General features: G+C 42.6%; 110 protein-coding genes, 1 pseudogene and 1 riboswitch (2 of these 112 running past the window's edge). Of the genes and pseudogenes, 34 read left to right on the top strand and 77 right to left on the bottom strand.

All coding sequences use genetic code 11. The features are described 5' to 3' along the window. Window positions 1-364, bottom strand: partial view of a 5-methyltetrahydropteroyltriglutamate--homocysteine S-methyltransferase gene (metE, locus tag BEP19_RS04580; RefSeq protein ID WP_120188634.1) — the beginning only. Its footprint begins 1,934 nt before the window's first position; 364 of the gene's 2,298 nt are visible here — the first part of the coding sequence; its start codon is at window positions 362-364; its stop codon lies beyond the left edge, outside the window. 154 nt (window positions 365-518) lie between these two features. Beyond that, window positions 519-712, bottom strand: a riboswitch (cobalamin riboswitch). Between the two features lie 357 nt (window positions 713-1,069). On the opposite strand from metE, the gene BEP19_RS04575 reads away from it, so the two are divergent. Further along, entirely contained in the window at window positions 1,070-2,359 is a 1,290-nt protein-coding gene (locus BEP19_RS04575) for a DUF2399 domain-containing protein (RefSeq protein WP_120188633.1), read from the top strand. Here BEP19_RS04575 and BEP19_RS04570 read toward each other — a convergent pair. From BEP19_RS04570 to BEP19_RS04560, 3 genes are read right to left on the bottom strand one after another with little or no spacing between them, the layout of a single operon-like run. Next, window positions 2,356-5,670, bottom strand: coding sequence for a coiled-coil domain-containing protein (locus BEP19_RS04570; protein WP_120188632.1), 3,315 nt, complete (start codon window positions 5,668-5,670; stop codon window positions 2,356-2,358). The genes BEP19_RS04575 and BEP19_RS04570 overlap by 4 nt on opposite strands. Then, window positions 5,670-6,359: a hypothetical protein gene (locus BEP19_RS04565; protein WP_120188631.1), complete on the bottom strand. Its 690-nt coding sequence runs from the start codon at window positions 6,357-6,359 to the stop codon at window positions 5,670-5,672. Before BEP19_RS04565 ends, BEP19_RS04570 begins: the two co-directional genes overlap by 1 nt. Window positions 6,360-6,414: 55 nt before the next feature. Beyond that, complete coding sequence (locus BEP19_RS04560) at window positions 6,415-7,839, bottom strand: hypothetical protein (protein ID WP_120188630.1); 1,425 nt, start codon at window positions 7,837-7,839, stop codon at window positions 6,415-6,417. A gap of 275 nt (window positions 7,840-8,114) precedes the next feature. Here BEP19_RS04560 and BEP19_RS04555 point away from each other — a divergent pair, with 275 nt between their 5' ends. From BEP19_RS04555 to BEP19_RS04540, 4 genes are all read left to right on the top strand, one after another. After that, on the top strand, window positions 8,115-8,870 hold the full coding sequence (locus tag BEP19_RS04555; RefSeq protein ID WP_120188746.1) for a DUF2087 domain-containing protein: 756 nt from the start codon (window positions 8,115-8,117) through the stop codon (window positions 8,868-8,870). Between the two features lie 13 nt (window positions 8,871-8,883). Further along, entirely contained in the window at window positions 8,884-9,237 is a 354-nt protein-coding gene (locus BEP19_RS04550) for a GIY-YIG nuclease family protein (RefSeq protein WP_425452713.1), read from the top strand. A gap of 145 nt (window positions 9,238-9,382) precedes the next feature. Then, window positions 9,383-9,505, top strand: coding sequence for a hypothetical protein (locus BEP19_RS18115; RefSeq protein WP_281269268.1), 123 nt, complete (start codon window positions 9,383-9,385; stop codon window positions 9,503-9,505). 219 nt (window positions 9,506-9,724) lie between these two features. Then, on the top strand, window positions 9,725-10,387 hold the full coding sequence (locus tag BEP19_RS04540) for a TraX family protein (RefSeq protein WP_120188627.1): 663 nt from the start codon (window positions 9,725-9,727) through the stop codon (window positions 10,385-10,387). 43 nt (window positions 10,388-10,430) lie between these two features. Here BEP19_RS04540 and mnhG read toward each other — a convergent pair whose 3' ends face one another. The 7 genes from mnhG to BEP19_RS04505 are packed head-to-tail and all read right to left on the bottom strand — an operon-like array spanning window position 10,431 to window position 16,223. After that, window positions 10,431-10,805, bottom strand: a complete 375-nt coding sequence (gene mnhG / locus BEP19_RS04535; RefSeq protein WP_120188626.1) for a monovalent cation/H(+) antiporter subunit G — start codon at window positions 10,803-10,805, stop codon at window positions 10,431-10,433. Next, window positions 10,783-11,067, bottom strand: a complete 285-nt coding sequence (locus tag BEP19_RS04530) for a Na(+)/H(+) antiporter subunit F1 (RefSeq protein ID WP_120188625.1) — start codon at window positions 11,065-11,067, stop codon at window positions 10,783-10,785. Before BEP19_RS04530 ends, mnhG begins: the two co-directional genes overlap by 23 nt. Continuing rightward, entirely contained in the window at window positions 11,067-11,543 is a 477-nt protein-coding gene (locus tag BEP19_RS04525) for a Na+/H+ antiporter subunit E (RefSeq protein WP_211329308.1), read from the bottom strand. The genes BEP19_RS04530 and BEP19_RS04525 overlap by 1 nt, the downstream gene beginning before the upstream one ends. Before the next feature lie 32 nt (window positions 11,544-11,575). Next, window positions 11,576-13,063 (bottom strand): Na+/H+ antiporter subunit D, encoded by a 1,488-nt coding sequence (locus BEP19_RS04520; protein WP_120188623.1) that lies wholly within the window; start codon window positions 13,061-13,063, stop codon window positions 11,576-11,578. Beyond that, complete coding sequence (locus tag BEP19_RS04515; protein WP_120188622.1) at window positions 13,056-13,394, bottom strand: Na(+)/H(+) antiporter subunit C; 339 nt, start codon at window positions 13,392-13,394, stop codon at window positions 13,056-13,058. Before BEP19_RS04515 ends, BEP19_RS04520 begins: the two co-directional genes overlap by 8 nt. After that, window positions 13,394-13,819 (bottom strand): Na(+)/H(+) antiporter subunit B, encoded by a 426-nt coding sequence (locus BEP19_RS04510; RefSeq protein ID WP_120188621.1) that lies wholly within the window; start codon window positions 13,817-13,819, stop codon window positions 13,394-13,396. The genes BEP19_RS04515 and BEP19_RS04510 overlap by 1 nt, the downstream gene beginning before the upstream one ends. Further along, complete coding sequence (locus tag BEP19_RS04505) at window positions 13,803-16,223, bottom strand: Na+/H+ antiporter subunit A (protein WP_120188620.1); 2,421 nt, start codon at window positions 16,221-16,223, stop codon at window positions 13,803-13,805. Before BEP19_RS04505 ends, BEP19_RS04510 begins: the two co-directional genes overlap by 17 nt. 269 nt (window positions 16,224-16,492) lie before the next feature. Here BEP19_RS04505 and BEP19_RS04500 point away from each other — a divergent pair, with 269 nt between their 5' ends. Next, the gene (locus tag BEP19_RS04500; RefSeq protein WP_120188619.1) at window positions 16,493-17,173 is read left to right on the top strand and encodes a universal stress protein; all 681 of its coding nucleotides are present in this window, start codon (window positions 16,493-16,495) and stop codon (window positions 17,171-17,173) included. Window positions 17,174-17,387: 214 nt separating this feature from the next. On the opposite strand, the gene BEP19_RS04495 is transcribed toward BEP19_RS04500, so the two are convergent. The 5 genes from BEP19_RS04495 to BEP19_RS04475 all read right to left on the bottom strand — a co-directional run bounded on the left by BEP19_RS04495 (window position 17,388) and on the right by BEP19_RS04475 (window position 21,310). After that, a complete protein-coding gene (locus tag BEP19_RS04495; protein WP_120188618.1) occupies window positions 17,388-17,948 on the bottom strand; it encodes a YkoP family protein in 561 nt (186 codons plus the stop codon). A 210-nt stretch (window positions 17,949-18,158) separates the two neighbouring features. Then, entirely contained in the window at window positions 18,159-19,433 is a 1,275-nt protein-coding gene (locus BEP19_RS04490; protein WP_170145256.1) for an erythromycin esterase family protein, read from the bottom strand. A 201-nt stretch (window positions 19,434-19,634) separates the two neighbouring features. After that, window positions 19,635-20,093, bottom strand: a complete 459-nt coding sequence (locus BEP19_RS04485; RefSeq protein ID WP_120188616.1) for a hypothetical protein — start codon at window positions 20,091-20,093, stop codon at window positions 19,635-19,637. Between the two features lie 393 nt (window positions 20,094-20,486). Then, window positions 20,487-20,759, bottom strand: coding sequence for a YciI family protein (locus BEP19_RS04480; protein WP_120188615.1), 273 nt, complete (start codon window positions 20,757-20,759; stop codon window positions 20,487-20,489). A 152-nt stretch (window positions 20,760-20,911) separates the two neighbouring features. Then, window positions 20,912-21,310: a hypothetical protein gene (locus BEP19_RS04475; protein WP_120188614.1), complete on the bottom strand. Its 399-nt coding sequence runs from the start codon at window positions 21,308-21,310 to the stop codon at window positions 20,912-20,914. Between the two features lie 470 nt (window positions 21,311-21,780). Between BEP19_RS04475 and BEP19_RS04470 the strand changes: the two genes are divergently transcribed. Both BEP19_RS04470 and BEP19_RS04465 read left to right on the top strand, forming a co-directional pair. Continuing rightward, window positions 21,781-22,278, top strand: coding sequence for a YkgJ family cysteine cluster protein (locus tag BEP19_RS04470; protein WP_120188613.1), 498 nt, complete (start codon window positions 21,781-21,783; stop codon window positions 22,276-22,278). A 480-nt stretch (window positions 22,279-22,758) separates the two neighbouring features. Then, window positions 22,759-23,940: a pyridoxal-phosphate-dependent aminotransferase family protein gene (locus BEP19_RS04465; protein WP_120188612.1), complete on the top strand. Its 1,182-nt coding sequence runs from the start codon at window positions 22,759-22,761 to the stop codon at window positions 23,938-23,940. A 104-nt stretch (window positions 23,941-24,044) separates the two neighbouring features. Here the strand turns inward: BEP19_RS04465 and speE are convergent, their stop codons facing one another. The 3 genes from speE to BEP19_RS04450 form a co-directional block, all read right to left on the bottom strand. Beyond that, on the bottom strand, window positions 24,045-24,908 hold the full coding sequence (gene speE / locus BEP19_RS04460) for a polyamine aminopropyltransferase (protein WP_120188611.1): 864 nt from the start codon (window positions 24,906-24,908) through the stop codon (window positions 24,045-24,047). A 144-nt stretch (window positions 24,909-25,052) separates the two neighbouring features. Continuing rightward, window positions 25,053-27,365, bottom strand: coding sequence for a copper amine oxidase N-terminal domain-containing protein (locus BEP19_RS04455; RefSeq protein WP_120188610.1), 2,313 nt, complete (start codon window positions 27,363-27,365; stop codon window positions 25,053-25,055). A 586-nt stretch (window positions 27,366-27,951) separates the two neighbouring features. Beyond that, window positions 27,952-28,215: a hypothetical protein gene (locus tag BEP19_RS04450; protein WP_120188609.1), complete on the bottom strand. Its 264-nt coding sequence runs from the start codon at window positions 28,213-28,215 to the stop codon at window positions 27,952-27,954. 355 nt (window positions 28,216-28,570) lie between these two features. Between BEP19_RS04450 and BEP19_RS04445 the strand changes: the two genes are divergently transcribed. After that, a complete protein-coding gene (locus BEP19_RS04445) occupies window positions 28,571-30,106 on the top strand; it encodes an MFS transporter (protein ID WP_120188745.1) in 1,536 nt (511 codons plus the stop codon). A gap of 50 nt (window positions 30,107-30,156) precedes the next feature. On the opposite strand, the gene BEP19_RS04440 is transcribed toward BEP19_RS04445, so the two are convergent. From BEP19_RS04440 to BEP19_RS04430, 4 genes are all read right to left on the bottom strand, one after another. Beyond that, on the bottom strand, window positions 30,157-31,521 hold the full coding sequence (locus BEP19_RS04440; protein ID WP_120188608.1) for an aldehyde dehydrogenase: 1,365 nt from the start codon (window positions 31,519-31,521) through the stop codon (window positions 30,157-30,159). 5 nt (window positions 31,522-31,526) lie between these two features. Further along, a complete protein-coding gene (locus BEP19_RS04435; RefSeq protein WP_120188607.1) occupies window positions 31,527-32,561 on the bottom strand; it encodes an LLM class flavin-dependent oxidoreductase in 1,035 nt (344 codons plus the stop codon). 184 nt (window positions 32,562-32,745) lie between these two features. Then, on the bottom strand, window positions 32,746-32,898 hold the full coding sequence (locus tag BEP19_RS17545) for a hypothetical protein (RefSeq protein WP_170145255.1): 153 nt from the start codon (window positions 32,896-32,898) through the stop codon (window positions 32,746-32,748). Window positions 32,899-32,911: 13 nt separating this feature from the next. Beyond that, a complete protein-coding gene (locus tag BEP19_RS04430; RefSeq protein WP_483963284.1) occupies window positions 32,912-33,340 on the bottom strand; it encodes a YhfM domain-containing protein in 429 nt (142 codons plus the stop codon). 145 nt (window positions 33,341-33,485) lie between these two features. On the opposite strand from BEP19_RS04430, the gene BEP19_RS04425 reads away from it, so the two are divergent. Beyond that, the gene (locus BEP19_RS04425; protein WP_120188605.1) at window positions 33,486-33,704 is read left to right on the top strand and encodes a hypothetical protein; all 219 of its coding nucleotides are present in this window, start codon (window positions 33,486-33,488) and stop codon (window positions 33,702-33,704) included. 62 nt (window positions 33,705-33,766) lie between these two features. On the opposite strand, the gene BEP19_RS04420 is transcribed toward BEP19_RS04425, so the two are convergent. Further along, window positions 33,767-35,095, bottom strand: coding sequence for a purine/pyrimidine permease (locus tag BEP19_RS04420; protein ID WP_245983341.1), 1,329 nt, complete (start codon window positions 35,093-35,095; stop codon window positions 33,767-33,769). Between the two features lie 177 nt (window positions 35,096-35,272). Here BEP19_RS04420 and BEP19_RS04415 point away from each other — a divergent pair, with 177 nt between their 5' ends. Both BEP19_RS04415 and BEP19_RS04410 read left to right on the top strand, forming a co-directional pair. Beyond that, a complete protein-coding gene (locus BEP19_RS04415; RefSeq protein ID WP_120188604.1) occupies window positions 35,273-35,668 on the top strand; it encodes a hypothetical protein in 396 nt (131 codons plus the stop codon). A 268-nt stretch (window positions 35,669-35,936) separates the two neighbouring features. Then, entirely contained in the window at window positions 35,937-36,671 is a 735-nt protein-coding gene (locus BEP19_RS04410; RefSeq protein ID WP_120188603.1) for a YheC/YheD family protein, read from the top strand. 55 nt (window positions 36,672-36,726) lie between these two features. On the opposite strand, the gene BEP19_RS04405 is transcribed toward BEP19_RS04410, so the two are convergent. The 7 genes and pseudogenes from BEP19_RS04405 to BEP19_RS04375 all read right to left on the bottom strand — a co-directional run bounded on the left by BEP19_RS04405 (window position 36,727) and on the right by BEP19_RS04375 (window position 41,901). Then, on the bottom strand, window positions 36,727-37,488 hold the full coding sequence (locus BEP19_RS04405; RefSeq protein WP_170145254.1) for a rhodanese-like domain-containing protein: 762 nt from the start codon (window positions 37,486-37,488) through the stop codon (window positions 36,727-36,729). Between the two features lie 192 nt (window positions 37,489-37,680). Next, complete coding sequence (locus BEP19_RS04400) at window positions 37,681-38,328, bottom strand: alpha/beta hydrolase (protein ID WP_120188601.1); 648 nt, start codon at window positions 38,326-38,328, stop codon at window positions 37,681-37,683. 108 nt (window positions 38,329-38,436) lie between these two features. Continuing rightward, window positions 38,437-39,183, bottom strand: coding sequence for an amino acid ABC transporter ATP-binding protein (locus tag BEP19_RS04395; protein WP_120188600.1), 747 nt, complete (start codon window positions 39,181-39,183; stop codon window positions 38,437-38,439). A gap of 15 nt (window positions 39,184-39,198) precedes the next feature. Next, a complete protein-coding gene (locus BEP19_RS04390) occupies window positions 39,199-39,858 on the bottom strand; it encodes an amino acid ABC transporter permease (protein ID WP_120188599.1) in 660 nt (219 codons plus the stop codon). 98 nt (window positions 39,859-39,956) lie between these two features. Further along, on the bottom strand, window positions 39,957-40,796 hold the full coding sequence (locus tag BEP19_RS04385; protein ID WP_211329307.1) for an amino acid ABC transporter substrate-binding protein: 840 nt from the start codon (window positions 40,794-40,796) through the stop codon (window positions 39,957-39,959). 203 nt (window positions 40,797-40,999) lie between these two features. Beyond that, window positions 41,000-41,572 (bottom strand): annotated as a pseudogene (locus BEP19_RS04380) (peptide-methionine (S)-S-oxide reductase MsrA); the annotation flags it as partial. Between the two features lie 152 nt (window positions 41,573-41,724). Continuing rightward, window positions 41,725-41,901: a YqaE/Pmp3 family membrane protein gene (locus BEP19_RS04375; protein ID WP_120188598.1), complete on the bottom strand. Its 177-nt coding sequence runs from the start codon at window positions 41,899-41,901 to the stop codon at window positions 41,725-41,727. 207 nt (window positions 41,902-42,108) lie between these two features. Between BEP19_RS04375 and BEP19_RS17540 the strand changes: the two genes are divergently transcribed. The 3 genes from BEP19_RS17540 to BEP19_RS04365 all read left to right on the top strand — a co-directional run bounded on the left by BEP19_RS17540 (window position 42,109) and on the right by BEP19_RS04365 (window position 44,241). Next, entirely contained in the window at window positions 42,109-42,264 is a 156-nt protein-coding gene (locus BEP19_RS17540) for a hypothetical protein (RefSeq protein ID WP_170145253.1), read from the top strand. Between the two features lie 126 nt (window positions 42,265-42,390). After that, window positions 42,391-43,539: a WG repeat-containing protein gene (locus BEP19_RS04370; protein ID WP_120188597.1), complete on the top strand. Its 1,149-nt coding sequence runs from the start codon at window positions 42,391-42,393 to the stop codon at window positions 43,537-43,539. Between the two features lie 129 nt (window positions 43,540-43,668). Then, the gene (locus BEP19_RS04365; RefSeq protein WP_120188596.1) at window positions 43,669-44,241 is read left to right on the top strand and encodes a hypothetical protein; all 573 of its coding nucleotides are present in this window, start codon (window positions 43,669-43,671) and stop codon (window positions 44,239-44,241) included. Between the two features lie 65 nt (window positions 44,242-44,306). Here the strand turns inward: BEP19_RS04365 and BEP19_RS04360 are convergent, their stop codons facing one another. The 7 genes from BEP19_RS04360 to BEP19_RS04325 all read right to left on the bottom strand — a co-directional run bounded on the left by BEP19_RS04360 (window position 44,307) and on the right by BEP19_RS04325 (window position 50,094). After that, entirely contained in the window at window positions 44,307-44,933 is a 627-nt protein-coding gene (locus BEP19_RS04360) for a CAP domain-containing protein (RefSeq protein WP_245983333.1), read from the bottom strand. A gap of 396 nt (window positions 44,934-45,329) precedes the next feature. Beyond that, window positions 45,330-45,791, bottom strand: a complete 462-nt coding sequence (locus BEP19_RS04355) for a hypothetical protein (protein WP_120188595.1) — start codon at window positions 45,789-45,791, stop codon at window positions 45,330-45,332. A 30-nt stretch (window positions 45,792-45,821) separates the two neighbouring features. Next, window positions 45,822-46,454: a hypothetical protein gene (locus tag BEP19_RS04350; protein WP_120188594.1), complete on the bottom strand. Its 633-nt coding sequence runs from the start codon at window positions 46,452-46,454 to the stop codon at window positions 45,822-45,824. 46 nt (window positions 46,455-46,500) lie between these two features. Beyond that, window positions 46,501-47,889 carry a VanZ family protein gene (locus tag BEP19_RS04345; RefSeq protein ID WP_120188593.1) on the bottom strand — a complete coding sequence of 463 codons (1,389 nt, stop codon included), beginning with the start codon at window positions 47,887-47,889 and terminating at the stop codon, window positions 46,501-46,503. A 96-nt stretch (window positions 47,890-47,985) separates the two neighbouring features. Further along, complete coding sequence (locus BEP19_RS04340; RefSeq protein WP_120188592.1) at window positions 47,986-48,447, bottom strand: low molecular weight protein-tyrosine-phosphatase; 462 nt, start codon at window positions 48,445-48,447, stop codon at window positions 47,986-47,988. Between the two features lie 336 nt (window positions 48,448-48,783). Then, window positions 48,784-49,209, bottom strand: a complete 426-nt coding sequence (locus tag BEP19_RS04335) for a hypothetical protein (protein WP_120188591.1) — start codon at window positions 49,207-49,209, stop codon at window positions 48,784-48,786. Window positions 49,210-49,698: 489 nt separating this feature from the next. Then, window positions 49,699-50,094 carry a DUF4181 domain-containing protein gene (locus tag BEP19_RS04325; protein WP_120188589.1) on the bottom strand — a complete coding sequence of 132 codons (396 nt, stop codon included), beginning with the start codon at window positions 50,092-50,094 and terminating at the stop codon, window positions 49,699-49,701. A 148-nt stretch (window positions 50,095-50,242) separates the two neighbouring features. Here BEP19_RS04325 and BEP19_RS04320 point away from each other — a divergent pair, with 148 nt between their 5' ends. Further along, complete coding sequence (locus BEP19_RS04320; RefSeq protein WP_245983331.1) at window positions 50,243-50,479, top strand: hypothetical protein; 237 nt, start codon at window positions 50,243-50,245, stop codon at window positions 50,477-50,479. A 101-nt stretch (window positions 50,480-50,580) separates the two neighbouring features. Further along, a complete protein-coding gene (locus BEP19_RS04315) occupies window positions 50,581-50,943 on the top strand; it encodes a hypothetical protein (RefSeq protein ID WP_120188587.1) in 363 nt (120 codons plus the stop codon). A 364-nt stretch (window positions 50,944-51,307) separates the two neighbouring features. Here the strand turns inward: BEP19_RS04315 and BEP19_RS04310 are convergent, their stop codons facing one another. Then, window positions 51,308-52,219 carry an EamA family transporter gene (locus BEP19_RS04310; RefSeq protein ID WP_120188586.1) on the bottom strand — a complete coding sequence of 304 codons (912 nt, stop codon included), beginning with the start codon at window positions 52,217-52,219 and terminating at the stop codon, window positions 51,308-51,310. Window positions 52,220-52,739: 520 nt separating this feature from the next. Between BEP19_RS04310 and BEP19_RS04305 the strand changes: the two genes are divergently transcribed. Then, complete coding sequence (locus tag BEP19_RS04305; RefSeq protein ID WP_120188585.1) at window positions 52,740-52,925, top strand: hypothetical protein; 186 nt, start codon at window positions 52,740-52,742, stop codon at window positions 52,923-52,925. Window positions 52,926-53,226: 301 nt separating this feature from the next. Here the strand turns inward: BEP19_RS04305 and BEP19_RS04300 are convergent, their stop codons facing one another. The 3 genes from BEP19_RS04300 to BEP19_RS04290 form a co-directional block, all read right to left on the bottom strand. Then, window positions 53,227-54,669: an MFS transporter gene (locus BEP19_RS04300; protein WP_245983328.1), complete on the bottom strand. Its 1,443-nt coding sequence runs from the start codon at window positions 54,667-54,669 to the stop codon at window positions 53,227-53,229. A gap of 222 nt (window positions 54,670-54,891) precedes the next feature. After that, complete coding sequence (locus tag BEP19_RS04295) at window positions 54,892-55,464, bottom strand: GGDEF domain-containing phosphodiesterase (RefSeq protein ID WP_120188583.1); 573 nt, start codon at window positions 55,462-55,464, stop codon at window positions 54,892-54,894. 90 nt (window positions 55,465-55,554) lie between these two features. Then, window positions 55,555-55,896 carry a hypothetical protein gene (locus tag BEP19_RS04290; RefSeq protein WP_120188582.1) on the bottom strand — a complete coding sequence of 114 codons (342 nt, stop codon included), beginning with the start codon at window positions 55,894-55,896 and terminating at the stop codon, window positions 55,555-55,557. A 316-nt stretch (window positions 55,897-56,212) separates the two neighbouring features. On the opposite strand from BEP19_RS04290, the gene BEP19_RS04285 reads away from it, so the two are divergent. Continuing rightward, window positions 56,213-56,440 (top strand): hypothetical protein, encoded by a 228-nt coding sequence (locus BEP19_RS04285; RefSeq protein WP_120188581.1) that lies wholly within the window; start codon window positions 56,213-56,215, stop codon window positions 56,438-56,440. An 88-nt stretch (window positions 56,441-56,528) separates the two neighbouring features. After that, window positions 56,529-59,588 (top strand): ATP-binding protein, encoded by a 3,060-nt coding sequence (locus tag BEP19_RS04280; RefSeq protein WP_170145252.1) that lies wholly within the window; start codon window positions 56,529-56,531, stop codon window positions 59,586-59,588. A gap of 38 nt (window positions 59,589-59,626) precedes the next feature. Here the strand turns inward: BEP19_RS04280 and BEP19_RS04275 are convergent, their stop codons facing one another. From BEP19_RS04275 to BEP19_RS04250, 6 genes are all read right to left on the bottom strand, one after another. Then, the gene (locus BEP19_RS04275) at window positions 59,627-60,403 is read right to left on the bottom strand and encodes a GGDEF domain-containing protein (RefSeq protein ID WP_120188579.1); all 777 of its coding nucleotides are present in this window, start codon (window positions 60,401-60,403) and stop codon (window positions 59,627-59,629) included. 151 nt (window positions 60,404-60,554) lie between these two features. Beyond that, entirely contained in the window at window positions 60,555-62,714 is a 2,160-nt protein-coding gene (locus BEP19_RS04270; RefSeq protein WP_120188578.1) for a cellulose biosynthesis cyclic di-GMP-binding regulatory protein BcsB, read from the bottom strand. Between the two features lie 18 nt (window positions 62,715-62,732). Next, window positions 62,733-63,989: a glycosyltransferase family 2 protein gene (locus BEP19_RS04265; RefSeq protein WP_120188577.1), complete on the bottom strand. Its 1,257-nt coding sequence runs from the start codon at window positions 63,987-63,989 to the stop codon at window positions 62,733-62,735. Next, complete coding sequence (locus BEP19_RS04260; protein ID WP_120188576.1) at window positions 63,982-65,721, bottom strand: DUF2334 domain-containing protein; 1,740 nt, start codon at window positions 65,719-65,721, stop codon at window positions 63,982-63,984. The genes BEP19_RS04265 and BEP19_RS04260 overlap by 8 nt, the downstream gene beginning before the upstream one ends. Continuing rightward, on the bottom strand, window positions 65,711-66,562 hold the full coding sequence (locus BEP19_RS04255; protein WP_120188575.1) for a diguanylate cyclase domain-containing protein: 852 nt from the start codon (window positions 66,560-66,562) through the stop codon (window positions 65,711-65,713). Before BEP19_RS04255 ends, BEP19_RS04260 begins: the two co-directional genes overlap by 11 nt. Continuing rightward, a complete protein-coding gene (locus tag BEP19_RS04250) occupies window positions 66,555-67,571 on the bottom strand; it encodes a glycosyl hydrolase lipoprotein (protein WP_147393766.1) in 1,017 nt (338 codons plus the stop codon). Before BEP19_RS04250 ends, BEP19_RS04255 begins: the two co-directional genes overlap by 8 nt. Before the next feature lie 218 nt (window positions 67,572-67,789). Between BEP19_RS04250 and BEP19_RS04245 the strand changes: the two genes are divergently transcribed. Then, window positions 67,790-68,926, top strand: coding sequence for a response regulator (locus tag BEP19_RS04245; protein WP_120188573.1), 1,137 nt, complete (start codon window positions 67,790-67,792; stop codon window positions 68,924-68,926). A gap of 37 nt (window positions 68,927-68,963) precedes the next feature. On the opposite strand, the gene BEP19_RS04240 is transcribed toward BEP19_RS04245, so the two are convergent. From BEP19_RS04240 to BEP19_RS04230, 3 genes are all read right to left on the bottom strand, one after another. Next, window positions 68,964-70,271 carry a globin-coupled sensor protein gene (locus tag BEP19_RS04240; protein WP_120188572.1) on the bottom strand — a complete coding sequence of 436 codons (1,308 nt, stop codon included), beginning with the start codon at window positions 70,269-70,271 and terminating at the stop codon, window positions 68,964-68,966. Window positions 70,272-70,616: 345 nt separating this feature from the next. After that, window positions 70,617-71,180 carry a class D sortase gene (locus tag BEP19_RS04235; protein WP_245983326.1) on the bottom strand — a complete coding sequence of 188 codons (564 nt, stop codon included), beginning with the start codon at window positions 71,178-71,180 and terminating at the stop codon, window positions 70,617-70,619. 93 nt (window positions 71,181-71,273) lie between these two features. Beyond that, window positions 71,274-75,779 (bottom strand): SpaA isopeptide-forming pilin-related protein, encoded by a 4,506-nt coding sequence (locus BEP19_RS04230; protein WP_120188571.1) that lies wholly within the window; start codon window positions 75,777-75,779, stop codon window positions 71,274-71,276. Between the two features lie 201 nt (window positions 75,780-75,980). On the opposite strand from BEP19_RS04230, the gene BEP19_RS04225 reads away from it, so the two are divergent. After that, window positions 75,981-78,977 (top strand): ATP-binding protein, encoded by a 2,997-nt coding sequence (locus BEP19_RS04225; protein WP_120188570.1) that lies wholly within the window; start codon window positions 75,981-75,983, stop codon window positions 78,975-78,977. A gap of 126 nt (window positions 78,978-79,103) precedes the next feature. Here BEP19_RS04225 and BEP19_RS04220 read toward each other — a convergent pair whose 3' ends face one another. Then, entirely contained in the window at window positions 79,104-80,816 is a 1,713-nt protein-coding gene (locus BEP19_RS04220; protein ID WP_120188569.1) for an ABC transporter ATP-binding protein, read from the bottom strand. Window positions 80,817-80,996: 180 nt separating this feature from the next. Here BEP19_RS04220 and BEP19_RS04215 point away from each other — a divergent pair, with 180 nt between their 5' ends. Together BEP19_RS04215 and BEP19_RS04210 are read left to right on the top strand one after the other, a co-directional pair. Beyond that, window positions 80,997-81,593 (top strand): TetR/AcrR family transcriptional regulator, encoded by a 597-nt coding sequence (locus tag BEP19_RS04215; protein ID WP_120188568.1) that lies wholly within the window; start codon window positions 80,997-80,999, stop codon window positions 81,591-81,593. 32 nt (window positions 81,594-81,625) lie between these two features. After that, window positions 81,626-82,798, top strand: a complete 1,173-nt coding sequence (locus tag BEP19_RS04210; RefSeq protein WP_245983321.1) for an MFS transporter — start codon at window positions 81,626-81,628, stop codon at window positions 82,796-82,798. A gap of 304 nt (window positions 82,799-83,102) precedes the next feature. Here BEP19_RS04210 and BEP19_RS04205 read toward each other — a convergent pair whose 3' ends face one another. From BEP19_RS04205 to BEP19_RS04185, 5 genes are all read right to left on the bottom strand, one after another. Further along, the gene (locus BEP19_RS04205) at window positions 83,103-83,639 is read right to left on the bottom strand and encodes an HPP family protein (RefSeq protein ID WP_120188738.1); all 537 of its coding nucleotides are present in this window, start codon (window positions 83,637-83,639) and stop codon (window positions 83,103-83,105) included. A gap of 157 nt (window positions 83,640-83,796) precedes the next feature. Beyond that, entirely contained in the window at window positions 83,797-84,168 is a 372-nt protein-coding gene (locus tag BEP19_RS04200; protein WP_120188567.1) for a DMT family transporter, read from the bottom strand. 96 nt (window positions 84,169-84,264) lie between these two features. Beyond that, window positions 84,265-84,903 (bottom strand): DUF421 domain-containing protein, encoded by a 639-nt coding sequence (locus tag BEP19_RS04195; protein WP_120188566.1) that lies wholly within the window; start codon window positions 84,901-84,903, stop codon window positions 84,265-84,267. Between the two features lie 106 nt (window positions 84,904-85,009). Further along, window positions 85,010-86,146, bottom strand: a complete 1,137-nt coding sequence (locus BEP19_RS04190) for a mechanosensitive ion channel family protein (RefSeq protein ID WP_245983318.1) — start codon at window positions 86,144-86,146, stop codon at window positions 85,010-85,012. Window positions 86,147-86,287: 141 nt separating this feature from the next. Next, window positions 86,288-86,968, bottom strand: coding sequence for an NAD(P)H-dependent oxidoreductase (locus BEP19_RS04185; RefSeq protein ID WP_120188565.1), 681 nt, complete (start codon window positions 86,966-86,968; stop codon window positions 86,288-86,290). A gap of 142 nt (window positions 86,969-87,110) precedes the next feature. On the opposite strand from BEP19_RS04185, the gene BEP19_RS04180 reads away from it, so the two are divergent. The 5 genes from BEP19_RS04180 to BEP19_RS04160 all read left to right on the top strand — a co-directional run bounded on the left by BEP19_RS04180 (window position 87,111) and on the right by BEP19_RS04160 (window position 93,802). Then, window positions 87,111-87,929 carry a cytochrome c oxidase assembly protein gene (locus BEP19_RS04180; RefSeq protein WP_120188564.1) on the top strand — a complete coding sequence of 273 codons (819 nt, stop codon included), beginning with the start codon at window positions 87,111-87,113 and terminating at the stop codon, window positions 87,927-87,929. A gap of 59 nt (window positions 87,930-87,988) precedes the next feature. Beyond that, a complete protein-coding gene (locus BEP19_RS04175; protein WP_245983316.1) occupies window positions 87,989-90,226 on the top strand; it encodes a heavy metal translocating P-type ATPase in 2,238 nt (745 codons plus the stop codon). Between the two features lie 298 nt (window positions 90,227-90,524). Continuing rightward, entirely contained in the window at window positions 90,525-91,004 is a 480-nt protein-coding gene (locus BEP19_RS04170) for a class I SAM-dependent methyltransferase (RefSeq protein ID WP_342767386.1), read from the top strand. Between the two features lie 41 nt (window positions 91,005-91,045). After that, complete coding sequence (locus BEP19_RS04165) at window positions 91,046-91,435, top strand: hypothetical protein (protein WP_120188563.1); 390 nt, start codon at window positions 91,046-91,048, stop codon at window positions 91,433-91,435. 534 nt (window positions 91,436-91,969) lie between these two features. Beyond that, window positions 91,970-93,802, top strand: coding sequence for a UbiD family decarboxylase (locus BEP19_RS04160; protein WP_120188562.1), 1,833 nt, complete (start codon window positions 91,970-91,972; stop codon window positions 93,800-93,802). 54 nt (window positions 93,803-93,856) lie between these two features. On the opposite strand, the gene BEP19_RS04155 is transcribed toward BEP19_RS04160, so the two are convergent. The 3 genes from BEP19_RS04155 to BEP19_RS04145 form a co-directional block, all read right to left on the bottom strand. Continuing rightward, complete coding sequence (locus BEP19_RS04155) at window positions 93,857-94,312, bottom strand: nucleoside deaminase (RefSeq protein ID WP_120188561.1); 456 nt, start codon at window positions 94,310-94,312, stop codon at window positions 93,857-93,859. Between the two features lie 83 nt (window positions 94,313-94,395). Then, entirely contained in the window at window positions 94,396-95,403 is a 1,008-nt protein-coding gene (locus tag BEP19_RS04150) for an anti-sigma factor (protein WP_120188560.1), read from the bottom strand. After that, window positions 95,384-95,923: a sigma-70 family RNA polymerase sigma factor gene (locus BEP19_RS04145; protein ID WP_120188559.1), complete on the bottom strand. Its 540-nt coding sequence runs from the start codon at window positions 95,921-95,923 to the stop codon at window positions 95,384-95,386. The genes BEP19_RS04150 and BEP19_RS04145 overlap by 20 nt, the downstream gene beginning before the upstream one ends. 114 nt (window positions 95,924-96,037) lie before the next feature. Here BEP19_RS04145 and BEP19_RS04140 point away from each other — a divergent pair, with 114 nt between their 5' ends. After that, window positions 96,038-96,973: a sporulation protein gene (locus BEP19_RS04140; RefSeq protein WP_120188558.1), complete on the top strand. Its 936-nt coding sequence runs from the start codon at window positions 96,038-96,040 to the stop codon at window positions 96,971-96,973. Between the two features lie 233 nt (window positions 96,974-97,206). Here the strand turns inward: BEP19_RS04140 and BEP19_RS04135 are convergent, their stop codons facing one another. From BEP19_RS04135 to BEP19_RS04105, 7 genes are all read right to left on the bottom strand, one after another. Beyond that, entirely contained in the window at window positions 97,207-97,725 is a 519-nt protein-coding gene (locus tag BEP19_RS04135) for a C40 family peptidase (protein ID WP_245983313.1), read from the bottom strand. A gap of 275 nt (window positions 97,726-98,000) precedes the next feature. After that, window positions 98,001-98,315 (bottom strand): DMT family transporter, encoded by a 315-nt coding sequence (locus BEP19_RS04130; protein ID WP_120188557.1) that lies wholly within the window; start codon window positions 98,313-98,315, stop codon window positions 98,001-98,003. Between the two features lies 1 nt (window position 98,316). Continuing rightward, window positions 98,317-98,673, bottom strand: a complete 357-nt coding sequence (locus tag BEP19_RS04125; RefSeq protein ID WP_120188556.1) for a DMT family transporter — start codon at window positions 98,671-98,673, stop codon at window positions 98,317-98,319. Between the two features lie 54 nt (window positions 98,674-98,727). Beyond that, window positions 98,728-99,348 carry a TetR/AcrR family transcriptional regulator gene (locus BEP19_RS04120; protein WP_425452712.1) on the bottom strand — a complete coding sequence of 207 codons (621 nt, stop codon included), beginning with the start codon at window positions 99,346-99,348 and terminating at the stop codon, window positions 98,728-98,730. 91 nt (window positions 99,349-99,439) lie between these two features. Then, entirely contained in the window at window positions 99,440-101,020 is a 1,581-nt protein-coding gene (locus BEP19_RS04115) for a copper amine oxidase N-terminal domain-containing protein (protein WP_120188554.1), read from the bottom strand. A gap of 209 nt (window positions 101,021-101,229) precedes the next feature. Then, a complete protein-coding gene (locus tag BEP19_RS04110; RefSeq protein WP_120188553.1) occupies window positions 101,230-101,700 on the bottom strand; it encodes a hypothetical protein in 471 nt (156 codons plus the stop codon). A gap of 2 nt (window positions 101,701-101,702) precedes the next feature. Beyond that, on the bottom strand, window positions 101,703-102,305 hold the full coding sequence (locus tag BEP19_RS04105) for a DnaA N-terminal domain-containing protein (RefSeq protein ID WP_170145251.1): 603 nt from the start codon (window positions 102,303-102,305) through the stop codon (window positions 101,703-101,705). Window positions 102,306-102,618: 313 nt separating this feature from the next. On the opposite strand from BEP19_RS04105, the gene BEP19_RS04100 reads away from it, so the two are divergent. Next, a complete protein-coding gene (locus BEP19_RS04100) occupies window positions 102,619-103,980 on the top strand; it encodes a DNA cytosine methyltransferase (RefSeq protein ID WP_170145250.1) in 1,362 nt (453 codons plus the stop codon). A gap of 128 nt (window positions 103,981-104,108) precedes the next feature. Here the strand turns inward: BEP19_RS04100 and BEP19_RS04095 are convergent, their stop codons facing one another. The 3 genes from BEP19_RS04095 to BEP19_RS04085 all read right to left on the bottom strand — a co-directional run bounded on the left by BEP19_RS04095 (window position 104,109) and on the right by BEP19_RS04085 (window position 106,879). After that, the gene (locus tag BEP19_RS04095) at window positions 104,109-104,987 is read right to left on the bottom strand and encodes a fumarylacetoacetate hydrolase family protein (protein WP_120188550.1); all 879 of its coding nucleotides are present in this window, start codon (window positions 104,985-104,987) and stop codon (window positions 104,109-104,111) included. 39 nt (window positions 104,988-105,026) lie between these two features. Further along, entirely contained in the window at window positions 105,027-106,373 is a 1,347-nt protein-coding gene (gene brnQ / locus BEP19_RS04090) for a branched-chain amino acid transport system II carrier protein (RefSeq protein ID WP_120188549.1), read from the bottom strand. A gap of 263 nt (window positions 106,374-106,636) precedes the next feature. Next, window positions 106,637-106,879, bottom strand: a complete 243-nt coding sequence (locus BEP19_RS04085) for a hypothetical protein (protein ID WP_120188548.1) — start codon at window positions 106,877-106,879, stop codon at window positions 106,637-106,639. Between the two features lie 300 nt (window positions 106,880-107,179). Between BEP19_RS04085 and BEP19_RS04080 the strand changes: the two genes are divergently transcribed. Next, complete coding sequence (locus BEP19_RS04080; RefSeq protein ID WP_120188547.1) at window positions 107,180-107,647, top strand: hypothetical protein; 468 nt, start codon at window positions 107,180-107,182, stop codon at window positions 107,645-107,647. A gap of 185 nt (window positions 107,648-107,832) precedes the next feature. Here the strand turns inward: BEP19_RS04080 and BEP19_RS04075 are convergent, their stop codons facing one another. The 5 genes from BEP19_RS04075 to BEP19_RS04055 all read right to left on the bottom strand — a co-directional run bounded on the left by BEP19_RS04075 (window position 107,833) and on the right by BEP19_RS04055 (window position 112,255). Further along, complete coding sequence (locus BEP19_RS04075) at window positions 107,833-108,870, bottom strand: TolB-like translocation protein (protein WP_120188546.1); 1,038 nt, start codon at window positions 108,868-108,870, stop codon at window positions 107,833-107,835. Window positions 108,871-108,967: 97 nt separating this feature from the next. Beyond that, window positions 108,968-109,390, bottom strand: a complete 423-nt coding sequence (locus tag BEP19_RS04070; protein ID WP_120188545.1) for a universal stress protein — start codon at window positions 109,388-109,390, stop codon at window positions 108,968-108,970. Window positions 109,391-109,469: 79 nt separating this feature from the next. Then, a complete protein-coding gene (locus BEP19_RS04065) occupies window positions 109,470-110,339 on the bottom strand; it encodes a PfkB family carbohydrate kinase (RefSeq protein WP_170145249.1) in 870 nt (289 codons plus the stop codon). A 219-nt stretch (window positions 110,340-110,558) separates the two neighbouring features. Further along, entirely contained in the window at window positions 110,559-111,899 is a 1,341-nt protein-coding gene (locus BEP19_RS04060; RefSeq protein WP_120188543.1) for an MATE family efflux transporter, read from the bottom strand. Between the two features lie 107 nt (window positions 111,900-112,006). Further along, window positions 112,007-112,255 (bottom strand): hypothetical protein, encoded by a 249-nt coding sequence (locus BEP19_RS04055; protein WP_120188542.1) that lies wholly within the window; start codon window positions 112,253-112,255, stop codon window positions 112,007-112,009. A gap of 296 nt (window positions 112,256-112,551) precedes the next feature. Between BEP19_RS04055 and BEP19_RS04050 the strand changes: the two genes are divergently transcribed. Next, a complete protein-coding gene (locus BEP19_RS04050) occupies window positions 112,552-113,298 on the top strand; it encodes a SurA N-terminal domain-containing protein (RefSeq protein WP_245983309.1) in 747 nt (248 codons plus the stop codon). A gap of 156 nt (window positions 113,299-113,454) precedes the next feature. Here the strand turns inward: BEP19_RS04050 and uvsE are convergent, their stop codons facing one another. Further along, on the bottom strand, window positions 113,455-114,423 hold the full coding sequence (uvsE, locus tag BEP19_RS04045) for a UV DNA damage repair endonuclease UvsE (protein WP_120188541.1): 969 nt from the start codon (window positions 114,421-114,423) through the stop codon (window positions 113,455-113,457). Between the two features lie 99 nt (window positions 114,424-114,522). After that, window positions 114,523-114,792: an ABC transporter substrate binding protein gene (locus tag BEP19_RS04040; protein ID WP_120188540.1), complete on the bottom strand. Its 270-nt coding sequence runs from the start codon at window positions 114,790-114,792 to the stop codon at window positions 114,523-114,525. A 365-nt stretch (window positions 114,793-115,157) separates the two neighbouring features. Between BEP19_RS04040 and BEP19_RS04035 the strand changes: the two genes are divergently transcribed. Next, window positions 115,158-115,343, top strand: the 5' portion of a protein-coding gene (locus BEP19_RS04035; RefSeq protein ID WP_120188539.1) for a YwbE family protein. 15 nt of this gene lie beyond the right edge of the window; the window shows 186 of its 201 coding nt (coding positions 1-186); it begins with the start codon at window positions 115,158-115,160; its stop codon lies off the right edge, out of view.

Raw genomic sequence — 115,343 nt, 5'->3', positions numbered from 1 at the left:
TGTAATGATAGTTTGTGTTAAACCATTTCGTCATCTCGCAGGCAACCGCATCTTGATTGCCTCGGGCCATCGCATAGTACGTTTCCAGCGAAACAGGACCACCTTCATAGTTAAATCGTTCTGGCACTAATCCAAACATGACAGCGAGATCCAACACCTGATCATAATACGTAAAATCGCCGACAGGGATCAGATTAACCTGCTTCTCTTTTTGTTTTTGAATATGACGTAACCGCAACTGTTTCATTTCAAATTCGAATTGTTCCTCTGTTAACTCCCCAGCCCAAAATGACTCTAGCGCTCGCTTCCATTCGCGGTCTTCACCAATGCGCGGATAGCCTAAGTTACTGCTTAATACTGACATCTCCTACCTCCTAAGTATGTTTATTGCAAACAATAAAAAAGGCATTTCTAACGTGTAAGAAGAAGTTAGAAATGCCTCAGTTCTTTATGTGAATCACAACAAAACGTCGTGCGCGACTGTTAACATTAACACCTCCCTATCTCCCGTAGGTCATCATGTGTTCATGAAATAGGCAGGTCTCCTGGCTTAAAGATCGTCATCCCCATCCGCCTTCCCAATCCAATCGATCAGTGGCATTTTATGATAAAGACTCCCTTATTACAGTGGCGGGACCGCGTCGGATTTGCGCCGACTTCCCTTTTAAGCTTTAAGGCGATTCCTTAAAGCACCTATTCATTCGTATTCAATTTATTTTGATTAGTGATGTTAGTTACCAATTTACAGTAAGAAACGATCACTGTCAATAACCAAACTTTATTTATCCCATATGCATACTCAGAATTGGTATCTGTACCCTTCAGCGACGCCTTTTGCGCCGAAATGAAGCAGGAGCTTTTTAAACTTGCCTCAACTCGAAAGATCTCAAAAAACCAACACATACAAAATATACACATTCCAGATTACTCTATCGCTATATATAGGCGTTGTCAAGAATTGTTTTACAAGATACGACAAAGTTCATGGTTAAAATAGATATACAAACATACGTAGTAAAGTGGTATTATCAAGAAGCACTTGATCTTTAAATCTGTAAGGAGGCAGCCTATGTCAAAACAATCTTATACATTCCCACCTAATCACCTGTTAAATTCTAATCAAGATTACGACGAACCCTATGAGAAAGATGGCTTTATTTATTACGATGTTTACCAAGAGCTCTCCCGCTCAATCCGTCGTAAGGCATCTTTAAGGATTAAGCCTTTATCAATTGGTTCCACGCTGTCTCCCCAAGAAATGCAAACCATTTCTCAGGTCTTGAAGAGATGGAAATCGGTAAAAAAACCACTTTATCTAGAAAGTAAAGTACCGCTAAACGAACAACTGCTTAAGAGAGGAATTGAAACTCATTTTTTTGCAGAATGGCTTACATATGAATCAGACGGACATCTTCTATTATCTAAATTCATTACGATCGGTCCGGAAGGACTAAAATGGTTGGTTCGTTATCATCAAGCTGAACAGGAAGAGCTTGCCCGTTGGAATGATCAATGGTTGAAAGATTTAGAAGAATTAAAGTTGCAGGTAGGACTATCGCCTGTTTATGACGATCTTATAAATATAGCACTGGATCAACAGGAATTACTAAAACAGGTCCGGGAAGGCAAGCGAGCAAAAGAACGGTTATTCTTTCAATTTCTTATTCATTTGTTGAAATTACATCTCGGTGGCCAAACTATTTTTGATTGGAAAGAGATCGGTTCTAAGGGGTTTGCCAGAATAGGGGGTTCGAAAGTCTATGACTCTCAAAAAGAATGGCTTTTGGAACAACTAGAAAAAAGAAGCCGGTTCTCACTCGAGGAGATTGGATTCATTTCACTAGGTCAAATCATACCTATATATTATTCAGGAATTCTTTATCAGAATCAACGCCTTCACGATGCCCATCCACTAGGATGTATTACACATCTGCAATTAAAGTCTGTGATCGAATGGAACTCCCCCGCCTCCTTTCTGATTATTACAGAAAATCGTTCACCATTGGTCAAAATGGCATTAACGGGATGGATTCAACACAAGAATGGTATCGTCATTTGTACGGATGGGAATCTTAAAATCCCCCATAAAAAACTAATTTCACAATTGAGTATCGATGACAAACCCATATATGGTTGGGTTGATTACGACCCATCTGGCTTGGATATCGCCGACCAGATTATGCAAATCACGAGCAATAAACCACGTTTTGTTCTAACTACAAATGAAAAGGCCCCTACGCATGTAGGAACCTTTCATGAACTAGCGGAAGATATTGAGCAAAGGAAAAAGCAACGCAATTTTATCGAACAAGAACAAATACTCGGAAACCCAAAGGATTGGGATCTATTATTTTGTTAAGTCAGCGCTGCGCTCTTTTTTTCAAAGACAGCGGATAACGCTTGATACTTTTGCCTTTCAAGACGGAGAACACGACTGATTGGCTTCGTGTTCTCTTTTTGATCGGAAACGATCGCGTAAAAGATGCCAAATCTCTCCAAGTAATCAGACGAGTGTGATTTTGGAGAAATAATGATCAACTTCCGTTGCAGCACTTCCTGGTACATATCTATAACTAGACCTTTTCTCCATTCATCAAGCGCGCTGTCAAATTCGTCTAACAGATAGAACGGCGGCCTCTTTTCAATATCAGTCAACAATGCTAAAGCAAACACAAGAGAGATAACGGCCATTTCTCCACCGGATGGAGCACTCGAAATTTTTTGCCTAATGCTCTCGGTAGGACGTAAATATTCCAAATCATGGCCTGCCTTCGTAGCGATATAAAGTCTCCACTCATAATGTTGACGTCGGGGATCTACTTCATCCGGTTCGATCTGCTCAATCCTTCCGCGGAATCCAATCCGATTAATATAATCGCTAAAATGTAGATTAATTCTTTGATAACGATCATGCACGGTCTTTCGGAAATGATTGCGCAACTCCTCCTCTTCTACAAGCAATCGTTGAAATAACGTCTCAGACACTGTTGTTTCATGTTGAGATTTTTGAAAACTATCGCGTATCGAAAAATATTTTTCTTCCGCAAATTCATCCACGCTCATCGACAACGCCTCATCCAACTTTCTACGACTATCGTCCGCCCAATTTCTTAGACGCGCTTCACTGATCGAATCGAAAGCAAGGGGTTCATATGGAGGAAGTGGCTGAATCAACTCCGAATACATTTCGTTAAATTCAGCTTCCTCCTGTTCAAGCTGCTTCTCTTCTTCCCTCATCCCATTAATTTCTCTTTGAAGATCATCATGTTCATCTTCGATTTTTTGCAACGCGCTGTTTAAATGAACAATCTCATTATTTAGGGACAACTTTTTTTCACGGGCTAGAGTCATTTTTGTAGAGCATTGTTCGATGGAACGATCGAATTCATTTATTTGATAACTCATTTGATCTCGTTCATGGCCTTTTTCCTCGATTGCGCTGCGCACTTCCCGCAAACGGTCCAACTTAACAGACATTTCTCCAAATTGACGATGGATCTCCAACTCTTCAAGAACCTTGTCAATCTGAAGCTCCTTTTCTTTACGTTTTTCTAAAACACGTCTCGTTTCAACAGAAAGCTCACTCTTTTGGTCACCCCAATGTTTCAACTTCTGATCTAGATCATCTAGCGTTTGTCTTGCCATCTCTCTTTCTTTTTCAATAATAGGAAGTTGGTTCACCCTTTCTTCATAAAGCTTTAATTCATCCCAAGATGCGTACCATTGAAGCTCCAAACCTTTTTCCTTCTCTGTTAATAAACTCTTTTGAAACCCACCCTCAACTAAACGACTCTTGAGTAAAGAGAAACGCTTCTGCCACGCCCTTCTCCCAATTGCAAAACCTTCGGCAAAAGCTCCCGATTGTCCCAATGGTCCATGCAACTGCCCATCAAGTAAATAACTTTCTCCGCGGTCCACGTAAATGGGCTCCATCTCTCGGGTTATCACATGAATTTGCTCTACCCAACTGGACAAACTTTCTCGTTCTCCCGTCGTTAACAAATCATACGTTACCTTATTCCATTCCAAGAATTGATTAAGAGGCTTACCTGGTAACTTTTTTCGAAATAACCCTTGTGCTTTTTTTCTTGTTAATCCTTCTTGAAGAGAAACATGTAATAGCGGGGTTACCGACTCATTTATAGGGCCGCAAACGAATACGGAATGTTTTATTCCCGATAGCAAAGATTCCACCCGCGCGTAATCTTGATTGGCTAGAATTTCAAAAAGTTCGCCAAAGGCGAACGCCTTGAATCCCTCGTTCTTAAAATGGCCTATACTTTTCACTTGCAATGGAATTTTGACAACTCTGCTCCGTTTCAACTCGAGTTGTTCCATGCTCCAAGTTTGCATATTATCTAAAAGGTCCTTCAATTCTAAGCAGATATTAGCGTACTCTTCTTTAACCTCGTATGCCCGCCTTTTCAATTCATCGTATTGAGAATTTTGAAGAAATGTTGTCCACTCATCAATTTTATCCTGGAGCTCTCTCAATACATTTTCCCATTTTCCGTTATCACGCTGACTGGTAGACATATACCTATCTACTGTGTTAACTCGGTCTTCCATTTCCAATATAACGCGGCTTAAATCTTGTAATTCTTGTTCCAGTTCTACATTGAGCTTGTTTAGTATTTCTGCGGATCGCACATAGCGATACTTCTCTTCGATTTCTTTTGTTACCTTCTCTAGCTCTTCCCGTTCCTGACGTAGCTGCTCCAATAGCTGATTGGCTTGATCCCGATCTGCTATTTCTATGCGTTTTTCTTCTTGCAACTTTTTTTGCCTGTCTACCTCCCAATTATATGCCTCTGTTAATTCCTCAATTGTTTCCTCTCTTTGTTGAACTTCCCTCTCCTCTTTTATCCGTGTATGGTTTAATGAAGCCAGTCTCTGCTCTAGCCGATCCAAATGATAGCTTAATAACCGCTTTTTCTCTTCCAGGTAACTTCTTTTTAATTCGACACCTTCTTTTCTAAGCTTGTTCCGACTCTCCCACATCTTGTAGCTTTTCTGGGCAAGAACAATTCTCTGTCTTTCCCTTTCCAAATTAATCTTTGCTCGGTCAAAGTCTTCCTGAGCAATTTTTCGTTCAAACTTAGCTCTTTCCCATCTTTCCTGTGTATCTTTTAGACCGTACATCTCAGCAACATACTCAAATCGTTCACGGTCCTTCATCGTGGCGAATCGAGTAATACTATTTTGGTACCAAAACATAAAAAACTTGTCCGGTGAAACACCATATTTCAATTCAAATTCTTCTCTCGTCTCTACGCGAGTCTTAAACTGACGAAACAGACTTAATTCATCGATCGCGTCACCATGCTTGGAAAAAAACTTGCTAAATGCTTGCTGATTTGGCTTCTGAGTGATTTCGACCCCAAGCGATACCCATTCAGGCGCATCAATCGCATCAGGTCCCTGGGGATTATGAAAGATAATTTCGACATGCGCTTGCCAGATTTCCCGGAATAAATCCAGACTTTTGGAGCGCAACGTATCTACACTGATCTGATCGCTACCCAATGCATAAGCCGCCGCAAAAGAGATCGTGGATTTTCCCGAGCCGTTTACTCCACCGAACAACGCCAGATCTTCCTTATCCCCTAGATCGATTATTACAGGGGATATATCTCGAATTCCACCGATCTTCATTTTTACAGGATACATCAGTCAACAGTCCCTTCGAAGAACCCTAATTGTTCATTGCCTGACTCTTCGTCAACCTCAAGCTTTTCTTCCATCGGCTCATTTCCCAATTTAAAGAAATCGCGGACTTGATCCAAAGTGACTTCACCGCCTTGAGAAGCAGATACTACCCGTCGCAAATAATGATCTGGGAAAATACAGCGTCCGACAGCAGTTAGTTGATAAGCGACATCTTTATCATCATCTGCATGATCCAAGACACAGATGAGCTCTTCTTTACAGAGCTTAGTCAAGCGTGTTTTTAATCTGCGTTCCGCATGCAAGTCAACATGCTCAAATTGTCGGAGAATTGTCTCAAAGCTAAGATACGGGAAGCCCGCCACTCTCTCACAATAAAAAATATACAACAGGATTGCTAACTCCATGTCATTTAAAACGTACCGCGCGGTATAAGTAACCAACCGAGTCATAGCTACACAACGCTCTTGTTCTTCATCGTACACAATTTTAAGCAAGTCCCCGATTAAATGATTTGCCTTTTTGATAAACAGAAGAAAGGCCTCGTCTGAACGAACTTGAAGAAGCCGCATAATTTCCTTTTTCGTGGCCCCGGCTTTTCTCGAGGTTTGCTGTAAAATTACCGCTACTGACAATCGTTCAAATTGCGTTAAATTTCCATAATAATCTTGTTGCCCATTTTCAGAATTCACTTCACATTTCCTTCCTCTCCTAAAATTCCGTCCGTATCGTTTAATCTCGTTTCCCCTATCCTTTAGCCTTATTTAAAAGTTTCTCAGAAGCCTGTACCACCCAGACGAGATTTCGATCTTCATCGGGATGCCCTAACCGAAAAGGTACCAGCTTAGACAGATCAGTTTGCAGGGGCATTTGTTCCAAGTAAGCCAAGTGATGTGAAATAAGGGCAGATACTGAAAGCAAATGATTTGCCGCTTCTTCCCAAGTATTCGAAATTTCCACTAGCAGGGAATCGATGCGCTCCCTCCTCAAGTCCCTAAGATATTCCTCGACTCTTTTCGTATTAAACGCATATTCTTCAGCAAGACTAGCGGACTGACCTTGTAATTCTTTCAACTGCTCTGTCGAAACCGTCTCTGGTTCAGTAAATTCCATCTCGATCTCTTCATCAATAGAAGTTACAGGTTCCATCCAGAAGATTCTTTCTAATTCTTCCAAACCACGATTAATCAAATCCTCGGTTAGCGGTTTAGGTAATTGTTGCGGCCACCAAATGCCTAAACCATCATCGTTTTCATCTCCCAATGGCTCCATTAAGTCAATCAGACCAACCTGATCATTAATATTTCGAAATTCAAGTTGCGCGCAGTTGGAAAGATAGCGAAGAAATTCATTTACATTGATTTGCGTAATTCTTTTATCTTGTCTACGCACACTGGATATCGCCGTTTGACCTAATGCTGGATAAGCTACGCGATGCGCATCAGCAAAGGCGCGATGGGCGCGTTCACTAAGATTTTGCAATCGGTTATCTGGAATGAGATCCGCCGATTTTTCGAACCGGGCTTCAAGATGTTCCTTCACTTGATCCAATATACTGTCTATCTCTTGAACCTTCTGGTTTCCTTTGCCTTCATAAATATAACGTTGAATATTTAACTCCAACTGTTCACTTACATCCTCAAGATTAGAGATCATGCTAGCTAATACTTCCCCTCCACCAATCCCTTCATCTTCATATGCCTCGCCTAACTTGGCATCACGAATCGCTTGGTAAAGGGCCTGTTGATCTTCTGGCTGAAGATGGTAAGCAAACGCGTCGTTGGCAATCCGAAATAAGTGTCCAATCATTCTTTTTCCAGTTGATTGAAGTCTAAGTGGCGGATTTTTGGCTGAGGTGATCCAGTTGTATTTCCTGCAGACGTTTAAAAATTGTGTAACATCGAGCCGAGGATATTGTTCATAAAGACGATTGTAACGATGAACGATTGCATTATCGTCGCGAAGCTGCCATTCTCCTTTATACAGCGTGGCCTGTAAAACGAGATCCAGTAACCTTAAGGTCTCTAGTACCCGTTCGGTATCCCGCCAAAAATCAGCTGAGGAAAACTCCGTCATAACCCCACTCAAGCTAACAAAATCTGATAGAGCGGCGCGTAAGGATTCATTCATTTGGGAGCGTAAAATGTGGATGAGTTCCTGTTCTTCGATCACGATCTCCTCCTTTAAAGTTTTCTCTTTTTACATTTTAAAGTTTATATGGTATGAAAAGTACCGGAAATTTCTTGAAATATCAATGGGAGGTTTACATGTTAACTCTAGTTAACGAACAAACAAAGTGACATATCGTTTGTAAATTAACAAACAAACGGAACCTCCGTTGTGATACGTCCTTGACTAAACACAAACAAAACAATATAATGTTTATTGTAATAACAAACAAAGATATCTAGAGTTTTGATTTTATGATGAATGGATGTGTGGCAACGATGGAATCATCTAGTTTATTCTGGGAGGCCTCCTTGGAGGAATTAAAACGAGGCTATATTGAGGAAAAAAGCGTATTTATCTGTTTATTATGCGGAGAGAAGGTGGAAAAAGGGATAGTCTACCCTGTTGAGGACCAGCTTTACGAAGCGGAGAGGTTCACCCGGCTCCACATCGAACAACTTCACCGCTCTGTTTTTGACTATTTGCTCAGCATGGATAAGAAGTTAACAGGATTAACTGATCACCAGAAAAATCTTTTACAGCTGTTTTATGAAGGGAAAAGCGATCAAGACATTCAACAAAGACTAGGGATTGGCAGCGCTTCGACGATTCGCCATCATCGCTTTACGTTGAAAGAGAAGGAACGACAAGCAAAAACTTTTCTCGCGATGATGGAGCTGCTTAAAGACAAGGACGAGTACGCCCCTGCTTTTCTCCCCGTGCATCCAACCGCAACGATGGTTGATGACCGATACAACGTAACGCAAGAGGAACAAGAAAACATCATCCAAAAATTTTTCCCGAATGGTCCAAACAATCGATTAAAGCAATTCCCGCCTAGGGAAAAGCAAAGACTGATTGTCTTGCGTGAAATTGCTGGTCAACTGAAAGCAGAACATCTTTACAATGAGCATGAGTTAAACGAAACGTTGCAACACTACTATGAGGATTACGCACTGATCCGCAGGTACTTAATCGAATACGGCTTCTTAGATCGAAAAGCGGATGGCAGCGCCTATTGGCTAAAAAATTAACCTGGTGGTGAACATGATGGAAAGAAAAAAAGAATTGAAGGAACAGTTCAAGGAAACCGAAGTGGAAGCGGGTGTTTTTCAAATTAAAAATAACCGTACGGATCGGATTTTAATCGGCAGCGCAGCTAACCTAAAGATACTCAATGGGATCAAATTCATGCTTGACACCAATTCATACATGCCAAATCGGGAACTGCAAGCTGATTGGAACGAGTTTGGAAGCGACGCCTTCACCTTTGAAATCTTAGAGAAATTGCAGAAGAAAAAGCAAAAGAAGAAATTTAATGAAATGGAAGCGTTGCTCGAGCTTGAGAAAAAATGGGTGGAACGGCTCCAACCATATGGTGAACGCGGCTATAATCGTTAGCTTGTAATGCGGTCATGAACTCTCTAACGGGAGAAAAGACCGTTGGATGGTAGGTGGGATCTTGGAAACGAAGCTGACGCTGTCCGGCGTCAGCTTCGTTCCTTACGTGTTAGGGAGCTTTTGCAAAGGGAGAAAAGGCCGTTAGATGAGTCGGAGAGCAGACGTGGCTGGCGCAAAGGTCGAATCTCCCGTTACAGGTCGAAAAAATGGGTGTGTCCAGAGATTATCGAATGTAACGGTCCCAGCGACCCTTACAGATCGAATCTAACAAGAGGCGACGCTCTAACGGTCAAATTCCCCGCTACAGCAAGGCGCCGCCCGAGAATGCAGCTAATCGCGTGACGAGCAAAACTAGCGTTGACCCTCTGCCTGGAATCCGACCTGGCTTATGGCGACTCGAGACCCCATAGCTAGTTGTCGCCCTCTCCTTCTTGCGCATCGTGTGATAAAATAGTCTGAGTAAACTAAACGAAGGTGGAGGATCGATATGCTGCAACTACTCGCGATGACAACGATGCTCATCGACCATATTGGATTGTTGTTTTTTGATGATCAACCCATATTTCGGATGATCGGTCGACTCTCCTTCCCCGTTTATTGTTTCTTGTTGGTCAAAGGATACGAGCGTACAAGAAGTGTAAAACGTTATCTGACTCGCTTACTTATCATCGCCCTCATTTCTCAACTTCCATACAGTCTTCTTTTTCAAACAGTTGAGCTTAATGTCGTTTTTACTTTATTTATGGGTCTATTGATTTTGTATGTATGGGATGAAGAGCCGGAATCCTCTTCCTCAGCTCAGTCCGACCGAGAAACGAGGCTTACCCCAGCTGTCCGAAAATCAATCGTTGCAACACTTTTGTTGATCAGTTGCTTCATTCCGATGGACTATGGGATGTATGGAATTTTGCTGATACTTATTTATCGCTCGTTGACAGGCACCCGCCTTCTTTCGGCCCATTTCGGCTTAAATCTGTTCTTTCTCATCAGCCAGCAGTGGGTCCTGCAAATGTATAGTATTTTGTTTACGATCTTACTCGTATTTTATAAGAGTCCAAAAGGGATCCGAGTGCCACTCTGGCTTTATCGCTCGTTTTATCCCGCCCACTTAGTCGGTTTATATTTATTTCAACTCCTATTTTACCGATAAAAAAAAGACGCGAGCGGACGAACAGAGATGCTCACGTCTTTTTTTATTCTGCTTCAGCCCCTTCGCGTTCCTTTGACCTAACTTTCTGTAAATCGTCTTGCACACTAATATCCGCTAATTCAACATTAGCGCGATGGGCGCTGCGGGTGATCGCATGGGCTGCGACAGGGGCGGTTAAGAAAATAAAGAAAATCCCTAAAAATAGCCGAATGCTAAAATACCCTTCCTGAAACAAAAAAAAGATAAAGGTGCCGACCATCGTAAACAACACACCCAACGTCGAACTTTTTGACGCCGCATGTGTGCGGGTATACACGTCAGGCAGTCGAATTAATCCAACCGTACTAAGAAAGCTAAAGATCGTCCCGACCAAAATCATTAGAACTGCGACGAGTTCACTTTGGCTGCCCGCGCTCAATGACGACACCCCTCTCAATATATCTTGAAAATGCGATCGTGCCAATAAAAGATAAAATACCGATCAGTAAAATGACTTCAAAAAAACCCGTATTTCGCGACGAAACCGAAAAAATAGCAATTCCCGAAATAATATTGATTCCTAACGCATCTAACGCTTGCACGCGATCTGGGGCGGATGGTCCTTTCACCAAGCGATAAAGTGTTCCTAAAATTGATAAAATCAAAAAGCAATAAGACAGAATTAAAATTGTGTTTACCATTAACGCGTCACCTTCTTTATAGCCGCTTCAAACCGGACTTGTGATCGAAACACGGCGTCACTTGATTCAGGAATGTCCATCGCATGGATGTAAAACAGTTTATTGTCGGGCGTAATTTCCATTACGACCGATCCGGGTGTGAGTGTAATCAACATCGCGAGCAACGTCACTTCCAAGTCTCCTTCTAGCTCGGTCTCCAATGTAAAAATCCCCGGCGTGATATTTATTTTCGGTCGGATCACCTGGCGAATCACCAGGATGCCCGATGAAAACAACTCACTAATAAAAACGAGCAGTAACTTTAACACGGCAAACATCGTAATCGGATAAAATTTAGAAGGAAGAAAATTGCGTAACATAAAAAGAACGAGCAGACCGAATAAATAGCCAGATAAAAAAGTTAATCCATTCCAACTATCTTGAAAAAACATCCATAAAACACCGATACATAAGTTCACTAATACTTGCATCGACAACGGGTTCCACCATCCTTTCCAACTATGCTGTTCTAGATTCTCGGATTCAACCCTAACACCGCATCAATATAGAGATGTGTATTCATTAAGCCTTCAATCGCCACATCGACATATTGACTGATCCCTTGCGCCCCTAAGCCAAGGGCAATCGTCATCAAGGTCAATAGGCCGATCGGAAACAGCAAGCCTTTCGGTGATTCTAGCTCACCCTCTTCATAGTCGGTGTAGCCCCAAAAAGCGCTCATGAAGATTTTCATAATCGAATACAACACCATCAAGCTCGTAAACAGCCCGATGCCTCCTAACCAAAAGTAACCTGCCGTAAAGGTCCCTTCAGTAATGAAAATTTTTCCGAGAAATCCGCTTAACGGTGGAATCCCAGCTAGCGACAGAGCTGCGATGAAAAACATCCAACCTAATGATGGATAAAGACGAATTAGACCGCTGATCTCTTTCAACTTGTTCTTTCCTGTCAGGTGGATGATCGTTCCCCCGAGCAGAAAAATGAGCGCCTTCACAACAATATCGTGGATTAAATAATAAACAGAACCTGTCAAACCAGCGGGTGTAAACGAGGCAACCCCGGCCAAAATAAAGCCAACGCCGACAACGACGTTATACGTTAAAATGCGTTTGATGTCCGCATACGCGACCGCTCCAATCGCCCCGAGAATCATCGTTGCCGCAGCCATGATCCCGATCAATAAATGGGTCGCTTGCGGTTCGTGATAAAAGACGAGCGTAAACATCCGAATAATCGAATAAATCCCGACTTTCGTTAACAATGCAGCAAAGATCGCGGCAATCGCGGTGGGTGGAGCTCCGTACGAACCAGGCAACCAAAAGAATAAAAACAGGCCTGCTTTTAAGCTGAAGACGATTAAAAACAAAAAAGAAACGGTCGTCATCAAGCCATCTTGTCCCATTTCAGCGATACGCAGCGACAGGTGGGCAAAATTCAGTGTACCCGTCATCGCATATAAATAGGCGATCGCAACAAGGAATAAAGAAGATGAAATGACGTTGACTAAAATATATTTAATCGACTCGCGAAGTTGGAGCTTCGTTCCTCCCAGTGAGATCAACACATAAGAAGCAACGAGCATCACCTCAAAACAAACGAATAGATTAAAAATATCCCCTGTTAGAAATGAGCCGTTTACTCCCGCAATGAGAAATAAAAATAAAGGATAAAAGTAAAAGTTCTCCCTCTCTTTGCCAATCGTCTGGAACGCATAGATCAAACAACACGTTGCGACAACGCTTGTGGCCAAGATTAGCAACATCGCAAACATATCCGCGACCATACTCACGCCGAACGGAGCTTCCCAGCCCCCTAATTGCAACGTTTGGATCCCCAGCGCGTTAATTTGATTCATAAGCAGAATCGCAATCCCCAAGATCGATAAAGTCGCGGCCAAACTAAGTAGCCTGTGAAGTTTAATGTCTCTTCTAAAGATGACCATCACCATTCCCGTGATCACAGGAATGACAATCGGCAAGATTACTAGATTATTCATGTTCATTTCCTCTCAATTGCTCGGTATCATCCGTGCCCAATACGATGTAAGCCCGATAGCACAGCACGATAAACAGGGCGGTAATCGCAAAATTAATCACGATCGCGGTTAACAGCAAGGCCTGCGGCAAGGGATCCGTAAACGTCTGGTTTTTTAAACCGAGTAGTGGCGGACCCCCTTTTTTCAAGCCGCCCATCGTCATAATCAATAGATTCACAGCATGCCCCACGATCGATGTTCCCAAAATAATTCGCAATAAACTTTTCGTTAAGATTAAATAAAGACCTATCGCAAACAAGACGCCAACCAAGATAGACATCAACGTTTCCATTATCGATCATCACCTATACTCATGATTATAGTCAGGCCCGTACCGATTACAGCTAGCGCGACCCCCACATCAAACAGGACAGCCGTCGCAATCTCGGTCTGACCAAATACGGGGAGATCAATGTGACCAAACGCTTGTGTGAGAAAAGGCATATCGAGAATCATCGATCCGGCACCCGTCAACACAGCGATCAATACGCCCGAAGCGGCCACGACTTTAAAATCAACAGGAAACTTGCTCCGCACGGTCTCAAGATCAAATGTGAGGAATAACAGAAGGATGGCCGATGTAAAAGCCAAGCCGCCAATAAACCCGCCGCCGGGTTGGTGATGCCCCGACACAAACAGGTTGATCGCGAATGTAAAGATAATCACCACGGCTACTTTCGTCACACTGCGAATAATGACATCATTCGGTTCCTTCATTTTTATCCCCCCCAGCCAAGCGTAGTTTAATTAATGTGTAAACCCCCATCCCCGCGATCGTTAAAACGAGGATTTCCAACATTGTATCCACTCCCCGAAAATCTACGAGAATCGCATTGACCATGTTTTTGGCGCCTGCAAGCGGAAAAGAATCCTTGTAATAGCCTGAAATCGAATCAAACACACGGTGTCCATTCGCTGATAACGCCACAAGGGTGAACACAGCGCCCCCCGCAAGAGCCACAATCGCATTCCCAATTTTAAACGGGACGCGGCTTATTTCCTTGCGTAATTTAGGCAAATGATAAAAACAGAGCAAGAACAACGCCGTCGTAATCGTCTCCACAACAAGCTGTGTCAGAGCCAAATCGGGCGCCTGAAATAGCACGAAGAAGAAAGCTATCAGAAAACCTAAGCCGCCCACCGCGATAATCGAAGTGAGTCTCGAGTTTGAAAACAACACGGTCAACGCGGTCGCGACCATCCCCAGCACGATGCCGACTTCATAAAAGGTAATCGGCGCGTCTTGCGACGAATCGAATGAAAACCCGTTAAATAACCAAAATCCCCCGCCAACAATGATCACAAGAAAAGTAAAAATATAGACAAGATAATCCCGAATAAATCCCGTCATATACCGATTCGTGATCCACCTTGACACATCTTGCGTAATCGCAATTCCAAAATCATACAAGTTATTAAACGTGATCACTTGCGGATACAAAAAGTATAAACGAACCCATCTTCTCAATGTCAGGTAGAGTAAAGTCCCCAACACGATCACGCCAATTGTCATCCACAATTCAGGAGTCAACCAACTGTGCCAGGCTGAGATACGAATATCTAGATTTCCTGTTCCGGCAAAGGAAGGAAGGACGCCAAGTGAAGCCGGTATAAACAAATAATGAGCGAATACATTCGGAATAAAGAAAATAATAATGACGAATGCCGCTAAAATAATCGGAGAAATTAACATCCCCGCTGGAGCCTCTTGTACCTTTTTATCGAGTCTGCCCGGTCTAACCTTTCCTCTAAACGTGCGGAATACAAGGACCATACAATAAATGAATGTAAACACGCTGGCAATCCACGCAAGGAAAGGCAGTATCGCGCCAAACCACCCGATTTTAAACTCTGTCATCTCTGAAGCGTTTAAGACCGCGGTGAAAAACATCTCTTTACTCAAAAAACCATTGAACGGCGGTAATCCCGCCATCGCAAAGCTACCGATGATCGTCAATGTAAACGAAACAGGCATGAGTCCCATCAACCCGCCCAAATGACGAATATCGCGCGTTCCCGTCTCATGGTCAATAATCCCGATCACCATGAACAAACACCCTTTAAATGTCGAGTGATTGACGAGGTGGAAAATTGCGGCAAAGATCGCGACCGCATACACCGCAGACTCGCTAGCCTGTCCGAAAAATAAAGCGACAGATCCTAAACCGAGCAAACACATAATTAATCCTAATTGACTGATCGTCGAATAGGCCAATAGAGCTTTTAGGTCCGTTTGTCTTACCGCGTTCACGGAACCATACAACAACGTAATCAAACCAACCGATGATACAATCCAAAACCATTCTGCCGATCCCCCAAAAACAGGCGTCAACCTAGCGACTAAATAAATGCCCGCTTTAACCATCGTCGCTGAATGAAGGTAGGCGCTGATTGGCGTCGGCGCTTCCATCGCGTCTGGCAACCAAATACTAAATGGAAACTGGGCAGACTTTGTAAACGCCCCTAACAAAATCAAGATCAAGGCGGGAATAAACAACGATTGTTCAAAAATAATACTCGCATGATTGACCATTTCCCGAATACTGTTTGTATCCGCCATTAAGGAAAGCATAATCAAACCCGCTAACATCGCCAGACCGCCAAAGATCGTGATCAGCATCGACTTTTGGGCTCCATAACGCGATCGCTCCCGCTCATACCAATACGCAATTAATAAGAAGGAAGAGATGCTCGTGATTTCCCAAAACACATACAACACATAGATGTTATCCGAAAAGACAAGTCCGAGCATGGCGCCCATAAATAAGAGCAAATAAATGTAAAAATTATGTAACGCTTCACGCTCTTTTGACAAGTAATAAATCGAATAAAGAATGACGAGCGACCCAATTCCAGCGATCAACAACCCAAACACCAAACTTAACCCATCTATATATGTTGTAAAATTGATATCGTAGGCTGGCAACCAGGGGACAGTTTCGAGGTAAGAAAATCCATTGGAAATATCGGATATAAATTGAAACAGGTAGACAAATATCGATAGCGGAACCAAGAGCATGATCCAACCGATATGCAGTTTCGGGGTAAAGCGATTATATATAAAAGGGACAAATAAAGCGGATATAAATGGAACTAAAATCATAAGATGCAACCAAGACAAATTAAAAACTCCTCCTTTGCGAGCCAAATCTCGATGCTTTGCTTTACTTATTTTAGCGCTTTGACCTACTTAATCAAGGCGTTCTGAAATGAATGGACCGCTTTGAACCCTGCCTTTTCATTATTATTCCATTGCAGCGCCATTCTAGTAGCAGACCGCTTTTGAGAGCGTTTTAATGAAAGATTGACTGTTGATGTGGCATAGGTTATATTCATAGCAAGTCAATCGTTTTTTTGGTAAATCTTATAGCAGTGAAGGGGTGAGAACGTATGACGAGAATGAAGGAACGGATGGATGAAAGCATCCTTGTTTGCGTATATTATGGTCCAAATGGAGAACGACTGATTCAACGGGGCTGTAGAATTGCGAATATGCTCGATTGTCCCCTATTCATCCTCACTGTCGATCCGAATCCATTTGATGATTTAGACGCGGAGAAAACGAATTATATTACACGATGGAAACAACTGGCTAAAAAGCATAGCGCCGATGCCTTTATTATTAAGGACAATGAAAAAAGACCAATTTCGAAAGTGATTGCAGAAGTTGCGAGGGAAAAAAATATTACCCAAATCATTCTTGGGCAAACCGCGCAGAGTCGTTGGGAACAAATCGCCAGAGGTTCAATTATCAACGCATTGCTGCGGGAAATCCCTTTTGTTGATCTTCATATTATTTCGGTGGCCCGTTATTTAAAGAATCCTGACAAGCGTTATCAAAAAGGTGTTCGCGCTTATCTTGTCGAAGAGGAGCAACATTATCATCTTGTCTTTAAACATACAAAAAACGTCGTATACGAAGGCATTTTCTTTAAAGAGTTCGGAACTGACTTCAACAACGGTATTTTTAAATTTTTAACCGGCAGAGAAACATTGCAAGTCCAAGTAAACGAAGACATCGTGACAGACCTCACGCACGTTGACATGGATGACAAAGATGACTACTTATAACGTCCCTCCATCAACCGATCTAGATGGAGGTTTTTTTCTATTCCGCTAGATGTCGGCCTGCCAACACCCAATTATTCTCCCTGAGTCGCGCATTTGTATTCCAACCATGCGCTCCTTCGTTCACTTCATATAATTTTTCTATTTTCAGTTAAGTTACCCACTAGAAATATTAGCATAAGCCTCTTAACATAACAATTATTTTTATTTTATAACTTTACTTTACTTTAAAGTACCGATTGACTAACTGTTCCTTCGTCATCATCAAATAATTTGGAGCGAGCGGGCCTTTTTTCAAAAGGGTCAGCCTTTTATGTGGTTGGAGTAACATCATCATTGGCAATTGGAACCATCCTTTTAATGTCCTATAAGCGGGGTTGCTAATCTTGCTGACTTGAAAGCCTAAAGGCTTGACGCCTCGGTTTAAGACCGTGATGCCTAATAACGCTTTGATGTCATCACATTGGGGATGATTGACAAAAAAATGAGCCAAGCCCGGCAGAGACTGTTTGACACGTTGATAAACATAAAGAGCGCGTTTGATGTCATGGTCAATGGATTCCATTTCTTTCATGAGCCGATAATTATGTAAATGAATTTTTAGGAGAAGATCCGAGGATTGAATCGTCGTTCCATCTTCGAAGGATAGACTGGGTCCCCGATACGTGAGCAGACGTACTCGGAAAATGTTATCGCGTTGTTCATCAACAAATTCTAATCGACTGCATCTAAAGTAGAGTTTATCTAGGATAGACCACGCATGAATAATCTTGCTCATCTTCATCTCTCCTTCGTCTGGAACGTCTAAAAAAGAAAACAAGTTTATCTTTCCCCAGTTTCCGCTTTTAAATAGGTAGATTTACCTAACAAATTTAATGGATTGACAAGGCAGAATTACGTCAATATGCGGTAATTAAAAAAATAAAAAAAGGCGTCAGGATAAGTCAACTCCTGTCCTGACTTTCCCGACAACCCTTTTTTGAAAATTTTAGTTCAGGCCCTTCGGTAATAATGGTTTGACCGCATGCGTATGGTCGACGTAGATCAACGCATTATATCGATCAGACAACCGCGAGGCCACGTAGGTCTGATATTCGGCCTGGTGATCGGGATGATAAACGACGCCAATCGCCCGTTGCGGTAGCGGTGTCGAGAAAATCGGTTCATCTTTACCGAAGATTAAAATCTTATCCTCTGCCCCCGCCTCGTGAAGCAAGGCATCCCAGCTACCCGAATGAGCCGCCCGTACTTCCACTTCCTCAAAAGGATGATTCCAATCTTTCGCGGAAATTACTTTTCCTGTATTCGTAGAAAAACCAACTGCATAAACATTGTCGTCACCCCAATGTTCTCGCATTAGCTGAGCGACATTCACAAACCCTTCGGCTGGCATCCCTTCCGTTGCGCGCGCATCGCCCATGTGCGTGTTATGACCCCACACGATAATCTTTCCATTTTCCCCTTGACGTTCGATCAATCGATTGATCACTTGGACCATATGACGGGCCCGAATATTCCAATTGTCAGGTCCACCCATCGCCATTGATCGCCAATAGTGTTCTGAGTTGCGTAGCACAAGAGCGTTGATTTCATCGGCTAACTCGTCATCGGACGGGTTTTGTTTATACCCTCCCCGCGCTTCTGCTAATTTCTGGTGGAGTTCGGTCACCATGGCCTCACACGATTGATTGAAGAAGATCGCATTCAATCCATAAACCTGCGGGTTTTCCTGACTCGTCGCCAATCCCGCTTGAATCTTACGGGCCAGATCTACTAATTCTGGCGATCCAAGTCGCTCCGTAGACTGAATGACTTCATCCAATGACAGCCACAAGCTTTTGAGGTCATCCCCGTAAAATCCGATCTTTTCCGCTTCTGGCAACCCTTGATTGTATTCTCGTAACCATTCAAAAAGCGGAATCATTTCCTCATTGGCTCTTGTCCAAGTTGGAAACTCATTGAACCATTCGGGAAGTAAAGCGGCTAAATCCCCGTTTTGGTGCGCATGCCCTTTAATATAACGCGTCACTTCATAAAAAGGGACCCAGTTCCCTGAAATCGAAAGCGTCGTAAAGCCTTTCTCTGTAATTAGTTTTTTCGTTAGCTCGGTCCGCAAATTATAAAATTCTGCGGTGCCGTGGGTTGCTTCGCCTAGTAACACAATTCGCGTATCGCCAATCGCTTCCACTATTGCATCCAAGTCATCATTCGTATGTAGTGGTTTCGCCCGCTTTTTTATCTCATCGATAAACTGTTGCTTCATTATAGATTCTCCCCCTTTTGAGATCATCACGAATTGTAACCGCATTCATTCTCTTGCGCCCGAACAGCCACAAGAGACCTAAATATTAATTATCGTATAGCGCTCTTATAACATCGTCAAGTCTTGAACCAGGTAAGATTGAGTTTAATTCTTGACTTAACAAAAAAGACTGCCGAAGCAGTCCCTTTTTGATCTAGCAGTTCAATGAATCATTTTTTTGGATCCCTTACTTCGCGGCTCCTTACCTTCGTAAATGGAACGAATCGCGCTATACCATTCGATCATTGAGTATTCTTTTCGATTCTCAACGATGTACATAAACACACATGTAAAAGGATCTAATTGCAAAGGAGCTTCCTCCCCTTCAATCGGAATGATGACACGAGCATCAAATGGATTTTCAATATCCTCATACTCCCAAAAAGCTCCAGCAAAACTGTGAACCAACACTTGGCCGAGATACAAGCCCAAAGCCATAATATTATAATGTTCATCCTTGGGAATCTCTGTCGGAGTTGGGTAGCGCTTTGTCACCCATTTTTCCATCCGAATGAGATCGTTATATGTGTAACGCATGGACAGCTTTAAATCCTGCGAAAAGAAAATAGAAGCTGGATGATTCGGGCTTGTCACGGCGATTGCTTCTGTAAATTTATTCATGTTTATTTACTCGCCTCACTTGTTTTAATTTCTCATTATATTATAACCGAAAGTGATTGGCGGGAGAACCCGTTACGGGGAGGGCGCCCGTCCAACGATCAAAGACCTCCCGCATCTCTCAGTTCAAGCCTACCATTAACATACGAAATATGTAAACGATGGATATGCGCGGCGGCCTCTTCCCCATAAACGACCGTTAGCCCATTGACTTTTATTACAATGTCTCCTTCTTTGATCTCATCCAGAGTCAAGCGAAAGGCGGATAAACCTCAACTACTTTTTTCATTGTAGCCGATTCGAACGCCGTCACGACTTAACTTGTTCATTAATTGCTGGATAAACAGACAAGCATCATCTGTAATCACCATCGTTTGTGAATCACCTCATTCATCTTTATTCACCGAGCGGGAACGGCAAAGAATTCCACTCGCGTAATTCCAGTGTACGGGCTTTTTCAACAATCACAGGGTCTGCTTCAGCTAACGCTTTCGCCTCTTCAAACGAATGAGCGCGGTAAATAACCATGCCGCCTTTTTTATCTGTAAATGGACCTGCTGATAAGACTTTTCCTTGTTTGTAAAGATCATCTAAATATGCAAGATGAGCAGGACGAACCTTTGCATTCAATTGTTCATCAATAATCGGTAACATTGCTACGTATAACATGCGCGCCAACCCCTATCCTATAAATTTAATATGCTCAACATTATAACAAAGATGGCAAACTTGTATAGCGAAAATAAGCAAGCTAGTCTATGTAAAAATCGATGTCAAGGAAAAAAAGGAGCCATTGTCGCGGCTCCTTATCACATTCTCCGTTATCCAATTAAATTAAATAAAAAACGCGCGTATTCATCTGATATTGTAATATCAGTATGCTGGTCATCGACCACGTACTTAGCCGTTAAACTGAACATTGATCCATCTTTTAAATAGATCGTTAACGTTTTAACGAGATGGTCTTCCACCTCACGATTATCTAACATATACTCTCGCAATTGTTTGGACTCAAAAGTAGCTCCTTTGCTGCCCTCATCCTTTGCTAGAAGAATATCAACGACTTCTCCAAACCCTTTAATTTTACGTAACTCCAATTGCATCCTGCCTTCATGGTAATATTCATAATCATTTTCAGTGGACAAAATCGTCATCAAACCGACTTGTCGGCCTACAAACCATCGCAATTCATTATAAATCTCATGTGTCAATGTATTCATCTGTTTCCATCCCCCTTAACTAGAAGGTAATCATCCCTACCTTTTGACAAATCATATCTCTAGACAAATCGTAACATTTTCAATTGGATCGGAGATCTCCTTTGATAAAGGGCATTTCATCATCTACTTTTTTTTATATTATCGAAACTACTCGCCATTTGCAACAGTTTTCTGACTCTTCAGTACCCTTTGATTAATTTACGCTTCAATGATCTTTATAAGCAAATTAATTATATTTTAACATAACCACATCAAAAACCATATCATCCAACTGCTTCCAAATCATTGTTCAGCCATTGCCTTTCCCTCACTTATTTAAAGGTGTTATAATATTCAATATATTCCGTAGCGTTTTTAATATTTGTTCAAAATTTGTTAAGTTATCGTCATTTAGAATACCTTTACTATCGGTTACAATAATAGTAAGGAGCGAATTCAGGGAGATATTTCATCTGAAAAGAGGGATGATTGTGTCGAAAGTAAACTATACGGATGAACAGTTGTGCGCAACTTGCCAAGGGGCCTGCTGTAAATATTATGCGGGTTCTGCCCTGCCTTCGGATTTTGAATCGATCAGTGTCACCGCGCTAACTGAAAAGTTTGCTTCCGGTGAATGGGCGGTTGATATTTGGGACGGAGATCCGCGTGAAGGAATGTCTATTTTTGATGAGGCTTATTTCATTCGTCCCGCCCATACGAACGCGATTGGAAAAGTATTCGACTTTTCCACAGGAGGCGAATGTGTACATTTGACACAGATGGGCTGTCGTTTAACGAGCGAACAACGCCCCGCTGGATGTCGACTGCTTAAACCTGGCATCGACGCCTGTATTCCATTAGGAGCGACAAGCCAAGATGCCGCGGTCGCTTGGCTTCCTTATACACGTGATATTTTAGAGGCGGCTAAACGAGCTGAAAAGATGTTGCGCGAAAAAAACGCAAGCTTATCTGTTCATGACGGGGGATAGAGATCGGCCTCCTCTCCCCCTTCGCTTCACCACCCACAAAGATGACAGAAAACTTAAGCTTTTTCATTAATTCAACTTTTTATGAATTTACCCTGTTATGTAACGAATATATTCCTTATAATAAGATTAGCTGATCCGCGCGAAATTGAAAAATAGAGTAGAAATTCTTTAATTGTCCACTTGCCAAAATGAGCATGGATAGCTATTATTTTTAAAACACTTTAATTGTTTAAAGGAAAAAAGGTTATCATCCAACACAGTTTTTCACCCACTTTGAAATGCGAATCGTGTAAAATATGGACAAGCATGCATAATTTTCCGCTTAAATTTACATGATAGAGAAAAGTTTGTCTTTAATCCGCAGATTAAAAAACTGAACATTCACACCCCGACTTTCTTCAATTGTTCACATTTTAATTAAAGGTAAAAACAAGGATGAGGAGAAGAACTGAATACTGGATAGTTTAAGGAGGACACAAGATGAAACGAAATAAAGAGATGTTATTGGTGCCAGGGCCTACTCCTGTTACGGGCGAAATCTACGATGCGCTTGCGCAAGAAACATGGGGTCATACCGATCCGCGTTTTGTTAAAATTTTCAAAGAGTCGATTGCTTTAACAAAGCAATTATTTAATACAGACGGTGAAGTGTTTGTCCTCGCTGGTTCTGGGACCGTTGCGATGGAAATGGCGCTCGTTAATACCGTTGCTCCAGGAGAAAAGATTTTAGTCGTCAGTCACGGATTTTTTGGCGATCGATTTATAGATATAGCTGAAGCGTTTGGTATTCAAGCTGAAACGATTCAAGCGGAATGGGGACAACATGTCGATCCAGAACAAGTTCGGGCGAAATTGGCTGAAGGCGGCTTTAAGGCTGTCACTGTTTCCCATGCGGATACATCAACAGGTGTTGCCGCAAGTTTAGAGCAACTTGTCCCAGTGGTGAAAGAAGCGGGCGCATTATTTATTCTAGACGGTGTCTGCGCAACAGCAGCGATGGACGAAGATATGGGGAAAGAATACGGCGCTTCAAACCACCGAATCGACGTCATTTTGACAGGTTCGCAAAAAGCGATCGGGGTTCCTCCAGGCATCGCGATCGTCGCCTTTAGCCCTGAAGCGTTAGCGGCGAGAGAAAAGTTAGGACGCATTAACGCCTACTATAGCGATATTAAAAAATGGCAGCCGGTGATGGAAAATCCTGCGAAGTACTTTGCGACTCCACCGGTAAACTTAATTTACGCTTATCACCGCGGACTGCAATTGGTTATGGAGGAAGGATTAGAAACACGGTGGAACCGCCACACGATCTCTGCGAAAGCGATTCGCGCCGCGCTGGCGACTTACGGTATGGAAGCATTGGCAGATGAAGCGATTGCAGCCTCTACGTTAAGTTGCTTCATTTATCCAGAAGGCATTGACGATGGAAAATTTAGAGCCGCTTTAGCAGATAAAGGGGTTGTCGTTGCTGGAGCGCTTGCCTCGTTAGCGGGCAAGGCGTTCAGAGTGGGCCATATGGGGAACGCTACGAACGACATGTTCGCCAGAGCAATTGAGTTAATTGGCGTAACGTTAAATGAGATTGGATACACCGTGGACACACAAGCAGCTGTTCGGAAATTCCAAGAAACATGCGAAAACCGAATTGTATTAGAATACTAAACAACATAGTCGATCTCCAAAGAGATACAAAAAAAACACCGTCCAAAACTCGAGGAGCGGTGTTTTTTTATGTTCATCCACTTGTTTCCTGGGAAATTATGACATTAACTTTCAAGCGTCTTCACAAGAAATTGAGGCAACGCAAAACAACTTTCTACGATTTGTTCATTGACGTACTTCGTTTCTTTCCCGCTTACTTTGGAGGCGTTCGGCTGAATCGATTGCTTTGCCCCAATGGTAAAACTCCAAAAACCGCCTGGATAAGTGGGAACAACTGCTGTGTACATTTTTGTCTCATCGAAAAGTTCAGAAATTCGGTTGCGCGTTTGCTTCATCACGTCCACATGGAAGATTGGCGACTGACTTTGGCAGACCATCACGCCATCCTCTTTTAATGCAGTATGTAGGCTTTCATAGAAACTTTTTTCGAACAACGCTTGGGCTGGACCGATCGGGTCGGATGAATCAACAATGATTAGATCGTACTCACTCTTTTTCGATTGAGCAAATTTAACCCCATCATCAAAAATAAAATGGACACGCTTATCAGACAGTCGTCCCGACACTTCCGGCAAATGCTCCCTGCAAGCTTTAACGACAAGCTCGTCAATTTCAACCATATCGACCTGCTCCACTTGTTCATACTTACATACTTCTTTCGCTACACCGCAATCACCGCCACCAATGATTAATACTTTTTTCGGATTAGGGTGAACCGCCATTGGAACATGCGAAATCATTTCGTTGTAAATGTGGCCATCGATAGCTGTCGTTTGCACAATACCATCGAGCGCGAGCATCCGCCCAAAGTGGTAAGAATCTAAAATCATCACTTCTTGAAAAGATGACTTCTCTTTAAATACAATTTCCTTAATCCGATAACTCACTTTCAGATTATCATGTTCGTCTTCCGTTAACCAAAGAGACCCATCCCGCTCGGTTAAGTAGGCTGGCAAATAGTTGGTCATCATACTCCCCCATTCAATGAATAATATCCATTCTAATATAGCCCCTTGTCTGTCGAAAAGCTAGTGGCGCCGCGACAAAATAGAGTAAACAAAAAAACAGCAGGTTCAAAAAAACGAGCTGTTTTTCTGAACCTGCTGCTGTGTTTAGTTTAGATAGATGGTTTCAGTTTGCGGGTCCCAATTTACTTTTGCTCCGAAAGCTTCGGCAATCACGCGAACCGGTAAAAATACACGTCCATTTTTATTAATTGCTGGACTATCGTTTTGAATAAATACGCCATTCACGTTCATCACATAGCTACCGACGATAACTGAAATCGCTTTGCCCCCTTTAAGGATGGTTACTTTCCCATCTTGCGGGTCCCATCCGACGACAGCGTCAAACGCTTCCGCTACCGCTCGCACAGGCACAAGCGTACGTCCATGCTTATCGATAAATGGGGCGACATCGATTTTTTTGGCAACATCGTTAACCATATAGGAATTAGAACCGATCACAAAGCTCACAGAGTTCATAATCGTCCCATTCGTCGGCACCACGACATTCGCCACCCCGATACTCCCCACTGTATCCGTTTGAGGGAAACTGTTTGTAATCGCTCCGCCTGTTTGAATCATTGAACCACCTAACTCAATACGCATTTCGCCTTCGGCAACTGTTCGGTCCGCCGTTACTTTTAACCCACTAAAGGTAATTGTAGACGGCTTTGAGCTCGCCGCTAACGTAGCCAATTGCAAATACCAACGTCCGTATTCATCTTTATCAATGATTGGATTCGCCGTATCAAGGGCAAGGTCTCCGTCGATCTGAATTTGATCTGAATCCGGCATATTCGGTCTGACCCCTGCAGGGAACGTCAAGCGAATAAATGAATCTCTTCCCGCGCTATCAATCGCGCCCGCGAGCTGTTCTTCGACAATCAAATCACTGATCGTTCGATCTTGCACACCGGCTTGAACCGGTTTCAATGTCGCGTCTGGAACGGATAAGCGAAGCGGAGCAACTACGTTCGCAATCACTCCCGCATTGCCGGACGCGCCCGCATTACCGCTAATAGTCGCGCTCACATCAGCAGATGTAGCGTCTGCGGCCACATCGACCAACCCTTTTTCCAAAACAAGCTTACCGCCTTTGGTTCCTTGCGATGTCGTTTTAACCGAGGTCAAAATTGTTTGATCATCGACAAGCTCCCACTCCGCTAATTCTAACCCTTGCAGATCGGATAAAAATGTATTCAGACGAGGCGCTTGAACGAGTTTTCGATCGGAATCAACCGCCCATTTCACGCGATTGTCTAAACGGACTCGAATCGAACCGCCTGCTCGGAGTGATCCTGGCGCCTGTTCTTCAATGACCAACTGACCAATTTCAGTATGCTCAGGATCTGCGGCCCCCGCTCGACCGGCTAGCACGTTCTTGACCTCTCCAACACGAATCGTCGCTTCGTATTTCACATACTTACCAACCACTAATGATTTTTCGCTCATTTTGCTTGTACCGCTCAGTTCTACAGAAATCGCTCCGTAAGCGGCTAACTTATCATCGCCAACCGTAATCACCGCATCTTTTAACGTGAAATAACTTGCCGCATTCGTCGTTACAGGAACTTGGATTTCAAGTTCGCGTCGATCCGCGCCGCGTGTGGCGCTTAACTTCGCTACCGCATCGTTATCCCCATAAATAAAATGAAGCGGATATTCATTTTCTTTCCACTCGAAACCTGATGGCAACGTCAGTTTTAAACGACTACCCGTTGTTAGCGCCCCTGGGCTATCTTCTTTAAAACGAATCGTATCCAGCGCCGCTTCGCCACTTTCTGGAATCGTCTTCACCGAATCGACAGATACGTCAACAATACCTGTTCCTTTCGTGGCCAATGTTACCTTTTCATTCGTAAAGGCGCTGCCAGGTTGGGTTTCAATGATCGCCTCAATCTTCCCAGCCGAGCTGCCAGGGACATACACGCTCCCAAGATTAATTTTTATAATGGTATTCGCATCCGACCCGCCATTAGGCGCTTTGTCCGCATTTTTCACAACGACTTTCATCTCATTAGAATGCGTTTGATAGACAGCCAGATGCTCGCTAACCTCGTCGTTCCACGGATCGGATGGGCTCACTGTTTGCATTAATCGCGCGGTTGTTCCATCTGGCATGGTAATCGTAGCCGCAGCGATATCGACAGTGTCATCTGTTGCCGCTGGAATGTTTAGCTTAAAATCCGCCGGCAATCTTACAATGAAAAAATCACCCGTCTTAATATCTGTAATCGGAACTTCAATTTTCAATTGTCCTAAACTTTTATAATCATCGCTCGTCGCGCTCATACTGACAGCTTGCGCGCCGACTACACTGACCGTCGCCGCAGCATCTACAACAAGTGGTGTCATCAAACTTGCGAGTAGAGCGACTGTCGACATAACAGATGTTAATTTCATTCGTTTTGTTATTTGCATGTCATTTCTTCCTCAACTTTCTATTTCATAAATTCGTTCGTTTTTCTGAAGTGACATGTTGTAACTTATCACGGATTGGCGGTGGATTTCATTAGGGAATCGATGGGAACGATCTGACGGGCGCAATGTGAGGAATCTCACCTAGTGGTTGTAGAAATCGGTGGAATGTATGTCATGTGGATGGAACATGTCAGAGGTGATCGTTGGGGATCACGAACTCACAGATCACGTGATTGGAGGCATCCATGTAGCGGTCGATTTGACCGTTGCAAGATCCGTAGTCCAAGAACGCGGGCTCTAGCGGCTGAAAATGCCATTGCATAAAGGTAAAATCGATCCCAGGTGATGGGACTTGGATGCAGTGGTCAAATCTCCCGTTGCAGGTTTCACCATATCCAGCTGACGACTCTAATGGTCGAATATGCCATTGCAGCAACTGACCAGTCCTCCTATGTTGCAAGATGTGAGTGTATCGAGATGTAAACAAAAAAAGTAGCCATCGAAGGCTACTTTTCATAAACAAAGTACAGTAAAAGTCCCGCTAACGGAAGGGATAAGACGAACACACGAATAATTTGCTTGAATTTTACTTTGTTTCTTTACTCGCCATTCGCAACGTTCTTACAATAGCGCCGATCAGAACGATGAAAATACCGAGCACTTTTATAACAGGGGAGGCTAAAAAAATCCCGATTATAAACGCGATTAACCCAATCGCCAGGAGCGTTTCCATGATTAATCCAATCAGACTGATCCGACCGTGATCCCACCTTTTAAAATCCTTTATAAATGCGAACATAAACATCACAATAAATATCGTTATAACCGCAAATTTCAAAAAAGCATGCATACCTTTTTCGCGCCTCCTTCCACCTCATCACTTTTTTATATTGGACTCAACGGTTAGATTCGCCAAGTAGCATGAAAGCTTAAACAACGCGTCCATTTTTAACATGTTCAGGACACTTCATTTTATGTACACCACAACCCCCACTTTAAAAGAAGAATACTTTTATCACAACTTATTTTTTATTTTCCCGTCAAAAAACTCATCATGCCTTGATCACCTCGCTTGGACCAAAAAAATTATTAAGCTACCTAATCACAGCAACTGATTGAATACAGTCCCGTTTTCAGCGCTATACTGGAAAGATAAAGAAAAGGCAAAATGGGGTGAAGAGGTGAATCTAGGTTTTATCGTTTTGATGATTGGCGTTTTTATGGCGGCTCTGGACAATGGAATTATTAGCGCGGCCTTAACAACGATCAATACTTCTTTTGAAGTTTCACCGACGCAAGGCTCATGGGGAATTACACTGTATGCGTTGGGGATGGCGGTCACAACACCGATTGTTGGAAAATTGGCGGATCGTTATGGTCGAAAAAAGTTATTTCTGATCGAAGTCGCTATTTTTACAATTGGCTCAATAGCGGTCGCTTTGAGTCCGACGTTTAGTTTCTTTTTAGCGGCTCGGTTGTTGCAAGCGTTAGGTGGCGGTGGAATTTTCATCATCGCCAGTTCGCATGTATTAAGTACAGTAGCCAAAGAACGACAAGGCAGTATGCTAGGAATGCTCGGCGGCATGAACGGAATTGCCTCCTTGCTTGGACCGAACATTGGAAGTTTTTTAATCGATTGGACGGGGAATTGGCACTGGTTATTTCTAATCAATGCCCCGATCGGCATCGGTTTAGTCATTTTAGGGATAACTTCATTGCAAGAGACAAAAGGACATCAGTTATCTAAAATCGATTTCCTTGGGATTACGTTGCTTTCCCTATCGATCCTAAGTGTGATGTTCGCTCTGAACAACTTATCAACAGGCAATCTACTTGAAAGTATGCTTCATCTAAGCGTTTTCGGGTTGCTCGTGTTAGCCGTTCTCCTATTTGCTCTGTTGATTTGGGTGGAGAAGCGAAATGAAATGGGAACTGAGTTTGATCCGATTCTTCCCTACTCCCTTTTGAAAAAGCCGACGTTTACGTTGACGATGATCATGGGTTTATTGACAGGAACATTCATTGGGTCGATCATCTTCATCCCTTCGTTTGCCCAGCAAATATTGGGGGTGTCCGCGGCAAAATCGGGCTATTGGATGACACCGTTAGCATTAGCGGCAGGAATCGGAGCGGGTGGCGGTGGCGTTTTAGTTGACAAACGGGGCGCAATTCCAACATTAGTCCTGTCAGGAATCATTTCAATCATCGGGTTCATTGGATTGGCCTTTACCGACACAAAGACGATGTTCATCCTCTTTTCAACGTTCGCAGGAATCGGGTTTGGCTTTTTCCTTGGCGCTCCCCTAACTGTCTTGACTTCCAACGCGGCCGGTGAACAAAAAGGATCTGCGATTGGAACGCTTTCCGTCGCGCGTCAAATTGGTCTGACCCTTTCACCGACGATTTTTGCGACGTTTATTCAAAACGGATTTGGTCAACTGGGACGAATCATTCCTGAAAAATTACAAGTGATTGGCATCGATCCAACTCAGATTCCAACCGAATTTCGCGGCCAAATGGAGCGTCTAGCTGGAGCTGAAGACCTCCAGACTGCGGTGTCGATTATTCCAGATCCACAAATTCAGCAAGCGCTGTTGGAAGCATTTGCGGAAGCAGCTCATGCGGCATATCAACCGATCTACTTGTTTACAGCGGTCGCCGCTTTGCTAATCATCGTCATTGTCGTTGCTTTTCAAAGGAGATTCAAAAAAGATGAAGAGCAAGAAGGAACCGCCGCTTAAAAAATATAAAAAAGCTGCAGAGGACTTATCAAGACCCATTACAGCTTTTTTTATTTGAGTAATCGTTTGATCCATTTTAACGCATGCTTATGATTCGGATAGCGGAAAGGAATATCAAAAGCAGTCGTCTGCTTCAGCACACTTTTTTCATGGGAAAAAGCATCGAAACTCCCTTTGCCATGATAAGCGCCGATTCCGCTTTCTCCCACCCCGCCAAAAGGAAGATAGGGCGAAGTTAAATGATAAAGCGTATCGTTAACGCAGCCGCCACCAAAAGAGATGCTTTCTATAATTTCGGCCTGAAACGCATCACTTTCCGTAAAAAGATAAAGCGCAAGCGGCTTCGGCCTAGCATTGATCGCCGCGATCAGACCCGATTCATCTGTGTAAGCAAGGATCGGCAAAATCGGTCCAAAGATCTCTTCCACCATAATCTTATGATCCCATGTAATCCCGTCAAGTATGGTGGGTTCAATCGCCAAAGAGTTGGAATCAAAACGACCGCCATGAATCGTAGTTCCGTCACCCAACAAGGCAACGAGCCGCTCAAAATGCTGTGAACTCACAATCCGCGTGAATCCGCTGTCACCTCGCAAAACATCATCCCCGTATAATGCCGTAATCGCCTGCTTTAGCAAGGTTAAAAATTGCTCTTTAACGTCTCTATGAACGTACACGTAATCTGGCGCAACACACGTTTGCCCTGCATTCAAGTACTTGCCCCACGCAATCCGCTTCGCTGCTAACGGTAAATTTGCGTCCTTGTGAACGATACAAGGGCTTTTCCCGCCCAATTCAAGAGTAACGGGCGTGAGATTTTTTGCGGCGGCTTCCATCACCTTTTTTCCGACTGCCACACTCCCCGTAAAAAAGATTTTATCGAACTTCTCCTCAAGCAACGCTTGACTTGTTTCAACTGCTCCTTCAACAACGGCAACGTAATCTTCTGGAAAAGTCTCACTAATTATTTGCGCTAGCAACCGCGATGTTGCGGGCGTCCATTCCGACGGCTTAATCACCGCGCAATTCCCCGCCGCAAGCGCCCCTATCAGCGGGGCAATCGCGAGTTGAAACGGGTAATTCCAAGGCGCAATAATCAATGCAACGCCATACGGTTCCGGATAAATATAGCTTTTTGAGCCGAGTTGTAGCAGCGATGATTTGACCCTCCGCCGTCGAGTCCACTTTTGTAAGTGTTTACGCGTGAACCGAATTTCTTCTAACAAAAAACCAATTTCCGTCGTGTACGCCTCAAACTCACTTTTGTTTAAATCTTCTTGCAAAGCTTTTGTCACTTGCGGTTCATAAGAACGGATCATCTTACCCAATGAATCTAGCACTCTCAAGCGGAATTGAATGGAGCGGGTCTCGCCTGTCGCAAAAAAAGTTTGTTGTTTATCTATCAACGCTTTCACGCTATTTACCGCCTTTTCAGTCCAAACGCCTCCGCCAACAGTTCAAACGAACGATGGCGCGACTGTTTTTCAGGGAGCATCGTTGGAATCATAATTTCATCGACCTGCGCCTCTTCCGCCAGTTGCCTCAATCTTTTTTCCACCTGTTTGATACTACCGATCACGAATCGATCTTTATTTTGTTCTCTGACCATTTCTTCCTGCGGCGTGTACACGTGGGCGTTTGCTTCTTCTAACGTTGGCGGCGCAAATTTAAATTGTCCCGTTCCCCATCGTACCCATTGTAGTTCAGCAGGTCCTGCTAATTGCCGCGCTTCTTCCTCCGTTTCCGCGGTAATTACAATAATTGACAAGGCGCTCTTCGGTTCGCTGTAAAACACAGACGGCTGAAAACGTTCTCGGTAAGACCGCAGCACAGGAATTGCTAGATGAGGTGAAATGTGCGCCGCAAACACAAAACCGAGTCCGTGATGTGTCGCAAAACGCATCCCGCCATCGCTAGATCCGAGCATATAAAAGTCGGGTCTCAACTTTTCATCTGGTGAAACCGTAATCTCTTTGAAGGGATGGTCTTCAGGGAAATCTTTTGAAAAATAGGCAAGCAATTCAGCAAGTTGTTCCGGAAAATCTTCGCCACTTAGCGCCGTTCTTGATCTTGAGCGTCGCAATGCCAACGCTGTCAGTCCATCCGTCCCTGGCGCGCGGCCAAGGCCAAGATCAATTCTGCCAGGATGTAAAGCTTCCAGTAGCGAAAAATTCTCAGCGACTTTCAGCGGACTATGATTCGGTAACATAATTCCGCCAGTACCGATCCGAATCGTATCCGTGACTGCCGCCACGTGCGCCGCAAGCAAATCAGGCGAAGTGCTCATCTGATGCTTCGAGTTATGATGCTCCGCAAACCAATACCGCGTATACCCCAACCGATCGGCCAATTGAGCAAGTTCGGTGGAATTTTGCAATGCTTCTGTCGCTGATTCCCCATTCCAAACCGTCGCTAAATCTAAAATTGATAATTTTAAGTCACTAGATACTCCCATTTTTAACTTACCCCTCTCAGGTTTAATTAGCAGGCTAATTATATTTGCGAAAGGATTGCGTAAGATCCTGCATCATAACCTGACGCAACAATCGACGCTCCTCTGGACGTTTTATATTTCCGTTTAATCTTTCATTTGATACATCACAATATCGAACTATACCCGCCATGTCAATGTTAACGTGTTAGTGATACTCATCCTTGCGCGGCGGTCGTCGATCGATCCGCCAACTCCACTTCGACATCGAAACATTACTTTTCCCTGAAACAAGCTTATCTATTTTTGATAGAATCAGCGCCAACTGGACAACGATAATAAACAATATAAATTCAATCATGCTAAATCTCCTTTTAATTGCGCTCTTCTTCAAGTAGAACTTTTCTTAACTGATTAGTCGCTTTGGAAGTGGTCAAAAACGCCTCTTGATCTTCCGTCATATAAACTAAGACGCTTCGTTCGTTTTTCTCTCCCAACCACAAATGAATCGCGTGAATCGGAAGGCCGCCCTTGTATTTGATCATTACGTCATAATCTGGCATTGTTTGAGCAAACTTTGACACGCCCTTTTTAGCTGATGTAATCGCCTCTTTAAACATAGCCTTCGTTGCTTCATCTTTAAAAGAAGCGAGCAAATTTAAGTTCATATCACCCGATCCGTTCGACCGCGACACGGCCACTGAAGCGATCGGTTCATCTAACAAAACCATCGTGTCTTTACTCTTGTTATTGATGTATCCGACGGAAAAAGCAACACCTAGTAAAATGAAAAAGATATACACCGTTCGCAAAAAATCAGCTCCTGCTTGTAGGTTGAATAGTTCATTTATAGCGCACCCGTATCGATTAGTCTTGAAAATACAACAAAACGAGTAAGATTGGGGCATCCTAAGTGTAATCGAAATTTTAGAAAAGGATGATAGAACAATGAATAAAGAACGTTTATTTGAAATTGCGCAAACCGCCATTCATTCCTCTACACACGATCCGAAACACATGTCGATTTCAAGTGTGCGTATGGCGGATTTACTCGGTGACAGCCACGAACAAATTGAACAATATCTGGCCGAGCTGGTTGACGAGGGGCGATTACGCAAAGAAAAATTAGATAAACCACCGCATAAAGATATTTACTTACTATCGTAATGAGAAAAAGCCCACTAATCGAACGTGGGCTTTTTCATTTGCGATGAGCGATCGCCTTCAGATTACCGTTTTCCCACTCGCGCCCCCTCTTTTCCAACACGCCACAGTTGCTCCAACAAAATCACCAAGCCCGTGCCCACTAATAGCCCATTACTCAGCAAATTTTGAGCGATCGAAGGCAAATTTGCGAACGCATCGGTGGGTAAAAACATCGCGCCCATTCCGATTAAATAAGAGACGCCGACGATCATAATCTTTCTTGAATCCAACGGCGCTAAACTCAAATTATGAATCGCCAGCCCGACCAATTGAATAAATGAGGCCATCAAAGCGGCATTAGCAATCGGGCTAGGAATACTGGAAACAAAGCTGACAATCGGTGGAAAAAACGCGATAAATATTAACAAAATCGTCGCAAAAATAAAAGGTCTTTTCCGTTTTTGTCCTGTTAAGGCGATAAACCCTGCGGAAGTAGCCAGCGGTACATTGGCAATCGCCGCGAACAAACCGGCTAATCCATTGTTTAGCCCTGAAATCATCGTGCCCTGATTGACTTGCTTACTTTGACTTTGATCGTCATATTCTACGCCTAACGTCTGGCTGACAGCAACAATTGATGCGACGATATTGGAAATGGAAATAATCGCAGTGATAAAAGCGATTGGAATCACACTCAGATCGAATGTTGGCCTTCCGAACGCGAACCATTCAGGGAAGGAAAATAGTAAAATCCTTTCTGAAGAAGCGGATTGACCGCCAATAAGCAGCGCATACGCAATCCAACCGATGATAATACCGATGAAAACGGCGTAGTTCCTCAGCCACCCTCTACCAAATTGAGACAATCCGAGCACGATCACAAAGGTGATAAACGCGAGCAGCGCATCAGTCAATTGAATCATCGATGAACCACTCTGCAAGCCCAACATCCCTTTGAGAAATGTTCCGCTTAATTGAACGGTCAGCAACAAAAAGAAATTCCCCGTCACCAAGGGAGTAAAAATCGGTAAAATTTTTTGCGAGATTTTAAACATTCCAAACAAAAATAAAAATAAGCCGGTCATGAGCATCGTTGTTTCCAACGAGCGAAGCGTGTCCGCATAGGATGAACCGCTATGGAGTCCAGTTACCGCCATAACGGAGAAAATACTAACCCATATCCCCGCCGGTCCTTCCATAATTGGCAAGCGGTGCCCGAACAATCCTTGCAACAGCGAAGCTAGTCCCACAACGAAAAACGTCCGTTGCATCAATCCTGCAACTTCCGTGAAACTTAACTGGAAAATCGATCCGATCACAATCGGCAAAGCCACCGAGCTCGCAAGCAGGAACACAAACCATTGAAACGTTTCCATCGTTGTCGTAGCCCATGATGTTGGTCTTCTATTCACGTAAACACCTCTGTTTTTTATGTACGAATCTTCGAAAGATCGTCTCACATGTTGGCTTCCATTATAAAAGATTAACGATGATGATTGAAACAATTTTAAGTGAAAATCTATTTTATTTAACAACTAGTTCATGTATAATGACCTTGTCAGCTATAATAAAAAAGGAGGTAACTCATAATGGATGATAAAAAATTCGATTTGTTGCTTGATGAAATAAAAAAGTTGCGTGTTGATGTGCAGACGATGCAAGGCGACGTAAAAGTCATGCAAGCTGATATGAAAACGATGCAAGGTGACGTAAAGACATTGCAGAGCGATATGAAAACATTAAAACAAGAGTTAAAAGATACAAGATCACAAATGAATCACCGTTTCGATACAGCGGAACTTAAATTTATACTGCTAGAAGACAAGCTTGACGAGTTTAAAAAGGACGCCTCCGCTCAATTCGATAAGTTAGTCAATGATCGAATCGAACGCTTGGAGCGCCGTCAAGATCATGCCGCCGTCCGTTTGGATCGAGTCGAAGCTGATGTGTCACTGGCGCGAGAACAGGTAGCTGAATCTGTATAAAGTCCCCTTGAGTGTAAGGGCGATTTCGACCTCTTGCCAACAAGATCTACACGCTCTGCTGAGCGTTCCAATTCGCCCAGCTTTTCTCTCTCCTCATCACACTTCCCATTTTTCCTTGCGCTACAAACCGCTACATTGATCCCTTAGCAGCCACCCTTTTAAGGTCACCCGCACAAATCATTCTAGACCACTTCATCTACCCAGTCATTCCTTTTGTCGGGACATACACTAAATTAATGTGTTGATTCTTGAAAAGGGAGGAACGAGCATGGCTAATAGCCTAGGCAAACTTACGAAACACAAATTCCTCATGATGTCTAAAGATTTGGTTTCATCACTCCCACACACTCAAAAAATGACAAAGGAAAGTTTTTGTTCTCTTCTAAATCGATACGGCCGCATTGTCGTTAAACCGTCGTCTGGTTCAGGCGGGGTTGGGGTTATGCAAATTATTTCTATGGGCAAACGACGATACGCAGTGCACTATGGAAAATATCAAAAAACAATTCAAGGGCTCCTGCCCACTTATCAATTTGCGCAAAGTAAAGCGAAGGGTTTGTATCTCGCTCAGCAAGGCATAAAACTAGCGAAGATTAACGGAAGACCTTTTGATCTTCGTGTGATGGTCCAGCGAAAAAGAAATTCAGAATGGGTCGTGACAGGGATCTTAGCTAAAGTCGCAGGCTCAGGTTTTTTCATTACGAATATCGTTGAAAGTAAAGGAAAAGCGCTTCCGTTGCGGACCGCTGTTCAGCAAGCTTCGATTAGAAGAGCATCGTACGACAAGATTAACCAACAAATTCATCGGCTCGCCCTCCAAACCGTCTATCGCCTGCAGAAGTATTATCGCATCCGAACGGTAGGGATTGATATGGGTATCGATGAACAAGGGAAAGTGTGGATTATTGAGGCTAATTTTTCTCCTGATAAAACGTATTTTCGACGCTTAAAAGATAAAACGATGTACAGACGGATCATGTCCTACTACTACGGATCACGCTAAACAGAACAACAAGCAAAAACCCCTCTGAGCGATACTCAAAGGGGTTTTGTATGGTTTATTTCACTAATGTAAAAGGATATTCTTTCACTCCATCGATTGAGTTAATGATATTCGTATAGCCGAGTTTCTCCAGTTCAGCGGCCATTTCAGCGCTTTTCGTGCCTGTATTACAGTACAAACCAATCATTTTGTCTTTTGGCAATTTATCCAGGTTCTCTGCTACAGTATCAAACGGAACGTTAATCGCTCCCTCGATCATGCCTTCATCCTCTGCTTGCTTCGCTGGACGTGAATCGACAATAACGATATCCTCAAAATCATCGATAAACTTCTCAAATGTTGCGCCTCTAACGTCTTGATAAGTAACGAGATCATAATCGAATTGTTTCACGCCAGGGGCGTTCGTAATATCTGTAAAGCCATTGTTAACTAAAATTTCGGCCACTTGGCTACTCTTCTTATCGGTGTTGCAATACGTGATAATTGGGAAGTCTTTAAGATCTTCAAGCTCGCCGATTCTTGTTTCAAAACTATCCACATTCATATTAATCGCGTGTGGAATGTGACCTGCTAAATACTCTTCAGGGGAACGAACATCAATAATGAGTACTTTGTCTTTTTCCTTATCAGAGTTTTGTTTTACAAGCTCTTCACCCGTCATCGTTTTGATCTCGGCGACTTTCGTCGTTTCTTGATCCGTTCCAGTTGCATCGTTTGGTTTCGCTGTCGGTTCGTTTGAGCAACCTACGAGTAAAACCATCGCTAGTCCAACTGCTGATAATAATCGAATCACTGTCGATCTTTTCATTCTATCCATCTCACTCTCTTTTTTGTTAATACCCATAAACGACTCTATCATATTGATATATGTTATACAACAAATAATTTATTACAATTTTCCAACGAGCGGGAGCTGCTAAAAACTTTTAAAAGGACGATGAATCCGATTGAAAAAAGCCAGACGTATTCAACGCCTGGCTGCTCGGTGCATCACTCATGTATGTACGTCCTATTTAGCGGCTACATCATCATAAAGCCACTTTACGAATTCATCCCTATTCCCTGGGGTGATGCCGTGCCCGACTGGGTAAGAAGAAAAATGCGCTTTGTTGCCTCGGCCTTCAAAAAATTGCTTATTATCCAAGCCATGTTCTAACGGATAGACATGGTCCACTTCTCCATGGGAAAGATAAATCGATACGTTTTCACCCGGGACCGCTGGATAGTCTTCTTTCACAAATGTCGGAATATACCCGTTCATCGAGACGATTCCTTTGATCTTGTTCCCCATCGCAACCGCTAACGACATCGATAAAATGGCGCCTTGGCTAAAACCGAGCAAATATTGATAGTTTGTATCGATGGGATACGTTTTGGCCGCATAGTCGATGACACCCTGTAGCTTTTCAATACAACGGTCAAATGACGCTCGATCTGGATTACCGTGGCTAATATTTGTAAAATAGGCAAACCCAGGTCCTTCCGGCACATCACCGCGAATTCCAAAAATGATAAAATCATTTTGCAACTCTTCCACCAATGGAAGAAGGTCGTGTTCATTTGCGCCTCTACCGTGCATCACAAAAATGACAGGGTATTTTTTATCTGGTTGCGCGTTAGCTGGCTGCAACACCGTATATTCTAATGGACTTTTCATAGTATGACCTCCGATTCATAGATAACTTGATAGTAATAGCTTTCTACACTAAACTTTAGCCTACTCCGCTCGTTTTTGGCAAGGCGTAACGCGCTTGCTCCTCGGCTACTACTTTAAAATCGTGTTGAGAAAAGCTTGCGTCCGTTTATGTTGAGGGTTTGTAAATAATTGTTGTGGAGGACCTGCCTCGACAACTTCACCATCGTCCATAAATAAAACTTGGTCGGCTACTTCCCTGGCAAAACCCATTTCATGGGTTACAACAACCATCGTCATATTTTCTTCGGCTAACTGTTTAATGACCTGCAAAACCTCCCCCGTCAACTCGGGATCGAGCGCGGAAGTAGGTTCATCGAACAATAGAATTGCTGGGCTCATCATTAACGCCCGCGCAATCGCAACACGTTGTTTTTGACCGCCGGAGAGCCTGGACGGATATTCGTTCGCTTTATCGGAAAGTCCCACTTTTTCTAGCAGATCCGCGCTTTTATGACGGATTTCCCCAGCCGAAGCGCGCTTTACATACTTCGGAGCGAGCTCTAAATTTTCTTTTACCGTAAAGTGGGGAAACAGGTTAAAGTGTTGAAAAACCATGCCCATTTTTGATGTAATGCGCTTTAACGTTTGATGGTTGGCATAGACGCCATCCTTGGCCAGGTAGTCCCCTTCCACACAAATGCTGCCGCCATCGATTTGTTCCAGATGAACGAGGCTTCGAAGCATCGTGCTTTTCCCGGAGCCTGACGGGCCAATCACGGCGACAACCTGGCTTCTTTCCACTTCAAAATTGATATTTTTCAACACGTCGAGCGAGCCGAACGATTTTTTCATTTGAGAAACTTGAATCAGCGACACTTTTCCACCCCCCCTTTATTCGAACCTGTATCTTTTTTCTAACTGTTTAAAAAACAGCGTTAACAACAAGGTCATCAGTAAGTAAATAATTCCCGCCACGAAAAAAGGGACGATTGTAAAATCACGGTTAACAGCTGTTTGAGCAAAGTGCAACAACTCGGGAACAGCGACCGCATACAACAGCGCCGTATCTTTGACCAACGTAATCGATTCATTGGATACAGCTGGCAGCGCGATTCGAAACATTTGCGGAACGACGATTTTTCTCGTCGTTTGCCATCGGCTTAAACCGAGAACCTGAGCCGCCTCATATTGCCCTTTGTCGATCGCGAGCAACCCGCCTCTGAAAATTTCCGCGAAGTAAGCCGCGTAATTCAAAATAAAAGCGACGCAAGCAGCGACAAAACGGTCCATCACCAAGTATTCGCCAACGACTGGCAAGATCGGCAAACCAAAACATACAAACAGCAACTGCAACAAAAGCGGTGTTCCACGCATGATATAAATGTAAAAATTAGCGATCCAAGCAAACGGTTTAAAGGCGCTTCTGGCCATTAACGTAAACATAAACCCTAACGGCAGCGAAGTGAGGATTGCCACAAAAAATAGCAATACCGTCATCTGGGCGCCTTGCAACATCGGCTTCGTGATCATAATGAGATAGTCTATGCTCATGATTTGATTCTCCTAAAAACAAAAGCGGATCAATAATTCGATCCGTCTTTGTTTTAACAAATTTGTATCTATTTAGAAATCTCGACTAAAACGTGAAATTAGTCGTTTTTCAATACTTTATCTTCTCCAAACCATTTTGTGGAGATTTCCGCCGCTGTTCCATCTTCATTTAATGCGTCCAGCGCAGCTTGTAATTCGTTCAATAATTCTTCATTACCTTGTTTCACACCGACTCCGTATTCTTCCGGAGCAAGTGATTCTTCAAGCAACTTGAATGTGTCCTCTTCTTTGGACATGTAATAACGAGCCACCACTTCATCGATGACGACCGCATCGACGCGACCGTTTTTCAAGTCAGCCAAAGCTAATACGTTGTCTGTGAACTCGGTCACTTTCTTCACTTCGGAACTGATCTCATTCGCCTCTAACGCGTCCAATGCCGAAGATAATGCTTGCAGTCCGACCTCTTTACCCGCTAAGTCATCAAGCTTCGAGATTTCGGAATCCGCTTTTGTTAAAACCACTTGCGTGTTTTTTAAATACGGCTTCGTAAATAACACCTTTTCTTTACGATCATCTGTAATCGTATAACCGTTCCATATAAGATCGATGCGACCGCTGTTCAATTCGGATTCTTTCGCTTTCCAGTCGATCGGTTGGAAGGTCACTTCATAGCCCATTTTTTCACCAGCCGCTCGCGCATAATCGATATCGAAACCGACTAGTTCATTTTGCTCATCTCTAAAACCCATCGGAGCAAACTTGTCGTCGACACCAATCACCAATTTTTTCGCTTCGCCATCTGCGGGCGCTTCCGTATTTTCGTTTGGCGTTCCAGGATCTGCGTTCGATCCAGTGGTAGAATTCGAACTGGAACATCCTGTAAACACAGTTAAAATCATTGCAAAAATAAAGCCTATGAATGTTACTCTCTTCATATTTGTCTAGCTCCCCTATAAAATAGTAATTTATCTGCTCTTTACTTAGTCTACCACTTTAATACGATAAAATGCTACCTCGATAACAGGATAGAATCCCGTTTAAATTTTATGTTTTCCATAAATTATTTCACGTTTTCTCCACCAATCTTTGTTTTTTGTTTTTTCGAGCCGCTCCGACAGGAAATGACTTCCAATAGCCATTACCAACGTAAATGGTCCAACTCGCCTAATAAGGCGATTTTCGCGCGTTCGCTATGGCCCCATTGTCGGATCTCAGCTTTGATCTCATTCCACGATCCAAATTCTTTGACAAATCCGTTTAAGCGAGCGGTTAACGTAGCATCAATAAAAGCAGCGTGATCGGGAAATAGCCGAAGGAGTGTTTCCGTTGCCGCTTTATACCTTTTCAAATAATATTTCTGATGATAATCCTCAGCAAGCGTAAAGGAACGGCAAGCAGTAATTTCAGTTTGAATCGAACCGCCCCAGATATGTTCCCATTTCACCTTTTTACTTTGCGCCTGCTCTACTTGCAATGGATTGTGACACAATAAAATGGAAAGGTATTGACGCGGGCGTCCTTCATAAAGGGGGTTATGATGTTTCCAAAACAATTCCACGATCTCTTCAAATGAAATCAGGGTTGGATCAAAGTCGAGCTGAATTGTTTCCGAATGATCCCCTATGTTGCGATAAGTCGGATTGTCGGTTGATCCTCCCGCATAACCTACGCGCGTCCGAATCACACCAGGTAGCTGCCCGAACCGAGCATCAGGTCCCCAAAATCAGCCCATCCCAAATGTCGCGGTCTCTACATTCGATGCCTTACGCGTGAAAGTTGTAACGGAAAGCATGTCCATCCCTCCTGTTTTCTTCAAAATAATAAAATTGATCGAAACGACCAACTTTCTCTCTATTTTCGGCTTTACTGCCACTTTTTCATTCGTTTGTCATCTTTCTTATCCTTGACGACTAAGATCGCATGGAGCGCCCCAGGAAACCAGAAGAAGCACGTTAAAATAAAATTCAATACTGCCTGAAATGGTTTTCCACATAACAACACAGCAACAGGCGGCAACACAATCGCTAAAAAGTACATCATCCTATTCACCCTTTTATCGTTTACTTTTGTTCCGTATTACTCCATAGCTTACCAATTAGCATATGTTTTATTTTTAATTTTCGTCACGTTCAGCTGCTGCTTATTAACGCAAAACTTCACGAATTTCAATACCCTAAAAGGTATAGATCTAGCCCAAAACTTGCATTTCATGACTATATGTGTCATACTTAAGGTAGAGGTGAGCACATGTCGAGAAAAAGTGGAGTCACCGGCGCGCTTGTGATGTTGCCTGGCGCCATGGTCGAGGAAATCACACAGTACAAGCTTGATAACGATATTCGCACAAGAAACGACGCCATTCGGGCGCTTATTAAAAAAGGCTTAGAAGACTCTCAAGAGTAGAGAGTCTTTTTTCCTGCTCATTTTCAATTATATCATCAGAAGATAATCATGCTCTTCCCTATAATCGGAACATTTCAAGGCCTCGTTGCGTCATAATTAGTAAGCGTTTATTTAAAGGGGGAAACTATGAATCGAATTATTTTGCCGCTCATTATGCTGCTATCTACATTTTCATTACTCGCGGCGTCAGCTGATACATTCGCCGCCGATGCTCCCATTTTATTGCCCATTGAAGTTGTGAAAGATGGGATTCCAAGCGCGGGGTATATTAACAGCGAGGGTAAAACCGTCATTCCGCTTATATACGAAAGCGCCAAAAACTTTTCAGATGGATTAGCCGTTGTCCAAGACAAGAAAACAGGACGTTTTGGGGCAATCAATAAGCAAGGAAAAGTTATGATCCCAATGGTCCACGATGAACTCAAGCTTTTTTCAGAAGGACTAGCGGCAGCCCGAAAAAGTGAATTATGGGGTTTTATCGATACGAACGGAAATTGGGTTGTGAAACCGATGTTTCTAGAAGTATTCTCTCATCAAGCAGGCGTGGCGGCAGCTTTAAGTCCAGTCACCCAAAAGTATGGATTCATCACGCGACTCGGCGAATGGATTGTACCTCCTGTTTTTGATACAGTCAAGCCATTTTCAGAAGGGTTGGCGCTCGTAACCCGTACAAGGAACGACGTCCACGAGACTCTTTTTATTAACAAAAAAGCAGAACTCGTCGTACTTGCCCCCGCTTATCTTTCTTTTCAGGAAGGACTCGCCCCCACTTTAAAAGATGGGAAAGTCGGATTTATCGATGCAAAAGGAACGTGGGTAATTGAACCTAACTTTGACTATGCCCTCCCGTTTTCGGATGGGTTGGCTACCGTCTATGATGCGGTTGAAAATAAATGGGGCTTTATCAACAAACAAGGTCAATATATGATTCCGCCAAGCTTTTCCCCACTTATGACGATGCATAGCGGTCTAGGAGCAAATATCGCTTCCTTCCACGCGGGTATTGCTTATGTTGGGGATGGTTTCATCGACAAGCAAGGTCAGTATGTCATTCAAGGGGATTTTATTTCATCAACCAATTTCCGCAACGGGTTTGCAAAAGTCATTAAACTTAAATACAATGCGGACGGAAACGTGACCGATGGGATTGAAGGGTATATCAATACGAGAGGGGAATTCATTTGGAGTAAACCCGTCCCCTATATCGATGACATCATCGTTCAAGCCGCCAAATATGGTAGCCATCATCATGCTTTTTTTGAGGATCACCAATAGACAATAATCAAGAAAACCAGTCTAAACCAGAAACTGGTTTTTCTTTTGCCTATTTTTAGCAAGCGTCCAACCAGAGCAAAAGATGGCCGAATAGTATAATAGACCACACCTTTCGAGGAGGAAAAATTCGTGAGAACCCATCATCCTCGTGTACATGTTGCTTCATTACTATTGCAAAAAACAGCTCGGATTACGCTACCCTTTTACCGAAAGATTGCCAATGATCCACTCTATGGGCAACGTTGGAGCGCAGCCGTAAGGAATGCGGATCTTGATCAGATGAATCGCCTAATAAAACAAACGATCCCGCGGTTCGATCGTCATCAATTCGCACTAGGGGTCAATGGGATCGGCTATTTTATCGATGCGCCCACCCCGGGTCAACTTGGAATTTTTACGAACAGCACCGCAATCCCGCCTGGAAAAGTTCAGTTCCACTTTAGCGCCAAGGCCCACCGTCTAATCGCTAACGCAATTCAACCGTTATACGAAGGCATCAGCTCCAATGCCTTGTTTTCGAAAACGATCGTCGAAGCAATTTTCCGCAAAGAAACCCGCATTCTAAATCAAGTTATCCGCAGCAAAGTGGACTCTCCCAATCTGCAAATGGTAGCGATTATGCCCTACGGATTTCGGTTGCGTTTTAAATTCCCTTTTGACAAATATCCTTATGACAATGCCTTTTTCCTTGCATTTCCTTAAGCCGCTTACTCTGTCGGTATACTAAATAGGGAGGCGCTTTTATAGAAAAACGCCTCCCTTAACGATTAACGGATAAACTGTTGTGTCCAATAAAAACCGTACGAACCGCCTTTAGCAAGTCCAACCCCAATTTGTGTATAGTTCGCATTCATAATATTAGCGCGATGTCCCGGGCTATTCATCCACCCGTTGACAACCTCTTCTGCTGTCTGCTGCCCAGCAGCGATGTTTTCCCCCGCATAAGTATACGAAATTCCGAAAGATTCCATCATCTCGAACGGGGATCCATATGTCGGCGATTGATGGTCAAAATAACGTAGATCAATCATTTCTTGTGACTTCACTCTGGCCACTCGCCCCAACTCTTGATTCACTTTTAACGCGGGAAGACCCGCTTTTACCCGTTCAAGATTGGTCAATGCAATGACTTCCTCTTCAAACTGTTGGATAGGACCTGCTTGCGGGATCGTTAGAACTTGCCCCCAATGAATCGATGCAGGATTCGAAACCTGCGGATTCGCTTGGATCAGTTCATTCAAATCAACTTGATGTTGTGATGCAATTTTCCACATCGTGTCGTTAGGCAGTACGCGATAATCAGCTGCCGCCGCGGAATCTGTTACAATCCCCGCTGCTGCGAAAACAACTGCGCCTAATAGTAACGCATTCCCTAACCCTTTTAATTTTTTCAATCTTCATTCCTCCTTTTCAGGATACACACAATAATAAAGAATGCGTGGACAAACCGAAACACTAAATTTCTGGTTAGTTTGGAATGAAGTGGAACCCAGATTGAAGATCGCTCAAAACGGGACAAACTCCTTTAAGAAAAAAACAAATACCATAACCCAAAGGAAACGACATATAACGGGAGAATAAACATTATTTTCTTTTTAATTCCCTTGAAAAGGGAGCCATTGTTAGGAGCCAACCAATATTCTAACGAATTAAAAATTAAATATAAAGCAGCTAGTAAAACACCGATCGCTATCCCCACCAACTTTCACCCCTTCATTTCATTTAAAAATCGGACCTATGTATGATTTAGAAATTTAATCGTACATATCAAAAATACCCAATGCCATTATCTATTCATATTGGCGCAATTGAATCCATTCCTGCCCCCCTATCTGTTCCTTTACCACTTGAAAGACGGCCGCTTCAGGTTCAAAACCACCCGTTTTTTTAATATCCGCAAAATCGCCTTGCCCCCGCGGGTATTCAAGATACCTAACGACTTTGTTGTCCTTCACGAATACGATAAGATTAATATCATCCCGATTCTGAATTCCTGTCGATCCAACTTTTGACCAACTAACTCCCAATTCTTCGTTGATCGTTTCTACTGGAGTATAAGGCGGGAAGATAAACATGCGATCCCAGGGAAAGTCCGCTATCTCTTTAAATTCAATTGAATCCTGATTGCTTTGCGCCTCTTTGATCGCTTTGCTCAATTGCCCCTGCAGCTTTTGATTCCCCTCTTCTACTGATTCAGCTGAACAAGCCAACAAGGATACCATACAGATGAGGATACTAACTATTTTATACATTCACACGCATCCCCCAACCGCGATTCAAATTCATTTCACCTGCTCCGAAAAAGTCAAGGTCACCGCCTGGACAAGGTCCATTTCCGCAAAAACTTCGGGTGAATGATAATCCTGCAAATCATAGGTCTTTATCATCTGCGCCTCATCATAAACCATCAGCGCCACGGGTATTTCTTTGTTCAGTTCAATTGCATGAAAATCAGATAGCGACGTTTTTAGCGTAGCGAGCGAGCGAGCCGCCTTTTCAAATTCAAGTGGCTTACTGTTTGGAAAAGTCGTTCGCCCCAGACTGTTGCCGACGAGTTGAAATTGGATCGCATAATCCTCTTTTATCAGCATCGAAAGTAGGCCTTCCAAGCGGGCATTCGGTTCCGCGTCCTCTCCTAATGAAATCTGTCCGCCACCGAACTCCAACCATTGCCCTTTTTTTAAAACATAAGAAGCAATTTTCATGCTTTTAGCCGCTTGGGGCGCTTTGAAAGAAACAAAGAGGACGTCCTGTTCAAAACCGATCGATTGCAAAAGGAATTTTTCATCTGTAGAAAAAACGTACGGGGCAACCCCTTCCTTATTGAGTGGCTTCATTGCCTTCGGTTCACTTGAACAAGCCATCAAGCTCATGAATAAGACGACCATTGAAACGATTGAAGCTATCTTTTTCATCACCAATCTCCCTCTACATTTGTTACTCCAGATTATACCACTTCTATCAAATTCCTGGAATTGGAATCGTCCCCTCCCTTCCATTTATCGCGCCATAGAAGAGGTAGATCGGTTGATAGAAACCTTTTGAATCTAACTGATAACTTATCCCCACTTTATGAACCCGTATCGTTTCTATTTTTTCGTCATCCATGTAAAAGCGAAACTTCCCATCTAAAATTTCTTGGTACGCCTCTTGTTCACTTTTCATTTGAACATTCCTCACTTTGTCATAGCGAACTAACTGATTGTCAATCCCTTTCACGGTATCATCACTGTAATACTGAACGGATAAATAACCGTCAACAAGTTGATTCCCTATAACCTCTTTATCAACCGTCCATTGATACTGCCCTGTCTCACGCTTTTCAAAAAAAGAGTCCTGTGGGACATCAATACCGAACCCCCTTACCTTTTCAATTAAGGTTGCTTCATCTATATCTTTGCTGTTTAGATCCTCTTCAAAGCTTGAATAATCCGTATAACTGTAACTCGCGTCTAAGTATTCAATGGAAATACTGTGGGAACGATCCGCCGTCCAATAAATACCTGAATTTTGGTAAGCAATGATCTCCATATTAGCTGTGTCGAGATTCTCTTTTTCAAAAAAATCATATACAAACTTTAAAGCCGCCTCCTTCGTATAGCCCTCAGTCCGATAAATCGGAACAGCATTTTTATGCGGATCCAATTGGACATCGAGCGAAATCACTGTTTCAGCGAGGTCCAATTTATGCGACGGTCTCATCGAAAGATTTCCAAACTCTTTCAACTGATAATAGGTAACCATGCCCCCTGATAGAAGAAGAACGATGATCAAAGGCGCAAAGTAGAGCATCGATTTCTTCAACTTCTTTGCTTTGATCGTGATGAAACCCATTGTCATCCCAAAACCGATCGTGGCGCCGAGGAGGTTATTGAACAAGTCGTCAACAACAAAGTTACCGTATCCCGTCAACAACTGAGTCGTTTCGATCGAAAGAGTAGCCACAGCAGCTGCCCCAATCGTCCAAATCGCCTTTTTAAAACGTGTATGCAAAAGGGGCAAAAGAATGCCAAGCGGCGCAAACATCAAAATATTTAAATACACAAATTGCCAATGTCTGACGCTAAAACGGTGCCATGCCTCTCGATATGAACTAAACAAAGATAAATCGATCCCGCTAAAATTTGGCCCCCTATTCAAAAAGGTCACGCCAATCACCATCACCACATAACCAATCAACATTGTCCCAACAAGTATACGCCGCTTAGAAAAACTTCTCTTTCCACCTACCATATTCCGATAAATAAAAACATACCCGACCAAAAATATCATTCCGAAAACGATGACCACGAGTAAAGCAAGGGGGAAATATCTCGTCATGATCCCGACAACCTCATTTGTTCTCATCATTTATCCTCCACAACGTACCTAGACCTTAGTCTTTTATTTAAATAAACAAAACAGCGCTCTATTCAAGAACGCTGTTTTCAAGGTTTCATCCACCATTTATCGTTTTGATAGAATATGATCCAACAATTTTTCACACGAACGACGGATGATCGTATGTACGTTGTCAAAAGCGCTGTCGTCCAATTGGTAAGGATCTGGCACGTCACCGTTACCTTCTGGATCGAAGTCACGCATCATATGCAGTTCTCCCGCCACTTTTCCAAGTTTCTCAATGTTTTCGCGGTTCGAAGCATCCATCGCAATAACATAATCCCACTCATTCAGATCCGTTGACTTAAACTGTCTCGCTCGCTGATCGTCAATGCTGAACCCTTTTTTCACAGCCACCCGACGCGAACCTGGATCAGGAAGTTTTCCAATGTGGTAATCGGCCGTTCCCGCAGAATCAACCACAAATTGGTCTTCCAACCCTTTTTCACGAAGCAGCTCTTTAAAAACACCTTCCCCTAATGGCGAACGACAAATATTACCCAAGCATACAAACACAACACGAACCATCTCTTTCTCCTCCTTTACGTTTAATCATAGCAGAATTTAATATATCTATTGTATAAGAAGTGTAGAGAAACAACCGCCGTCTCTCTACACTTTGAACATTGCTAAAGTTTATTAACAGAATCGTCTACGGCGACGACAAAAACGGAATCTTGAGCGTAAACGACGACGGCGGAAACGGAATCGACGACAACGCCTTCTACCAAATCGAAATCCACCCATTTATACCACTCCCTTATTCTGACTTACTATAGTATATGTCAATTACTAGAGAGCGCTTGGACGGGCTAACGACTCCTAAAGGAGCCAAAACTAAATGAAGGTAGATCTCCAATCCCGTTACAAACGTTCAGCCCTTAAAATGAAGATCTCGCGAAGAAACGCGCCAATTACCATCGATAATGGGATGATCGTGATAACACTAATCATCCGCATGAAAGAATCTGAGGATTGGATGATCGTTATACTATTCCTAACAACCATGAAGATAAAAAATATAGAAATGATGACAAGATAACGGGGATCCTGTTTGTTTCGATCGTTAGTAGATGAACGCTTATCATCCGTCAGAAACAGATAGATTGATGATGCAAACAATGCAATCCCAAAAAGAATAAAAAAGATAAAGTTAGTCCACAATGCCGTCTCATTTGGTCCATTTCCAATCGGACCAACCCTCGGTCGGTAAGCATCGTATATTAACAAGATTGAAACCCCGATCATCAGAAACGAACTAACCAACAATCCATATTTCAGATTTTTCATATCGCCTCACCCCTTTCTAACCGCGCCACAATTTACACAAATAACGAGATAACGAAAGAAATACAAAGCATTCCAGCAATAAAAATAAGCGCGCCTTTTATATTCCCTTTGCTATCCCTTAGTATTTCCGCGATCATCACCAAAGCCACAAAACTAATACTGAGGAGAATCAAAATATTCTGAATGATTTTCAACCACCTCCAAAATTTAAAGGTTACATCTGTCTATGATCCTGTCTATTCGCAAACAACCAGTCACCGACAAACACGCTCGTAAATTGCGCCCATTTTATAGGAAGCTGTTTTCATAACAGATCATGCCCCCTTTTTCTGGACACCCTGTATCGATCAACAAATCTAAATATAATATTGACAACACTCATCATGAGCGCAAATTTTCCCGAATTGATTACATCCATATTCACAAAATAATAGGCTCCAAGAAAGATAACAATGAAGTAGATAACAACGTTGAGTATTTGTTTTATCATCATTTTGCTCCTAATCCGCCTTCTATTAATCGATACAGTTCTAGCATCCAACTGTCAACTGAATAAAACATAACAACAACTACAAATGTGAAAATCAGTGTGGCGACGTATTGTTTTGAACTCTTCAAATACTTCCATTCCAAAATCGATCGCAATCCAAGCATAAGCAAAAAGTAAAACATAAAATACCACTTTAGAACGGGTCCATCCGTTGTAACAACAAAGGGTATGGCGCTTATAAATACAACGAATATTGCGCCTCTACCCCATTGATCTATATGTCTACCGCGTGTTACGGAAATCTTTTGCTTTTTTACACCGAGTATTCGGCGCGTAACCTTCTCCAATAGAAGGAATAAAACGAGAAGTAAGATACCAAAAATTATAATGGCCACGAGACAACCTCCTTCACTCTAACAATGAGCCGTTTTTCTCAATAAAACATTAGGGCTACTATAACATATATTTCCAAGCTAGCTTGATTATTGACTTTCTTTTGTTTTAGATCCTATTCTTAGAGCAGTATTCATGTGGGGTGATCATGTGGCTAATTTAAAGAAACTGATTTATTTTCTGAATCAATTAGAAAAGATGAAGATTTACTACAAATTAAACAAAGTAAGAAACGAAGCGATTATGGTTGAGGTCGCTGTTCCAGGTCAACGATGGGAAATTGAATTCATGGAGGACGGAACAATTGAGATTGAGAAGTTCATTAGTGATCAAGACTTTTACGATTCAAACGAACTCGACGTCCTATTACGGGATTTTAGCGATTAAACCAATGATTTAGACAACGATCAACGGTTGATCCACTCTATTTTAAACAAGTGGAGTTGCCTGAGCCTTCCTCTTTAATACATTAACAAGGAGATCATAAAATGAAACCATTCATTCTATTTACTTTGACTATTGCTTTGTTGGTGGGCTGTGGTTCAGAACCCACATCGGAATCGAAACAAGATATGGAGGCCAACATGGCTTATTTAGATGCCATTATTACGGACTATAGGTATGAGGACGGAAAGTATATGATATATTTTGAGCACGATGGGAACCGCGGCCCAATCAAAGCGAAGGCGCCTACCTCTGAAAACATGTATAAAGCATTGGATAATTATAAGAGGACCAAAGCAAACCAAGACGAAGCCTATGACTTATATGACATTATGATTAACGGCGATGATCCCAACATCTTAGGAATATCCCCAGCGGTTAAAAAGCATGAGCGACAACAACACTAAGCGTTTCAAATCTGTGTAAAATTAGTGCTGTTAAAAGAAACTATCCCAATGCCAAACGCTCAAAAAACCCCAGCGTTCGGCATTGGGCAGCGACTGTTTGGCGCTGCTTCCATTATATGAAGCAGCTAGCCTCTCCTCTCTTTCAATCACTTTTCCTTCTTCATTTCTGCCAAAATCACTTTTGTACAGGCCACCACAAGTCCACTCAACAAAATCATTCCCATATAAATAGGGCGCAAATAAATTTCAGACACGCCGCCCGTTGGGAATATAAAAGGATAGATCATAAGAAATACCAAGAAGTTCAAAAAGTAAAATCCACTATAACACCAATGATGACTCTCATATGCTCAACCTTCCTTCATCAAGATGCCGATCTTTGCTGCGATTGAGCAGGCTTTATTTTACCACTTGGCAGACTGATGTTGCTAGCGACAATTCCGCCTAGTATAAGAGCGACACCGAACCATTGCGTGAATCCGACCTGTTCCCCTAAGACGAGCGAGGACATGGACACCGCTACTGGCAGCTCAGAAGCCGTCAAAATCGTTCCCAACCCAGGTCCAACGCGCGGCATTCCGATTGAAAATAACAAGGGCGGTAACAAGACGCCGAACAAACCAAGCAGAAGGCCATAGGGCATCACGCCGATCAAAACGGGATAGTCAACTAGAAACATGGGCGGCCAAACAATACAAACAACGACCAAACCTCCCGTTGAGAGAAGCGCGCCTTTAAGCACAGGTGGCGTATCTTTGCCGATGGAGCCGCTTAGAAAAATAAAGGTTGTAAACGTGAGCGCGGACAATAATCCCCAGGTTACTCCTTGCCATGACACACTCATTCCCCCAGCAGACAGAACGTTTGCAGCGAAAATTGAACCGACTAAAATAATAAAAATGGACATCAACTTTCTTCTTGTCGGTCTTATTTTTAGAAATATTCTCTCAAACAAAGCCCCAATCCACACAAATTGAAACAAGAAAATAATCGCTAAAGAAGCCGATAACGATTGCAATGATTGGTAATAAAAAACACTCGTCAATCCAAATGGAATACCCGCCAACAGCAGTTGAACAACTTGTTTACTATGTATCACGCCCTTTTTCGCGAACAGCGCAACCAACCAGATTAGCAACGTTCCTGATAAAAATTGTCCACCTGTTACCTCCGCCGTTGAAAAACCCGCGGCGTAAGCGAGTTTAACAAATGTAGATAAAATACCATAACAACACCCACCAATAAATACAATGCAAGCATAATGCCACGTTTTCATCTTTTTTCCCCTTTCTTATCACATAAAAAAGCCACACAACTGTCGATTGACAATCGTGTGGCGAAAATAGAGTTTCCTCTAGAAAAGTCCACGTCCAAAGTATTTTTATCATTCAAATTAAAATCTAGTATAGAATTTATGTCCTTGATTGTCAAACCGATAACATCATCACAACCCGCTAACGTGTAAATTCATTGATTAAAAACAGACAAGAACGGTAAATGCTCGCCTCACATCAGCAGATTTTAACCGCTTCACCAAGCAAATCCCATAACATTCAAAACTTTTACATAATTTTAAAGATTTTAACCATTAACACGGAAAGTTTGGTATAATTAGAATAATTCAAACAATTCAAATATTAGGATGGGGGTGAAAGACGTTCATTTCAAAGAGTAAAAACAAAGCCAACGTAGCTGCTAACGCAGCTCTTGGTGTGATTTTTTTAGCGTGACAAAGATCCATCGTGTCAACGTTCATATTATATTTTTGATGAAAAAGGAGGTTCAAGAGGATAACGATGATCACAGATATTAATCAGTATCGCTTGCGAAAGAAAAAAGAAAAATTAAGACACAAGCTAAAAATGACAGGTATGTGTGTGGTTCTTGCGGTTGTTACCTTGTCGGTTGCAAATATCGCTGTTACAAATATTTCCGACATTATGACCCATTACAGCTGGGAGCCAGCAATTATTTTAGATTAAATTCGGGTGTTCGTGGTCAAGACATCTTACAAAAGCGAAACATACATCAAGTTATTTTCTGTGATCACAAGACAGGATTCACTCCCATGCCGAAACAAGGAAACAATGAACAACCATTATCATATTGAAAACGGTTTCACCTTGTTGATGACTGCATAGAAGAAAAACATTTTTACTTGTGTAATACGAACTCAATTAAATTGAGCGGTCGATGAGGTGGAAGGCACTTATTTTATAATAAAGAGACAATGAAAAAGACAAGAGGCTCACATCAAAGCCTGCTTGTCTTTTTTATCTTTAACTATATTTTCTTCTTCATTCGTACTGCGGATAAAAACGCTCCGACCATACAAACCGCCGCAGCAACCCAAAAAACAAGGTGTAAAGCGCGTAACGCCTGCGGCGCCAAATCCGCAGTAAGATGCAACATACTTCCGCTCCCATCCGTTAAATTGCCGAATCGATACGAAAACAAGGAAACAGACGCAGAGATGCCGAGAACCATCCCAATGTTACGCACGAGCGCGTTCAAACCGCCCGCTGTCCCCAGTTTTGCTTTGGGAACCGAACCCATGATACTAGCGTTGTTCGGAGAATGGAACATACCGGCCCCAACCCCAAACACCATCAGATGAAAAGCAATCACCCATGCTGACGATTCTAAACCCAAACCCGTTAGTAACGCGAAACCGATCGCGTTGATGACCAGTCCGCCTGTGGTGAGCGCGTAAGAGCCTATTTTATCGGATAGACCGCCAGATAATGGAGCAACAATGGCCATCGTCAGCGGGTAGGCAATCATCACGTATCCTGTCAGCGACGGGGTAAATTGCAACACATTTTGCATATAAAAAGGCATCATTACTGTTGTACAGGACAGAGAAATAAAAGATAACGTGGCGGTGACATTTCCGATCGCAAAAGCCGGGATCCGATACAGGGAAAAGTCCAGCATCGGAAAACGGATTCTGCGCTCCCAAAAGTAAAAAACAACGAGCGTTGCAGCAGAAACGATGAACAGCGACCAGAAGCGACCCGATTGCCATCCCCAATCTTCCGCATGTGAGAATGTATATAAAAAAGCGGTCATCCCGAAGGCAAACAAGAACGAACCAAAATAATCGAAGCTCCGCTTATCTTTGATGGTGTTTGTTTTAGGCAAGATAAACCATCCCGCGATAAATGCGGCAATGCCGATCGGTACGTTAATCCAAAAAATCGAACCCCAGCCGAAATGTTGAACTAATACACCGCCAATGCCCGGTCCCGTCAGGGAACCGATTGAAACAACCGTTCCAATAATTCCAAGCGCTTGTCCACGTTGCGTAGTAAAAATCTCAGCTACGATCGCCTGGCTATTCGACATTAGACAGGAAGCGCCAATCGCTTGAAAAATGCGTGACATGATTAGAACAGCTAAAGATGACGAGAGCGCGCATCCAATCGATCCGAGTACGAACACGAGGAATCCATAATTATAAACCCGACTTCTTCCCCACCGATCTGACAGATTCCCAATAATCGGCAGTGTTGCGCAAATAGTCAACAAATAAGCAGTCAGCACCCACTGGACTTGATGCAATGGCGCATTCATAATCGCAGAAATATTTGGCAACGCCACATTGGCAATACTTCCATCCAATGTCGACATAAACGTTCCTAACGAAACATTCGCCAAGATTAACCATCGATTGCGATTAGGACCATGTTGCTGCTCTTTGACCGATTGCTCCGCATAACTCAACTGAACCTCTCCCATCCGTAAAATACCCGCTTCATTTCTTGCTTTTCATGTTACAAAACCCGTTTCAAATAAGCAAATAACCCGACTGTCTTCGCAATTTATTAGCTTTATGATAGTCTCTGCATGAACTCTTGAGCGCTGACTGCTTTTCCAAACAGGAAACCTTGTCCAAGTAAGGGGGGATAGTTGACAATCAAGCCGTCAAGATTTGTTCTGTTCTCTTTACAAAAGCATGATATTCACATTGACGAGCGACACATTCACAGCAATAGTTAACGGTTTTTTCCCTTGATCGATCCACTCTTTCATCTGTTGACAAGCTGCTCTCATCACCCATTCCCCAATCAAAACAATCCGTCCTGTTTCCTCCGCTATCGGGAAAAATTCACTTGGAGAGAGAAATCCAAGTTCAGGGTGCTCCCAACGCAGTAATGCTTCCACCCCGATAAACTCTCTTGTCCATAAGTTGACCTTCGGTTGATAATACAACATGAACTGATCATCTAGCAGCACTCGATTCATTTCGCTTTCTATTAGCGCCTTCCGCTTGTTATCCCGATCTAATTCTGCTGTAAAAAATTCAAAGCGATTCTTGATTAATAACAAATCCCCCATATCATGACCAAGCCGATCATTAATCTTTTTAAAATGGTCTAAATCGAGTAACAATACCCCTAATTTTGTCTGTTCAACCTTTGCTTTCTTCAAATAATGGGTCAAATCTTTTTGAAAACAAGCGCGATTGTGTAACTCTGTTAACGGATCGTAGTATGCTTGACGCCACAGCTGATCCAAAAGTTAATGATATCGCGCCCACCATGAAAGTACCTAGATTATAATAGTAAAGACGGCTTGCTCCTTTTTTTGAAGACGTAACTTATAAGTTTAAGCGATTAAAAAGCAAATATAGGTCGCTAACCACATCACATGAAACATTTTTGAATATTCGGAAATGCCACCAACGAGCTGATTCACAAACCAGCAAAGGCTCGAAACGAGGTGAGTAGTCATCCCAATTTTCAACAATAACCAGAACAGATTATTTGATCCGCTAGAAAGACAATTATTTCGAACCATCCAGCTTAACGCTACCACGCCGCCGATGATCGGAAAGAAAGTCCCGCCGATTGCGCGAGTGGACGATAGATCCGCGAAATAAATAATCCAACTATAAAAAATGACTGTCAATAAAATAATAAATCCAATCGCAAGATGCTTATTTTTCAATGGTAGTCATCTCCAATACGCCTGCAACAGTTTTTAGCGCATGATATCGTAAATATTTGAGAACCAATCATGACTTTTGCGCTGAGTCTTTAGTTACATTTTACCATTCCTTTGGCTAGCGCTTAACAACTTTTTTTCATATCTTTATAAAAAGTAGAGAAGTTTAGGACGCAATCGATTCTTTGTTTTCCATTTCAACGCAGCGTTTTAAGAGAGCGGCAGATAGACGGAAGATTCTAAATTTGCTAGGATAATAGAAGGAACAACTCGCCCCTCGTTCATTAGCTGTAATGAGAGGGCAGGAAGGAGAACGCGTATGATTTTTGAATATGAAAGTTCAGTAGGCGTAATGAGAATACAAGTCGATTTTCTTAAAAAAAGATACGGAATCTATGTTGATGACAAAGTGTATAGTTACCATAGCACGGTATCATCCGCTGCGGAAGCGGTTTACACGCACTCCACAGGATACCGCCCATGGGACGATCTAGACGGAAAAGTTGACGGTCCCGAACATCTTGGTCACTGGCAAAGAATAAAATAGTCGCCAAAAGCCCTAGACCTGACGTGGAAAGGTTTAGGGCTTTATTTTTGCTCAAAAAGGATCGATAGAGAAGGAAGGAATGACCCCGATGGCTGCGTCAAAACCGCTTAACTTTGGAAAACTATGGATCGGAATGATCTTGTTTCTTTTTTTACTATCAGGCTTTCGTATCGCTTGGGTCCAATACCATCAAGCTCCCGATGATCATCCACAAGCGCAAAACGGTTTACTAGATTTAAGCGAATGGGCAATGTCAGAAAGGCAGACCGCGTCGCTTGATGGAGAATGGTTGTTTTATCCGAACAAATTTATCGACCCAAACGCGCATGCTCATCTAGCTAGCGAGCTAATTAGAGCGCCTGGTCCTTGGTCTCACGTTTCAAAAGGAAGTAAGCCGATCCACTTTGGCTCTTATTTACTAACGATCCAACTCCCTAACAATCACTCCGACAACCAACTGTACGGGATCCATATAAAAGATATCCCCGCCGCGCGCGTCTATCAAAATGAACAACTGCTTATGCAAATAGGCGTTCCAGCCAAAACCGCGGATCAATACGAAAGCCGAACAGGAAAGTATAAGGAATTTTTTAAACCCGAGTCTAATCGAGTGGAGCTTGTGATTCATGTCGCTAATTTCGAAAATACGGTAGACGGAGGAATGTTGGAATCCATTACATTTGGAACAGCCAAAGCGATTGATCGACAAGTCTCTTTTTCTCATCTAATGCAATGGATCGTCGTAGGCATCCTGCTTACGCACAGCCTGTACGCTTTTGTCTTATACGCGATGGGTCGAAACAGACAGCCAGAACTTCTTTACTTTGGCGGAGTACTCCTTTTTGCGTCGCTATCTATTTTAGTCGATGATGATAAAATCTTGTTATCTTTGCTCCCTATTAATGTCGAGTGGTCTTTGAAATGGTTATACCTTACTTTTGCCGGAACCGTCTTTTTCATACTGAAGTTTAATCAATCCGTGTTTCAATTGAAAGGCGCCCTTTTACGCGGATTACTGTTCACTTACACGATTGCCAGCGCAGCGCTTTTGATTCTGCCAAATTCCTTTGTTAATGCAGTCGGAGCTTTGATCATGCTGATGAACCTCTTTTCATACAGCTATATTTTTATTATTGTACTGAAACAACTCAAGAGTGGGAATCGGGACGCTATTTTTATTTTCGTTTCCAACATCGTTAATTTATATAATGTACTGTGGGGGGTCGCGATCAATCTACGCCTCACACAAATACCGTACTACCCGTTCGACTATCTGATTGGCATCTTTGCCTTTGCGGGCTTTTTATTCAAGCGTCATCTACGAATCGTTCAGTTGAATGAAAAACAGACCAAGGAACTGCAACAGGCCGATAAAATAAAAGACCAATTTTTAGCGAATACATCGCATGAACTACGAAACCCACTGCATGGGATCATGAACATCACCCAAACCATTTTGCGTGATAAACAAGAGCATTTACATCCGAAGACGAAAAACAACCTGCAACTATTGCTTTTAATTAGCCAACACATGACCCTTACACTCAATGATCTGCTCGATATCTCACGTTTGGACGAAAAACAAATCAAACTTCGTAAGCAAAACATTTATTTACCAGCTGTGACGACAGGTGTCATCGACATGATTCGCTTCATGAATTTAGAAAAAAACATTGCGTTAACTGTCGCGATTCCGAAATCCTTTCCAAAAGTGAACGCGGATGAACATCGACTCATTCAAATTTTATTCAATTTGTTGCACAATGCGATTAAATATACGAAAGAAGGATCTATCACCGTTCAAGCGACTCACGATCGTCGTTTAGCGACAATAAGCGTGATTGACACCGGACGAGGCATAAATGAACATACGATTCAACACCTTTTTGAACGGTATAAACAAGCAGAAAACGCAACGTCCCCGAATGAAGGCGGCATCGGATTGGGGCTGCATATTTGTAAAGAATTAGTTGAACTACATGGAGGAACAATTTCTATCGAATCAAAAGTTGGCGAAGGTTCGACCTTTCGGTTTACCCTGCCCTTGGCTGATTTTGTTGGCGACGAAAGAATAGATTACAATGAGGTAGCTGTTACCCTCGAGAATGAACCCACAGTAGCCTTCTCGTCGCCGACGCCAGATCAAACGGATGCGCTCGGAAATCAGCCCTCCATTTTAATCGTTGATGATGATCCCGTGAATTTGCAAGTCATTAAACAAGTTCTGGAGGCGGATTATGAGGTCGTAACCGCGCAGAGCGGTCAGTCAGCGCTCGCTTGGATTAAAAAGAGGGATTTCGATTTGGTCATTTCCGATGTGATGATGCCGAACATGTCCGGTTACGAACTAACGCAAATAATCCGTCGACAATGGACCGCGTTTGAATTGCCGATCCTCCTGTTGACGGCCCGCAATCAAACGGAAGATATTAACGCTGGATTCCAATCAGGAGCCAATGATTATGTCGCAAAACCGTTAGATGCCTTGGAACTGCGGGCGCGTGTAAATGCGTTGACCGAGCTTAAAAAATCCGTCGATGAACAACTAAGATTAGAAGCTGCCTGGTTACAAGCTCAGATACAACCGCATTTTCTATTTAACACCTTGAACACGATCGCATCGTTAAGCGAAATCGATATTACGAGGATGACGAAGCTCCTTCATGAATTTGGAAATTACTTAAGGAGAAGCTTCGATATTCAAAACTTACGAAGTCGCGTATCACTCCAAGCCGAACTTGAGTTGATCGAATCGTATCTATACATCGAAAAAGAGCGATTTGGCGATCGCTTGAGAATCGAATGGAAGGTCCCGGAAGGACTCGATTTTCAACTTCCGCCTCTTTCGATTCAACCCCTTGTCGAAAATGCTGTGAGGCATGGCGTACTTCAACGAATTCGGGGCGGAACAATTGAGATTAATGTGAATGAAGCAGAAACTTTTTATTTGATCACCGTTACCGATGACGGCGTCGGAATAAGTCCAACGAAAGTTCAAGAACTGCTTGCCAAACAACCACATGAATCTCCATCGCTTGGAATCACGAACACCCATCATCGGCTAATCAAACAATATGGAATGGGATTAGAGATTACAAGCAAGCCCGATCATGGTACAACCGTTCGATTTCAAATTCCGAGAGATTAAAAATAGTAGAAGAGATGTGGATAACCCTATCTCTTCTACTATTTTATAACCACCTTGTTTCTTCCTCCGCTTTTGGCTTCATATAACGCTTGATCCGCCACCTCAATAAGATCCTCTTTAGCCATTTTGCTGGATGGAGTAATACTTGCCACACCGATACTAATCGTGATAAAGTTTTGCTTGTTATAATCTATCCCCATTGGGATTCGAAGCTCCGCTATATTTTTACGCGCTTGCTCCGCGATTTGAGCCGCTTCATCGATCTCTATCCCTGGCAAAATGATAATAAATTCTTCTCCGCCATAACGAGCCAGAAAGGAGTTCGAATTGCATAGAGTCTGTTCAACCGCTACCGTGACTTCTTTTAAGCATTGGTCCCCAGCTAAATGCCCAAATCGATCATTAAACCTTTTAAAGTGATCAATATCGATTAACGCAACGGATAGAGCAGATTCATTTGAGCTAGCTATCCCCCATTGTTCATCAAAATACTGTTCAAACGCGCGCCGATTCGCCGCGCCCGTTAATGGATCAGTATAAGACAGTTTCTTTAACATTTTTTCCCGCTGTTGAATCGTCGCTAACATTTCATTAAACGCCAAGACGACTTGTTCTAATTCCTTAGAACTTCCGAGAGGATCCAACATCATGGATTTAAAGTCTTTCCCAGTTTGCGCTTCAAGCATTACCCTCTTCAGCGTTCCAAGATGAGACTGGAGCTGAGTTCTCGTAGAATAGTTGAATAGGAGTCCAAGTAATTGGAGAAGTATTAACAACGTAAGCAATGAAATAACAATAAATTCAGAGTCAGACATCTTGGACTAATCCCCCCTTCGACCAAAGCTTTTAGACTATGCGCAGTCAACTCCACTCTACACCAGGGAACTATACAAAATATATACAGAGGAGCTTTCTAGTTGATCGTTGTAACCTGACTACTTTTCAGACCACTTTACCATTCAATCATTAGGATGAACGCTTTTTCTGATACAATAAAATAAAAATTGCCATGCTAAAAATGAAGATCCCAGCAAATATTATCAGTGGCAGTAGCTTAACTTGGCCTTTATCTCGTTTAGTTGAGTCAGGTATCGCAACCGTTCCACCTTCTTTCAATTGATGTGTAAAGATTTGTCCGTTATTATTTTCAACAATTATATTTGTGTTGGGTCGATTTGTATTTATATACCGAATCAAACCATCAATTAAAAACGGTTCAGTTGTCTGCGCCTGCACGGGAGCAAACACTGCCATGATTTTGCTATCATCCCACACTGATGGCTGTAGCCAGGCTACATGCTTAGCTGTTTCATTAACAAATTGGAATGAGGACAGATCTAACCTGTTATTTTCAACATCAACAATTAACTGATCTTGATAGGTGGTTAAAAGTAGATTAAGTCCAAATCTCCCGAAGATAATGACATGTTTTCCTAATAAATTGGTTTCATTTAACTCTTTTTCAAATATAATTTCTACGTTATCCAAAAAATTGCGATCATTATTTCTCAATATAATCCTTTGCAATTGGTTGAGGGAATCGGTAGGGACATCATTCGGCAACAGAAAAACTGTTTCGTCATTACTGTCAATCGAAACGAACGGATCAGGCCATGTTTTAAAATTACTTTCTGTTCTATATTCACGAGTGCCAAATTGTAAATAACTTTCTTCATGTACAAAAATCCATCTTCCATCCTCAACAGGAACACAAATTTTAGGTTCGCCAAGTCCAATTGCCTCAAATTGAATTGTTAAGTAGGGAGCTTTCTTGATTTGCTCAGCTTCGATCGGAATCTCCACATTAACAAAAGATTCTTCGGATTCTTGTAGTTGTTCTCGAATATCAATTGAATGTGGAATTTCATTTATAATGACGACTAGCTCAGCACCGTCTTCATTTCCTCTACGCTCTGATCTTGCTAAAGGTTTAGATGCTCTAATTTTTAAATGCAATGTACCATCTTGTTCTACATCAACATAGGAAGGTAACTGAAAAAAATAGTTCAAAGATTTTTTTCTCGCTTCTGTCAATGTTTGATTAGCAATACCTATCTCTTGAAATACGTGACGTTCTGCCTTTTCCTCCTTAGCTAGAGTTGGTATCTTATCAATCGAAAGTTGATCCCCTGCTAATTGTTTAACAAAATGATCGGTTGTTAGCGCAGTAATCTTATCTGAAATGATTTGATCTTTTAATGCCGTAATAAACATAATTTGTTTCGATTCAGCAGAAGCTCTGATGAGATAGTTACTTACTACAAGATTTTCATTCTCGACTTTTACATTCGCCGCATTAAATACTTTTCGTATGATCCCCGTCCAATCCTCCTGTTTTCCCAATGCAATAATATTAGTAGATATCATATTTAACTCTGATTCTCTTACAATCATTATTTCTTCCTGATCGCTAGCATGATGACTTAAGTAATTTGTTAGTTTTAATGCCGCCAGTATGACTGACGCAGAAGCTTCATCCGGAATCACGAGGACCGATTGAACGGTTTTAGCCTGTTGTCTTTGAATAAATGGATATGGATAATCTTGTAACATATTGATTCTATCTGAGCGATCATTCGTATGCATTACGAGATGGCTCTCCGCTAAAATCATCAACCAATTTGCAGGATTCTCCAAATCAGCGCAAAGCTCTTCCGATATATGGCCATAAAAATTCACTCTAATCGTATGAAAACCTTCACTGAGCGCTTCAGTTGGCAAAGGTCTTTTAATCTCCATTGCCTGTCGATCCATTTGTAAAGCTTCGCTATGGAATGGTTTATCATCAATGTAAACTGTCATCGTAGAACCTTCCTGTAGAAGTTCAGAATATTGGACAATTAAATTCAACATACTTCCATCTAAACCCGATCCTGATGGGATTTCATAGAAAAACTCAACGTTATCAGCCATTCCTTCCAACACTTGATCTTGCGCTGTCAAATTGATTATAGACACTGTCGAACTTTCACTTCCGTCGCTTTGAAAGATATCGTCATTTAATTGGATCGTTCTACCCTGCAACGGAAAGCCAACAGCCTCTGTAGTTATTGAAGGAAGGATTAGAAGCAAACTTAGTACTAATATAGTTAATCTCTGAAACAATTTATTCATTTTATATCTCATATGCGCACACTCCGCCTATCATGATTCAGAGTCAAATCGCTCTGTTTTATACCACTGCACTTCCTGTCTTAATAATGCGCGTTTGATTTCCAAAATCAAAGAATATGCCACCAATATAATCCACAATTGTGAATAGGTGAAATACATTAATAACACTATGAAAAAGTTAGTTAATGTCATCTCGGTTTGTTCAATACTCAGTGTTATAAAGACCTCAGTAACATATAAAAAATATGCCAGAACCCATAAAATGATCGATACGAGGCCGATCGTTAACTGAAGATCAATAAATAAATTCGTTATAAAAATAATGTTGGAAACAATCACGCCCGAAAAAAACAAAAAATACGTAAAGAAAAAATAAATTAAGTCGAAAGCCACTATCTTTCTTTCCAAACTTAAAAACGTCCGCATAAACTTTACAACAACATACTGATTCCCTCTCGCCCATCTCGTTCGTTGTCGCCACCAAACCTTCCACGTTTCCGGTTCTTGTTCCCACGTAATGGCTGCCGGAAAAAATCGAATAGAATACCCGAGATTATAGACACGAATAGACAACTCTGTATCTTCTGCAAGCGCTTGTTCATCCCACCCGCCTAAAGTTTCAATGATTGAACGACGAATCGCAAAATTTGTTCCCGGTATTGTCGTCATTTTAAACCAGAACCATCGCCCCGCCTGGGCCATCCATTGAAAACAAATCGTTTCTATATTAATAAATCGCGTTAGCAACGTTCTCTTTGCATTACTAACTCTAAACTTCCCTACAATTGCGCCAGCTTTCTGATCGTTTTCCAGACCCATTACGAGATAATAGACTGCTTTTTTTTCCGGTGTATTATCGGCATCGTAAACAATAATGTACTTTCCAGTCGATATCTCAAAGCCTTGGTTCAACGCGCTTGATTTCCCTTTTCCAGCGCGAGGCGGCATCGTGTCGACTACCTTTATGAAAGGATGGTCCATTGCGATTTTGCGAGCAATTTCTCCTGTTTTATCAGTGGAATTATCATTAATCACGACGACTTCCAGTCGATCTTTAGGATATTCAAGGCGAATCATCGCCCTTAATGTTTTTTCAATAACTACCGCCTCGTTGTGTGCGGGAATTAAAATGCTTACTGTTGGCAAATCAGTTAACTTCTTTTTCCATTGAGGGATGACACGTTCAAAACGTGTGAAATGTAAATAACCACCTAACATGAGAAACATATGATACAGAAGCATCACCCAGATCACGACTAGAGAAAGTAGAAATAAAGTATTAGCCAATCGTGTCTCTCTCCTTAAACAATCGTTTTTTTACCTGTGTTCTCAAATAAAAGGAAAATGCCAAAAACAAGAGGATGAATAAAAGAACAATTGTGGTTAATCCCCATAAAACTTTTTCAAGACTGGATAGCTCTGAATGATTCCATATATTTTCCCATCGCGCTATGTCATTTTTGATATGAATCGTCCCTGTTTTTTCAGTTGAGATCTGAACCCTTGAAGTCTTTACCGCATTAGAATGCTTTTTAAAATCGATCCATTTTAAATTTGGAACCTTCTCATAGAGGGATAAAAATTCGGGCAAAGGTTCTACGCCTAAATAAGGATGATAAAATCCACCGATCACGCTATCCCTAACAATTAATACTTGATTTAATCGCTTTTGGTTTTCCATAGATCCTTCCACTGTCCCATCCACATACCCAATCGTTTCAGGATAAAGAGCCATCCCGCGCAAAAGATGAGCGGAAGAGAGGTATGGTGGGGCGCTCATTTGCTCCCAATTTTCATCACTTAATTGAATTTGACCAAAAATTGACGTGAAATAATCTGCAACGATCTCATATCCTTGTTGAGACATCGTATAATGCGGGGCTTCAAAAGCTAATGGATACAATTCATGCGATGCCAACTCATGAATTGAATCTTTTATTCGTTTTTTTACATACTTTCTCTCTTTTTTTTTAAGCGGTTCAATATAGGCCCGATATTCTTCTTCGTTTGGAAATTGATCGATCGTCCTAATCGTTTCAATCGAATTATTCGGATTTGATTCAATAATAAATTGGTCATTTACTACGTCCCAAAATTCAAATCCTTCTCCCGTTTCACTGTCTCGGTATTGGTGCGTATATCCGTGGGAAATGACTGTCCCTCCCTTATTTTGTAATTCTCGCAGAACTTCGACTAACTCTGGAGAATCGGCAAAATACACTCGCTCCCCCGTGTTAGGTGTAATATAAACAGGGATCACAACGAGTAGATAAGGAATGCCTCGCTCCTCCAGATAAGCGGCAACATCTTTTAATTTTTTCGGATCGGACATCGGGTGAATATCTTCCAGGCGAAGATAAGCCAGATGTTCATCGGCATGATTATTCGGTAGTATCTCATGGAGTATTTCCGCAATATAATAGTAGACTAATTCTTCTAAGACCCCACTTGAAGTAAGCGCGTACTCATCTTCATACTGAACAAACAGCGGAACGCGTTCTTCCTCTTTAACCCCATACAACATGACCTCCATCTCCTCAGTAACATGAATGGGCTTAATTAAGAGCGGCGATGATTGAAAATAGGTTGCCGAGTCCTGCTGACTAATCTGATTTACCGCTAAAATTGCCCCCATCCGCCTATTAAAAGAAGAGAACTGTTCAAAGTTTTCGCCAACCATAATCAATGGTTTTTTAATGCCCTTCATTAGAGAAACCACTTCTTTATTTAACTGCCGCTCCGTCTCCCCGTAATAAATAACGTGCGTAGCGTCTTTCAGCATTTGTTCTGTGAGCGCAAAATCAGCGACTAAACGAACATGCTTTGTAAAATGATGAAGCAATAAATCTAATTTTCGAACGGCCACACTTTCAGCGCTATTTTCATTAGAATAGATAAGCAAGACTCGTACATCATCATTTTGTAAAGCTTCGAGCTGTTGTTTCGCGCGCGCTCCATTGGCCATCATAGGCAAAACTAACAAAGAAACAAGCAACAATGACAAGAATCTACGAAACATGGGCAGACACCTGTTCTTTCGCTAACTCGTAAATATTTGAAAACTGGCTAATTCTTTCATCCAAACCGATGTACCCATACTCAATTGTTAACGTCGTATATTTTCGATTTTCCAGCTGATATACTTTTAGTTCCTTTTCTAACTTTTGGATCACAACTTTCACATCACTAATTTCCGTATAAGGCAAGATCAAAGCAAACATATCCTTTTCCGGACGATATTTTTGATCGCTCGCTCTTACACAACGATGAATCCCTTTAGCAAAATGTTGGAACAGTCTGTTCATTTCTTTTACTCCGTACAATTTTTCAAATTGATCTAAATGATTGATTTTCATTAATACAAAGGTAAATGTTTGCTTATATCGTTTAGAACGATTGAATTCTAATTCAAGTTCAACCAACATCCGCTCTTTATTATCAAAGCCAGTGGTCGGATCAATTGCAACTAACGTTCTGATCTGCTCGCGCAATGATTGATTCTCATCGTGCATTGCTTTCAGTTGGGATGACATTTGCCCCGTAAGCAAAGAAATAAGCAGCATGCCGATCATCCACACGATAATGACGAAAAATGAAATGTCTATATTAAATAATGGAGTTTCAGTAAAAGCTGTCCAAAACATAACGCTGCCAATCATAAAAAATAAAAGCAATGTAAAGCCTAAAGCCGCAACGGCGCCCCCTATCACTCCGACAAGACCGATGAACAATCCCAGTGTATATAGGATGGCCCCGCCTTGTCCCCGCGGAAATAAAAACAAACCAAAACTGAGCACTAATAATAAGATGCTCGTTAGCAAAATAAACAAAAGATTATTTTTATTTAAAATTTTATTCATTCAATAATTTCCTCTCCGCCACCAATGCCAATAAATTATCAAAAGAATGGGTTGAATTAGAGAATACATACCCCCCCTTATACGTAGACATCGGATCGTCCGATCGCAATTCAGTCATCCGTTCATAAACACTCTTAGCAAACGCGCGTTCATTTTTTTCTAGACTATAAATAACTAACAACGCATAAACAGCTGGGGCTTCATATTCAACTATCCGTTGCTTACTCAACCGATCATATCGACCATATATGACGTTTTCCTGGAGATAGATATCTTTAATCCACTTGAAAAATGAATCGGTCGATATTCCGAATCCTTCTAGGTGAATCACAGTATACAATTGATCTATTAAATTAATTTCTTGATCAAAATGAAATCGATTATCTTCAACAGAATAATACTTTGGATAAAATCCATTATCCGTAGGCATATTGCGTAAAAAGTCCCGAAGTTGATCGAGTTCATCGACTGTAATTACCCCGTAATTAACCATATATTGAAAGGCCTTTGGAATTAGATAAGAAAGAGTCAATTCTTTGTTCTGATACTTGTATCTCACATCATAAAAATCAACAAAATAATCGTCTTGCCGATTATATTTCATTATAGATTTAGACAGGCGTATGGCTTGCTTGATATAATCGCTCCGATTCATTTGTTCCCCTTTGCGAAATAAAGAAGCAATAATCCGCAAATCATCTATCAAGGCATTCGTATCCGCCCTAACGCTTCCTTCCACTTTCCACATCACGAGATTCTCTTTACTAATAAAGTCTTTCTTTAACGCAAGGTAAGCTGAATCAAAAAGAGAATTATCCTTTTTTAGCGCAAGATATTCTAACCATAACCCCATCGATTCAGATAATATGAGGTTTCCATTTGGATTTCCCTTAAAATCTGTACGGATCATACCCGCTTCATCAAGCAAATGATTAAAGATAAATTGCTCTGTTTGAAGGATTGGTCGTTCCAAGATATCTTGCTGCTCCGTCTCTTTTACCAAATTCACCCTAATTACAACCAACAAAACAATAAGAAGGATAGAACTAACTCGCAAAATCCACTTTAGCAACATAATACTTCACACCATTCCGTATACTCTCGCACACAATTGATATCCATCATACAGTCCAAAACTATACAAAAACTATACATTGAATCTATAATAGTATATGTGTGACTACATGCATCCTGGAGCGTTGACTTAATACTTATGGAGGAGAACAGATGAGGGCGATTCTTGTTGACGACGAACCACTTGCCTTAGATTTTCTAGAACATCAAATAAATAAAATTAGCAATATCGTCATAGTTGAGAAATTAACGAATTTAGAGATCGCTGAGCGCGAGAAGCTACTACAAAATATTGACCTTGTGTTCTTAGATATTGAAATGCCTGGAAAAAACGGCCTTGAATTAGCCGAACAATTACTTGAAGTAAACAAGAATTTAGCCATCGTTTTTGTAACCGCCTTTCATGAATATGCGGTGCAGGCATTTGAACTGAATGCATTGGACTATGTGTTAAAGCCCGCTCAAACGGATCGCCTACAAAAAACAATCACCCGCATCAAGACGCAATTACAAGATCGAAGTCGTCCCCTTGCGCGGGAGAGCAAACTGCAATTTAATCTATTTGGAAAGTTGACATACAATACCTCAGGCAACAGCCCGCGCAAAGTCATTCAATGGCGTACGTCCAAAGCGCAAGAATGTTTCCTTTATTTGCTGCATCATCAAAAGAAAACGGCCCAAAAATCCGAACTCATTGAGCTCTTATGGCCAGATGTCGATGAACAACGGGCTTTTTCACAGCTATACACAACGATCTATCATATCCGAAAAACACTCAGTCATTTTGGTGAGCATTGTTCAATTAAAAACACATCGGAAGGCTACATTTTACTTCTCAACGATGTCCACATTGATGCCGTAGAGTGGGAAGAAAAACTTACATCCCTTCCACCTCTTACCCAGGAAACCCTCACTGAATATGAAGCGGCGTTGAATTTTTACACAGGGGCCTACCTACAAGATTATGATTATTTATGGGCAGAACCCGAACGGTATCGTTTGGAGCAGCGCTGGTTACAGTATGCTTACATGATCGCCGATCACTATAATGAACACGACAATTTTGAAAAGGCCAAAAATTGGTACACAAAAATTTGTTCGTACAAAGCGGAGGATGAACGGGCTCATTTTCAATTAATGATAGGTTACGCTTCCTTCGGGGCGTTCTCTGAAGTTGAGCGACAATACAATCAAATGAAAATAGCATTAGCCGAGTTGGATCTAGCAGTTAGTCCGCATGTTAAAAAGTGGTATGAGCAGTGGAGAACAGAAGTGGTTAAACCAAAATAAAAGACCGTCATCTTTGATGACGGTCTCTTGCCAATCGCTACATATTCGTTGCCAAATGATTTAAAGATTCCGCGGATTCGGCTACTTCCGTTGTTGCCTGACTGATCCCTTCCACAACTTGGACAAGCTCTTGCGCATCCCGTTCGACCTGTTTAATACGGTCCATGCTTTGACTCATTGATGATAGAATCTCATCAAATGTCGTTTGCGTAGCTGTCGACCCTTGCAGGCCTGCTTCCACAATATTTTGGACCTCCGCGATAGATTTCGTAACTTCCGAGGTCAGTTCAAATGACGCTTGAATCAATTCCGTAATTTCCTGAACAGAACCTTTCGATTCTTCGGCTAGCTTTCGGACTTCATCAGCTACAACTGAAAATCCTCTGCCATGTTCCCCCGCTCTTGCCGCTTCAATGGCCGCATTCAACGCCAATAGGTGCGTTTGATCCGCAATCCGTTGAACGAGCAAGATAATTTGCCTAATTTCAAGGGAAGATTCATCCAATTTTCGAACAAATTCCTGCATTTGATCCGCGCCTCCCGCAATCGATTCCATTTGGCCCGCAAGTCCTTCTACCATACCTTGACCGTAATTCGCTAGACGTTCCGTCTCTTTTGAAAGATGAGAACTATCCTGGATCGCTTGATTGACCTCATTTACATTAGCAGAAACTTGTTGAACCGATGCGTTCGTTTGATCTGTTAAGGCCACTAACTCTTCACTTGTCGCGCTAATCTTCGATTTTAACTCCTCTTTTACTTTTTCGTACTGCATCTCTCTTAATCTTAGATGCTCTTTTTCATACTCTGCTAACACGAGCTGTTGTTCAAAATTTAATATTTTTGAAATCGCTTTTCCGGCGAGAACACTGTCCTCTCTGTTCGTTAAATGCTGATTCACGATATCAAACAGGGCGCTTTGCAAATTTTGAAAAGCCCCGATATACCATTTCGGTTCTAACCCGATTCGCACGTGCGCCTGAGCCACACGCAACCTTTTTTGAATAAACGCCTCATCTATTTTTCCGCTAAACATTTCAATCATATGCCCGCTTAACGTATTCCGTAGGCGATCAATCGAGCTGTGTTCATCAATTATTTCCTTTAAATGAGGAATCGCTAAAATCGTATTGTAAAATGCGGATACAATCGTCTCGATATTCTTTTCCACAATCGACTCAAGACTCTTGATCACCTGCAATTCTTTTTTATCAAATTGAATCATTTCCATCTGTTTTCTTATTTCATGATACTGTTGCAAATCAATGCTGACAGTCTGATCGTTGACACTTTTCACCCAATCCAAATTGCTAAGTTGGTTTCTATTTCTTTTCAACGGCCACATCTAGGAACCCTCTCCCCCTACGTACATTTCTTTCAAAGCCTTATTTTTTCTGTCCATTATGTAAAAGACTGACCCTTTTTCACCTCTTATACGAACCCCAAATGATCTTTACAAAACTGTGAAATAGATTGTCTTAATCAGCTAACACTACAAGATGAATTGGATCAAAGAGCATTCCTCGCGACAAGCAGCAGGACCATAAGACTATCAATCGTTAGTTCTTTATGCTCCCCCTATATTTATATCTTACCTTCAATATTCTTGCAATGCATATAAAGCTACATTAAATTCGGAAATTAGTCACACAAATCAGTAGATCAATAAAAACCCCTTGCCTTCTTTGCTTCAACTTTTGGGCTTAGCATATATAATGTAGCGATCAGGAGCATCGCCCACGTACCGAAAAGGATAGCAAGTCGTGACTGTTAACAATTCCTCATCTTGTTCGGGTCGAATCACGGTTGTATCACCAGCCTCGACAATTTCGGTTTCTTCAATAATATAAGTAAAATTGCCGTAAGGCATGTTTACGACCAGTTCATCGCCAATTTCCAGCTCGCCAATCCTGCGAAAAACAGTATCTCGATGACCAGACAATACAATCTGCCCCTTGTCATCCGGAAAAGAGGTACCATAATAATGACCCACACCTCTGCTTAACTCAGATTCGTCAACACCTTCAATAATTGGCAATGTACTGTCTAGTTTTGGCAATGAGAGCACACCGATTTCTTCGCCTATTTTCGGGTCAAAAACAACAGGACCTTCACTCTTTGCTTGGTCCATAATCCTTTGCTCCGCTTTTAATAATGCAGCCTGTTGTTGCTCGTTTGAGGACCACATTTGAATGCCGCTATAACCAAGCAGCGCGATACCGACAATAATCATAAAAGTCGATAACAGCCTCAAGCTAACCCCCTCCTTTCCACAACTTTAAAAGCTTAATGAAAGAAAAACAGGTGGGGAAAGGATTCCTTTTCTCCACCTGTTTAAGAAATTTAACTAGTGTTGCCTTCTTCGACTACCCCACTGTCTTAATCCAAACCCGGCTAAGACGATCACTAATCCCGCTAACGCGTAATTATAGAGCGGTGTCGCAGTATTTGGCAACTGTCGACCATCTTGGTCGAACTTCGTTTTGCCAGACTTCGTTTGTCCAGACTCGCCTGATTGACTATGTCCATCGACTTTGCCTGTGTCGGCTGATTCCGCGCCGCCTGATACAGCATCAGATTGATCGGATTCGCTAGCATCCCCTTGCTCACCTGATTGTCCTGGATCCGTAGATTCAGATGGATCCGCCGGGTCAACTGGCTTGCTTGGATCTAGCGGATCCGTTTGCTCTGGATCTTCAGGATTAATAGGATCCTCTGGATCTTTATTCGGATCTTCAGGATCTACAGGCTTATCGGGATCCTGCGGATTTTTTGGATCCTTAGGATCGGTTGATTTAACATTAGGTATCTTGTCTAATGTAATATCTTTGTGATTTCTTTCGATCTTGATAGTACGAATCGCATCACCAAGTTCATAGCCCTCTGGAGCTTTTGTTTCAACTAACGTATACTCGCCAAGGGCTAAATCGGCTACTTTCGCTTGACCGTTCGCATCTGTTGTTAATGTCGCGACAACTTTGCCATCAGAATCTTTTAATTCAAATGTGGCTCCAGACAATCGATTGCTCTGATCTCTGCTGTCTACCTTAATGATCGAGAGCGAACCTTTTGGATCCGTTGGAGGTGTTCCACCGCCGCCTCCGCTAGGTCGTTTCTTATTCGTAATCTCTAACGCTATGACATGCTCATTATCGTCAATGGTGAAATCGCGCTCCGTTTTGTCGAATTGGTAATTACGCGGAGCCTTTGTTTCTACTAACTTGTAGTCTCCATACGTTAGATTTTTTACTTCCGCTTTGCCATCGGCATCTGTTATAACTGTAGCCACAACTTTGCCATCGGAGTCCCTCACTTCAAACTCGGCGCCAGATAATCGTTTGCTTTTATCGCGGCTGTCAACTTTTATAATTGACACGGAGCCTTCTTTGAACTGCTTGTTTTTGAATTCATATTCAACATTTCTTTCAATATCATTGTTTTGTAGCGTAAAAGAATATTCTTCGTCGCTTAGTTTGTAGCCCCAAGGCGATGTTTTTTCTCGAATAATGTACTTAGTATTAAATTCTAGTTTATCAAAGACAACAATACCATCGCTTGTCGTTGCATCCGACTGTTTCAATACTTCTTTATTCTCATCAAGGAGTTCAAATATTGCTCCTGAGAGTTTCGTTGTATTGTTATCAGCATCAATCTTAATAAGCTTAATACTTCCAGTGATCTTTTCGTTTTTTACCTTGTATTCAACATTTTTATTCTTACTTGTAAGAATGAATCCTTTCACTTCTCCATTTAAAGAATAACCTGTTGGGGCAGAAACCTCTTTAATCGTATAAGGGATTTCAAATCTTAATCGATCAAATAGGACTTCACCGTTGTTCCCTGTACTAGCTTCTCTAATTAAATTTCCATACCTATCATACAAAGCAAACGAAGCGTCTTTTAATCTTTTTGTTTCATCTTCAGCGTCAATCTTTATAATATTCACGCTTCCTGTTGTTCCGCTTGCTCCACCGCTTCCAGACTGATAGGCAATCGTATTGCTAGATGTTCCTTGATCATCGTTCAGGCCATACCCTTTAAAGTTGATCGTATTTTTAAACGGTGATTTTGATGCGTCTAAAATATCCGTTCTAAATACAAGGAGAAAGGCCTCATTATTATTATCTACTTCTGGCATAGTGAAAACAAATTTTCTTTCATTTCCATCATACGAGATATTACTGGCATCCAAGCCATTAACTTCAATGCCTTTTGTCAGATTTCCATTAACGTCCAACTCTTGTTTATAAAGTTTCACGGACGATGTATCTAAAGTCAATCCTTCAGGCAAAACATCCGTTAATATTGCTTTTCCTAGGAGCAGTTTGTTCTGGTTAATCGTTACCTTCCACTCAATAGTCGGTTCACCATTTACAATTGAACCCCCTTTAGCAACAACCGTGTTTTCAATTTTCTTTGTTCCAGTGCTCGATTCGGAAGGGCCAAAGTCGTTTGTTAATGTCGCAGTGTTCTCAACCGTCTTTTCCCCATTTTCCTTGAAGAAAGACTCTGGATCAGCAATGCTAGTTTTAAATATAATTAGCTGTTCTTCAGTAATCGTTCCTAAGGTAATTTTTAGTTTTTTATTATCGTAACTGTGTGTAGCCCCATCTGGAAGTACTAAAGAGTCTTCTACAAGCTCTTGACCGTCTCCTATCACATCCGTCAATACCGCGTTAGGTAACTCCATCTTGTTTTGGTTAACGACAATCTTCCATGTTAACACCCTATCTAGGTAGTCGTAACCTTCATTTGTTTTTTTAATTACTTTACTAGTGACTGTTTGTTTCCCTGTTGATGTGGATTCTGTAATATTGGCTCCCGTCAAAGTTACGCTATTTTCATAACTTTTACTTTTATTTGCAGCTGTGTGTGCTGGGTTGATTACTTTTGTTTTAAAAGTAATAATATAAGTTTTCTCAATCTTGTCAGGGAACGTAAAAGTTAACGTCTGGCCTTCTTGACTAAATATTCCCCCTGGATTCGAATTGATCTCAAAGGAACCTTTGACAAATTCCTGTCCTTTGGGAATCTGGTCCGTTAATACCGCATTTGTAATTTCAACCTCATTCTCGTTCACCGTAATTTTCCACGTAATTTCTTGAGTCGAACGATTATAACCTGCTCCAGTTTTTCGAATCACGCTGGTTTTCGGCCCAATGCCTACTTTATTAGATGAGATGGTTTTTCCAATACTAGGTATAAAGATCTTAGCAACATTCTCGAACTCCGGCATCTCGTGTTGGCCATTATAATATTTTTCAGGCACTTTTGTTGAAAACGTAATGATCTGCTTGCTGGTGATAGCACCCACGAATTGATAACTGAATTCACCATCTTTGTATTCAAAGCCCGTCAAATTTCCATCATTTAATTTTACCGAATCCATAACTAACTCTAGTTCAACTGGAAGTTGATCTATTATGGTAAAGTTCTCTAATTCAAGTTCGTCTTCGTTAACAATAATCTCCCAATCTATCTGTTTGTTCGCATAGTTGTCCTTACCAGATTTCTTAATATAATTTGCATTTGCAGTTACTGTAGTGCTAGATTCTATTTCTTTATCTTCATTATACTTGATCGTTGCTGTGTTTTTCTTTATTAACGAGGTTCCTTCGAAATCGGTAACCTTCGTGTCAAAGGTAATAGCATATGAATCAAGAATCTTGGCAGGAAATTCATAAGTTAGCGTCCCGTTATCCTCACTAAAATTCCCCCGTGGATCTGGACTAACTTTAAAAGATCCATTCACATACTCAAGTCCATCTACCAACGCGTCGCTGAATACAGCGTTTTGCAACGATACCTTTTCCTTATTGAAGTCGACTACCCAGGTAATCGTATTTGTTTGAGCATTATACTTTCCTGTCTTCTTAATGGTAGGCTCAGGTTGCTCAAAGTTTACTTTCACTACAATAGGCTCCGATTTGCCATCCACTTCAAACTTAATTTCAACTGGATTTTGATTTGGTATCTCATTTGGATTAAACTTGGTAGTGATTTCAAACCATCCTTCAACATTGGAGTGAGATCCAACAAACTCCGTAAAAGTGATAACTCCGTTGCCGTCCGTATCAATTTTAACATTTGCTACTTGATCACCGTCAGAATCCAAAGACAAACTGATCGTGTTCATAATAGCAAATATGCCTTCTGGCAATGCAAATTTATAAGTCGCGCCTTCTTGAATCTCATGATCGTTGGGCAGCTGCCAATCATAACGAAGTATAACCTGTTCACTTTTACTAACACTTTCAGCTTGGTCTAGATCCTTGCCATCCTTATCCTTGATGCTTATATTGGTGATAAAAGGGAATTCAACGATTGAATTACCTCCAAATACTCCACCAAATAGCCCCCAAAACAGCCCTGTCTTTTCTTCTTCCTGTTGCTCATCTGGGTTCTCAGCTGATGGCTTCTCGCCATCTACTTGATCTTTGCTGTCTGCATCTTGCTTTTCGGTCTTATCTGTATCTGTATCACTTTCATTACCTTTCTCATCTCCACGATTCTCTCCATCCGAGACTGGTTCAGAGTTGTTGCCTTCATTTTCAGGTTCTAAAGCAACATCTTCTTCCGATTCCCCGTCTTCGAGATTGTCCCCATCTTCAGGAGTGCCTTTCGCAACCTCTTCTACGTTAGATTCAGATTCTTCTTCCCCTGTATTTTGATCTTGCTCTACAGGTCCATCCACTTCCCCATTTTCATCGGATTCGTCTATTACCGAATCTTCAACTGCTTCCTCTGTCCACGACTCTTGCGCAACGACGAGTGGTTGAACACCCATGCCACCAAAAAAGGTTTGAAAGAGCAAAGCGAATAATAGGGATAGTTGAGCGATTCTTCTAACCAATTTCTGCTCACCGTCTTTCTATATGTAATTACATTCCATTATAAATGGGTGAACTATACAGATTCTGTACAGAATTTGGACTTAATTGGAAAGTGGAAGAAATATGAGACAAAACCGTCTCCCACAGGGTATGATCATGCTGAGAGCACACGTAACAGTGGACAGACTACCTTAAATTGTTTGAAACGGATGGAGACATAAATGAGCTTAAACATTTCAAAAGATAAATCGAAAGCGGTCCTTATTCTATTAATCATGATCGTTGTTTTAACGAGTTTTCGATTGTTGTGGTTAAATTACCATACACCGGCTGAACAACCTTTTGCCAAAAATGGAATGTTGGACTTGCGGGGTTTTACGCTGGATGAGGATTCGATTACGTTAGATGGAGAGTGGGTGTTTTATCCCGAACAATTGGTCGAACCTAACAAACTGAACCTAGCGAGAGACAATGAAATAAGGAGCATAGGGAAGAATTTAGATAAAAAAGACGGAGAGCCGTTTGGAACGTATCATTTAAAAATCCAGCTGGATGAAGCGTCAGACTCTGATGCTGTCTACTCAATCCAAATTCCATCTATTAACACGGCAACCGCTTTGTTTGTAAACGGAAACTTAAAAGGAAATTCTGGTGTTGTCGCGACAACTCCCGAACACCATATCGGAAAAGGAAGTCCATATATCGCTTCATTTTCAGCGGAAAAAGGCGAGATAGACCTCGTATTACACGTGTCCAACTTTGATACGATGAAAGGGATTTCAATTGCAAAACCGCTTCAATTTAGTTACACAGAGGTAATCGCGAAAGAACAAAGTTTTGCTCAGATTCTACTCATCAGTATGGTAACCATCCTTTTTCTGCATAGTATATACAGCCTTCTTATCTATATTTTGATTCATCGAGATAAAATTTTTCTATTTTTTACACTCGGATTCACTTTTCCAGCGATCGATGAGCTCGTGACGTATAGCAACGCCACCTTCGATTGGCTTCAATTAAATTATGCCTGGTCGTTCAAACTGAGGGAATTCATCTATCTCGCAGCGCCTTTCTTCCTCGTGCAGTTAATGAGAATGCTGCTCACGAATTATAAACAATACAAGCGTTTTCGGTGGTTTACAATCGCCTATGGAATTGGCGCGGCCCTAATCATTCTGCTGCCCATTCAAGCGATTATGCAAGTGGATGTTCTGTTTTTTTCGCTTTACTTTGTCTCATTCCTATCTGTTATTACGCTCGCTTTGAAAGAATACTTCCAATTCAAGGATGAGTCGTTTCTCATTGCGATCGTCGTCGTCAGTACGACTTCTGGAATTGTCTGGGGACTTATTAAGGATGTTCACGGCCTACAAATCCCTTTCTATCCTTTCGATTACCTTTGCGCATTTCTCGGTTTTGCTGTTTTTTGGTTCAAACGATTCTACCGACAAAATCGGCAAGTCGTTGAACTGGTCGATGAGCTGAAACGGGCCGATCAACTGAAAGACGAATTTTTAGTGGAAAGCACGGATAAACTTTGGAGTCCATTGAATAAGATGACAACGATCGCCCAAACGCTTTTTGACCGCAAGCAAAGTTCATTTACTTACCGCGACCGAAGCGATCTAAATTATTTGATAAATATTGGCAGGGGGATGTCCTACGTCCTTTATGATTTGCTAGATTTCACACGTTTAAAAGAGCATATGATTCAAGTCCACCCGAAAAACGCGAGCATTCAAGCAGTAATCGCCGGAGTGTTTGATCTCGTGAAACATTTGGCTGATGGGAAGCAAGTTGAACTTGTCTCAACTGTTCCCCCGCAATTTCCTCGTGTGTTAGCCGATGAAAGCAGACTCAACCAGATTTGCTTTAATCTAATAGAAACGGTGATCGCGAATACGGGAGCGGGAAAAGTCACAGTTCATGCAGAAGTCTGCAATCAGATGGCTATCATCTATGTGCGGGATAACGGAGAGATTGCAAACAAACAGGAACAACTCAATCGGGACGCTTTTGGGCTCAGATTGGACGTATCCAGACAGCTGATTGAATTACATGGCGGACGCTTGGCTATAAAATCAGAAGCCGATAAAGAAACGGTGTTCACTTTTAGCTTGCCGTTAAGTCATGATCAAGATAATGAAGATGATGAAGAGTCTGCATATGAACAAATCGTCGAAGACAATCAGACACAATTCTCCGTAGATCTCATTCACATCTTGATCGTTGATGATGATCCGGGGAGTTTACGGGTGATTGAAGGACTATTTCCAGCTGAACTTTATAATGTTGTCACAGTAATGAGCGGCAAAGAAGCGCTTCCATTAATACATGCGTTGGAATGGGACCTGATCATTATCGATGGCCTGATGCCCTATATGTCTGGTTATGAATTGACCAAATGGATTCGAAAACGATACACACTACTTGAGCTACCGATCCTATTACTAACATCACGCGGCGCAATGACCGAAATCAATGTTGCTTTTACGATTGGCGCGAACGATTACGTAATAAAACCGATCAATGCCGTGGAATTAAAGTCTCGCAGTGTAGCCTTGATCGATCTCAAAAAGTCCATCATCGAACGACATGCGATGGAATCGGCGTGGCTTCAGGCGCAAATTCGTCCCCATTTTTTATTTAACACCTTAAATACGATTGCGAGTCTGAGCCAAATTGACCCTGATCGGATGATCCGTTTGCTCGATACGTTTGGCAAATATTTATATCGAAGTTTTAAAGAAGATAACCTGCAGCAACTGATTCCAATTCAAGACGAACTTGAGCTTGTCAAATCCTATGTTTATATCGAAAAGGAAAGGTTTGGGGATCGCCTGCAAGTTGAGTGGAATATTGATAAATCGATCCATATCAAAGTACCACCGCTCTCGATCCAAACGTTAGTTGAAAATGCAGTCCAACACGGCGTCCTGAAAAAGCGGAAGAGTGGAACCGTTTGGATCCGTGTAACAGATGAGGAAACACATGCGCGGATTGCAATCGTCGATGATGGGATCGGAATGGATGCCGAAAAAGTAAACAACCTACTTGACGCCCAACGAAAAAGCGGAGCCGGAATTGGCCTGCCCAATACAAATAATCGAATTAAAAGGATTTTCGGATCGGGCCTAACAATCAAAAGTTTACCGCGCAAAGGAACAACCGTAGAATTTATCGTTCCTAAAGATTTAGATGCCTCCCCAAAAATATAAAAAAAGCCATAGACTTCTAATTTCAGGAGGTCTATGGCTTTCCTATTCATCAGGGTCAAATTTAAGCGGAGTTTTCTCCTGCTATTAAAGCCCCTGCCACAGCCGCATGACAATTTCAGTTTCGAGCTACGAAAACTGCGCCTCATGCAATCGGCTATAAGCGCCTTCTCGCGTCAATAATTGCTGATGACTGCCTTGCTCTTCCACACCATCTTTCGTGATCACGACAATTCGGTCGGCATCTTTGATCGTTGCCAAACGGTGGGCGATGACGATGGTCGTGCGGCCGATCGTCAGTTCCGATAGCGCCTGCTGAATCGCCGCCTCTGTTTCCGTATCCAAAGCCGATGTCGCTTCGTCCAAAATGAGGATAGATGGATTTTTCAGAAATAAGCGGGCGATCGAGAGACGTTGCTTTTGTCCGCCTGACAATTTCACGCCACGCTCCCCAATCAACGTGTCCAACCCGTCATCAAGCGACATAATCACATCTTCCAACTGCGCTCGGCGGGCCGCTTCCCAAATTTCTTCTTCGGTTGCGTCTAGTTTTCCATAAGCAATATTTTCCCGAACGGTGCCATCGAATAAAAAGACGTCTTGTTGCACAATCCCAATTTGCGAACGCAGAGATTCAAGCTTGATCTGTTTCGTGTCAATCCCATCGATTTTAATCGTTCCTTCATTCACATCATAAAATCGCGGCAACAAACTGCAAATCGTCGTTTTACCCGCGCCTGAAGGTCCAACAAGGGCAACCGTTTCCCCTGCTCGGATTGATAAATTGAAATCTTTTAGAATTGTTTGATCAGACTCATACCCAAACTTAACGTTGTTAAATTCGATGTTCCCTTTTAAATGAGGAACCTCTATCGCATCTGGTCTATCCTTAATATCCGGATCGGATTCGAGCAAATCGAGGTAGCGTCGAAAACCCGCAATCCCTTTTGGGTACAACTCAATAACCGCATTGATTTGCTTGATCGGCGCCAAAAAGATATTCGACAATAAAATAAACGCGATAAATTCTCCACTCGTTAATTGCTTTTGTAACACAAACCACGTGCCGCACAACAGCACAAAAATGGATACGACCTTCATTAAAATACTGCTGATTGAAGAGTTCCAAGCCATCAACCAGTAGGCGCTCAGTTTCGTCGTTCGAAATTGCTCGTTATTCACCTTGAATTGATCAATTTCGTGTTGCTCGTTTGCAAAAGCTTGTACCACTCTCATCCCGCTTACATTGTTTTCCACACGGGCATTGTAGTTCGCAACGTCGGCAAACATACTGCGAAATGCCCCCGTCATTTTTCGACTGAAAAACAGGGACAGAAAAATAATAATCGGAATGACGGCAAATGTAAGCAAGGCGAGCTGTGGGTTAATCCACAACATTAATCCGAAGGCGCCAAGCAATGTCATGATCGCGATGAACACATCTTCAGGTCCATGATGAGCTAGTTCGCCAATGTCCATCAAATCATTCGTCATCCGTGACACGAGATGTCCCGTTTTGTTGTTGTCAAAAAAGCGGAAAGACTGCCGTTGCACATGAACAAATAAATTCTTTCGCATGTCTGTCTCGATATTCACACCGAGCATATGACCCCAATAGGTAACCACAAACTGCAAGCAGGCGCTGATCACATAGATGGCCAACAACCCGACACATGCCCAAAATATGATTGCCCATTGTCCCGATGGCAACAGATCGTCTACAACGCGATTAACAGCGAGCGGGAACGCCAACTCAAATAATGCCGCTAAAATCGCGCAGGAAAAATCAAGCGCAAACAACCCTTTATACGGTTGGTAATACGAAAAGAATTTTTTAAACAATTCATCACACTCCAAAACTAAAAAAAGTACGCGCTCCGTTTAGGGAACTACTCTATTTTAACATTATTCGACATCAAGCGAGCACATCACTTTTTGACAAAGGTGACTGATTTGATTTAAAGTATAGATCGTTGACTGATCAGTCAACCAATTACATCTACTAAAAAAGGGTCGATAACGATGTCTACAAAAAGGATTGATAAATTTCAAAAGATTCGTGATCAACGTTATGAGCAACTAAGTCAAGCAGCTTTGCAACTGTTTAGCTCCAAAGGGTTTGCGGCGACAAAAATTAGTGAAATTACCTCTTCCGTCAATTTAAGTCATGGCTTATTTTATCATTACTTTGATTCAAAAGAGGATGCGTATGTTTCGATCGTGTTGGATGTGTTAGATCTTTTTATTCGAAGTGTGGATGATGCGGCAAGTCAATCAGGTTCTCCGCGCGATCAACTCGTCTGGCTGACCAAAATGTCTCATGAAGGGGCCACAAAAAAGGGCCTTTATCGCCACGTAATTTTGCTCCAAGCCTTTGACTCGAAGGAGCTGTCCGATGAAGTCAAGCAGACGATGAGCGAAAAATATAAGTCGGCTATTGACGGTATCAGCCGCATCATTGCAAACGGACAAGAGCAGGGTCTGTTCATCGATGGAGATCCAACGGAATTGGCCATTTACTTTATGTCCCTCTCACATGGACTGAATCTATGGAATGCGCGCGATATTTTACAAGTGGAAATATCAGTTGATAAAGTGCTGCGCCTCATTGAACGATAAGTTAAATTTCAAAGGAAAAAGAGCGTGATTGAATGAATAAAATGTTAAAACCAACGATTATTTCCATTGGGATGGCGACCGTGATGGCTGGGGCTGCCATTTCACCTGCTTTAGGTCTGATCGCGCAGGAGTTCCCTACTGCCGATCCCGTCCTCATTAAATTAATTTTGACGGCCCCATCGCTGATGATCATCCCGTTTTCTTTTTTATGTAGTTATTTAACGACAAAAATAACGAAAAAGTCACTCCTGATGGCTGGGTTAGTCATCTATCTATTAAGCGGGGTCGGCGCCCAATTTATGAATTCGATTGAATCGCTGCTCGCGTTTCGCTTAGCGCTTGGAGCTGGGGTAGGATTAGTGATGCCGCTTTCAATGTCCTTGATTAGCGACTATTTTACAGGGGAAGAACGAACGCAAATGATGGGGTATAACTCCGCCTTTAGTAATTTCGGCGGAATCGTTACGATGATGCTCGCGGGATACCTCGCAACGTTTGGCTGGAGAGTCCCTTTTAACGTGTATTTTATCGGGTTGATCATCATGATTTTGGTGTTCTTTTTCCTACCGAGAGGTACGGTCGAAAAACGAACAGGCAATCAACCGCGCAAAAAAATTCCATTGGTAGTGTATGGTTATGCTGTATCGATGGGCGGCGTGATGCTTGTTTATTATTCGATCGCGACCAACATGGCCTTGTATATGGAACAAAATAATTTAGGCGGCGCCGGTTTAGCCGGAACCGTCATTTCGTTTACAACGGTCGGCGGTATGACGACCAGCATACTCCTCGTACGATTGCAAGGTTTATTGAAAAACTATATTATTCCTATCACACTGTTAGTCATGGGAATCGCATTTTCAATATTATCCCTAATGAACAATCTGCCGCTCGTTTTCATTTCCGTTTGCTTAATCGGTTTCGGGCAAGGGATTTTATTTCCGGTTCTTTTAGTTAAAGTAATCAATGCGGTCGAGCCGCAACAAAGCGATCGAGCGATAGCAATCACTTCCAGTATGATATTTATTGGACAATTTTTATCTCCTATCTTATTGAACGGAATCGGGCGCCTAGTTGGTATGCCTACCATTCGTTTTGAGTATGGCGCGATCGCAGTTGGTTTAGGCATCGCCATTGTCTTCACCTTTATATCCGTCATTCGGTCTCAAAACTCAAACGCCGATATGCAAGAAGCTGCCTCGTAAAAATAGGATGGAAAAGAGGCCATTGCAGCGCCTGGATACTAGATTCCGTGGACGTAATCGAGATCTAGCGGGAGTTCTGACCTTTACAGCCGACAAGTCCCAAATTATCCGAGTGTAACGGGAGTTGGGGCCATTACAGCGCCTGGATACTAGAATCCGTCGACGTGATCGAGTTCTAGCGGGAGTTCTGACCTTTACAAAAAGGCAAGCCCTCCTCAAAAACAACAAAAGCAGGTAAAGCGATTTGCTTTACCTGCTTTTGTTTTACCCAATCCATCCCATCCAAGCCGATCCGACGCCGCCGTTAAAACCAAAAGGTCGGGTACTGACGCGCGCTTCGTAAATTGTTAATAATCAAGCCAAGCGCCACAATCAGCACTGCGCCGATCAACACGGGAGCGACTAAATAACTCCAACCGTATCCGCCCAACATGACTACAATCGGGTCCGCTCCCGCTGGCGGATGAGTTGTTTTGGTAACGAGCATGACCATGATTGCCAAACCAACAGCTAAAGCGATCGACCAGGGTTGGTTTCCAAACAAATGATACATCGTCAAGCCGATCAGTCCCGATAAAAAATGGCCGCCAATCACGTTGCGTGGTTGTGACAAAGGCGCGTTCCAAACGCCAAAAACAAGTACGCAACTAGCCCCAAACGGCGCCATTAACCAAGTCGCGTTCGTCACATCGGTCAACCAAACCAAGCTAAGAATCGTCAGAAATCCACCAATAAGACCCGTAAGCGCATCTTTTCCATTCACTTTAAGTGGGCTTCTCCCTGACCCTTTCATTTTAGATAAATAACGAATTAACGCGCTCGGTTGTTCCTCCAGCGGCATCTCCTCTTTTTGCGTGATTTGCAAACCGCTACACCCCTTCTACTCTACTTTTTCTATCCCTATCAACTTTCGACTTTTATAAATCTCCAACTTTTCAATTCATATCATAGAGAAAAACAATCATGCCGTCAATCTGGATCCACCTGCCCTCGTGAGCTCATTCATCCCCGACCGCCACGTCGTTTTGTGAGCTCACTTCTAGTTGCGTCTTTGAATCGCCGCCGATATTTAACAATACGACACCGATGATGATCAACAAAATAGCCGTTACCTTTGTCACTGTTAACGACTCCTGAAAAATAAAGTAACCAATAATCGCAATCGCCGCCGTACCGACTCCCGACCAAATCGCGTAAGCGATACTAACAGAAATGGTTCGAAAAGAAAAGCTCAAACAAATAAACGCCAGTAAATAAAATAATAGCATCAAAGCAGACGGAATCCATTTTGAAAATCCATCCGATAGTTTCATAGAAACGGTGCCTGCAATCTCAAGTAAAATCGCACTTGTCAAAAAGAACCACGCCAAACCTCTATCCCTCCCCCAACCCATTCATTCTCACCCGCGCGCTTCTGAAAAAGATCGAAAAAAAGCAACGGGAGCAGCTCAACTGCTCACCGTTGACTATTGCAATCGTTGCGGAGGCGGTTCATCATGCCCTTTGTGAACGACTTCCGTAAAGATGTTTTCCCCTGATTCACTTTGCGGAACAATCGGCTTCGAAACAAGCCGATTTTGTTCGTCAGCCAATCGAATATATGGCAATCTCTCGTTGATCAAATTCAGTACGTCTTGAATATCCTCTTTGGTCGCGGGCTGCGCTTTCTCTTTTAACATGTAACCCATTTTACCATTCGGCTCCAACGTTGCCCATTGCACATCGCCCACTTTCGCAACATTGACCTGCCTCAATTGCATTTCCAGTTGATCAACGGTTAACCTCAACTTCTTTAAATTCTTTTCTACAATTTGCCCGTTTTCAATGAGTGAAATCGCTTGACCTGTCACCAGTTTTTCAAAGGCGTCCGATTTAACTTCCAAGTATTCCATCGCAATCTGTGTAAGCACTAACACGAAACCGACCGCGAATGTCGCCCAAATATTTTTTCCAACGATCGGCTGCACTAACAACGACCCGATCCCGATCATGATGACCGTTTGAACGAGGGTCATCTGAGAAATCGATTTTCTACCCGCAATCCGTAACAATAAAGTGCCGCCGACAACAACGAGCGCTGCTTTCCAAATTAAGCTCAAATCCATTTGCGTACACACCTCCAATGCCATCCTGAGAAAAAGAAAATAACTTCCTTTAGTTGTTTATTTTCCCTCCATGACACTGGATTATGCGAACACTCCTTTTAAATAACTAGCCTGTTTTATTTTGCTGATCAGGATTCCAATCGATCGCAGGCGGACTTTGCAAATTATTTCCATAGTACACACTCGTACTGGGCAATGCGATCGTGACTCCTTCCTCCTCTAGAATTTGCATAATTTTCAAGTTGCAATCTTCTTTGACGCGCAGCCATTCTCCCCAGTTCGTTGTTTTTGTAAAAAAGTAGAGGATAATCGCTAAACCATGGTCGTCAAATTCATCAAAGTTAGCAAATAATACTTCCTGGTCCACTTCAGGATGCTCTTGGAGCATCGTTCGAATTTTTTCTACACAATTTCGCAGTTTGTCGCGCGGCGTCGTATACGTCACACGAAGCGTAAACGTAACACGGCGTTTACCCATTTTACTCCAGTTCACAATTGGCTCATTCGCCAGTTTTGAATTTGGCACTGTGACCAAAGCCTGCCCGAACGTGCGTACCCGCGTACTGCGGAACGTAATGTCTTCAACTGTCCCTTCCACACTCGGCGTTTCGATCCAATCCCCGATCCCGAACGGTTTTTCCGTAATGATGATCAATCCGCCAAAAATATTTCCGATCGCGTCTTGGGCCGCAAAAGCAAACGCCAAACCACCGATTCCAAGTCCCGTAATCAGTCCCGTTACCTCATAGTCCCACTCTTGAGCCACAATGCTAATGGCCAACGCGATCACGAAAAAACGGATGATTTTTGAAAAGAAGGGGATCACAATTTTGTCGATATCGATGTCAAAACGACGGGCGATACCTTGTAACCACTGTGACGATTCTCCCGTTAAGGTGAACACACCCCACGTCATCAGCAAGATAATAGCCGAGCGAAACGCGCGCGTAATGACCACGTTCGTCGCAGGTTCTAAAACGATAAAAGATAGTGAGATCTTAATCCCGATCAACACCATCATCACTTGTAACGGTTTTTCAAAGGCCAAGAATACTTGCGTGGTGATCTCCTGTTTGGTTTTATGTGTCAGCTTTAAAATGAATTGAAACACATATTTTATGATGATCTTGCGCAGTAACAGCGAAAAAAGGAACACTCCGATCGCAATGACTACATTTTCCCATCCGTTTGCCGCTTGCAAATACGGTTTAATCCATTGCTCAATCATCTCCAACTTCTTCACCCCCCTGGTATTTAGTGTAACAAGTTCCAAATTGGGTGGCAATCATCTTATCACAAGACCTGCTTCATTTCGACAAACGCCAGTCCACTCCACCGCCAATAAAAAATAAAAAAACGAAGAGCGCTTGGCTCCTCGTTTTGACTATTCAATCCATTGTACAATTTCTTCCATCAGTTTTCGTCTCTTCTCTCTTTTCGGCTCACCCGCGCGATAACCGAACGCCACCATCACAGACACAGCCAACTTGCCGCCTTCGAGCAAATCTTTTTCCGCAAGCAACTGCTGAACCTTTTCCAGATCGAATCCTTCGATCGGACACGAATCGATCCCAAGCATTGCCGCAACGGTCATCATATTTGCCAAAGCAATATACGTTTGCTTCCCTGCCCAATCGAGCATCGTTCGTTCATTTTCGAGCAATTTTAGACCTTCCTCTTGAAACGCCTTGTAGCTTCCTTTAATTTGCTCAAATACTTCTTCTGGGTAGCCTTGCACGTTAATCATCTGATTGCGCACATAGTCTGAATCGTATTTTGTATCTTCCATCGTTCTTGCCAAAATAATGACAAAATGGCTTGCCGTTGGCAACTGGCCCTGGGCTCCCCATGAAATTTCTTTCAATTCTTCTCTGAATTCACGGTTTTGGACCACGAGGAATTTCCATGCCTCATAACCGCACGAACTTGGCGAAAGCCGAGCCGCTTCTAAAATGGTGTTAAAATCATCGTCGGAAATCGTTCGGGTCGGATCGAATTCCTTTGTCGCGTGTCTAAAACGAAACGCATTCACAATTTCTTTGCTCGTTATTGTTCGTTCTGTCATTGTCATGCTCCTTTTCCTTTTTTACCCGCATACCTTCTCCTCCATACTAAACGTCAAATCCCTTTTTGGCAAAATCTCTTGTTATATTTCTCTTGCTTCATCATAAGCATGTAACGTCTAGCTCGAAAAGGAGGAGTTTAACATGATCCAGTCGTTGCTCATCGGCCAATTAGTCTGGAACCTCCCCCTACTATTTGGTTTAATTGGGATCGCCGCCTTCTATGGTTTGCTCGTTCTGCGATTTACAGACGGCTCCCTTTTATCAAAACAACCCCTCTTCTTTTTGCTTAGTCTCGGCCTACTCTACATCACGATCGGCAGCCCGCTAACAAAGATCAGTCACCTGTCCTTTAGTTTACACATGATCCAAATGAGCATCTTTTACTTTGTGATTCCCCCACTCTTTTTACTAGGCATCCCAAACGCGTTGTTTCAATTCCGACCCAAAATTCGATTCATCCATCCTTCCATCAATAAAATGAGTACAGCGCGCAATTCCTTAGTTATCTTCTCCATCTTGCTATTTATCTACCATTTTCCGATTGTGTTAACTTTCATCCTCCAACATCCCTTGTTCCACAAAAGCTACACGACACTGTTGTTTTGCTTAGCCGTAGGGATGTGGTGGCCGATTGTTACCCCGGATCCAGCTCAACGTCTTTGTCCTGATCGCAGAAAACGATATGCTTTTTTAAGTGGGATGCTGTTGATGCCTGCCTGTTCCTTGTTCATTTTCAGCGCGTTTCTTGACGGAACGAGTAACCCTTTACTTGCTCAATTAACCGCTCATCTTTGTGGACCAGACGGGACGTTGATGGGAATCCTTCCTTCTCCTTTTAATACAAAAACAGACCAGATCGCAGCCGGTTTTTTCATGCTCGGAATCCATAAATGCGCCTTGCTGGCGACGGGACGGATCCGTGATCAGGATAAAAAAGGCCAAACTTCAACTGGTAGCTGAGGTTTGGCTTTGTCCGTTTTGTTCTAAAGCTCGTTTGCTACTAATAGGGATGTTAGTAAATGAACGGAGTAGAAAGCGGTGAACAAAGGAGCATGAAAGAAACGGACCAAATCCAGATCAGTGGCATGCATTGCGCCGCATGCGCCACACGAATCGAACGAATTGTTTCAAAAATGGACGGTGTACAAGGCGTTCAAGTTAATTTGACAACGGAAAAAGGACGAATCACCTTTGACAAACAAGTCGTCAGCATTCAGGACGTCATCCAAAAAATCATGTCGATCGGATTCAAAGCGAGCATTGCGGGCGAGCAACAAGCCAATACAAAACATCATGAACTGACTGTTCTCAAATGGCAGTTCATCGTTTCCGCATTGCTAACCATTCCGTTGGCTTGGGCGATGTTGAGTCACTTTCAATGGGCTTCGTTTGTTACGATCCCTGCCTTGCTGCTCAACCCCCTATTCCAATTTGCGATCACGATTCCGATCCAGTTGATCATCGGTTTTCAATTTTATGAACGCGCTTGGCTCGCGCTCAAAAGTGGCAGCGCCAACATGGATACACTCGTCGTGCTTAGCACATCCGCCGCTTTTTTTTACAGCCATTATTTAACCTTTACGACCCTACATACACCAATCGATCCGCAGACGATCGTGTTGTTTTATGAAACAAGCGCCTTTATTATTACTTTTATTTTGCTTGGAAAATTATTGGAAGCCCGCGCAAAAATGAAAACAACCGAGGCGATCAAAAAACTGTACCAACTGCAAACGAAGACCGCTACATTATACGCAATGGATGGAACGGAATCTCCGTTGGCTGTCGATCAACTTGCTCCTGGTCACGTGATCATCGTGAAATCAGGTGAAAAAGTACCGATTGATGGACAAGTTCTGAAAGGGAATTCGATGGTCGATGAATCCTTGTTGACTGGGGAAAGCATTCCGATTGAAAAAGGGAACGGCAGTTCCGTCTACGCGGGAACGGTGAATCAAAATGGAACGTTGATCATCGAAGTGACCAAGCGCGATTCCGAAACGACATTGTCCCAAATCATTCGCATAGTTGAAGAGGCGCAAACGTCGAAAGCGCCAATTCAGCAGATTGCCGATAAAATTACGGGCGTGTTCGTCCCGATTATTATCGGCATCGCTCTACTTACTTTCGCGCTGTCGTATCTACTACTCGAACCCGCAACGCTGAGCTCTGCTCTCGAAAAAATGATCGCTGTCCTCATCATCGCCTGTCCGTGCGCGCTCGGCCTCGCCACCCCTACTTCGGTGATGGTTGGCAGCGGACGAGCGGCCCAAGTCGGCATCTTATTTAAAGAAGGTAAATTTCTTGAGGTGTTAGGCAAGGCGACCACGATTGTCTTGGATAAAACGGGGACAATCACCAAAGGCGAACCGCAGGTCACCGACACGTATGTTCACGATGGAAATGAGCGAGCTTTTTTTGAAATCGTCGGGGCCGTCGAAAGCGCCTCGGGCCACCCTATTGCAAATGCGATCATGCGCGCTGCAAGACAACGAGTCGTCAAGTTTCCGCAAGCGAATCAAGCGGAAGCAATTCCTGGCTATGGAATGCAAGCAACAGTGAACGGTCAACAAACGCTGATTTCGAATCCAACTTATTTTATGGAACAAAAGATTCACATTCCAAGGGACGCAAAGCGGATGATTACCAAGTTGGAACGGGCGGGCAAAACCGTCGTCGTCGCCGCGATCCAGTCGCGTTTTGCGGGCATCATCGCCATTGCGGATGAACTCAAACCTTCGTCGTGCTCGGCTATTTCACGTTTACGAAAAATGGGCATCGACGTGATGATGCTGACAGGCGATAATCAAGCCGCCGCCCAATCGATCGCTCGCAAAACGGGAATTAACAAAGTTCAAGCGAACGTTCCTCCGCAGCGGAAGGCCGAAATCATTCAAACGTTGCAGAAAAAAAGGGGAAAAGTGGTGATGGTTGGCGACGGGATTAATGATGCGCCTGCCTTAACCGTGGCAGATGTTGGGATTGCGATCGGAACCGGTTCCGACATTGCGATCGAATCGGGTGACATCACCGTGATCAAAGGGGATTTAAGCAAAGTGGTAGAAGCCGTCAAATTGAGCAAAGCAACGATGACCAACATTAAGCAGAACTTTGCCTGGGCCTTTCTCTATAATCTGATTTGCATCCCTTTTGCAATGTTCGGCTTATTAGCCCCTTGGTTGGCAGGGGCTGTGATGGCTTTTAGTTCTGTCTCAGTCGTCCTCAACGCGCTTCGATTGCAAAAGTCCAGAATTTAAGAAGCGATGCGGAGGGGATGGTCCAAGATTCGTACCCAATCTATTAGATAAAAACCTTTCACTCGGTGGAAGTAGACTCCTTGCTCGTTCAAAAGGGGGCTACTTCTTTTTGTCTTCCATTTTCCCCTATCAGATGGCATATAATATACAATAAAATACGAAGGCTTCACTTATATAGAGATGATCAGGAGAGAGTATAAAATCATTTACAAAGTACGGTCTCCTTATTATGATTTGTTCTTTAATTCAGGAGCTTTTTTAAAAAAGAGAAAGGAACTAGTTTCAGACATCCACTCCGATCACGGGAAAAAAGCTTGTTCGTTGGAATAGGGACCGAGCGGACCTGGAACTGATCCAACATCAAAACTTTGAAATTACCGCCTTCGACTTTTCAAGAGATATAATTAAAAAGGCGGAACAAAAATTCAAAGCTTCTTCCATTACCTTCATGGAAATGGATGCCCAACACCTTCAATTTGAAGACGAATTTTTTGATCGAGTCATTGGGAGCCTCATTTTATCCGTTGTCGCAAAGGCTGATCAAGCAATACATGAAATGATTCGTGTGAAAAAGCGTCATAGCGGTTTTTTAATATTTGACAAGTTCGCTCCTAAATCGGGGCATTTATCATTTAAAAAGCGATTGATCAGACCTTTGATTTCGATGCTTGACACAGATACTGGGTTAATTTTCGAAAAAACAATTGACCCCTATCTTGACAGTGTCCGCATTGTTCGCGATGAACCCTTGTTTTTTATGGTATGTATCAAAAAATAATGATGATCAAGCAATAAGTAAGATATGGGGTGTTGTACGAGATGTTCTATTGTATATGGCTTATAGTGTCTCTCTTGCTTCCGTTCTATGGCGTGATTCGTTTTTGGCCTCCAGCTACATTCAATGACGAATTCATACTATTTAATGACATTTGTACGGTTCTCACGTTTGCACCTCTCTTCTTTATCCTGTTCTTATCTGTATCATCGCAAACGATCTTTCTGCTTTTTAAAAAGTACGAGTTGGAATCACTTGTAAAAATAGGCTTACTTTTTTATCCGTTGAGTATCGGTTTGTATTCCTTCATCGTTATAGAAAGATGGCCACTCCCCGTTACAATTGTGGTCGCTGTCGTTGGATCCGCGGTTGGGATCACTCATTTGTTGCTTACAACATGGATCAGGCAGATGGGACAAGCGCGACGTCATTAATTCGGTCATGAACGCATCAATCACAACTGATACGCGAACGGTTCGCACAAGATTCGGTCATGAAACGCTTGTGAATCTGGTGTTTAAATGAAGGTTATTTAGAATCATTCCTCCAAAAGGAGCATACAGCGCGATTTTGTGAGCTAGCGGCTAATTTTGGGACCTAGCGCAGGAATTTTGTAACCTGACGACAACTTTTTGTGACCTAACCGCTATTTTTTGAACTCTGCAAAGAATTTCCTCAGATCTGACCCTATTTTTGACCATATGACGAATTCCTAGGATCGGATCATTCTTTTCGGGATACAGTCAGGGCGACAGGACAAAACAAAACTAGCATTCAAATCATGTTTTTATTATAGGGCCCTTCCAATTAATAATCAGATACCTCCCTCCTTCTCACCAAAAATCGACTTTTCCATCCAAAAAGCATCCATAAAATTGCTTTGTTTGACAACGACTTTGATTTCGTTTTAACTTGTAATTGAGAATCTACTAACAACTATAAAGAGAATAGAATGGGGTATATAGAAGATGTATCGCAGTTTAGAAGAATGCATTGCGGACTTAGAAGAAAATGGACATTTGGTTCGGATTCGCGAGGAAGTGGATCCTTATCTTGAAATGGCTGCGATTCACCTCAAAGTATATGAGGCTGGCGGTCCGGCATTGTTGTTTGAAAATGTAAAAGGGTCGAAATTTCGAGCCGCATCGAACTTGTTTGGAACGATGGAGCGCAGTAAATTTATTTTTCGGCATACGTTGGATGCGGTGCAGAAAGTGATCAAGTTGCGCAACGATCCAGTCAAAGCGTTCAAAAAACCGCTTGCCCATATTCCAAATGGATTTGCGGCCCTAAAAGCGTTGCCTTTAAAAAGAACAGGTGGTCTACCCGTTACCGAACATGAAGTCAACATTTCCGACCTACCGCTGATACACCACTGGCCGATGGATGGCGGCGCGTTCATGACCTTGCCCCAAGTGTATACAGAAGATCCAGATAAACCTGGAATTATGAATTCAAACTTGGGGATGTACCGCGCCCAAATGAATGGCAATGAGTACGAGTTGGATCAAGAAATTGGGATGCACTACCAGATTCACCGTGGCATTGGGATCCACCAAGACAAAGCGAACAAACGCGGCGAACCGCTCAAGGCAAGTATTTTTGTCGGGGGTCCACCCGCCCATACGTTAGCGTCGATTATGCCGTTGCCCGAAGGGATGAGCGAAATTACTTTTGCGGGATTACTGGCGGGACGTCGGTTCCGTTACAGTTATGTCGATGGCTACTGCATTAGCAATGATGCCGATTTTGTGATCACGGGCGATATTTATCCTGATGAAGTCAAACCCGAAGGTCCGTTCGGCGACCATTTAGGCTATTACAGCTTGACACACAACTTCCCGCTAATGAGAGTAAAAAAAGTGTATGCCAAACCGAATGCGATTTGGCCATTTACCGTCGTGGGCAGACCGCCGCAAGAAGACACCTCGTTTGGAGCGCTCATCCATGAGATGACGGGTGATGCGATCAGACAAGATATTCCAGGAGTGAAAGAAGTGCATGCCGTTGATGCGGCTGGTGTACATCCGTTGCTATTTGCGATTGGAAGCGAACGCTACACCCCTTTTGAGGAAGTGAAGCAACCAAGCGAATTGCTCACGTTGGCGAATCGGATTTTAGGAACGGGGCAACTCAGCTTGGCCAAATACCTGTTCATCACAGCTGAGGATATGCGACCGTTAGACACGAATCAGGAAGTGGATTTTCTAACGTATATATTGGAACGAATCGACCTGCGACGCGATCTCCATTTTCACACGAATACAACGATCGATACATTGGATTACACCGGGCCAGGTTTAAATAGCGGCAGTAAAGTCGTATTCGCTGCCTATGGGGATAAAAAGCGTGAATTATGCCGCGAAGTCCCCGACGCGTTAAAAGAAATACGCGGTTTTGAAAATGCGCGGTTGGTCATGCCAGGGATCGTCTCGATTCAAGGACCCGCCTTTGTCGATTATGAAAAAGCTGAACAAGAGTTGCAAGGGTTGAGCAAGGCAATTGCCGAAAAAGGAGCGCCTGATTCATGCCCGATGATTATTTTGTGCGATGACAGTACGTTTTTGAGCGCGACGATCAAAAATTTCCTCTGGGCGACCTTTACCCGCAGCAACCCGTCGCATGACATGTATGGAGTCAACAGTTTTTACGAACACAAGCATTGGTCGTGCGACAATGTGATCATTGACGCTCGCATTAAGCCACATCACGCGCCGCCATTAATTCCCGATCCAACGGTGGAAAAGAACATCGAAAGATTGTTCGTAAAAGGCGCTAGTTTGGAAGGCATTGAAATTTAATAGTTCGAACAAGCAAAAAGGTGAGAAAAACGATTTCGTTTCTCTCACCTTTTGTTATTTGTTCGCCTCTTGCCACACTTTCATCGGATCGAGTTGCCCCGCTTCTAACGGCATCCGCCGCATCGGAGGGGTCCGTTCATCTTTCGCTTTGCCGAAATCCTCGTAAATCTCTTTTGATTTCCCAAGTCCAACCGCCACCGCTTCTTCCACCGCATTGCAATAGTACACTTGATCAATCCCAGCGAAGCTCATCGCCGCAAAACACATCGGGCAAGGCTCTCCGCTCGCGTACATGACAAAGTCGGATAGATCGTTGGTTTGAAATCTTTCTTGAGCGCGCCGAACCGCTAACAGTTCCGCATGTCCGCTTACATCAAACTTCTGGTGAATCTCATTGACCCCTTCGGCGACAATCTCGTTCCCTTTGACTAACACCGCGCCAAACGGTTGGCCACCCGCTCGTACATTTTCAATCGCTAACTCGACCGCTCGTTTCATGAATGAGTTCATTTAGATCCCCCTTCCTTTAGTAAATAAGTCATTCCTCTATAGTCTACCACTTAACCTTTTTTGGCAAAATTTCCTCCCACTACTTAATTTCTTGGGTACCAGTTCCACCACTCAATCTCGCCCAAATGTTCGCCCCACAGAAAGTCAGCTTCCTGTAGTTTCAACAACTCTTTGGTAGGTCCCGTGACAACTGCCCCATAAACGGTAAATCCTTCTTTTTTCAAATAATCATATTTTTCCTCAAGTTGTGATAATCCCAAAAAGTTTTCGCGATAACTGTCGGATTCCTCTAATAACTCCTCCATATTCTTTAACATCATCGATTGGTTTTCCATCAACATTTCGTGACTTAGACCGATACTTCCGCCGCTTAAAAAATCTGCGCTATGCTCCCGTCCCCACGTCAAGCCAATGCCGCCATTTGGAATTAACGAGTTCCCGCCGCCAACATATCCCTGTGGATCGTAATTTTCAAATTCCCCCGTATATAATGGCAACCATAAGACTTTCAATTCATATGGTTCCAACAACGCCATCAGCTGCTCGGCCGACATAAAATCCATCGTTGAAAAAGAAAGTTCAGCAACCGTTCCTTCCGGTAATTTTTCCAATGTCGTCCACACCTGGTCACTCCGCTCCCCGCTAAGTTTCTTATCCGTTCGCGGATCGGTCGGCAAGCTAAATCCATATGGACTCCATCGCGCATTGTCTAGAGTCCTCAACCTAATGCTTGAGAAATCATTCCAAATTCGTTTTGTAACCTGAGCTTCCCCAATCTTTTTGGATTCGTCACCTATTTTTTTTAGTACATCATAGGAAAAGGTTTGGGTTCCAAATTTGGAAACCTGATAATCCACAAGTGTTGGAAAGGCAGCATACGTATTTGGCGTCGTCCACTCGACCGCTAGATTCGAATAATACGCGTGTTTCGCCCCGGAATCGGAACGGGAAAACAAGATATTCAACGCTAACATATACATCGCATACAACACATACACAATAATTAGGATCCGAACGATCTGCCACGTCAATGTAAATCTCGACTTTCGTAATATTTTATTTTCTAATTCTTCATTCCATTCTTCCGTCATGTTTCCACCCCTTTTTTTCCGCCAATTGGGCTAAGCGTTTTCTCGCTCGATGCAGAGTCACTTTCACCTGGTTTTCCGTCAGCAGCATCGCGTCCATAATTTCCTTGTAACTAAACTGTTCATATTCGCGTAAATACAGGATGGAACGATATTGTTCCGATAAATACGATAACAAGTCTACGATTTGTTCTGTTTGTTCCCTGGCAAGCATCGATTCCTCCGGAAGTCCGTAAGGACTGATCATTTCTGCTTTTGGCGCTAAAATAGAGATGAGGGGAATCGTTTGCCTGCGTTTTTGCTTTCGCCATTCGTCTAAATACACATTGCGAGCGACGCGAAACAGCCAGGCCCGCGCATGTTCTCCGTCATATGTATGAAGATGGATCGTCGCGCGGACAAATGTTTCTTGCGTTAAATCTTCCGCGAGATGGGTCGAACCGCCTAATTTAACAAGATAATAATAAAGAGATTTTGCATATTGTTTATATAACTGTTCTAATTGAAGTGATCGTTTTTTCATTTTCCCCCCTCATACTTAACACGTTTCGCTTCGTACAATGTTACACACAAAAACAGGATCGCGCGCCGTTATTTTCGCGCATAATAAACTCAGATAAAGGAGGCGCAGATTGCGGTGTTCAAAAGAATGATGGCCAAGTTCGGAATTGGAGCGGCAAAAGTTGACTTTGTCCTAAAAAAGCCCGCCTATGAATTAGGCGAGACCGTCATTGGCGAATTTGTAATCACTGGAGGCGCTGTTGATCAGCAAATTAACAAAATCACAGTGGACTTCAACCTCAAGGTTCGAATCATGGGAAAAGAGATCACGCAAGTCGTCGCCTCACTTCCTGTTCACGCCTCATTTGTCATGCGAGCAAAAGAGAGAAAAATCATTCCATTTACATACGAGCTCCCGTTTACTTTGCTCATTTCGCGGGAAACGGTATCTTATACGATGACAACCCAACTCGACATTGCGGGAGGAGCGGATCATTTTGATCAAGATGACATCCGCATTTTACCTCCGCAGCGATTTAATCAACTGATTCAGGCTCTAGCAAAGAGTGGCTTTCGTGAAAAAGCCGATTCAGGTTTTTTTAACGGACAAAGCCAGGTGTTTACGTTCGCGCCAACGAGTCATTTTAAAAATCAAGTGGACGAGATCGCCTTTATTTCCGCCTTGGAGGACTCAGGAATTCGCTTGCGATTGGAGCTAAAATCGCTGTCCCTATTACCAACGGGCAAACAACGGTTACGACGGGAACTATTTTTAAGCAATGAAGAATTGACAGATATCAATGCCATGTCCAACAAAATTGTAGATGTCGTCCAGCAAATGATCGATCATCCGCAAAAATACGCTTCACCAGACCAAACGGGAGCAGAACACTTTGACCGTCACCATGATGTGATGAGCGGGGCAATGGGCGGATTTGTCGCTGGCATGTTTAGCGGGTGGATGATGAACGAACTGCTGTTTGGAGAAGACGAAGTGGAATCGACTGACGATAGAACCCGATTCGATAACGACGGATTCGATATTTCTGATGGAGATGGCGGGGATTTTTAGGATGAAAGCAGCATTCACAACCGATACGCGAGCAATTAGCCTAACATTCGATCATGAACGCAGCATTCACAACCGTCGCGCGAGCAATTCGCCTTACATTTGGTCATGAGCGCAGCATTCACAACCGATACGCGAGCAATTCGCCTTACATTCGGTCATAACAGCATAAAGAGGATGGCTGTCAACCATCCTCCTTTTTATGAATATCGCGCTTGCTAAAGCCTACCCAAGTTCTACACTCTGCGAGCTGTCACATAATGGGACTTCCACCACTTTGAATTGAGGTCCGAAAACTTGACTCCACCTTTTCCATATGTATGAAGTACTTTTCCATTGCCTGCATAAATACCAACATGACCAATTCTTTTAATCGAAGATGAACTATATTTTTTTGTCGCGCTTGTAGAGAAAAAGACGAGATCCCCTACTTTTAAATTGCTACGACTGACATATTTCCCTACCTTTGACTGATTCCTCGCCCCTGATGGTAAGTTAACGCCCTGTTTACTAAATACATATCTTGTAAATCCTTGACAGTCAAAAGCTTTTGGCGTTTTTCCGCCAAGCTTATAAGGAACACCTAAGTATTTTTTCCCCGTCGCAATTAGTTTGCTGCCTGAGACTTGCGCCGCTGCGGAAGCCGTTTGAATAGGCGACAATGGAAGCGCTGTGAATGAGCCCGCTATAAACATCGCGCTAAGACCGATCGCAACCCATTTTTTCATCCATTTCTTCTTCATCATCTTTTTCATCTGTTACTCCCCCTAAAGATTTTTTGGTATTTTTAGAGAGTATAACAGAGGGAAGCTCCCCTAATATTTACCACAAAATTCGCTACGTCAGTCGGGCGTAAGGATCAGACCTCTTGATGAGAAAAACATGAGAAAGTTTTAATCTTTGTCAACTTTACATTTTTATGGATAGCTGAATATGACCGATTATATGGTGACATTGTAAAAATGATGTCATGATACCGATAATAACCGCGCTTGCCCCCTATCGGAACAAGCGCGGTTAAATTCATTACTTATGATACCAACTTTAATCCGCAGACGCCGAAAATAATGATACCGACGCTGACGAGCCGTCCAATGCTTTTCGATTCATTAAAAAAGACCATGTTCACTAATACCGCAGCCGCTGTTCCAATACCGATCCATACGGCGTAGGCGATGCTCACTTGGAGATAATGAAAAGACGAATATAAAAATGCAAACGCGGTGCCAAATCCGCCAATGAATAAAAGCGTAGTAAGCCATGTTTTTTGTTCATTGAATTTATTTAACCCAACGACCCCAACCAATTCAAAGATTGATGCAAAAAATACAAAGGCCCAGCCCATCCTAGCTTCCCTCCCCTTCTATTTCTATCTTCTTCATTCCCGCATTGTCTGATAGATTTAATAAAATAACGCCAACCACGATCACACCGATGAAAAAACCTTTTGCTGCGCTAAACGAATGGTTGAAAATGAAAATATCCATCAACGCGGTTCCAACCGTGCCCGCCGCGGCAAAAATAGCGTACACCGTTCCGGTCGGCAAATAAAGACACGCTTTTGAAAGGTAATAAAAATCGATCAAGATCAGGATCAAAACAAGCGCCCAATGCCACGCTTTGTCAGCCACATTAAAACCATACACCCATAGCAACTCAAAAATCGACGTTAACGCCACGTACAACCATGGTTTATACTTCATCCTATTACCTCCTCACACATGTGAATGACTGTCAGTCAGTTCTGTTCAAAAAAATTAGAGCCGCTCCAATGACCTTTTGATAAAATGAAATAGTTCAGCTCGATAGACAGCCAGTTCCTCGTCTTGTTCATAACCGATGTAGTAGCGTTCAGCTGCGTTTTCAATCATATTAATAAGCGAGCGCGCCGTCCATCCGACATGAATCGAATCGATAATTTCTTCGTTTTCAATCGCTTCTCGCATGACTTGTTCAAACCAATCATAATAAGGTTGATAGACCGCTTCCCATTTTTCCAACGAATGATGAACGGCAAGCCCAGAATAAACAAGCACAATAATATCTTGATGGGTATTCGTCGTTTGAAACGTCTCGTCGATCAACACGTCTAACTTTTCCCAAAAGGTCTCTTTCTGTTCTGTCTTCACTTTCACATCCGCTAAAGTGATCGCCAACAATTTATCCGCAATCGCTGGGATCAGATCTTTTTTTGATTTAAAGTACAAATAAAACGTCCCTTGCGCTACCCCCGCCAATTTTACAATTTCAGAAATCGACGATTTGTCTAGCCCTTTTTCAGAAATGACTTCAATCGCCGCTTTCAAAATGACATCGAATTTACCATCTGTCGGATTTGTCAATAAAATCACCTTACCCTTATATTGAATGACTGTCATTCATTATAAGGGTTTGAAAGAATAGTTGTCAATAAAAAAGCCACGGAAACCGATATTCTCGGCTCCATGGCTCTCATAAATTAATATATTACTATGGGAAAAGTAGGATCGATCTTGTTTCTTCTACCCATAATACTTCCCAGTCTAATGCTTCCGCAAAAGCTCGAATATTAACATAGCTTGTACCGTTCTCAACATCAACGAATAAATCGGAACGAACAGCTCCGTCAACTGTAACGGCATTGTTTTTGACTTGCTCAACCGTAACTTGAACAAGATGGTCGTTTGCCGCAACTGTAATTTGTTTCGTGTTAGGATCCCATGTTACGTCAGCGCCTAATCTTTCGCCAATTGCCGCGATGGGAGCCATCGTCTGACCGTTGTTAATATACATCGATAGGTCAAACTCGCCATCCATTGTTTCCGCTTTGTTTTCATCCACTTTCAGTTCGATGTATCCGAAATCAAGAGCGCCCATGTTAATAAACGGCTCAGCCAAACGAGCTAACAGGGAGTTTTCACCGAGTACAGCTTTTGCATCTTCCACGCTCTCTAACTCAACCAATTCTTCCATCGACACCAACTGATTTGGCACTTTAATCGGATCGATTTTGCCATTGTGGTTCCAGTATTGATCTTTTGCGGAAATTGTAATGGAATCGCCAGGAAGAAACGGCGCTCCCTTCATCCCTTCAAGATCCAATTGCGCAAGTTCGTCCGTATACTTCAATGTAAGTTCAAATTCCGTTTGGTACGTTTCTTTATCTTTTGGATCTACGTACGAATGAAGCGACAGACGAGCAAAATTATTCGCAACCTCTTCATTTGCAAGTAGAGGCGTTGTCTTGAACTCTTCTAATTGAGCAATAAATTCCTTGATGCCCGCATTGATTTCAGGACGAGCTTCATTGATTAAGGCATCTTTTAACTCAGCCGGATTTATTTCCTCATCCGTTCCTTCCACAAGCGGCATAACCAACTCTGGCAGCGCCGCAATCGCTTCGTAGAATGAATCTTGCATCTCTTTGTTATCTAAGAAATAGGTTAGTGAGTATTGCAACATGTCAATCAGGTCCACAACAGACAGCTGAACTTCAATATGCTCTGTTGTTACCGTTTTGCTATTTGGCAATGTAATATTCACGTTACCGTGGCTTTCAATTTGGTCAAAAGAGTAGCTATAATCCTCAATATAATCCTTGATCAAATCCGTGAAAATATCTTTGACCGATAAAAATAGCTCTTGGAATTGTTCTTCTTTCCCCTCACCAAACTCATCTGCCAGAAGCTCGGATGTACTAGAAAGAACGATCCCCTTTTGATCTTGCGAAGATGTAACGATCGTATCCCCGTTGTGAGTGAGTAACGAAAGCGTTACGGTCTCTTGTCCTGGAGCGACATCAACCCCCGCCAAAGCCAATAGGCTCGCATCAAGTTTAATATCACTGGAAGTGTTCCAGTAATCTACTTGTTTCGTGTCCATTTCTACTTTAAAAGCATTTTTAAATAACGCGGAATCAATGTCAACCGTGATGGTAGACGAGGCTTGGAATGATTCCAGATCGAGTTGCTTTAACGTCGCTTCTTTCAATAAAAGACCTGAAGAAGACGAGCAAGCAGAAACGACCAACATCATGGCAAGCACGAGGGCCATTATTGAAAATTTTCTCATTACGTTGTTTCTTTCTCCCTTCGACTAGCGTATTTTTAACTATCTTTTTATCTTAACATAGAAATTAAGAGTGTTGACGGGAATATTGGATTTTTCATCAAACTAGGTTAATTGGCCTATAAGAAATCGTGTGTGTTCAAATGCTTCTTCTTTCGTATAAACATCGAATCGGTAATCCAATGAATAATATCCTTGCCCCGTCTCAATCGTTAGGATATGCCCGAAATTCGTTTCTGCAAGGTGGACAGTGACACCATCAAGCTCGATTTGTTCCCCTGCCGCGCTCCCTGAACCTTTCGTAAAAGTAAGCATGAAAATGACGTCCCCTTCGTATGGACCCATTCGTATGGACCCAATAGAAATTTACTATTCATTTCCTGTTCATACTCTTTCAGACGGTCCTCATTTAAAGAATGATCCTCAGCGCGAAAATATTCATTAATGGGACCTCGTTTTTGAGCATACTGAACGGTTACATAATACGGCTCATCATTTTTATAGTAGATAAAAGCGTTCGTGATTTCTAAATCGGGGATCTCAGGAGCCTGTACTTCAACGCCAAACTCATCCTTTATTTTGTGCTGAAGACCCCCTACTTCATCTAACGGGCGCTCCGTCGCGCAACCCGTTGCTGTAAATAACATTGGGGCTATGATGAGTAGAATAAGTAATCGTTTCATTCTCATTCGACAATCTTGAAATATTGCTCGATATAATCCAATGCTTCTTCTCGCGAATCTGATAAATCCTGGATCATCTCACTTACATATATAAAGAAAGTCCGAATGTTTATCTTCATGATTCTATCGATCACTTCATCAGGCATCGCGCCATATTTCCTTTGGAACCTGGATACAACCAAATTCACTAAGCCTTCTTTTTCTTTGTCCCAACTGTCCTTTTGTTCTCGAATGCCCTGATGGTAACTAGCTAATTTACGTTCTTTTTTTCTATCGTTATCTTCCGTTTCATGATGGGAGGATATCTTTACTTCAATTCGAGGATCTTCGTTTTTATCTGCGGGAAGGTTTAGGGAACGGTATACGATATCCGTAATTTCTTGATTCGCCACCTGAAGTACCTCATCCCGAATCAACTCCGCATATCTAACTTCTAGCCAATCTCTCTGGAATTCACTTTGAGCAAAAACAATAAGTGTTTCGTTTTCCATTTGAACTGATGTCTTTTGAATCCATGTTTCATAACTCGGAACGGCCAGTCTCCCGCTCTCTTTAATGTTAGACAACACAATTGACCACAACTGCTCGGCATTCATCGCGATCATCCCTTTTCTCCAATCTTTTAACTTGCAAACAGATTGTAACATGCTTATTGGAAAAAGTGTTTTTTTAAAAACGATTTCCTGCTTCTGATCGTCTGCCTTTCTATAGAATAACACCGAGAGAAAAACCAACAATAGGCGCGCAAGCTGAGATCATGCAAGATTGTTTCGACCTTTTATGGAGGCCATCCTACATAGATCGTATGTTAGGAATGGAGTCCGCTAGACTAGTATGATAAAATAGAAAAGAGAACACAGACAAAAAGAGATACAGAAATACATACACGTTTATTAGGAAATGGGGGAGCTAAAAACCATGCAAGACGTTCATTACTCTATTGATCTTTTTAGTGGTCCCGGTGGCATTTGCACGGGGTTCAAATGGGCGCGCATCCAACCTTTGATTGCTGTTGAGTTGAGCGATCGGACGGTGGAAACCTACAGCATCTCTCACGATGCCGATGTGCTCCATTTGGAAAGTTACTTGCAAACCCCCGACCATTTTGATCACCTCTTTGATTATAACAAAAAAATGAAGACGCTACTGATCCACGGCGATATCCGAAAAGTAAGCAATCAGCTCGTCAAAGAAATTCTAACGCGTCGTTTTCGCGTGGACAGCGTGGACATTGTTACAGGAGGAGCGCCTTGCGAAAGTTTTTCTATGGCGGGAACCCGTTCGGAAGAAGATGATCGCAACACCCTCTTTTTAAATGTGATCCGCATCGCCCGAGCGATCGACGCCAAAATGTTTTTATTTGAAAATGTAAAAGGACTTTTCTCCAAAAGAAGCGAGGGCATTGCGGGGAAAATGTTTGAAGATATTTGCAATGAATTTGAATCGAACGAACACCCAAGTGGGGTCAGCTATAAACTCGCGAGTCGGGAGCGCGACGTTGTGCTGATGAATTCGATGGAATATGGTGTGCCGCAAGCGCGGGAACGCATTATTTTAGTCGGGATCAATCGAAAATACGACGCCACATTCCATTATCCGAAAAAAACCCACGGACCTGATCGCGAGTACGATTATGTCACAGTTGGCGATGCTCTGAACAACCTCCCCTTAGTAAAATCAGGTGAAGGCGGCGATGAATTGCCTGCCGACTATAAACGCCACATCACCGAACCAACCCCGAGCGGCGAACATTTCATTTCAATTATGAAAGGCGAAGTGAGCGAATACGAAACGCTTCCCCACCATGATTTTGATCCATCGATCGTCACCTTTCACCGCGCGGTCAATCATTCGAAAAGAATGATCCAAAGAATGAGCCTGATCAGACAAGGAGAAGGGATGGTTAAAGCGGCAAACCGACTGATCGAGGAGGGACGCGAGCATTTAATAGAAGAGTGTTTCCCAAATAAACTATATGCGGCCCGTAATCGTCGGCTTGAATTGGACAAGCCCAGTTTTACCGTCACCTCCCATTGTCTTGATGAGATGATCCATCCCATCGAAGACCGCGGCATCACCCCACGCGAAGCGGCGCGCCTACAATCATTTCCCGATTGGTATCATTTCGCGGGTCCCTACGTAAAATTTCACAGCGATCCTGAGCAAGATAAATACGAACAAATTGGCGATGCGATCCCGCCTCTGCTCGCCTATTCATTAGGATTGGAGATTACAAAAACGCTACAGGAAATCGAGCAAGCTTCATTAAAGTTGGTCTAAAAGGAAGCAGGGTCAAATGGAATCGCCAGACAATGATAAAAAATAGACGTCATCCACTTCACCAAATATAGCAAAGCCCTGACCTCCGCGTGGTAGACGGAAAGTCAGGGCTTCTTTTATACGAATTATTAAGCTAACAAATTCCGTAGTGTTCCTATTTTTTCAATGGTCACTTCCACTACATCGCCAGCTTGCAACCATTGTTGACGATCCGCTGAATACCCCAAAATGACCCCCTCTGGCGTGCCTGTTAAAATGAGATCGCCAGGTTTCAAAGTCATATACTGGGAGATATAGCTGACGAGATAAGCGCAATTGAACATCATTTTGCTCGTATTCGAATGTTGACGCATGCTCCCGTTTACTTTGCACTGGATATCTAGTTGGTCAGGGTCCACTTCATCCGCGGTGACGAGATACGGCCCGACAGGCGCAAATTGATCTAACGATTTACCCAGGAACCACTGGCTAGTCCGCATTTGCAAATCTCGCGCAGACAAATCGTTTCCCACACTGTACCCGTACACATAAGACAACGCATCCTTTTCACTCACGTTTTTCGCCGTTTTTCCCATGACAATGACCAACTCCGCTTCATAATCATACTCTTTCGCGCGATCTGGAAGTTGAATCGTCTCCTTGTGTCCAGCCAATGCATTATTAAATTTGGTAAAAAGCACAGGGAAATCCGGCACTTCCATCTTTGCTTCTTCCGCATGCGGTTCGTAATTCAAACCGACGCAAATAATTTTTTCGGGCTGATCTACAACTGGCAAAAACTCAAGTTCATCCTCTTTTAAAAATAGACGTTCAGGATATGAATCCGCAAAATAAAGCAAATCCTTTAACATTTCAATCCCTTGTGTGCCACGTTCAATCAATTGTTGCATCGTTTGAGGGACATTCAAGTTTAAACGATGCCCCGCCAAATCCACGTTTAAAATCCCTTTTTCAGTCCAGATTCCTAATCCAGTTTTGCCATGCTGTTTGTATTGCAGCAATTTCATACCACGATGCCTCCTATCAATCTCAATACAGCGGTCGATTTAATCATCGTTCAATTTCGGCTTCTTAGAAAAAACAGCAACCGCTCTTTTCGCAAACGACAACAGCCAACCAGCCACTCCCCCTACAAGAGCGGGAACAATCCAGCCAAACCCTATTTCGGCAAGCGGTAAATTTAGGATCGGCGCAATAAAATCCCATTTTTCATTCATCGCCACGAGTCCATCATTCAAACTAACAATCAGCGTAAAAAGAACCGCCCCTCGATAAACAAATGAATGTCCTTTAAAAAGTTTATCCAAGAAGGTCAAAGCAATCAACGTGATTACAATCGGATAAATAAAATTTAACACGGGAACAGACAAGCGAATCAGTTGCGCCAACCCGACATTCGCAACGAGGCCGCTAAAAATGGAGAAAAATAAAATAAACGCTTGATACGACACCGTCGGCATTAGTTTATTGAAATAGAGAGCGCACGATGAAATCAGGCCAACGGCTGTTGGGATGCACGCGAGTAAGATCACAATCCCAAGCAATACATTGCCATACACTCCAAAATATTGTTGTGAAATCCCCGATAAAATGGCTGCGCCCGACGTAAATGACATGGATGAACTTGTCGCTCCTAAATAACCTAGGCCAACATATACTGCGCTTAAACAAACAACGGCGATGATCCCTGCCTTCCAAATAATCCGCCGAATCTGCTTTTTATCATGGACTCCTCTATCCTGAATCGCATTGATAATGATCATCCCAAATACAATCGAGACAATCGTATCCATCGTTAAATACCCTTCTGTAATCCCTTTGAAAAAGGGATATTCCGCAAATGAACCCGTGGCGGTCTGCGGCGCATCAATCGGTCTAGAAATAACGGCCGCAATTAAAATGAATAACACACTGAGTAAAAAGGGTGTAATCATTTTTCCGATTCGATCCACAAATTTACTTGGATTCAACGCTAAAACGTAAGCAATCGCAAAATAAATGAACGTAAAGATCGCAAGCGTAAACGCATTTCCTCCATCAGTCAAAAAAGGAACGATAGCAATTTCGTACGAAACCACTCCCGTTCTCGGCGCCGCAAAAAATGGACCAACCGTTAAATACGTAACAGCTGTCAATACAACAGCAAATAACGGATGGACCTTTTTACTTAAATCTTCAGTTGAACTTCCACCGCTGGCGTAAGCGATCGCCAGCACACCGAGTAAAGGCAAGCCTACACCAGAGATCAAAAAACCACCGAGGGCAAACCCCATATTTTCACCGGCCTTCTGACCGAGTTCAGGCGGAAAAATTAAATTACCCGCTCCAAAAAATAGCGAAAAAATCATCAGCCCAACAAACACAATTTCTTTGTTAGGTAACGTATTCTTCATATCCATAGCTCCTTAACATTAACAACACATTAACGACTTCCTCACAAAACAACACCTTATTAATTTATAACATAACCACGCCTTTACAATACACGATAGATTTAAACATTCTGTGTATTTTTCATAGATTAGATTACAAGGCAGTGATATTTCACAAAAAACAAGAGCGCCTGCTTCCGTGCAAGATACGCTCTTGATTTATCCAACGGGAATAGCTATAAATATCGAAACGACAGGATCAATCTCAAGCTGAACCACACTTATTAAAATAAGGTCAACTGATCAGAATTTTGATCCTTGTCTTTATTTTTAATCGGTTCCTCTTCCACTTCAATTGTCGGTTCGACCGGCGCCGCTCCACTCCCCCCTATCCCCCTATAAGAATGCTCCTCCCCACAATCAGGACAAACATAAACGACATTCGTCTCTCGAGATTTAGCCAATTTCATCCGTTCTTCTAATGATAATCCTTTCGTTTGCGAACAGACTCCGCAAAGTAATTCCATGTCATTCTCTCCCTTGCAAAAAAACTCACAAATCCCATTATACATTTTTCATCATTGTACCACGAGTCAAATTGGCGCAGTATTGTTTTGCGTATACTCCCCTACCAATCGATCGTTTCTCATGTTATCGTTAGATGTAATGGAGTAGATATAAAGTGGAAAAGGTGATGGAGCGATGGAGATTGTGGCGCAATTGGCGTTCATTAACCATAAATCAGAAAAGTTGATTCCATAAGGCGATCGACCAACAGAAGAATCGCTTCAAAGAAGATGGTCGTTACTTATAAAGGAGGATGGAGAATGAAGGAAAGTTTAAAGGGATATATTTTGAGCGCCTTTATGGTCTTATTATTCGCTTTAACAGGTTGTTCAGAAGAAAGAGAAACGATCAAACATGACTTTACCTATACGGGCGAAGGAGAGCTTTGGTCTGCTGTATATGAAGTAAATGGAACCCAGGTATTTTATAAGGAAGACGGCGTATTAAAACATGATAGTGAAAAGGCAACAAAATTCCAACTCATTTATAAAGGTTCTTTAGAAGATCTTACCTCGATTAAAAAACTAGAGTACGACTACCTTTCGAATATCGGTAGCGGCAGAGGCTGGAGTAAGGAATTCAATCCCCCACCAACAGACAACATCTTCACTGAAATTGACAAGGTTAAAGGAGGCGCGCTGGAAAGCAAGGATTCTATCATTCGGGTGACTGTAAAATGGGATGGAAACACGGAGGAATTTACTTTAGAGAATAATGAAGTAAAATAAAAATGGCCTCCTCGTTTGGCGGGGAGGTCATTTGACATATTGTAATGAGCTATGCGCTAATGCGCGTTTTCATCGAACCACCTTAACTGCAGTGGTCGACTTCCGAAATTAGCGACAACAAAGGGAGTGAATCCGATTACAGAAACTGTTCTCCAATCAACCCGATCATACCTTACCGAACCCTCTCATTGACTCAACAGTTCCACTTCCCTCAAACCACTTCCGTCCCCATTCATTCGATAGAGATGGTAATCTGAAACTTCTTCTGGAAAACGTCTATCCAGCATGAAGTAAATTTGCTGATCGGGACCAACAAGCGGGTTCGTCGCGAACGCTTTTAGTACGGTAAGCTGCTGTTCCTCGTTCGTGTTCCGATTATACCTATATAATTCGTACTGATATGTTGCCCCTGCGTCCGGATTACTGATCGATTGAAAGATAATCTCATCTTCCCCAGAAACCACATCAAAAGTATAAATATCCACTAGGCGATCGGGATCACTCACAACACGATAATCGCTTGGTTGATCCAACGGAAATTGAAAAATACGATATTTCACATCAAAGATCTCTTCCGCTGTTTCCGCAACATCCCCCATTTGAACAAAGACGGATTGGGCATCTTCGGCGACCACGAGGGAATCCATCGAATACTGTTTGAGGTTTGTATGCTGAATCTGGCGATCTTGCCCAAAATTGTATTCATACACATCATAGTCATGCGGTCGCTTACTCGCGATCGGTGAGTAATTTTGAAAAACATCAGCCTGTAAAAAAAATAAGGAGTTGCCGTTAGGTGAGCACTCTATTTCGGTGATCGCAGCTGAAGCGGAAAACAAAAGGCGATCTCGCTTTGTTTCCAGGTCAATTTGATGTACAGAACTATGTAGTTTTGCTTCCAAATCTTGATTGATCGAGATATAAAATAAGGTGGAGCCATCTGCTGAAAACGTCGGGTCTAAGAGCGCTTTGTCACTTTCTAACTCTAGCAATTTGAGCCCCGTCGATTGCTTGGCGTCCGTCACGTAAAGACCATGCTTTCCATCTAAACCCTCAAAGACGTAGGCAATCATTCCTTCCGAGGATACATCATAATGCCCCGTTAACCCCTCATAACTTTTCGGACTTCCTCCTTTGCCCAACGTTAAACCGTTCATCAACAAGAGCGCGACAATCATCAACACCACAAATGCGCCGATCCAAAACAGCCGTCCTTTTTTCATTAGAATCTCCTCCTAAGGACAGTGTAATCGTTCGGTCGAATCAGAAATAGTACTCACTTTTCATGGTACCCGCCAACTACATAACAGAATCTCGAATTTAAGGAACAATTGTGACCGGACAGGGCGACTCGTGGACGACGCCATAGCTGACACTACCTAGAAACCTGCCGACAACAGGACCCATGCCACGAGATCCCATGACAATGCAACGAACTTGTTCTTGTTCAGCCTCCTGACAAATTTCAACCTTTGGAATGCCGATTCGAATTTTACTCGTAAAAGGAAGCTCAGATCCCGTTGCTACCTTTATCGCTTCTTCCAAGTCTTCTTCGCCGAGTTGTTGTTGAAATTCCTCTATCTCTTGTTTGCTGAAAAACCGTTTGACATTGATCGTATTTAGATTAAGTTGAACATTAAGGAGAATAAGCTCGTCCCCGAAAGCTCGAGCTAGATCCAGCGCATATTCAAGCGCTCGAATTGCGTGTTGAGAACCATCTATTGGTACTATGATTTTGGACATCTCGTATTCACCATCTTTTCATTTTTTAGTATTCCTCCTACATTATACTAAAAAGGGTTTCCATAGTGTTTATATTTCGCTAGATATGATTCGCTATTTTATAGACACCCTCGCGGGGTCCAATAAATTTAACGCTTTCTGAAGCAACAATCGTTGCTTTTTCCAAAGCGTCGACGAACGATAATCCTTCATTAAAACGATAGAAGCAATAGGCGCCGCTCAACACATCCCCAGCGGCTAACGTATCGACAGCTGTTACCATTGGTGGCATAATCACACCTTGCTCCAAGTGGGACTGATCAAACCAACATGTTGCCTTTTCACCATCCGTCGTTGCAATCTTATTTATTTTTAGCTTTTGTAATAACGGAACAAGTTCACCTGCTGGCGGCCTGCAATGGACGGAGGCGATCACCTCATTCGCTAAAGGAAGACAGTCCGTAAAATGCGGCTTCCAGGAACCTAGATCTAGCACAATTTTATTATTAAGCTGGCTCGCTTGCTTTAGGCATTCAATAGTCACCTCGGGCAAATTGCAATCTGAAAAACAAAAGCTCGCCCCAGTAATCCAATCCGTATAGCCTTGTTGTTCAGGGACAAAAAATTGCTGTTGCCCGCTCCAAATCGTCCGCGTGGCCTTTTCCGTATGGACGAGCACACTCGAAATACTCGGCAAAACGTTCGAGCCTACCGCTAAATCGATCACTTCCACTTGATACACTTCTGATAATTCAATCTTAATCGCATCGGCAATCGGCGAATCCCCGAGACAGGTAACAAGCGTTGCTCGCCCTCCTAATATCGCATACGTAATCGCTGCATTCCCAGCGGGACCACCAATAAACGTTTGATAATTGTTCGTTTTGCTTTTTTGATTCTCCTCCGGAAAATCATTCTGGTAGTACGTAATATCAAAACCAGCTAAACCGACAAACACGCCCTGCGCCATTGGAATGATCTCCTTTTTTAGTTTTAATTTAAACTTAATATACTCACTCATACGCAAGGCATATGAGTCTTTTGAATTGCAATGGATAGTATCATATAATTGCGTGGACATGTTTCGGGGGCTTCTCAACGTGGATTACTGCCTTCGCTTTAATTCCGCCTCATGTTCAACCGAACGAGCGGCAAGAGTTCAACCACGAACCGAATCAACCAATTAGAATTAGGCGCTCTTATTAAATAATTCCTTCGTTCTCCACTTTCCAAAACGATAGTAGCCATAGGCAAACAAGCTACTGATCACAAAGCTGATCCCCATCCCAATTCCGATCCCTTTTCCCCCCAACCGTTTGGAGAAAAATAAAATGAGTGGGTATCGAAGTATCCAAAAGGAGATAATGTTGAGGACAAGCACTTGAAACATCGCTCCTGATGCGCGAACAACACCGTTCCACACAAAGTTAAACCCTAAAAACGGATAGAAGAAGGCCATGATTTTCAAGTATTGGCTTCCAAATTGGACCGCTCCCGCTTCCGTCGTAAACATCTGAATCCCTTGTTGCGCAAAAATAAATAAGAGGGTAGCGATACAAAGCATTGAAACGAGATTGAGTAAAGTGGCATACATCGTAATCTGCTTCACCCGTTCCCACTTTTTCACCGCAATGTTTTGTCCCGCCATACTATTGACAGCCGTTCCTAGCGCCTGCGCAGGTAGCATTAACAAGCTATCCAATCGTTGGGCAGCCCCGAACCCCGCCACGACTTCACCTCCAAAACTCGTGATCACACTCATAATCGCCGCTAATCCTGCCGAAATGACGGTCATTTGTAACCCGGACGGAAGCCCTTGCTTCAAGATTAAGCTCACTTCGGCTTTCTGTGGGATTGAAGGAAGTGTAAATGGAATCATGTTTCGACGCAAACTGATGATCAATCCATAAATAAAAGCAGTCCCTTGCGAGGTGACCGTCGCATAGGCGGCCCCTTCGATCCCCCAGTTGAATACGTGAATGAATAAAGGGTCCAAAATCGTGTTCAAAACTACCGCAATTATTACAAAGCGGATCGGTGTTTTGCTGTTGCCGAGCGCTCGAAAGACGGTGCTAATAAAGTTATAGCCAAATAGAAATATAATCCCTAAAAAGTTGATTTTCAAATAACTCGACGCTTGGGTTAGCATGGACTGCGGCGTACCAAGCAATCCAAGAATCTGTGTTGAAAAAACAAAGCCTAATACACCTAACGCAATCGCCATAGTCGTTAAGATGACCGTAAACGCGTTGACATAACTTTTGAGTTGCTTGTCATCTTCTTTTCCGATCAGTTGAGACAAAATTGTTAACGTCGCATTGTTAACGCCAAGGATAAAAGATAACACGGTAAAAATGACCGTGCTTGAAACCGCCACAGCGCCAAGCGCCTCTGCCCCTAACAAATTTCCTACCCACAAGCTATCGATAAATTGGTAAGAGACTTGCAGAAGATTCGTAAGAAGGATCGGCCCTGAAAAGACGAGCAGTTGACTCCAAATATTCCCGTTCGTAAAGTCTTGTCGCCTCATGTATAACGGCTTCCTTTCGTTGTTTTGCGCACTCTATCTATATTATAGGGCCAATACAAACAGACCAACAATACTGACAAGCCAAACAAAATCACTAACAGAACATGTTAATCATCATCTGAACCCGCATAAGTGAGATCGACAATGCGATCGAGCGGAATGCCTCTCATAAATCGCTCTGCTTCATTATAAAAATTGAGTTTCCCTTCTGTCGCGTCAAACCCCCGATAAATCCCAACGAAAGTGTCCGTCATCTTCCCTCTCGTAAAACTAACTTCAACCGCCTTTTCTTGTCCTTGTGACACACTTAAAATCTCATTCATTTCTGCCATTTTTATTTCTGTAAATTCCGACATATTAATCCCCCTTCGATCTTCATATTTTTATCCGCCAACCAACAGGAACACCTGTTCCTATTTTATCAGATATTCCTTCATGTGGCAAGAGGTCTAAGCCATTGTCTCCTTGTCAAAGTCGTTCATCCTCACGATTGATCCGTCCTACTTCACGGCGTAGTTGGTTGAGAGCATCAATGAATAGTAAAACGGAATTTTCAAAAGGTTTCGCCCTTTAAAAAGTTTAGCAGATCATTTTCACATTGTCGCTCAATATGTTAGAATGACGGCGAGTTGGAAAAAAAGGAGGAAACGTTTTGAGAAAACCATGGATGCTAATGCTATCCTTCATTTTAACGATGATGGCCCTTACCGCTTGTGGAGGTGGGCAAAAAGCAGAAGAAAGTTCCGCGGGAGGGGCAGATGGTCAGCAAGAATTCAATTTCGAAATGCCTGAAGCGAACTTAGAAGGAATTCCGGACATTGTGGCCAAAATAAATGACGTAGAAATCACGAAAGCAGAATTTGAAACGACGTATCAACAACAATTTCAACAAGCAGCATTGCAATCCCAAATGCTTGGGCAAGAACTCGATCAAGAACAATTGAAAAAACAAGTGGCTGAAGGAATGGTTGGTCAGCAACTGCTCACTCAAGAGGCAAACAAACGTAATTCAGACGTATCCGAAGAAAGCATCAACGCCACATTGGACGAGTTGGCTACACAAAGCGGTGTTGAGAATCGAAAAGAGCTATTGAAAGCCTTCAACGAGCAAGGATTAGATGAAGCCCGCGTCCGCTCGCTTGTTAAAACGCAAGTGAAAATCGATCAACTTGTTGCGGAAGAGGCAGGAGACATCGAACCAACGGAAGCAGAACTAGAAGAAGCATATGAAATGATAAAGACTCAACAACAACAACTTGGCGGCGAACAGGAGCTGCCTTCATTTGAGGAAATTAAAGCTGAGCTGGTTGAACAAGTCAAGTATCAAAAAGAAGCCGAAGCGACCCAGACACTCGTTGAGAAACTACACGAAACAGCAGATGTCACCATCTTTTTATAAGAGCGCTTAACTAGAACGCGCAACGCAGACAAAATCCCCACCAGCGTGGGGATTTTTTATAATTTTACATTTCTCAGACAAAATCGGGCGCTCAACTGATCTCAGGCGCTCACGACGAAACAAAAGACCGCCCACCTTCGTCACGACCTTGCCCTTTTACACAAGACGAAACGAAGCGCCATCAATTATTTCGACATCGTCACGCCCTCGTGTTTCTTCCATTAATCGGAATAATGCTGCATCCTTCTTTTTAGCTTCTATCATACAATCAATCTGTGGAACTGAACCTTTGATCTCTTTTAAAAATTGAAAGAACAACTCTACGTCCACAAAGTCAGCGTGACTGCGAAACGCTTGCGCGCTCTTCGGACTGGAAATGTGCATTTTGATCGGATGCGGAGAATCGCGCCACGTTTTCGTCACCCGCTCCCAATGCTGCGTCCAATTTGGATCACGATGATGGGCTAAGTGATGATGGTAATCAAACACCAAAGGGATGCTCAATTTTTCACACAAATAAAGCGTGTCTTCAAGCGTAAATGACTTATCGTCATTTTCTAAAATGATCAAACGTTGAATTTCTTCTGGGACCTCTCGAACCCAATGCTCGGCAAAACGTTCGAGCGATGCTTCTGTCGCCTTATAGTTGCCGCCAACATGCAACACGCAACGGTGCGTCGGATCCAATCCCATCGCCTGCAACAATTCAAGATGGATCGCCAGCGTTTGCAGTGACTGTTGTAAAACTTCTTCCTTTTTCGCATTTAAAATGACAAAATGATCGGGATGGAAGTCAACACGCATCCGTTTTTCTACTATAAAATCGCCAATCTCACGCAAATTCTCTTTAAGCGGTGACAAGTAGTCCCACCCCGCGACAGCCTCATGACTCGCAAGCGGAATCAAACGTGAAGTCATGCGGTAAAAATAAATTTCAGATGCTGCGGCATGCCTAAGTATTCGCAATGTATTTTGCAAATTAGACAGCGAAATACGCTCTAATTTACGAATGGCGGCGGGACGATCCACAATTTTTTGAAATTGGGCAAATGTCATTGTTTGCGAAGGGGACGCGTTTTTCAACTCGAGACTCATCGCGACAAAGCCAAGCCGTACAATTGTCATGTTTGCCTCCTGAACGAATCGTAATAACCACATTTTCCCCCTCGCTGATTTTCTTTATCCGCCCGCTATCGACGAACCCTCCCGTTATCACGTTTATCCTTATTCTACAATTTCATCCGCTCTATCCAGCAACACTTGCGGAATCGTCACGCCAAACCGCTCAGCGGCCTGCATGTTGATCGTTAGCTTTAATTCCTTTTGTGTCTCAATCGGCATGTTTTGCGGTTGAGCCTCCTGATTTAAAATTTTTAGCGCCATCGCGCCCGTTTGTTTGCCAAGTTCATAGTAATCGATACCGTACGTGATGAGGGCTCTATTTTTTACCAGTTCCACTTCGCCTACAACGACGGGAAGTTGGGCCGCTCCCACACGCCGTCAAAGAAAAAGCTAACATGACACCGAACAATCCCATTAGCCACTTTTCACCCTTTTTATTCATGATATTTCCCCTCCCAATTTGTCACGCCCTTTTGCGCATAAAAGCGTTAATAAGCTTTACCTACAAAGTATCAAAACGTTTGTTTTTATACAATTGTTCCCGCCATTTTTCCGGTAAAATGAGACAATTAAGTTCGTTTAAACGTCAAATTATGAAAGTTGTATGAATTATCTTGGGATAAAGACCGACGTAAGAGGATGGAAAGATCTCTATGCATCGAAAATGCCTTTAAGCGCCGATTCCCACTGTGGTATGATGGTGCTAATTAAAATTTACGGTGTAAAGGAGCAGAAAAATGCAAGGAACAAAACGCGGACAAATAAAAAAGGGGACGAAAGTGAAAGTTGTGCAAAAGCAAGATCAGCGTTCGGGGAAATTAACAGATGGAATCGTTGCGCGGATCTTGACCAACTCAGCAACCCACCCCCATGGAATAAAGGTAATGCTTGAAGATGGCGTCGTTGGAAGAGTGAAGGAAATT

This window comes from Ammoniphilus oxalaticus (genome assembly GCF_003609605.1).
Taxonomy (GTDB): domain Bacteria; phylum Bacillota; class Bacilli; order Aneurinibacillales; family RAOX-1; genus Ammoniphilus; species Ammoniphilus oxalaticus.
This window is presented reverse-complemented; position numbering and strand designations above follow the sequence as displayed.

Bases quoted from the DNA above. Each gene is read 5' to 3' on its own strand.
- BEP19_RS04175 (WP_245983316.1), top strand. From the start codon at position 87,989: ATGAACGGAGTAGAAAGCGGTGAACAAAGGAGCATGAAAGAAACGGAC.
- BEP19_RS04510 (WP_120188621.1), bottom strand. From the start codon at position 13,819: ATGAAGGAACCGAATGATGTCATTATTCGCAGTGTGACGAAAGTAGCC.
- BEP19_RS17540 (WP_170145253.1), top strand. From the start codon at position 42,109: ATGTCGAGAAAAAGTGGAGTCACCGGCGCGCTTGTGATGTTGCCTGGC.
- BEP19_RS04415 (WP_120188604.1), top strand. From the start codon at position 35,273: ATGGATGATAAAAAATTCGATTTGTTGCTTGATGAAATAAAAAAGTTG.
- BEP19_RS04270 (WP_120188578.1), bottom strand. From the start codon at position 62,714: ATGAGATATAAAATGAATAAATTGTTTCAGAGATTAACTATATTAGTA.
- BEP19_RS04335 (WP_120188591.1), bottom strand. From the start codon at position 49,209: ATGAAAAATCTGAAATATGGATTGTTGGTTAGTTCGTTTCTGATGATC.
- BEP19_RS04410 (WP_120188603.1), top strand. From the start codon at position 35,937: ATGGCTAATAGCCTAGGCAAACTTACGAAACACAAATTCCTCATGATG.
- BEP19_RS04195 (WP_120188566.1), bottom strand. From the start codon at position 84,903: ATGGATTTGAGCTTAATTTGGAAAGCAGCGCTCGTTGTTGTCGGCGGC.
- BEP19_RS04480 (WP_120188615.1), bottom strand. From the start codon at position 20,759: ATGTTATACGTAGCAATGTTACCGATTATTGATGAACAATTGAATGCA.
- BEP19_RS04570 (WP_120188632.1), bottom strand. From the start codon at position 5,670: ATGTATCCTGTAAAAATGAAGATCGGTGGAATTCGAGATATATCCCCT.
- BEP19_RS04485 (WP_120188616.1), bottom strand. From the start codon at position 20,093: ATGAATAAATTTACAGAAGCAATCGCCGTGACAAGCCCGAATCATCCA.
- BEP19_RS04070 (WP_120188545.1), bottom strand. From the start codon at position 109,390: ATGTCCAAAATCATAGTACCAATAGATGGTTCTCAACACGCAATTCGA.
- brnQ (WP_120188549.1), bottom strand. From the start codon at position 106,373: ATGAAGAATACGTTACCTAACAAAGAAATTGTGTTTGTTGGGCTGATG.
- BEP19_RS04490 (WP_170145256.1), bottom strand. From the start codon at position 19,433: ATGAAGCAACAGTTTATCGATGAGATAAAAAAGCGGGCGAAACCACTA.
- BEP19_RS04450 (WP_120188609.1), bottom strand. From the start codon at position 28,215: ATGCATGCTTTTTTGAAATTTGCGGTTATAACGATATTTATTGTGATG.
- BEP19_RS04255 (WP_120188575.1), bottom strand. From the start codon at position 66,562: ATGAATAAAATTTTAAATAAAAATAATCTTTTGTTTATTTTGCTAACG.
- BEP19_RS04110 (WP_120188553.1), bottom strand. From the start codon at position 101,700: ATGAAACGATTACTTATTCTACTCATCATAGCCCCAATGTTATTTACA.
- BEP19_RS04375 (WP_120188598.1), bottom strand. From the start codon at position 41,901: ATGATGTACTTTTTAGCGATTGTGTTGCCGCCTGTTGCTGTGTTGTTA.
- BEP19_RS04065 (WP_170145249.1), bottom strand. From the start codon at position 110,339: ATGGCGCAGGGCGTGTTTGTCGGTTTAGCTGGTTTTGATATTACGTAC.
- BEP19_RS04435 (WP_120188607.1), bottom strand. From the start codon at position 32,561: ATGGGAGTATCTAGTGACTTAAAATTATCAATTTTAGATTTAGCGACG.
- BEP19_RS04240 (WP_120188572.1), bottom strand. From the start codon at position 70,271: ATGTGGCCGTTGAAAAGAAATAGAAACCAACTTAGCAATTTGGATTGG.
- BEP19_RS04550 (WP_425452713.1), top strand. From the start codon at position 8,884: ATGATGGAAAGAAAAAAAGAATTGAAGGAACAGTTCAAGGAAACCGAA.
- BEP19_RS04340 (WP_120188592.1), bottom strand. From the start codon at position 48,447: ATGGTTCGTGTTGTGTTTGTATGCTTGGGTAATATTTGTCGTTCGCCA.
- BEP19_RS04350 (WP_120188594.1), bottom strand. From the start codon at position 46,454: ATGAAAAAGATAGCTTCAATCGTTTCAATGGTCGTCTTATTCATGAGC.
- BEP19_RS04475 (WP_120188614.1), bottom strand. From the start codon at position 21,310: ATGAATACATTGACACATGAGATTTATAATGAATTGCGATGGTTTGTA.
- BEP19_RS04225 (WP_120188570.1), top strand. From the start codon at position 75,981: ATGAGCTTAAACATTTCAAAAGATAAATCGAAAGCGGTCCTTATTCTA.
- BEP19_RS04370 (WP_120188597.1), top strand. From the start codon at position 42,391: ATGAATCGAATTATTTTGCCGCTCATTATGCTGCTATCTACATTTTCA.
- BEP19_RS04215 (WP_120188568.1), top strand. From the start codon at position 80,997: ATGTCTACAAAAAGGATTGATAAATTTCAAAAGATTCGTGATCAACGT.
- BEP19_RS04150 (WP_120188560.1), bottom strand. From the start codon at position 95,403: ATGACGGAAGAATGGAATGAAGAATTAGAAAATAAAATATTACGAAAG.
- BEP19_RS04245 (WP_120188573.1), top strand. From the start codon at position 67,790: ATGAGGGCGATTCTTGTTGACGACGAACCACTTGCCTTAGATTTTCTA.
- BEP19_RS04075 (WP_120188546.1), bottom strand. From the start codon at position 108,870: ATGAAAAAAGGACGGCTGTTTTGGATCGGCGCATTTGTGGTGTTGATG.
- BEP19_RS04060 (WP_120188543.1), bottom strand. From the start codon at position 111,899: ATGAGGCGACAAGACTTTACGAACGGGAATATTTGGAGTCAACTGCTC.
- BEP19_RS04120 (WP_425452712.1), bottom strand. From the start codon at position 99,348: ATGACAGTCATTCAATATAAGGGTAAGGTGATTTTATTGACAAATCCG.
- BEP19_RS04080 (WP_120188547.1), top strand. From the start codon at position 107,180: ATGAAGGAAAGTTTAAAGGGATATATTTTGAGCGCCTTTATGGTCTTA.
- BEP19_RS04055 (WP_120188542.1), bottom strand. From the start codon at position 112,255: ATGTCGGAATTTACAGAAATAAAAATGGCAGAAATGAATGAGATTTTA.
- BEP19_RS04285 (WP_120188581.1), top strand. From the start codon at position 56,213: ATGATTTTTGAATATGAAAGTTCAGTAGGCGTAATGAGAATACAAGTC.
- BEP19_RS04095 (WP_120188550.1), bottom strand. From the start codon at position 104,987: ATGAAATTGCTGCAATACAAACAGCATGGCAAAACTGGATTAGGAATC.
- BEP19_RS04275 (WP_120188579.1), bottom strand. From the start codon at position 60,403: ATGTCTGACTCTGAATTTATTGTTATTTCATTGCTTACGTTGTTAATA.
- BEP19_RS04540 (WP_120188627.1), top strand. From the start codon at position 9,725: ATGCTGCAACTACTCGCGATGACAACGATGCTCATCGACCATATTGGA.
- BEP19_RS04520 (WP_120188623.1), bottom strand. From the start codon at position 13,063: ATGAATAATCTAGTAATCTTGCCGATTGTCATTCCTGTGATCACGGGA.
- BEP19_RS04400 (WP_120188601.1), bottom strand. From the start codon at position 38,328: ATGAAAAGTCCATTAGAATATACGGTGTTGCAGCCAGCTAACGCGCAA.
- BEP19_RS04385 (WP_211329307.1), bottom strand. From the start codon at position 40,796: ATGAAGAGAGTAACATTCATAGGCTTTATTTTTGCAATGATTTTAACT.
- speE (WP_120188611.1), bottom strand. From the start codon at position 24,908: ATGACCAACTATTTGCCAGCCTACTTAACCGAGCGGGATGGGTCTCTT.
- BEP19_RS04405 (WP_170145254.1), bottom strand. From the start codon at position 37,488: ATGGATAGAATGAAAAGATCGACAGTGATTCGATTATTATCAGCAGTT.
- BEP19_RS04165 (WP_120188563.1), top strand. From the start codon at position 91,046: ATGTTCTATTGTATATGGCTTATAGTGTCTCTCTTGCTTCCGTTCTAT.
- BEP19_RS04135 (WP_245983313.1), bottom strand. From the start codon at position 97,725: ATGAAAAAGATGATGAAGAAGAAATGGATGAAAAAATGGGTTGCGATC.
- BEP19_RS17545 (WP_170145255.1), bottom strand. From the start codon at position 32,898: ATGATTGAATTTATATTGTTTATTATCGTTGTCCAGTTGGCGCTGATT.
- BEP19_RS04305 (WP_120188585.1), top strand. From the start codon at position 52,740: ATGATCACAGATATTAATCAGTATCGCTTGCGAAAGAAAAAAGAAAAA.
- uvsE (WP_120188541.1), bottom strand. From the start codon at position 114,423: ATGACAATTGTACGGCTTGGCTTTGTCGCGATGAGTCTCGAGTTGAAA.
- BEP19_RS04100 (WP_170145250.1), top strand. From the start codon at position 102,619: ATGCAAGACGTTCATTACTCTATTGATCTTTTTAGTGGTCCCGGTGGC.
- BEP19_RS04515 (WP_120188622.1), bottom strand. From the start codon at position 13,394: ATGGAAACGTTGATGTCTATCTTGGTTGGCGTCTTGTTTGCGATAGGT.
- BEP19_RS04125 (WP_120188556.1), bottom strand. From the start codon at position 98,673: ATGAAGTATAAACCATGGTTGTACGTGGCGTTAACGTCGATTTTTGAG.
- BEP19_RS04445 (WP_120188745.1), top strand. From the start codon at position 28,571: ATGATTGGCGTTTTTATGGCGGCTCTGGACAATGGAATTATTAGCGCG.
- BEP19_RS04155 (WP_120188561.1), bottom strand. From the start codon at position 94,312: ATGAACTCATTCATGAAACGAGCGGTCGAGTTAGCGATTGAAAATGTA.
- BEP19_RS04425 (WP_120188605.1), top strand. From the start codon at position 33,486: ATGAATAAAGAACGTTTATTTGAAATTGCGCAAACCGCCATTCATTCC.
- BEP19_RS04345 (WP_120188593.1), bottom strand. From the start codon at position 47,889: ATGATGAGAACAAATGAGGTTGTCGGGATCATGACGAGATATTTCCCC.
- BEP19_RS04495 (WP_120188618.1), bottom strand. From the start codon at position 17,948: ATGAGCAAGATTATTCATGCGTGGTCTATCCTAGATAAACTCTACTTT.
- BEP19_RS04205 (WP_120188738.1), bottom strand. From the start codon at position 83,639: ATGCCGCTGGAGGAACAACCGAGCGCGTTAATTCGTTATTTATCTAAA.
- BEP19_RS04260 (WP_120188576.1), bottom strand. From the start codon at position 65,721: ATGTTTCGTAGATTCTTGTCATTGTTGCTTGTTTCTTTGTTAGTTTTG.
- BEP19_RS18115 (WP_281269268.1), top strand. From the start codon at position 9,383: ATGAGTCGGAGAGCAGACGTGGCTGGCGCAAAGGTCGAATCTCCCGTT.
- BEP19_RS04105 (WP_170145251.1), bottom strand. From the start codon at position 102,305: ATGATCGCGATGAATGCCGAGCAGTTGTGGTCAATTGTGTTGTCTAAC.
- BEP19_RS04575 (WP_120188633.1), top strand. From the start codon at position 1,070: ATGTCAAAACAATCTTATACATTCCCACCTAATCACCTGTTAAATTCT.
- BEP19_RS04185 (WP_120188565.1), bottom strand. From the start codon at position 86,968: ATGACAGAACGAACAATAACGAGCAAAGAAATTGTGAATGCGTTTCGT.
- BEP19_RS04555 (WP_120188746.1), top strand. From the start codon at position 8,115: ATGGAATCATCTAGTTTATTCTGGGAGGCCTCCTTGGAGGAATTAAAA.
- BEP19_RS04315 (WP_120188587.1), top strand. From the start codon at position 50,581: ATGAAACCATTCATTCTATTTACTTTGACTATTGCTTTGTTGGTGGGC.
- BEP19_RS04500 (WP_120188619.1), top strand. From the start codon at position 16,493: ATGACGAGAATGAAGGAACGGATGGATGAAAGCATCCTTGTTTGCGTA.
- BEP19_RS04455 (WP_120188610.1), bottom strand. From the start codon at position 27,365: ATGCAAATAACAAAACGAATGAAATTAACATCTGTTATGTCGACAGTC.
- BEP19_RS04355 (WP_120188595.1), bottom strand. From the start codon at position 45,791: ATGTATAAAATAGTTAGTATCCTCATCTGTATGGTATCCTTGTTGGCT.
- BEP19_RS04115 (WP_120188554.1), bottom strand. From the start codon at position 101,020: ATGAGAAAATTTTCAATAATGGCCCTCGTGCTTGCCATGATGTTGGTC.
- BEP19_RS04180 (WP_120188564.1), top strand. From the start codon at position 87,111: ATGATCCAGTCGTTGCTCATCGGCCAATTAGTCTGGAACCTCCCCCTA.
- BEP19_RS04210 (WP_245983321.1), top strand. From the start codon at position 81,626: ATGAATAAAATGTTAAAACCAACGATTATTTCCATTGGGATGGCGACC.
- BEP19_RS04530 (WP_120188625.1), bottom strand. From the start codon at position 11,067: ATGGTAAACACAATTTTAATTCTGTCTTATTGCTTTTTGATTTTATCA.
- BEP19_RS04310 (WP_120188586.1), bottom strand. From the start codon at position 52,219: ATGAAAACGTGGCATTATGCTTGCATTGTATTTATTGGTGGGTGTTGT.
- BEP19_RS04280 (WP_170145252.1), top strand. From the start codon at position 56,529: ATGGCTGCGTCAAAACCGCTTAACTTTGGAAAACTATGGATCGGAATG.
- BEP19_RS04145 (WP_120188559.1), bottom strand. From the start codon at position 95,923: ATGAAAAAACGATCACTTCAATTAGAACAGTTATATAAACAATATGCA.
- BEP19_RS04130 (WP_120188557.1), bottom strand. From the start codon at position 98,315: ATGGGCTGGGCCTTTGTATTTTTTGCATCAATCTTTGAATTGGTTGGG.
- BEP19_RS04390 (WP_120188599.1), bottom strand. From the start codon at position 39,858: ATGAGCATAGACTATCTCATTATGATCACGAAGCCGATGTTGCAAGGC.
- BEP19_RS04085 (WP_120188548.1), bottom strand. From the start codon at position 106,879: ATGGAATTACTTTGCGGAGTCTGTTCGCAAACGAAAGGATTATCATTA.
- BEP19_RS04465 (WP_120188612.1), top strand. From the start codon at position 22,759: ATGAAACGAAATAAAGAGATGTTATTGGTGCCAGGGCCTACTCCTGTT.
- BEP19_RS04160 (WP_120188562.1), top strand. From the start codon at position 91,970: ATGTATCGCAGTTTAGAAGAATGCATTGCGGACTTAGAAGAAAATGGA.